The sequence below is a fragment of the Pseudomonas gingeri genome, assembly GCF_013385425.1.
In the GTDB taxonomy this organism is placed as follows: Bacteria; Pseudomonadota; Gammaproteobacteria; order Pseudomonadales; family Pseudomonadaceae; genus Aquipseudomonas; species Aquipseudomonas gingeri_D.
This window is the reverse complement of record NZ_JACAQA010000016.1, coordinates 1-85,930: the sequence shown is the minus strand read 5'-3', so window position 1 is coordinate 85,930 and position 85,930 is coordinate 1. Positions and strand designations below refer to the sequence as shown.

78 protein-coding genes, 2 tRNA genes, 1 other RNA gene and 2 pseudogenes are annotated in these 85,930 nt (G+C 61.4%); 47 read left to right on the top strand and 36 right to left on the bottom strand.

The features are described 5' to 3' along the window. Positions 1-131: 131 nt before the first annotated feature. From HX830_RS19715 to HX830_RS19670, 10 genes and pseudogenes are all read right to left on the bottom strand, one after another. Positions 132-560, bottom strand: a complete 429-nt coding sequence (locus tag HX830_RS19715) for a hypothetical protein (protein ID WP_177102041.1) — start codon at positions 558-560, stop codon at positions 132-134. Then, positions 523-1,425 carry a DUF6731 family protein gene (locus tag HX830_RS19710; RefSeq protein WP_177102039.1) on the bottom strand — a complete coding sequence of 301 codons (903 nt, stop codon included), beginning with the start codon at positions 1,423-1,425 and terminating at the stop codon, positions 523-525. Before HX830_RS19710 ends, HX830_RS19715 begins: the two co-directional genes overlap by 38 nt. Before the next feature lie 334 nt (positions 1,426-1,759). Continuing rightward, on the bottom strand, positions 1,760-2,035 hold the full coding sequence (locus tag HX830_RS19705) for a hypothetical protein (protein WP_177102037.1): 276 nt from the start codon (positions 2,033-2,035) through the stop codon (positions 1,760-1,762). Further along, a pseudogene (locus tag HX830_RS19700) lies at positions 2,032-2,363 on the bottom strand (integrase domain-containing protein); the annotation flags it as partial. The gene HX830_RS19705 and the pseudogene HX830_RS19700, both read right to left, overlap by 4 nt. Before the next feature lie 77 nt (positions 2,364-2,440). After that, the gene (locus HX830_RS19695) at positions 2,441-2,788 is read right to left on the bottom strand and encodes a DUF6124 family protein (protein WP_177102035.1); all 348 of its coding nucleotides are present in this window, start codon (positions 2,786-2,788) and stop codon (positions 2,441-2,443) included. Between the two features lie 531 nt (positions 2,789-3,319). Continuing rightward, positions 3,320-3,711, bottom strand: a transfer-messenger RNA (tmRNA) gene (gene ssrA, locus HX830_RS19690). 79 nt (positions 3,712-3,790) lie between these two features. After that, a complete protein-coding gene (locus HX830_RS19685; RefSeq protein ID WP_152737636.1) occupies positions 3,791-4,069 on the bottom strand; it encodes a hypothetical protein in 279 nt (92 codons plus the stop codon). 126 nt (positions 4,070-4,195) lie between these two features. Next, positions 4,196-7,012 (bottom strand): FAD-binding and (Fe-S)-binding domain-containing protein, encoded by a 2,817-nt coding sequence (locus HX830_RS19680; protein ID WP_177102033.1) that lies wholly within the window; start codon positions 7,010-7,012, stop codon positions 4,196-4,198. An 80-nt stretch (positions 7,013-7,092) separates the two neighbouring features. Continuing rightward, positions 7,093-8,238 carry an FMN-dependent L-lactate dehydrogenase LldD gene (gene lldD, locus HX830_RS19675; protein WP_103494950.1) on the bottom strand — a complete coding sequence of 382 codons (1,146 nt, stop codon included), beginning with the start codon at positions 8,236-8,238 and terminating at the stop codon, positions 7,093-7,095. A gap of 70 nt (positions 8,239-8,308) precedes the next feature. Next, positions 8,309-10,003 (bottom strand): lactate permease LctP family transporter, encoded by a 1,695-nt coding sequence (locus tag HX830_RS19670; protein WP_103494949.1) that lies wholly within the window; start codon positions 10,001-10,003, stop codon positions 8,309-8,311. A gap of 261 nt (positions 10,004-10,264) precedes the next feature. On the opposite strand from HX830_RS19670, the gene HX830_RS19665 reads away from it, so the two are divergent. Continuing rightward, the gene (locus HX830_RS19665) at positions 10,265-11,032 is read left to right on the top strand and encodes a GntR family transcriptional regulator (protein WP_177102031.1); all 768 of its coding nucleotides are present in this window, start codon (positions 10,265-10,267) and stop codon (positions 11,030-11,032) included. 135 nt (positions 11,033-11,167) lie between these two features. On the opposite strand, the gene smpB is transcribed toward HX830_RS19665, so the two are convergent. Beyond that, on the bottom strand, positions 11,168-11,650 hold the full coding sequence (gene smpB / locus HX830_RS19660; protein ID WP_100939616.1) for an SsrA-binding protein SmpB: 483 nt from the start codon (positions 11,648-11,650) through the stop codon (positions 11,168-11,170). 127 nt (positions 11,651-11,777) lie between these two features. On the opposite strand from smpB, the gene HX830_RS19655 reads away from it, so the two are divergent. After that, a complete protein-coding gene (locus HX830_RS19655) occupies positions 11,778-12,212 on the top strand; it encodes a type II toxin-antitoxin system RatA family toxin (RefSeq protein WP_103494947.1) in 435 nt (144 codons plus the stop codon). Next, positions 12,205-12,519, top strand: coding sequence for an RnfH family protein (locus HX830_RS19650; RefSeq protein WP_177102029.1), 315 nt, complete (start codon positions 12,205-12,207; stop codon positions 12,517-12,519). The genes HX830_RS19655 and HX830_RS19650 overlap by 8 nt, the downstream gene beginning before the upstream one ends. Before the next feature lie 45 nt (positions 12,520-12,564). Here the strand turns inward: HX830_RS19650 and HX830_RS19645 are convergent, their stop codons facing one another. Beyond that, the gene (locus HX830_RS19645) at positions 12,565-13,089 is read right to left on the bottom strand and encodes an outer membrane protein assembly factor BamE (protein ID WP_103494945.1); all 525 of its coding nucleotides are present in this window, start codon (positions 13,087-13,089) and stop codon (positions 12,565-12,567) included. Positions 13,090-13,186: 97 nt separating this feature from the next. Between HX830_RS19645 and fur the strand changes: the two genes are divergently transcribed. Then, complete coding sequence (fur, locus tag HX830_RS19640) at positions 13,187-13,594, top strand: ferric iron uptake transcriptional regulator (RefSeq protein WP_103494944.1); 408 nt, start codon at positions 13,187-13,189, stop codon at positions 13,592-13,594. Positions 13,595-13,693: 99 nt separating this feature from the next. On the opposite strand, the gene recN is transcribed toward fur, so the two are convergent. Continuing rightward, positions 13,694-15,367 (bottom strand): DNA repair protein RecN, encoded by a 1,674-nt coding sequence (recN, locus tag HX830_RS19635; RefSeq protein ID WP_177102027.1) that lies wholly within the window; start codon positions 15,365-15,367, stop codon positions 13,694-13,696. A gap of 242 nt (positions 15,368-15,609) precedes the next feature. Here recN and grpE point away from each other — a divergent pair, with 242 nt between their 5' ends. From grpE to HX830_RS19595, 8 genes are all read left to right on the top strand, one after another. Beyond that, the gene (grpE, locus tag HX830_RS19630; protein ID WP_103494942.1) at positions 15,610-16,176 is read left to right on the top strand and encodes a nucleotide exchange factor GrpE; all 567 of its coding nucleotides are present in this window, start codon (positions 15,610-15,612) and stop codon (positions 16,174-16,176) included. A 102-nt stretch (positions 16,177-16,278) separates the two neighbouring features. Continuing rightward, the gene (gene dnaK, locus HX830_RS19625) at positions 16,279-18,198 is read left to right on the top strand and encodes a molecular chaperone DnaK (RefSeq protein WP_103494941.1); all 1,920 of its coding nucleotides are present in this window, start codon (positions 16,279-16,281) and stop codon (positions 18,196-18,198) included. A 193-nt stretch (positions 18,199-18,391) separates the two neighbouring features. After that, positions 18,392-19,516: a molecular chaperone DnaJ gene (dnaJ, locus tag HX830_RS19620; RefSeq protein ID WP_103494940.1), complete on the top strand. Its 1,125-nt coding sequence runs from the start codon at positions 18,392-18,394 to the stop codon at positions 19,514-19,516. 10 nt (positions 19,517-19,526) lie between these two features. Beyond that, entirely contained in the window at positions 19,527-20,333 is an 807-nt protein-coding gene (gene dapB / locus HX830_RS19615; protein ID WP_177102025.1) for a 4-hydroxy-tetrahydrodipicolinate reductase, read from the top strand. A gap of 259 nt (positions 20,334-20,592) precedes the next feature. Then, a complete protein-coding gene (gene carA, locus HX830_RS19610) occupies positions 20,593-21,729 on the top strand; it encodes a glutamine-hydrolyzing carbamoyl-phosphate synthase small subunit (RefSeq protein WP_177102023.1) in 1,137 nt (378 codons plus the stop codon). 105 nt (positions 21,730-21,834) lie between these two features. Beyond that, positions 21,835-25,056, top strand: coding sequence for a carbamoyl-phosphate synthase large subunit (gene carB / locus HX830_RS19605; RefSeq protein WP_103494937.1), 3,222 nt, complete (start codon positions 21,835-21,837; stop codon positions 25,054-25,056). Then, on the top strand, positions 25,053-25,529 hold the full coding sequence (gene greA / locus HX830_RS19600; RefSeq protein ID WP_103494936.1) for a transcription elongation factor GreA: 477 nt from the start codon (positions 25,053-25,055) through the stop codon (positions 25,527-25,529). The genes carB and greA overlap by 4 nt, the downstream gene beginning before the upstream one ends. Positions 25,530-25,557: 28 nt before the next feature. Continuing rightward, positions 25,558-25,962, top strand: a complete 405-nt coding sequence (locus tag HX830_RS19595) for an MFS transporter (protein ID WP_152737628.1) — start codon at positions 25,558-25,560, stop codon at positions 25,960-25,962. Positions 25,963-25,972: 10 nt separating this feature from the next. On the opposite strand, the gene yhbY is transcribed toward HX830_RS19595, so the two are convergent. Beyond that, positions 25,973-26,281 carry a ribosome assembly RNA-binding protein YhbY gene (gene yhbY, locus HX830_RS19590; protein WP_100939603.1) on the bottom strand — a complete coding sequence of 103 codons (309 nt, stop codon included), beginning with the start codon at positions 26,279-26,281 and terminating at the stop codon, positions 25,973-25,975. Positions 26,282-26,387: 106 nt separating this feature from the next. Between yhbY and rlmE the strand changes: the two genes are divergently transcribed. From rlmE to HX830_RS19510, 16 genes are all read left to right on the top strand, one after another. Continuing rightward, complete coding sequence (gene rlmE / locus HX830_RS19585) at positions 26,388-27,017, top strand: 23S rRNA (uridine(2552)-2'-O)-methyltransferase RlmE (protein WP_177102015.1); 630 nt, start codon at positions 26,388-26,390, stop codon at positions 27,015-27,017. A gap of 203 nt (positions 27,018-27,220) precedes the next feature. Beyond that, positions 27,221-29,131 (top strand): ATP-dependent zinc metalloprotease FtsH, encoded by a 1,911-nt coding sequence (gene ftsH, locus HX830_RS19580; protein ID WP_103494953.1) that lies wholly within the window; start codon positions 27,221-27,223, stop codon positions 29,129-29,131. Positions 29,132-29,139: 8 nt separating this feature from the next. After that, entirely contained in the window at positions 29,140-29,991 is an 852-nt protein-coding gene (gene folP, locus HX830_RS19575) for a dihydropteroate synthase (RefSeq protein ID WP_177102013.1), read from the top strand. A 16-nt stretch (positions 29,992-30,007) separates the two neighbouring features. Next, positions 30,008-31,345, top strand: a complete 1,338-nt coding sequence (gene glmM, locus HX830_RS19570) for a phosphoglucosamine mutase (RefSeq protein WP_177102011.1) — start codon at positions 30,008-30,010, stop codon at positions 31,343-31,345. A gap of 66 nt (positions 31,346-31,411) precedes the next feature. After that, the gene (gene tpiA / locus HX830_RS19565) at positions 31,412-32,167 is read left to right on the top strand and encodes a triose-phosphate isomerase (protein WP_177102009.1); all 756 of its coding nucleotides are present in this window, start codon (positions 31,412-31,414) and stop codon (positions 32,165-32,167) included. 4 nt (positions 32,168-32,171) lie between these two features. Further along, complete coding sequence (gene secG, locus HX830_RS19560; protein ID WP_100939598.1) at positions 32,172-32,552, top strand: preprotein translocase subunit SecG; 381 nt, start codon at positions 32,172-32,174, stop codon at positions 32,550-32,552. A 29-nt stretch (positions 32,553-32,581) separates the two neighbouring features. Continuing rightward, a tRNA-Leu gene (locus HX830_RS19555) sits at positions 32,582-32,667 on the top strand. Between the two features lie 96 nt (positions 32,668-32,763). Continuing rightward, positions 32,764-32,840 (top strand) — tRNA-Met (locus HX830_RS19550). Between the two features lie 143 nt (positions 32,841-32,983). Further along, positions 32,984-33,442, top strand: a complete 459-nt coding sequence (gene rimP, locus HX830_RS19545; RefSeq protein WP_177102043.1) for a ribosome maturation factor RimP — start codon at positions 32,984-32,986, stop codon at positions 33,440-33,442. A 47-nt stretch (positions 33,443-33,489) separates the two neighbouring features. Next, entirely contained in the window at positions 33,490-34,971 is a 1,482-nt protein-coding gene (gene nusA / locus HX830_RS19540; protein ID WP_100939596.1) for a transcription termination factor NusA, read from the top strand. 27 nt (positions 34,972-34,998) lie between these two features. Then, entirely contained in the window at positions 34,999-37,524 is a 2,526-nt protein-coding gene (gene infB / locus HX830_RS19535; RefSeq protein WP_103495486.1) for a translation initiation factor IF-2, read from the top strand. A 158-nt stretch (positions 37,525-37,682) separates the two neighbouring features. Further along, entirely contained in the window at positions 37,683-38,099 is a 417-nt protein-coding gene (gene rbfA / locus HX830_RS19530; protein ID WP_100939594.1) for a 30S ribosome-binding factor RbfA, read from the top strand. A gap of 3 nt (positions 38,100-38,102) precedes the next feature. Beyond that, positions 38,103-39,020 (top strand): tRNA pseudouridine(55) synthase TruB, encoded by a 918-nt coding sequence (truB, locus tag HX830_RS19525; RefSeq protein ID WP_103495484.1) that lies wholly within the window; start codon positions 38,103-38,105, stop codon positions 39,018-39,020. A gap of 143 nt (positions 39,021-39,163) precedes the next feature. After that, positions 39,164-39,433 (top strand): 30S ribosomal protein S15, encoded by a 270-nt coding sequence (gene rpsO / locus HX830_RS19520; RefSeq protein WP_002555121.1) that lies wholly within the window; start codon positions 39,164-39,166, stop codon positions 39,431-39,433. 211 nt (positions 39,434-39,644) lie between these two features. Next, positions 39,645-41,750 carry a polyribonucleotide nucleotidyltransferase gene (gene pnp / locus HX830_RS19515; protein ID WP_177102007.1) on the top strand — a complete coding sequence of 702 codons (2,106 nt, stop codon included), beginning with the start codon at positions 39,645-39,647 and terminating at the stop codon, positions 41,748-41,750. Positions 41,751-42,041: 291 nt separating this feature from the next. Continuing rightward, on the top strand, positions 42,042-42,395 hold the full coding sequence (locus HX830_RS19510) for a BON domain-containing protein (RefSeq protein ID WP_152737622.1): 354 nt from the start codon (positions 42,042-42,044) through the stop codon (positions 42,393-42,395). Between the two features lie 151 nt (positions 42,396-42,546). Here HX830_RS19510 and HX830_RS19505 read toward each other — a convergent pair whose 3' ends face one another. From HX830_RS19505 to dksA, 16 genes are all read right to left on the bottom strand, one after another. After that, complete coding sequence (locus HX830_RS19505) at positions 42,547-42,840, bottom strand: DUF2845 domain-containing protein (RefSeq protein ID WP_177102005.1); 294 nt, start codon at positions 42,838-42,840, stop codon at positions 42,547-42,549. A 2-nt stretch (positions 42,841-42,842) separates the two neighbouring features. Then, positions 42,843-45,770, bottom strand: coding sequence for a DUF748 domain-containing protein (locus HX830_RS19500; RefSeq protein WP_177102003.1), 2,928 nt, complete (start codon positions 45,768-45,770; stop codon positions 42,843-42,845). A gap of 108 nt (positions 45,771-45,878) precedes the next feature. Then, positions 45,879-46,895 carry a class I SAM-dependent rRNA methyltransferase gene (locus HX830_RS19495; RefSeq protein ID WP_177102001.1) on the bottom strand — a complete coding sequence of 339 codons (1,017 nt, stop codon included), beginning with the start codon at positions 46,893-46,895 and terminating at the stop codon, positions 45,879-45,881. Positions 46,896-46,940: 45 nt separating this feature from the next. Then, positions 46,941-47,813 carry an oxygenase MpaB family protein gene (locus HX830_RS19490; protein WP_152737618.1) on the bottom strand — a complete coding sequence of 291 codons (873 nt, stop codon included), beginning with the start codon at positions 47,811-47,813 and terminating at the stop codon, positions 46,941-46,943. A gap of 46 nt (positions 47,814-47,859) precedes the next feature. After that, positions 47,860-49,797, bottom strand: coding sequence for an acetate--CoA ligase (gene acs, locus HX830_RS19485; protein WP_177101999.1), 1,938 nt, complete (start codon positions 49,795-49,797; stop codon positions 47,860-47,862). A gap of 261 nt (positions 49,798-50,058) precedes the next feature. Beyond that, the gene (pgi, locus tag HX830_RS19480; RefSeq protein ID WP_177101997.1) at positions 50,059-51,723 is read right to left on the bottom strand and encodes a glucose-6-phosphate isomerase; all 1,665 of its coding nucleotides are present in this window, start codon (positions 51,721-51,723) and stop codon (positions 50,059-50,061) included. A 248-nt stretch (positions 51,724-51,971) separates the two neighbouring features. Continuing rightward, positions 51,972-52,352: an aspartate 1-decarboxylase gene (gene panD, locus HX830_RS19475; protein WP_040064140.1), complete on the bottom strand. Its 381-nt coding sequence runs from the start codon at positions 52,350-52,352 to the stop codon at positions 51,972-51,974. Between the two features lie 105 nt (positions 52,353-52,457). After that, positions 52,458-53,318 carry a pantoate--beta-alanine ligase gene (gene panC / locus HX830_RS19470; RefSeq protein ID WP_103495475.1) on the bottom strand — a complete coding sequence of 287 codons (861 nt, stop codon included), beginning with the start codon at positions 53,316-53,318 and terminating at the stop codon, positions 52,458-52,460. Then, positions 53,315-54,115 carry a 3-methyl-2-oxobutanoate hydroxymethyltransferase gene (gene panB, locus HX830_RS19465; protein ID WP_103495474.1) on the bottom strand — a complete coding sequence of 267 codons (801 nt, stop codon included), beginning with the start codon at positions 54,113-54,115 and terminating at the stop codon, positions 53,315-53,317. The genes panC and panB overlap by 4 nt, the downstream gene beginning before the upstream one ends. 350 nt (positions 54,116-54,465) lie before the next feature. Further along, positions 54,466-54,963, bottom strand: a complete 498-nt coding sequence (folK, locus tag HX830_RS19460) for a 2-amino-4-hydroxy-6-hydroxymethyldihydropteridine diphosphokinase (RefSeq protein WP_177101995.1) — start codon at positions 54,961-54,963, stop codon at positions 54,466-54,468. Between the two features lie 4 nt (positions 54,964-54,967). After that, positions 54,968-56,356 carry a polynucleotide adenylyltransferase PcnB gene (locus HX830_RS19455; RefSeq protein WP_177101993.1) on the bottom strand — a complete coding sequence of 463 codons (1,389 nt, stop codon included), beginning with the start codon at positions 56,354-56,356 and terminating at the stop codon, positions 54,968-54,970. A 774-nt stretch (positions 56,357-57,130) separates the two neighbouring features. Next, positions 57,131-58,567 carry a sigma-54-dependent transcriptional regulator gene (locus HX830_RS19450; protein WP_103495471.1) on the bottom strand — a complete coding sequence of 479 codons (1,437 nt, stop codon included), beginning with the start codon at positions 58,565-58,567 and terminating at the stop codon, positions 57,131-57,133. A gap of 22 nt (positions 58,568-58,589) precedes the next feature. Next, positions 58,590-61,544: a sensor histidine kinase gene (locus HX830_RS19445; protein WP_177101991.1), complete on the bottom strand. Its 2,955-nt coding sequence runs from the start codon at positions 61,542-61,544 to the stop codon at positions 58,590-58,592. Then, on the bottom strand, positions 61,528-61,704 hold the full coding sequence (locus HX830_RS19440; protein WP_003176118.1) for a hypothetical protein: 177 nt from the start codon (positions 61,702-61,704) through the stop codon (positions 61,528-61,530). The genes HX830_RS19445 and HX830_RS19440 overlap by 17 nt, the downstream gene beginning before the upstream one ends. A 77-nt stretch (positions 61,705-61,781) precedes the next feature. After that, positions 61,782-62,672, bottom strand: a complete 891-nt coding sequence (gene gluQRS / locus HX830_RS19435) for a tRNA glutamyl-Q(34) synthetase GluQRS (RefSeq protein WP_177101989.1) — start codon at positions 62,670-62,672, stop codon at positions 61,782-61,784. Between the two features lie 102 nt (positions 62,673-62,774). Then, positions 62,775-63,221 carry an RNA polymerase-binding protein DksA gene (dksA, locus tag HX830_RS19430; RefSeq protein ID WP_100939578.1) on the bottom strand — a complete coding sequence of 149 codons (447 nt, stop codon included), beginning with the start codon at positions 63,219-63,221 and terminating at the stop codon, positions 62,775-62,777. A gap of 348 nt (positions 63,222-63,569) precedes the next feature. On the opposite strand from dksA, the gene HX830_RS19425 reads away from it, so the two are divergent. Then, positions 63,570-64,742, top strand: a complete 1,173-nt coding sequence (locus HX830_RS19425) for a pyridoxal phosphate-dependent aminotransferase (RefSeq protein WP_177101987.1) — start codon at positions 63,570-63,572, stop codon at positions 64,740-64,742. Next, positions 64,742-65,449, top strand: coding sequence for a DNA/RNA nuclease SfsA (gene sfsA, locus HX830_RS19420; RefSeq protein WP_177101985.1), 708 nt, complete (start codon positions 64,742-64,744; stop codon positions 65,447-65,449). The genes HX830_RS19425 and sfsA overlap by 1 nt, the downstream gene beginning before the upstream one ends. Positions 65,450-65,453: 4 nt before the next feature. Here the strand turns inward: sfsA and HX830_RS19415 are convergent, their stop codons facing one another. Further along, positions 65,454-65,771 carry a Rieske (2Fe-2S) protein gene (locus HX830_RS19415; protein ID WP_152737610.1) on the bottom strand — a complete coding sequence of 106 codons (318 nt, stop codon included), beginning with the start codon at positions 65,769-65,771 and terminating at the stop codon, positions 65,454-65,456. 25 nt (positions 65,772-65,796) lie between these two features. Here HX830_RS19415 and HX830_RS32180 point away from each other — a divergent pair. Both HX830_RS32180 and deoC read left to right on the top strand, forming a co-directional pair. Further along, positions 65,797-65,991, top strand: a pseudogene (locus HX830_RS32180) (hemin ABC transporter substrate-binding protein); the annotation flags it as partial. Between the two features lie 189 nt (positions 65,992-66,180). After that, positions 66,181-66,963, top strand: coding sequence for a deoxyribose-phosphate aldolase (gene deoC, locus HX830_RS19410; RefSeq protein ID WP_177101983.1), 783 nt, complete (start codon positions 66,181-66,183; stop codon positions 66,961-66,963). Positions 66,964-67,221: 258 nt separating this feature from the next. On the opposite strand, the gene HX830_RS19405 is transcribed toward deoC, so the two are convergent. The 4 genes from HX830_RS19405 to HX830_RS19390 form a co-directional block, all read right to left on the bottom strand. Next, positions 67,222-68,022 (bottom strand): Crp/Fnr family transcriptional regulator, encoded by an 801-nt coding sequence (locus HX830_RS19405; RefSeq protein ID WP_103495464.1) that lies wholly within the window; start codon positions 68,020-68,022, stop codon positions 67,222-67,224. A gap of 15 nt (positions 68,023-68,037) precedes the next feature. Then, positions 68,038-68,310, bottom strand: a complete 273-nt coding sequence (locus HX830_RS19400; RefSeq protein ID WP_100939569.1) for a TfoX/Sxy family protein — start codon at positions 68,308-68,310, stop codon at positions 68,038-68,040. A 260-nt stretch (positions 68,311-68,570) separates the two neighbouring features. Beyond that, a complete protein-coding gene (locus HX830_RS19395) occupies positions 68,571-68,912 on the bottom strand; it encodes a pentapeptide repeat-containing protein (RefSeq protein WP_103495463.1) in 342 nt (113 codons plus the stop codon). A gap of 89 nt (positions 68,913-69,001) precedes the next feature. Further along, positions 69,002-70,555 (bottom strand): bifunctional aminoglycoside phosphotransferase/ATP-binding protein, encoded by a 1,554-nt coding sequence (locus HX830_RS19390; protein ID WP_177101981.1) that lies wholly within the window; start codon positions 70,553-70,555, stop codon positions 69,002-69,004. Positions 70,556-70,672: 117 nt separating this feature from the next. Here HX830_RS19390 and mrcB point away from each other — a divergent pair, with 117 nt between their 5' ends. From mrcB to HX830_RS19375, 3 genes are read left to right on the top strand one after another with little or no spacing between them, the layout of a single operon-like run. Further along, positions 70,673-73,003, top strand: coding sequence for a penicillin-binding protein 1B (mrcB, locus tag HX830_RS19385; protein WP_177101979.1), 2,331 nt, complete (start codon positions 70,673-70,675; stop codon positions 73,001-73,003). A gap of 16 nt (positions 73,004-73,019) precedes the next feature. Continuing rightward, a complete protein-coding gene (locus tag HX830_RS19380) occupies positions 73,020-73,799 on the top strand; it encodes a tetratricopeptide repeat protein (protein ID WP_177101977.1) in 780 nt (259 codons plus the stop codon). Next, positions 73,799-74,128, top strand: coding sequence for a YqcC family protein (locus HX830_RS19375; protein ID WP_103495459.1), 330 nt, complete (start codon positions 73,799-73,801; stop codon positions 74,126-74,128). The genes HX830_RS19380 and HX830_RS19375 overlap by 1 nt, the downstream gene beginning before the upstream one ends. Before the next feature lie 87 nt (positions 74,129-74,215). Here the strand turns inward: HX830_RS19375 and HX830_RS19370 are convergent, their stop codons facing one another. Then, positions 74,216-74,647, bottom strand: a complete 432-nt coding sequence (locus tag HX830_RS19370) for a DUF4124 domain-containing protein (protein WP_177101975.1) — start codon at positions 74,645-74,647, stop codon at positions 74,216-74,218. 404 nt (positions 74,648-75,051) lie between these two features. On the opposite strand from HX830_RS19370, the gene HX830_RS19365 reads away from it, so the two are divergent. The 12 genes from HX830_RS19365 to msrQ all read left to right on the top strand — a co-directional run bounded on the left by HX830_RS19365 (position 75,052) and on the right by msrQ (position 85,717). Then, positions 75,052-76,776, top strand: coding sequence for an acetolactate synthase 3 large subunit (locus tag HX830_RS19365; RefSeq protein WP_103495488.1), 1,725 nt, complete (start codon positions 75,052-75,054; stop codon positions 76,774-76,776). Between the two features lies 1 nt (position 76,777). After that, positions 76,778-77,269, top strand: coding sequence for an acetolactate synthase small subunit (gene ilvN, locus HX830_RS19360; RefSeq protein WP_003176102.1), 492 nt, complete (start codon positions 76,778-76,780; stop codon positions 77,267-77,269). 47 nt (positions 77,270-77,316) lie between these two features. Then, positions 77,317-78,333: a ketol-acid reductoisomerase gene (gene ilvC / locus HX830_RS19355; RefSeq protein ID WP_003212125.1), complete on the top strand. Its 1,017-nt coding sequence runs from the start codon at positions 77,317-77,319 to the stop codon at positions 78,331-78,333. A 175-nt stretch (positions 78,334-78,508) separates the two neighbouring features. Further along, complete coding sequence (locus HX830_RS19350; RefSeq protein WP_177101973.1) at positions 78,509-79,180, top strand: YjfI family protein; 672 nt, start codon at positions 78,509-78,511, stop codon at positions 79,178-79,180. A 22-nt stretch (positions 79,181-79,202) separates the two neighbouring features. Then, a complete protein-coding gene (locus tag HX830_RS19345) occupies positions 79,203-79,907 on the top strand; it encodes a PspA/IM30 family protein (RefSeq protein ID WP_177101971.1) in 705 nt (234 codons plus the stop codon). A gap of 93 nt (positions 79,908-80,000) precedes the next feature. Then, entirely contained in the window at positions 80,001-80,660 is a 660-nt protein-coding gene (locus HX830_RS19340; RefSeq protein WP_177101969.1) for a DUF2491 family protein, read from the top strand. 13 nt (positions 80,661-80,673) lie between these two features. Then, complete coding sequence (locus HX830_RS19335; protein WP_177101966.1) at positions 80,674-81,099, top strand: DUF350 domain-containing protein; 426 nt, start codon at positions 80,674-80,676, stop codon at positions 81,097-81,099. Positions 81,100-81,126: 27 nt separating this feature from the next. Continuing rightward, positions 81,127-81,858, top strand: coding sequence for a DUF1190 domain-containing protein (locus HX830_RS19330; RefSeq protein ID WP_152737601.1), 732 nt, complete (start codon positions 81,127-81,129; stop codon positions 81,856-81,858). 14 nt (positions 81,859-81,872) lie between these two features. After that, positions 81,873-83,030 carry a glutathionylspermidine synthase family protein gene (locus HX830_RS19325; RefSeq protein ID WP_177101964.1) on the top strand — a complete coding sequence of 386 codons (1,158 nt, stop codon included), beginning with the start codon at positions 81,873-81,875 and terminating at the stop codon, positions 83,028-83,030. Positions 83,031-83,156: 126 nt separating this feature from the next. Then, on the top strand, positions 83,157-84,014 hold the full coding sequence (gene pssA, locus HX830_RS19320; RefSeq protein ID WP_100939556.1) for a CDP-diacylglycerol--serine O-phosphatidyltransferase: 858 nt from the start codon (positions 83,157-83,159) through the stop codon (positions 84,012-84,014). 63 nt (positions 84,015-84,077) lie between these two features. Continuing rightward, the gene (msrP, locus tag HX830_RS19315; RefSeq protein WP_152737599.1) at positions 84,078-85,091 is read left to right on the top strand and encodes a protein-methionine-sulfoxide reductase catalytic subunit MsrP; all 1,014 of its coding nucleotides are present in this window, start codon (positions 84,078-84,080) and stop codon (positions 85,089-85,091) included. Further along, a complete protein-coding gene (gene msrQ, locus HX830_RS19310; protein WP_177101963.1) occupies positions 85,091-85,717 on the top strand; it encodes a protein-methionine-sulfoxide reductase heme-binding subunit MsrQ in 627 nt (208 codons plus the stop codon). Before msrP ends, msrQ begins: the two co-directional genes overlap by 1 nt. Positions 85,718-85,930: the final 213 nt, after the last annotated feature.

Sequence of the window (85,930 nt, the reverse complement as noted above, 5' to 3'; positions counted from 1 at the left end):
GGGTTTCATGGCGCGCTTACGAAAGAGTGAGCGAGAGCAAGCTTGGCATCGGCGAGTTGGGCGGCAGAAGGCAACGCCGGACATGAAAAACCCGCTCGGCGGCGGGCTTAACTATCACACTGAAGCACCGGCTAAATGGTCGACACGACTACCGCAAATTTTCTGCCCGCCCCATAGGCATAAAGCAAGCTCAAGGTCAGAAAAAAAGCAGTAACTGTTGAGACATGCTTTACCGAGTCCTGGGCAACCACAAGTGCTGCCGTGCTGATAGCAAGCGTCACGAGAAGCAAGGCGCAGGTTAGGAACGCCTCGTCCATCAACACCTTGTAATGCCCCGTTTTCTTCATATTCGCAATCAGCGTCTTCTCGACAAGCGCAGTGATTATTGCGACTGACGCTATCAAGAAACCAAGGAGTGTTGCACAAACACCTGCCACGACACCTGTGGCGCTATAGATCTGAGCAGCTTCGACGTTAGACCAGCGTTCAAACGAATACCCGACACCGGCAGATAAAAGCACCCTAGTCAACAGCGCCATCTGGCGGCCCAAAGTAGTCATCTATGGATCCTTGGCATTCTTGCCTCGCAGTGTCTACGGCCTGATACATTGTGCCCGCCGGCGGGTACTTCGCGTTCGTCTCTAGTTCCTGAACTGAGAAAACTCGATCAGCAATCAGGTCAATAGGATGCTCGATACCTTCATCATACACGATAGCCTTGGCCGTCGAAGCGCCTAGGGAGGCCGCCTCTGTCAGCGCGCGTTTCAGTCGCGCCGCTAGGCTTCCGCGTGTATCGCTTCTGCGAGAGTCGATACCCATTTCAATATGAATCGAGTCAGCGTCCGATCCACTCATCATCTCCATCATGCCTCGGGTGAAGTCATTGTCGGAGTACATGTCAGGATTCGAAGGGCGGGGAATTGTCAGTATTATTTTTTTGAGGGAAATCTCATTACGCATGATTCGTCTGGCTGCGTCCGGCGCGAGTATTGGCCCGGCGATGACTTTCGTGGACCATAGCGCGGATAGGAACTTGGCGAATTGATTCGCTGTGTTACCGTGCGAATTTCTGCACCAGCCGAGGAGGCTCCGAGCAGGGTAGTAGACGAAGAAATTTCGCTCGACCAGCCCCTGATTGGCCTCGAGCTCTAGCTCAAGAGCATCCTGCCCGGCAGAACCGATTTCGGGAAGATCGCTGGTGCGAAATTTCCGGAACTGTCCAGCAAACGAGTCAGGCAGTGGTGCGGACCTCTGGAGTGGCTGCCATATTTCTCGCGTGTAGCCGTTAACCTCGAACGACCGGCTCCCAGGTCCTGCCACGATAGCCTCTAGACCAGCAGCGATAGACGCAACGCTTGCTGTCGGCGTGATCGAAAGACTGTAAAAATCAATTATGTATTTTTTTTCCTGCACCGCATCTACCATGAATTTTCCCCATCCAAATCAATCACCTCAGGCCTCTCCGGGCATTAGGTGCAAGTCGAGCAATCGGCAAGGCTACCGGTTACACCAGCTGCCCATTCCACACATACAGCACGCGGGTCTTACGGTGGGCCGTTAAACGATCAAGTTCATCGACACGTAGCGCATCAAGGTGTTGAAAGACGGCCTGATATTGACAGACGACCGCATTACAAACCACTACAAGCGCTATCATAAAGCTGGCATTTCCGAGCCAAAACGATCCATTTAGGCACAAAAAAGGCACTCCGGTATTCGCTAAGTACCTATTCTGTAACGCTTATTTATGGATCTAGCGTTAGGTCAGCATTTCTCGGTTATTTCCTAATCGTTTCCAGATCAATAAAGCGGTTAGTCGATAGTAATACCGGGTGGCGTCGGAATGGTCTTTCAGGTGCTGAATCAGAAACCAGCGCACATGCTTGAGCTGCCAGGTCCAAGGATTGTCTCGCTGCCATCGCTGTTGAATGGCCGCTTGCATGATTCGGGCTTGGCGTAGGTGGCGTTTCTGCGTGACCTTCGAGCCAGTCTGGACGCCGCGGAGGAACAGCGCCATATCAAACGATTTGCTCATGATCGGCCACCAATGTAGGCCGACACCACATCAATCCGGCTGTGTCCGAGTTCATGGCTGATTTGCTGCCGCGCCTGTTGATCAAGGTCGCGGTCAATGCGATAGCAGTGGCCGCCATTGATCGGTGCGGGGTGGCCAGTGAGCTGTTCGTAACGCTCGCAGGAGTAGGCTGCTCGCAGTTCATGAAAGCCCTTCAGCCCGTGTTCATGCAGCGTTTCACGGGCGGGGAGTACGGTCCGTTGCAGGAATGCGGCGTAGCTTTCGTCTTGGGCCAGCAAATGCGGCTACTGGGCGGCGACGCATTTAGGGCGAGCTGTAGCGCTGCTTTTGCGAAATGGGGACGGATCTATTTGTTGTCATCGCAATGACGGGGAGGCTCAGCCTCCCCTGGTACGAAAGTCCTCGTTAGCTTGTTACTCCCGCCGGTGTCTCCTCTATCACCGAGTCCACCAACCCAAGCGCCAGTTCGATCAAATGAACCACACCCATACCCACCTTGCGATTGGCACCGGTGAGGTTATCGGCGTTTTCATAAGCAGTGGCCGCAGCGGATTCCAGAATTGAGCTGGCATTCACCAGCGCTTCCTCACGACTTTGAGCGGCTGGTACTTGGCGTTGTGTTGCCGTGGCACCTGAGCGTTTCGATGGGCTGCCTTCCAGCAAATTGTAGTGAGCCAACGCCCGGTCGGCGGCTTGTGGGTCGATGATGCCTGGGTCGATTGAGACCGGCGGATTGGGTGTGATCTTGAACATCGCGGTAACTCCTAACGTAAGTGAGAGCCGCCAATATCACTGCTAAATGATGGGTGGCGGCCGTACGCAGGTTAGCAGACCGGTACGTTAGGAAACCGGCGCACCCGAAGATGCCCTGCGCACAGCCACCATAAAACTCCGGGCATGAAAAAGCGCCGGCTAGAGAGGTGGCGCTGTGCGCCTAACGGTTTCCGGGCTGCTAAACCCGATCACTGATTTGCAGTGATGGAGCGAAGACTAGTCAGCGGAATTGGCAGGCGCAAGCGAACGGGAGTTTCTAGGAAATTTCAGGCAAGGGAAAGGGAGCTGTCTTGCAGGTTGTGAAAAATTGAGCAGAGAGGGCGGGGTTTTTGGCTGGTTTGGGGCTGGGAGAGATCGTGTGGAAGAGGGGAGGTGAGGTTGTTGCGGCTGGCCTCTTCGCGGGCAAGCCCTGCTCCTACAAGGGGGGCGAGTGGCGGCAGGGGTGGCTCGAAAAGTCAGGGGGCCAGATGCAACAAAGCCCGCACAAGGCGGGCTTCGTTTTGCTTCGTTTGGTGGAGCCGGGGGGATTTGAACCCCCGTCCGCCAGTACTCCGCTGTCGGTACTACATGCGTAGCCGTGTCTATTGAGTTAACCCGCAGCGACCCGACGGGCAGGGTGCTTTGGGCGAGTTGTGTAAGTTTTAGCCGCTTCGTCCACAACGTACTGCACGGCGATTCTGTTCTATATGACAATCATTTTGGGTTTACAGACATCCCCTGATGATTGCTGGCACCGAAGTAGCCAGGAGGAAGGCTAGCGCCGCTTACGCAGCGAGAGCTTGTTCCCCGTAATGGTCGTCATTGGCAACTATAAGTAGTTGCAACAGTGGATTTACGAGTTCTGTTACCAACTCGGCATGCACCTAGAGTTTCGCGACCGGCGTCGAATCCTAAACGGCCCCGTGCCTGCTGTACGTAACCAGCAGGCATGCACAGTGTACGCCAATCTGGCTCGCAAGGCCATCCCGATGCGGGCCAGGTTTACGGGGCGCTTTTCGGGCTGCTCTGGATTTCCTGGAGCGTCCGGTCGGCGATGGCGATGCACTCCCTGGCGCCGTCAAGGGTGTTTTTATCCCCGGCGGCCCTGGCTTGCTGGATATTGGTGTCGAAGTTGGCCTGCTGATTGGGGGCCAACTGGGTCCTGGCAGTGTCGAGCGCCTGCAGTTTGATCGCGCAAAGATCCTTCTCCGCCGAGGCAAACGCAGGCGCGGCCAGGACGCAAGCGCTGACGAACAGACCCAGCAGCACAGAACGATTCATGCATGACTCCTTGAACTGAGTAGCCCGACGTCATCGGCCATCAGCACAGACTGTCGAGTAGGGGAGGAAGTCCCGCTTTCGCGAGACTTGGTCTATAGACTGCCGCCGGCAGCCAAGGTTCTGTTTCTATCCGTGCGCCGACCTGGCCCGGGTCACCCGATCCACCAGGTACACCAGCCCGTGGTAGTCGATCCCGCCATGCTGGCTCAGGCCGATCTCGCAGGTGCGGCTGGTGGAGATGCCTTCTTCGCAATACTGCACGGCGTCCTTCAAGGTCCGCAGCGAGTGGGCATTGAGCTCCGGGGTGGTGAAGCCCTTGTCGCCGGCAAAACCACAGCAGTGAATGCCTTCCGGAATCACCACGTTATGGCTGCAACGCCGCGCCAGGTCGATCAGTGCCTGGCTCTCGCCCAGGTGCTGGGTGCTGCAGGTCACGTGCACCGCAATCGGCGCGTCCTGCGGCGTGAATTCCAGCCGCTCTACTAAATGTGTGCGGATGAAGCGCACCGGGTCGTAGAGGTCGAGGCGGGTGTCGCCCAGGTCTTGCACCAGACGCAAGGTGCAGGGGCTGGTGTCGCAATAGATCGGATCGAGGCCGCCACGACTGGCGTGCAGCAGCGCGCCGATCAACTCCTGGCGCTTGTGCTCGGCCTGTTCGACGTAGCCCTTGGAAGCAAACGGCTGACCGCAGCAGAGCTGGTCGGTGTTGTCCGGGAACACCACCTGGTAACCGGCTTTTTCCAGCAGGCCACGGGTCTTGTCCAGCAGTGACATCTGCTCCTTGTCACCCGCAGCCGGGCCCATCACCCGCGAGACGCAGGCCGCCAGATAGACCACCCGTGGTCGCTCGTCGCTGACCGCCGGACTGAAGCGCACCGCCCGCTCCGGTTGCGGCATGGCGCTGGTCCATTGCGGCACGCGGCCCTTGGACAGGCGCGTCAGGCTCGACGACAGCTTCGCCAGGCGCGGTGCCCCGAGCAGCATGCGGGCACCGTTGGCGACATGCAGGGTAAAGCGCGCCCCTTGCAAGACCGTGGCGAAATGGGTGCCGAGCCAGTCGGCGGCTTTTCCGTGTGTGGCGTGCTTGCCCCGCAGCTTCTTCACCAGTTCACCGGTGTTGATGCCCACCGGGCAACGTTGCGCACAGAGCCCGGTCGCGGCGCAGGTGTCGATGCCCTGGTACTGATAAGCCGCCTCCAGTTCCGTGGTGTCCACCCCGGCGCGTTTTTTCGCCTGGATATCCCGCCAGATCACGATCCGCTGGCGCGGGCTCAAGGTCAGGCCCTTCGACGGACAGACCGGTTCGCAGAAACCGCACTCGATGCACTTGTCGACGATCTCATCGGCGGCAGGCAATGGCTTGAGGTGCTTGAGGTGAATCTGCGGGTCGTCGCTGAGCACCACGTCCGGGTTGAGAATGCCCTGGGGATCGAGCAGGCGCTTGATGGCCCACATCAACTGGTAGGCGTCGCGGCCCCATTCCAGTTCGACAAAGGGCGCCATATTGCGCCCGGTGCCGTGCTCGGCCTTGAGCGAACCGCCGAATTCGACGGCAACGAGGTGCGCGACGTCGTCCATAAATGCCTGGTAGCGGGACACCTCGGCGGCGCTGTTGAAGCCCTGGGTAAAGACGAAGTGCAGGTTGCCTTCCAGGGCATGGCCGAACAGGATCGCTTCGTCGTAGTGGTGCTTGTCGAACAGGGCGATCAGGCGGTTGACGCCGATGGCCAGTTGTTCGACCGGGAAGGTCACGTCTTCGATGATCACCGTGGTGCCGGTCTTGCGCACGGCACCGACGGCGGGGAAGGTGTCCTTGCGTATCGCCCAGAGCCGGGCGTTTTCGGTCGGGTCTTCGGTGAAGTCGACCTGTTTTTCCACCGGGAACGACGCCAGCGATGTCATGATCTGCCGCAGTTGTTCCTGCAACAGCGACGAGGACGCGGCACGGGATTCGATCAGCAGGGCGCAGGCGCCGTCGGACAGTTCGCGCACGAACGCCGGCATGCCCGGTTTGTCCTGTACCGAGCGCATGCTGCGGCGATCGAGCAGCTCCACGGCGGACACCGGCTGGCTTTTCAGCACGGTGACGGCGGTGCAGCAGGTCTCCACATCGGGGAAGACGATCAGTGCCGAGGCCTTGTTCGGATGGTCGATCACCGTGTCGTAGGTCACCGCGCTGATAAACCCGAGGGTGCCTTCGGAGCCCACCAGCAGATGGCTGAGAATCTCCAGCGGCTCGTCGAAGTCCACCAGGGCGTTGAGGGACAGGCCGGTGGTGTTTTTCAGCCGGTATTTGTGCCGGATCTTGGCGGCCAGTTCGGTGTTGGCGCGGGTTTCCCGGGCCAGTACCGAAAGCTGATGGAGCAGCGGGCCATGGCTCTGGCGAAAGGCCGCGACGCTGGCCGCATCCTCTGTGTCCAGGCGACTGCCGTCGGCCAGGATCAGGCGCATCCCGGCCAGGGTGTGATAGGTGTTCTGCGCGGTACCGCAGCACATGCCGCTGGCATTGTTGGCGACGATGCCGCCGATCTTGCAGGCGTTGATCGAGGCCGGGTCCGGGCCGATCTTGCGCCCGAACGGCGCCAGCCAGGCATTGGCCTGGGCACCGATCACGCCGGGTTGCAGGCGGATCCGCGCGCCTTGATCGCGAATCTCCCGACCGTTCCAGTGGTCGCCCAGTACGATCAGCACCGAGTCGCTGATGGCCTGGCCGGAGAGGCTGGTGCCGGCCGCGCGGAAGGTCACCGGAACCTGGTCGCGGCTCGCCAGTTTGAGCAGGGCCACCACTTCATCTTCGGACTCGACGCGGATCACCAGCTTGGGGATCAGTCGATAGAAGCTGGCGTCGGTGCCGAAGGCCAGGGTCGAGAGCGGGTCGTCGAAACGGCGCTCGCGGGGGATCAGGCGTTCGACCGCGTGGAGGAACGGTTGGGGCAGGCTCATGCAAACTCCTCACGGGGTCGCGGCGTCTGGTGCGCGACGTGCCCCGTTCAATCAGGCGGTGATTCGTTTGGGCGCGCTGTTCAGGCGCCCAGTTCACGAACCAGCGAATCACGGTTGATCTCGCTGATGGACTTGGCGCCGGTGAGCACCATGGCCACGCGCATTTCCTTCTCGAACAGGTCCAGCAGATTCTTCACGCCCGCTTCACCGGCGACGGCGAGTGCGTAGAGGAACGCGCGGCCGATCAGTACGGTGTCCGCGCCCAGAGCGATCATACGCACCACGTCCAGGCCGCTGCGGATGCCGGAGTCGGCGAGGATCTTCAGGTCGCCTTTCACCGCATCGGCAATGGCCGGCAGGGCGCGGGCGCTGGACAGTACGCCGTCGAGCTGGCGACCGCCATGGTTGGAGACCACGATGCCGTCGGCACCGAATTTCACCGCGTCCCTGGCATCCTGCGGATCGAGAATACCCTTGATGACCATCGGCCCTTCCCAGAACTCGCGGATCCACTCCAGGTCCTTCCAGGAAATCGACGGGTCGAAGTTGTTGCCCAGCCAGCCGATGTAGTCGCCCAGGCCGGTCGGGTTACCGCGATACTTCGAGATATTGCCGAGGTCGTGGGGCTTGCCCATCAGGCCCACGTCCCAGGCCCACTGCGGGTGAGTCATGGCTTGCCAGACCCGCCGCAGCGGCGCGTTCGGACCGCTCATCCCGGAGTGCGCATCACGGTAGCGGGCGCCCGGCACCGGCATGTCCACGGTAAAGACCAGGGTGGTGACACCCGCTGCCTTGGCGCGCTCCAGGGCATTGCGCATAAAGCCGCGGTCCTTGAGTACGTACAGCTGGAACCACATGGGGCGACTGATGGCCGGGGCCACTTCCTCGATCGGACAGACCGACACGGTCGACATCGTAAAGGGAATGCCCTTGGCCGCCGCCGCGCGGGCCGCCTGAACCTCGCCGCGACGGGCATACATGCCGGTCAGGCCGACGGGCGCCAGGGCCACCGGCATGCTCAAGGTCTCATTGAACAGCCGGGTTTCCAGGCTCAGCTCGGACATGTTCTTCAGCACGCGCTGACGCAGGGCGATGTTCGCCAGGTCCTCGACGTTATGACGCAGGGTGTGTTCGGCGTAGGCGCCGCCGTCGGCATAGTGGAACAGGAACGGCGGCAGTTTGCGTTGGGCCGCTGCGCGGTAATCGGTAGAGGCGGAAATAATCATGGGGGCTCGCAGCCTTGGTTGAAAGGGAACGGTTGCCGGGGGCTTCGACAGGCCCCCGGCCCTTGTCACTTTAGTGCACCAGCATGCCGGTGAAGATATAGGCCTGGGCCAGGGTGATCAGCCCGACAATGGTGGCGAAGAACAGGCTGTGCTTGAGGGTGAAGCGGAACAGATCCGACTCCTTGCCCACCAGGCCGGTGGCGGCGCAGGCCACGGCGATCGATTGCGGGGAGATCATCTTGCCGGTTACGCCGCCGCTGGTATTGGCCGCCACCAGCAGGGTGTCGCTGACGCCGATCTGGTGTCCGGTGGTGGCCTGCAGGGAGCTGAACAGGGCGTTGGACGAGGTATCGGAACCGGTGAGGAACACCCCCAGCCAGCCGAGGAACGGCGAGAAGAACGGGAACGCGGCGCCGGTCGCGGCCAGGACCAGGGCCATGGTCGAGGACATGCCCGAGTAGTTGGTGACGAAGGCGAAGGCCAGCACCATGCCGATGGACAGGATCGGCCAGCGCAGCTCGTACAGGGTTTCTTTAAAAGTGGTCAGACCAGTTTTGATATCGATTTTCAGGATCAGCATCGACACCAGGGCGGAGAAGAAAATCGCCGTGCCGGTGGCCGCGATCGGGTCGAGCTTGAAGATCGCTGCAATCGGGGTGGGCGCCGCGACGATCGGCGCGGTCTTGATCACCAGTTGGTCGAGGTGCGGGATGGCAAAGCTGAACACCGTGCCGTACATCGCGCCGCCAGTGGCGAACAACGCCTTGAACGACTTCAGGGTCCAGATCGTCACCAGCACGGTGAGGATCAGGAACGGCGACCAGGCCTTGAAGATCTGGCCCAGGCTGTAGGGCGAGGCGAGGCTGCTGCGCGGCTGGCCGAAACCGCCGGCGCTGGCGGTGCTCAACACACCCGCGGCGGCACCGGCGATCTGCGCGCCGGCGGTGCGCTTGGGTTGCCAGATTTTCAGGAACAAGGTCAGGGAGACCAGGCTGACCAGCGCCGAGGTGATGTCCGGCAGTTCCGGGCCGATGAAGTTCGAGGTGAAGAACTGGGTCACGGCAAAGCTCAGGCCGGCCACCAGGGCCGCCGGCCAGGTTTCCCGCACGCCGCGCAGGCCGTCCATCATGAACACCAGCCAGAACGGCACGAACAACGACAGCAGCGGCAGTTGGCGACCGGCCATGGCGCCGATCTTGAACGCGTCGATGCCAGTGACCTGGCCTGCAACGATGATCGGGATACCGAGGGCGCCGAAGGCCACCGGTGCGGTGTTGGCGATCAGGCACAGGCCGGCGGCATAGAGCGGGTTGAAGCCCAGGCCGACCAGCAGGGCGGCGGTGATCGCCACCGGGGCGCCGAAGCCGGCGGCACCTTCCAGGAAGGCGCCGAAGCAGAAGCCGATCAGCAGCACTTGCAGGCGCTGGTCATCGGTAATCGACAGCACCGAACTGCGGATGATTTCGAACTGGCCGCTCTTGACCGTCAATTTGTAGAGGAACACCGCCGCCACGATGATCCAGGCAATGGGCCACAGGCCGTAGGCAAATCCGTAGCCGGCGGCGGCGAGCGCCATGTCGACCGGCATCTTGAAGGCGAAGATCGCCACCAGGATCGACAGCGCGAGGGTAATGCTGCCCGCGACATGACCCTTGAGGCGAAACACCGCCAGGGCCAGGAAGAAGAACACGATGGGAATCACGGCCGCGAGAGCGGACAGGCCGAGGCTGCCGAGAGGGCTGTAGAGCTGTTGCCAGGTTTGCATAGTGGGGTGGCCCCTAATTGTTGTTGGTCAGGCACTGATGGGGATTTGGATAATTGGTAATACCAATTTACAATCGCCGGACGCTAGGTTAAAAGCCTTGTTAGGGATGTGTCAATTTGCCGCCCTGAAACTTTCGTCTGATAGGTGGTCGGCGAGAGGGCTGAGCAGGTGATTTATGTCGTGTCTGGCAGGTGCCGGTCGTGCCTCGATAGGCCAGAATAGGCAGTCCCGGCAAGGGTTCGGGATCGTGAGGAGTGAGTGATGGGGTTTGATCAGGTTCGTCAGCGCCGTTTGTCTGACGATATTGTCCAGCGGCTGGAGGAGATGATCCTCGAGGGCACGCTCAAGGCCGGTGAGCGGCTGCCGGCCGAGCGCGCGCTGGCCGAGCAGTTCGGTGTCTCACGGCCGTCGCTGCGCGAGGCGATCCAGAAACTGGTGGCCAAGGGGCTGCTGGTCAGCCGCCAGGGCGGTGGCAATTACGTGGTGGAGTCGCTGGGTTCGACCTTCAGCGATCCGTTGCTGCATCTGCTGGAAAGCAATCCGGAGGCCCAGCGTGACCTGCTGGAGTTTCGTCATACCCTGGAGGCGTCTTGTGCGTATTACGCGGCATTGCGGGCGACCGAGGCGGATCGGGAGCGCCTGCGGGTGGCCTTTGAGCATCTGCAGAGTTGCTATGGGCGTGCGGATGAGGTGAGCCGGGCGGAGGAGGGCGCGGCGGACGCGAGTTTTCACCTGGCGATTGCCGAGGCGAGTCATAACGCGGTGTTGCTGCATACCATCCGCGGCTTGTTCGATCTGCTCAAGCGCAATGTGGTGACCAACATTGGCGGCATGTACAAGCAGCGCAGCGAAACCCGGGACATGCTGATCAACCAGCACCGCGAGCTGTACCTGGCGATTATCGAGGGGCGTGCCGAAGACGCGCGCGAAGTGTCCAGCCGGCATATTCTGTATGTGCAGGAGGTGCTGGAGGAAGTGCGCCAGGAAGTGCAGCGGGTGGCACGGGCGGAGCGGCGCAAGGGAATCTGAAGGCGAGAGATACAAAACCTGTGGGAGCGGAGCTTGTCGGATCGCCGCACCGCCGCGAAGCTTTTGGCGGCCTTGAGGTCCTCTTCGCGAGCAAGCTCTGCTCCCACAGGTGATATGGCGCTCTCGGGATCAGGTTCAGTCTTCCTTGCCCTTGTTGCGCACGGCGCGCTGCAAGTCCCGGTTGGCATCACGCTCGCGCTCGGTATCGCGCTTGTCGTATTCCTTCTTGCCCTTGCCCAGGGCGATCTCGCACTTGACCAGGTGCTTGCTCCAATACAGCGACAGGCAGACACAGGCATGGCCCTTCTGCTGCACGGCCGCATGGATCTTTTCCAGCTCGCGCTGGTTGAGCAGCAGCTTGCGCGTGCGCGTCGGGTCGGCAATGACGTGGGTGCTGGCGGTCGTCAACGGCGTGAAGTGGCTGCCGAACAGCCAGGCCTCACCGTTCTTGAGCAGCACATAACTGTCGACCAGTTGTGCCTTGCCTGCACGCAGACTCTTTACTTCCCAGCCGGCCAGGACCAGACCAGCCTCGAACCGTTGTTCGACGAAGTAATCGTGGCGCGCCTTTTTATTTTGCGCGATGGTCCCTGTGGGGTGCTTCTTCTGTTTAGCCATAGGGGCGGCATTATAGGGAGTTGCGCGTCACTCGGCTACGGTGAAGCTGCGTGCTTGAGCGCGTAGGATGAATCCCGGACAATGCGCGCACTTTTGTTTGCCGCCCAGCTGTGGAATCAACGCTGACATGACGACCCATATTCAACGTTCGGCCTTGCTGCCTTACCCGGCACAGGCGCTTTATGACCTGGTGAACGACGTGGCGCGTTACCCGGAGTTCCTGCCGTGGTGCTCGACGGCCCAGGTGCTGGAAAGCTCGGAGGTGCACATGCGTGCCACGCTGGGGGTAGCCAAGGCGGGCTTGAGCCAGCATTTCGTCACCCGCAATACGCTGCTGCCGGGGCACTCGATTGAAATGAACCTGGAAGAGGGGCCGTTCACTCAGTTGCACGGTGTCTGGGTGTTCAAGCCCCTGGGGGAGAAAGCCTGCAAGATCAGCCTGGACATGACCTTCGATTACGCCGGGCCCCTCGTGCGGGCAACCCTGGGGCCGCTGTTCAATCAGGCGGCCAATACCCTGGTGGATGCCTTCTGTCAGCGGGCCAAGCAACTCCATGGTTGAGCCCATGATCGCGATAGAGGTGGTTTACGCCGATATCGGGCGTCAGTGCCTGCAGGCGGTTTCAGTGCCGGCGGGAACGACGTTGCGGGCGGCGGTGCGCCTGTCGGGGATCGCCGAGCAGTTTCCCGGGCTGGATGTAGCAAGCTGTCCGCTGGGGATTTTCGGCAAGGCGATCGCCGATGCCGATAGCCGCACGGTGAAGGAGGGCGATCGCATCGAAATCTATCGTCCCTTGCTGGCCGATCCCAAGGAAGTCCGGCGCCTGCGTGCGGAAAAAGCGGCCAAGGCCAAGGCGCAAAACCTGTAGCCAAAAAAAAGCCCGGACATGCCGGGCTTTTTTTGTACCGCCGTTTTACTGCGGCGTAGTGTCCAGCGGTTGCGGCGTCGGAACCGGTACGGCTTTTACGCCGTCGACATCCTTCTGGATCTGGTCCAGCAGCGAACCCGGCTTGACCGGCTTCTCAGGTTGCGGCTTCTCGGCATTCTGCGCCGGAGCGTTCACTTGTGTGCCGTCCTTGCCCAGGATCGCTTCGTCACGGCTTACGCCGGGCTTGAAGTCGCCGGACAGGCTGGCGAGTTGATCATTGGCATTGAAGATCAGGCTGACACGCTCCTGTTGGCGTTCACCGCCGCCGGGCTGCAGGCTATACAGGTAATCCCAGCGATTGGGGTGGAATGTGTCGACCAACAGAGGGTTGCCCATGATAAACCTTACTTGCTTGCGGGTCATTCCCGGGCGCAACTGGTCTATCATGTCCTGCGTGACGACATTGCCCTGTTGGATGTCGATTTTGTAAACCCCGGGGAATGAACAACCGGCGAGTGCGAGCAGTCCCACTAAGGTAAAACTGGTTAGCAACAGCTTGGTGTTTTGCATCGGTGGGCGACTTCCACTATCTTGGCTGGGACAACGTAAACCCCGATCATACCCGTATTAAGAGAAGCTGCGAAGCAGCATCGCGAGAAAGCTGACCATGGTTGAAAATAGCGAACTACGTAAAGCCGGCTTAAAAGTGACTCTGCCACGGGTCAAGATTCTGCAAATGCTTGATTCCGCCGAGCAGCGTCACATGAGCGCCGAGGATGTCTACAAGGCGCTGATGGAAGCGGGCGAGGATGTTGGCCTGGCAACGGTCTACCGTGTACTGACCCAGTTCGAAGCGGCCGGGTTGGTGGTTCGCCACAATTTCGATGGCGGCCATGCGGTCTTCGAGCTGGCGGACGGCGGGCACCACGATCATATGGTCAACGTGGATACCAGCGAGGTGATCGAATTCACCAGCCCGGAAATCGAGAAGCTGCAGAAGGCTATCGCCGAAGAGCACGATTTCGAGCTGGTGGACCACAATCTGGTGCTGTACGTACGTAAAAAGAAAAAATAAGTCTGTCGCGGATACCGGTTCGCGAAGCGAACAAAGGCGACCCCAGGGTCGCCTTTGTGTTTTTTGTTGCCGGATTTTTCCGGGTGTCGATATCCGGACTCAGGCTTTGGCCGTGATCACCATCTTTTTCGCGTGGGCCAGGGACTCCTTGGTCAGGTCGATGCCCCCGAGCATGCGCGCGACTTCTTCGATCCGTTCAGCCTTGCTCAGTTTCGAGACTGCCGTACGGGTGGCATCGCTACCACGCATCTTGTGCACAAATAGATGGTGGTGCCCTTGCGCCGCTACTTGCGGCAGGTGCGTGACGGTCAGTACCTGCCCGCGCTCGCCGAGGCGACGCAGCAGTTGACCGACGATCTCGGCGGTCGGGCCGCCGATACCCACGTCCACTTCGTCGAACACCAGGGTCGGGATGCGCGAGGTCTGTGCGGTGATGACCTGGATCGCCAGGCTGATCCGTGACAGCTCGCCCCCCGAGGCCACCTTGGCCAGGGCCTTGAGCGGCTGACCGGGGTTGGCGCTGACCAGCAATTCGACCAGTTCAAGGCCATAAGGCAGTGGTTCGTTGCTGGTGTTGGCGTGCAGTTCGATGCTGAAGCGTCCGCCGGGCATGCCCAGGCGCTGGATTTCCTGTTCCACGGCATTGGCGAGGCCAGTCGCCGCTTGATGACGTAGATCACTAAGTTCCCGTGCCCGTTCCTGATAGTGTCGGGCATAAGCCGCGAGTTCTTCGGTGAGGCGCTCGATGGCTTCGTCATTGGCATTGAGGGTTTCGATTTCATCCAGCAGCTTTTGCTGGAGGGTCGCTACCTCCGTTGGCTGGATGCGGTGCTTGCGCGCCAGGGTGTAGATCGCGTCCAGGCGCTCCTCCAGCTGTTGCAACCGGGCCGGGTCGGCGTCGAAGTGGTCGAGGAAGCGGTTCAGTTCGCCGACGGCTTCCTCGATCTGGATCTGCGCGCTGGCCAGCAGGTTGGTGGCTTCGCCCAGTGAGCCGGAGCCGTTGCTGACGCTGGACAGGCGATTGAGGCTCGCGGTCAGGGCATTGAGCACATTGCCCGAGTCGCTTTCGCTGCACTGTTCCACCACCTGGCGGCAGATGCCGAGCAGGGTTTCGGCGTTGGTCAGGTTCTTGTGTTCCTGCTCCAGGTCCCCCAGCTCGTTTTCCCCCAGGCCGAGGTTCTCGAGTTCTTCGAGCTGGTAGCTGAGCAGTTGGTGGCGGGCGCGCTGTTCGTCGCCGGAATTGGAGAGGCGCTCCAGTTCCTGGCGGGTCTGGCGCCAGCGCTGGGCGGCAAGCTGTACCTGGCGGGCGAGGTCGGTGGCGCCGGCGTATTCGTCGAGCAGTCGGCGATGGGTGTCGGTTTTCAGCAGGGACTGGTGTTCGTGCTGGCTGTGGATGTCGATCAGCAGTTCGCCGAGGGCCTTGAGGTCGCCCTGGGGGCACGGCGAGCCGTTGATATAGCCGCGCGAGCGACCTTCGGCGGTAATGACCCGGCGCAGGATGCACGGACCGTCGTTGTCGAGGTCGCGTTCGGCGAGCCAGGCTCGGGCCTCGGGGATGTCCTCGAGGTCGAAGGTAGCGAGGATGTCGGCCTTGTCCGCGCCGGGGCGGACCACGCCGCTGTCGGCGCGATCGCCCAGGGTCAGCCCGAGGGCGTCGAGCATGATCGACTTGCCGGCGCCGGTTTCGCCAGTGATTACGCTCATCCCGCGATCCAGCTCCAGATCGAGATGTTCGACGATTGCGTAGTTATGTACGGACAGGTGCACCAGCATGAAGGCCGCTCCCAGGCTTTAGGTCTGGTTATTTATACAGTGTTTTGATTTGCGCTGACAATGCTTGCCCTTAGTTCGATTGGCTTGAATGTCGGGGTTTCTTAGCGCGATCTGTAATCGCGCGCGGATGGACCGGGGTGCGATTGCCGCGCTGGCGGCCCTTGAACCTGGAAATTGCGACCCCATATATCGGGGCAGAAGCGCGAGTCGAGCTCGCAGACGATATTGAAAGGAGGTTTTTTATGGCTGACGAACAGACTCTGGATTCGCAAAATCAGGAAGCCGGCTCGGCCGCACAGGCTCAGGGCGACGATCTGGCTACCCGCGTCCAGGTGCTCGAAGAGCAACTGGCAGCGGCGCAGGATCAAGGGTTGCGTGTCGCGGCCGACCTGCAGAACATCCGCCGGCGTGCCGAGCAGGATGTGGAAAAGGCGCACAAATTCGCCCTGGAGAAGTTTGCCGGCGACCTGCTGCCGATCATCGACAGCCTGGAGCGCGGCCTGGACCTGTCCAACCCGGACGATGAAAACATCCGGCCGATGCGCGAAGGCATCGAGCTGACCCTGAAGATGTTCCAGGACACCCTCAAGCGTTATCAGCTGGAAGCCATCGACCCCCACGGCGAGCCCTTCAACGCCTCCCTGCACCAGGCCATGGCCATGCAGGAAAGCGCCGAGGTCGAGCCCAACAGCGTGCTGAAGGTGTTCCAGAAAGGCTATCAGCTGCACGGTCGCCTGCTGCGCCCGGCGATGGTTGTGGTCAGCAAGGCGGTGGCGCCGGTTTCGCCGACGATCGACGAGCAGGCTTGAAATCGGCTGCAAGGCCCCCCATCTACAAGTCAAGCGTTTAAGTGCTACCACAGTTGGCCATAACCGCTGCGGTAAAAAAAATCAAAGTTTCGGGAGAGTGAAATGGGCAAAATTATCGGTATCGACCTGGGGACTACCAACTCCTGCGTCTCCATTCTTGAAAACGGCAAGGCCAAAGTGATCGAAAACGCCGAGGGTGCACGCACCACGCCGTCGATCATTGCCTACGCCAACGATGGCGAAATCCTGGTTGGCCAGTCGGCCAAGCGCCAGGCGGTGACCAATCCGCATAACACCCTGTACGCGGTGAAGCGTCTGATCGGTCGCAAGTTCGACGAAGAAGTCGTTCAGAAAGACATCAAGATGGTCCCTTACAAAATCGCCAAGGCTGACAACGGCGACGCTTGGGTTGAAGTGAACGGCCAGAAAATGGCGCCGCCACAGATCTCGGCTGAAATCCTGAAGAAGATGAAGAAAACCGCCGAAGACTACCTCGGCGAGACTGTGACTGAAGCGGTCATCACCGTTCCGGCCTACTTCAACGACAGCCAGCGCCAGGCCACCAAGGACGCCGGTCGTATCGCCGGTCTGGACGTCAAGCGCATCATCAACGAACCGACCGCGGCCGCTCTGGCCTACGGTATGGACAAGGCCAAGGGCGACCACACCGTCATCGTTTATGACCTGGGTGGCGGTACCTTCGACGTGTCGGTGATCGAAATCGCCGAAGTCGATGGCGAGCACCAGTTCGAAGTGTTGGCCACCAACGGTGACACCTTCCTCGGCGGTGAAGACTTTGACATTCGTCTGATCGACTACCTCGTCGACGAGTTCAAGAAAGAAAGCGGCATGAACCTCAAAGGTGACCCGCTGGCCATGCAGCGCCTGAAAGAAGCTGCTGAAAAAGCCAAGATCGAGCTGTCCTCGGCTCAGTCGACCGACGTCAACCTGCCGTACATCACCGCAGATGCCACCGGTCCCAAGCACTTGAACGTGAAAATCTCCCGCGCCAAGCTGGAAGCGCTGGTGGAAGACCTGGTTCAGCGCACCATCGAACCTTGCCGCATCGCGCTGAAAGACGCCGGTATCGACGTCGCCAAGATCAACGACGTGATCCTGGTCGGTGGTCAGACCCGGATGCCGCTGGTGCAGAAGCTGGTCACCGATTTCTTCGGTAAAGAAGCCCGTAAAGACGTCAACCCGGACGAAGCTGTTGCCATGGGTGCTGCTATTCAGGGCGCTGTTCTGGCCGGTGACGTGAAAGACGTTCTGCTGCTCGACGTCAGCCCGCTGACCCTGGGTATCGAAACCATGGGTGGCGTGATGACCGCGCTGATCGAGAAAAACACCACGATTCCTACCAAGAAATCGCAAGTGTTCTCGACTGCCGACGACAACCAGGGCGCCGTGACCATCCACGTCCTGCAGGGTGAGCGTAAGCAAGCCACGCAGAACAAGTCCCTGGGCAAGTTCGACCTGGCCGAGATTCCACCAGCGCCACGTGGCGTGCCACAGATCGAAGTGACTTTCGACATCGACGCCAACGGCATCCTGCACGTCGGCGCGAAGGACAAGGCCACCGGCAAAGAGCAGAAGATCACCATCAAGGCCAACTCCGGCCTGTCGGATGAAGAAATCCAGCAGATGATTCGTGATGCCGAGCTCAATGCCGAAGAAGACCGCAAGTTCGAAGAGCTGGCCAGTGCCCGCAACCAGGGTGATGCCCTGGTGCATTCGACGCGCAAGATGGTTGCTGACGCCGGTGACAAGGTGACCGCCGAAGAGAAAACCGCGATCGAAGCGGCCGTGGTTGCCCTGGAAGCCGCTGTCAAAGGCGACGACAAGGCCGCTATCGAAGCCAAGGTCGAGGAGCTGTCCAAGGTCTCCGCGCCTGTGGCCCAGAAGATGTACGCCGAACAGGGCGCCAAGCCTGAAGCCGGTGCACAACCTGCCCAGGAAGAAGCGCACCACAAGGATGACGTCGTCGACGCTGAGTTCGAAGAAGTCAAAGAACACAAGTAACCACTTGTAGGTCAACCGGTTGACTGCCCTTGAGCGGTGACTGGTAGGATGTCGCCGCGCGGGAGCTTGCTCCCGCGTTGGCGTGTCTGGAATAGACGAATTTTTACAGCATGCGACAGCGTTCGGGTGCTGGTGGTAGGGGCGGGACTGTTCCAGTCGGTTGTCCCGAACATCCTCAAGAGTGCAAAGAATCATGGCAAAGCGTGACTATTACGAGGTTTTGGGGGTCGAGCGTGGCTCCAGCGAAGCGGACCTGAAAAAAGCGTACCGCCGCCTCGCGATGAAACATCACCCGGACCGTAATCCGGATGACAAGGCGTCGGAAGAGCTGTTCAAGGAGGCCAACGAGGCCTACGAAGTACTGTCCGATTCCAGCAAGCGTGCAGCCTACGACCAGTACGGCCATGCGGGCGTCGACCCGAGCATGGGTGGCGGCGGTGCCGGTTTCGGCGGGCAGAATTTCTCCGATATCTTCGGCGATGTATTCAGCGATTTCTTTGGTGGCGGTCGCGGCGGTTCCCGTGGTGGCGCACAGCGCGGCAGTGATCTGCGCTACACCCTGGAACTGAATCTGGAAGAAGCGGTGCGCGGTACCACCGTCAATATCCGCGTTCCGACGCTGGTCAACTGCAAGCCGTGCGACGGTTCCGGGGCCAAGAAAGGTTCCGCGCCGATCACTTGCCCGACCTGTGGCGGTATCGGCCAGGTGCGCATGCAGCAAGGCTTCTTCTCGGTGCAGCAAACCTGCCCGCGTTGCCATGGCCAGGGCAAGATCATTTCCGATCCGTGCGATTCCTGCCATGGTCAGGGTCGCGTGGAAGAGTACAAGACCCTGTCGGTGAAAGTGCCGTCGGGCGTCGATACCGGTGACCGTATTCGCCTGTCCGGCGAAGGCGAGGCGGGTACCCAGGGTGGTCCGACCGGCGATCTGTATGTCGTGATCAATGTCCGCGAACACGATATTTTCCAGCGCGACGGCAAGCATCTGTTCTGCGAGGTGCCGATCAGCTTCGTCGATGCGGCCCTGGGTGGCGAGCTGGAAGTGCCGACCCTGGACGGTCGCGTCAAGTTGAAGATTCCGGAAGGGACCCAGACCGGCAAGCAGTTCCGTCTGCGCGGCAAGGGCGTTGCGCCCGTGCGTGGCGGCGGTGCGGGTGACCTGATGTGCCGTGTGGCCGTCGAGACCCCGGTGAACCTGAGCCGTCGCCAGCGTGAGTTGCTCGAAGAGTTCCGCTCCTCCCTGGATGGTGACAGCTCTCATTCGCCCAAGGCCAGCGGTTGGTTCGAAGGCATGAAGCGTTTCTTCGGCGACCTGTAAGGAGCGAGGCATGCGACGTATAGCTGTGATGGGCGCCGCCGGGCGCATGGGCAAGATCCTGATCGAAGCGGTGCAGCAACGCGCTCCGCTCACCGCTCTGACGGCGGCGATCGTCCGTCCCGGCAGTTCGCTGGTCGGTGCGGATGCCGGCGAGTTGGCTTCGTTGGGGCGTATCGGCGTGCCGTTGTCCGAGGGGTTGGATGCGCTGGCGGATGGGTTCGATGTGTTGATCGACTTCACGCTGCCGGAAGTGATGCTGAAAAACCTGGCGTTCTGTCGCCAGGCGGGCAAGGCCATGGTGATCGGTACCACCGGCCTGAGCGCCGAGCAGAAGCAGTTGCTGGTGGAGGCGGGCAAGGATATTCCCATCGTCTTCGCCGCCAATTTCAGTGTCGGGGTCAATCTGTCGCTGAAGTTGCTCGCGCTGACCGCTCGGGTGATGGGCGATGAAGCGGATATCGAGATTATCGAGACGCATCATCGGCACAAGGTCGATTCGCCTTCGGGAACGGCCATGCGCATGGGCGAGGTGATTGCCGATACCCTGGGGCGTGATCTGCGGAAGGTCGCGGTCTATGGTCGCGAAGGTCATGTCGGTGCGCGGGCACATGACACCATCGGTTTTGCCACGGTGCGCGGCGGTGATGTGGTCGGTGATCACACCGTGCTGTTCGCTGCCGAGGGCGAGCGCCTGGAGATCACCCACAAGGCTTCGAGTCGCATGACCTTCGCCAAGGGTGCGGTGCGTGCGGCATTGTGGCTGGATGGCAAGACGCCAGGCCTGTACGATATGCAGGATGTGCTCGAACTGCACTGATTGATGTCCCGGAAGCAGGGTTGGCAAGGTCTGCCCGCCCTGTTTCGCACCGCAAAGCGACGCCCTGTCGCATTCCCTGGCCTTTTCGGCTCATTAGCGGTGGATTAAAAAAGCCTTTTTCTGTAAGCTACAGCTTTAGTGTGTCCACTAAAAGCGCGCAGAATAATTCAGTGAACGAGCGGGGTGACGTGTCCATACGTCATTCCGCTTTTTTACAACCTGCGATCGCCCTTTCAGGCTTTATTTACGGGAGGTCTTCTTGACTAAGCCAGCCATACTCGCCCTTGCTGATGGCAGCATTTTTCGCGGCGAAGCCATTGGAGCCGACGGTCAGACCGTTGGTGAGGTGGTGTTCAACACCGCCATGACCGGCTATCAGGAAATCCTTACCGATCCTTCCTATGCCCAGCAAATCGTTACCCTGACCTACCCGCACATCGGCAACACCGGCACCACGCCGGAAGATGCCGAGTCCGATCGTGTCTGGTCCGCCGGCCTGGTCATTCGCGACCTGCCGCTGGTAGCGAGCAACTGGCGTAACACCATGTCGCTGTCCGATTACCTGAAGGCCAACAACGTGGTGGCCATCGCCGGTATCGACACCCGTCGCCTGACCCGCATCCTGCGGGAAAAAGGCTCGCAGAACGGCTGCATCATGGCCGGCGACAATATTTCCGAAGCCGCGGCAATTGCCGCAGCGCAAGGTTTCCCTGGCCTGAAGGGCATGGACCTGGCGAAAGTCGTCAGCACCACCGAGCAGTACGAGTGGCGCTCGACGGTCTGGGACTTGAAGACCGACAGCCACGCGACCATCGAAGCCTCCGAGCTGCCTTACCATGTCGTGGCCTACGACTACGGGATCAAGCACAACATCCTGCGCATGCTGGTCGAGCGCGGCTGCCGCGTGACGGTCGTGCCGGCGCAAACCCCGGCCAGCGATGTTCTGGCCCTGCAGCCGGACGGCGTGTTCCTGTCCAACGGCCCGGGCGATCCCGAGCCATGCGACTACGCTATCCAGGCGATCAAGGACGTGCTGGAAACCGAGATCCCGGTGTTCGGTATCTGCCTGGGTCACCAGCTGCTGGCCCTGGCCTCCGGCGCCAAGACCCTGAAAATGGGTCACGGCCATCACGGTGCCAACCACCCGGTCCAGGACCTGGACACCGGCGTTGTCATGATCACCAGCCAGAACCACGGTTTTGCCGTGGATGAAGCGACCCTGCCGGCCAATGTCCGGGCGATCCACAAGTCGCTGTTCGACGGTTCCCTGCAAGGCATCGAGCGCACCGACAAGAGCGCGTTCAGCTTCCAGGGCCACCCTGAAGCCAGCCCGGGCCCGAACGACGTTGCGCCGCTGTTCGATCGCTTCATCAATGAGATGGCCAAGCGCCGTTGATCGCCTGAATACCCGGGGCGGCCCCGCAACGCGGCGGCCCCCCGGGTCTCTTCTAGGATTGTTCAACGGCTTGCCGACTGACCTGCGGATTTGAGTGACAAACCCATGCCAAAACGTACAGACATAAAAAGCATCCTGATTCTCGGTGCCGGCCCGATCGTGATCGGCCAGGCCTGTGAATTCGACTACTCCGGCGCCCAGGCCTGCAAGGCCCTGCGCGAAGAGGGTTACCGCGTCATCCTGGTGAACTCGAACCCGGCCACCATCATGACCGACCCGGCCATGGCCGACGCCACCTACATCGAACCGATCAAGTGGCAGACCGTGGCCAAGATCATCGAGAAGGAGCGTCCGGACGCCCTGCTGCCGACCATGGGTGGCCAGACCGCCCTGAACTGCGCCCTGGACCTGGAGCGCGAAGGCGTGCTCGAGAAGTTCGGCGTGGAAATGATCGGTGCCAACGCCGACACCATCGACAAGGCCGAAGACCGTTCGCGCTTCGACAAGGCGATGAAATCCATCGGCCTGGACTGCCCGCGTTCCGGTATCGCCCACAGCATGGAAGAGGCCAATGCGGTCCTCGAGAAGCTTGGCTTCCCGTGCATCATCCGTCCGTCCTTCACCATGGGCGGCACCGGTGGCGGTATCGCCTACAACCGTGAAGAGTTCGAAGAAATCTGCGCCCGTGGCCTGGACCTGTCGCCGACCAAGGAACTGCTGATCGACGAGTCGCTGATCGGCTGGAAAGAGTACGAGATGGAGGTGGTCCGCGATAAAAAGGACAACTGCATCATCGTCTGCTCCATCGAGAACTTCGACCCGATGGGCGTGCACACCGGTGACTCGATCACCGTTGCGCCGGCACAGACCCTGACCGACAAGGAATACCAGATCCTGCGTAACGCCTCCCTGGCGGTACTGCGCGAGATCGGCGTGGAAACCGGTGGTTCCAACGTTCAGTTCGGCATCTGCCCGAACACCGGCCGCATGGTCGTGATCGAAATGAACCCGCGGGTATCGCGTTCCTCGGCCCTGGCTTCGAAAGCCACCGGCTTCCCGATCGCCAAGGTCGCGGCCAAGCTGGCCGTGGGTTACACCCTGGACGAACTGTCGAACGACATCACCGGCGGCAAGACTCCGGCGTCCTTCGAACCGTCCATCGACTACGTCGTGACCAAGCTGCCGCGCTTCGCCTTCGAGAAGTTCCCGAAAGCCGACGCCCGCCTGACCACCCAGATGAAGTCGGTCGGTGAAGTCATGGCCATCGGCCGGACCTTCCAGGAATCCCTGCAGAAAGCCCTGCGCGGCCTGGAAGTGGGTGTTTGCGGCCTGGACGAGAAGCTCGACCTGAGCAACCCGGAAAGCATGAACGTGCTCAAGCGCGAGCTGACCGTGCCGGGCGCCGAGCGTATCTGGTACGTGGCCGATGCCTTCCGCGCTGGCATGACCGTCGAAGAAATCTTCGGCATGAACATGATCGATCCGTGGTTCCTGGTGCAGATCGAAGATCTGATCAAGGACGAAGAGAAGGTCAAGACCCTGGGTCTGTCGGCCATCGACCGCGACCTGATGTTCCGCCTCAAGCGCAAGGGCTTCTCCGACATGCGTCTGGCCAAGCTGCTGGGCGTGACCGAGAAAAACCTGCGGACCCACCGTCACAAGCTGGAAGTGTTCCCGGTCTACAAGCGCGTCGACACCTGCGCGGCCGAGTTCGCCACCGACACCGCCTACCTCTACTCGACGTATGAAGAAGAGTGCGAGGCCGCGCCATCGGGTCGCGACAAGATCATGATCCTCGGCGGCGGTCCGAACCGTATCGGCCAGGGCATCGAGTTCGACTACTGCTGTGTACACGCGGCCCTGGCGCTGCGCGAAGACGGGTACGAGACCATCATGGTCAACTGCAACCCGGAAACCGTGTCCACCGACTACGACACCTCCGATCGCCTGTACTTCGAGCCGGTGACCCTGGAAGACGTGCTGGAAATCGTCCGTGTCGAGAAGCCGAAAGGTGTGATCGTCCAGTACGGCGGCCAGACCCCGTTGAAACTGGCGCGTGCCCTGGAAGCGGCCGGCGTGCCGATCATCGGCACGAGCCCTGACGCCATCGACCGTGCCGAAGACCGTGAGCGCTTCCAGCAGATGGTCGAGCGCCTGAACCTGCGTCAGCCGCCAAACGCCACCGTGCGCAGCGAAGACGAAGCGATTCGTGCCGCCAGCAAGATCGGTTACCCGCTGGTGGTGCGTCCGTCCTACGTACTGGGCGGCCGGGCGATGGAAATCGTCTACGAAGAAGAAGAGCTCAAGCGTTACCTGCGTGATGCGGTGAAAGTCTCCAACGACAGCCCGGTGTTGCTGGACCACTTCCTCAACTGCGCCATCGAAATGGACGTGGATGCGGTCTGCGACGGCACCGACGTGGTGATCGGCGCGATCATGCAGCACATCGAACAGGCCGGCGTTCACTCCGGTGACTCCGCGTGCTCGCTGCCGCCGTACTCGCTGCCGGCGCACATCCAGGACGAGATGCGCGACCAGGTCAAGAAAATGGCCCTGGAATTGGGCGTTGTCGGCCTGATGAACGTGCAGTTGGCCTTGCAAGGCGAAGATATCTACGTCATCGAAGTCAACCCGCGCGCCTCGCGGACCGTGCCGTTCGTCTCCAAGTGCATCGGTGTCTCCCTGGCCATGATCGCCGCCCGCGTGATGGCCGGTAAGACCCTGAAGGAGCTGAACTTCACCAAGGAAATCATTCCGAACTTCTACAGCGTGAAAGAGGCGGTGTTCCCCTTCGCCAAATTCCCTGGCGTGGACCCGATCCTGGGCCCTGAGATGAAGTCCACCGGTGAAGTGATGGGCGTTGGCGACACCTTCGGCGAAGCCTTCGCCAAGGCCCAGATGGGTGCCAGCGAAGTGCTGCCGACCGGCGGTACCGCCTTTATCAGCGTGCGTGATGACGACAAGCCACTGGTTGCAGGCGTGGCCCGTGATCTGATCAACTTGGGCTTCGAAGTGGTGGCCACTGCCGGCACGGCCAAGCTGATCGAAGCGGCCGGGCTGAAAGTGCGCCGGGTCAACAAGGTGACGGAAGGTCGTCCGCACGTCGTCGACATGATCAAGAATGACGAAGTCACCCTGATCATCAACACGACCGAAGGCCGTCAGTCGATCGCTGACTCGTACTCCATTCGTCGTAACGCGCTGCAGCACAAGATCTACTGCACCACTACCATTGCTGCTGGCGAAGCCATCTGCGAAGCGCTCAAGTTCGGTCCGGAGAAGACCGTGCGTCGCTTGCAGGATCTACACGCAGGATTGAAGGCATGATCAAATACCCCATGACCGTCCAGGGCGCGAAAGCCCTGGAAGAAGAGCATGCTCACCTGACCAAGGTCGTCCGTCCGAAGCTGAGCCAGGACATCGGTACGGCCCGCGAGCTGGGTGACTTGAAGGAAAACGCCGAATACCACGCTGCTCGCGAGCAGCAGGGTATGGTCGAGGCGCGGATCCGTGACATCGAAGGTCGCATGCAGAACGCGGTGATCATCGACGTCACGACCATCCCGCACACCGGCAAGGTGATTTTTGGCACCACCGTGGAAATCGCCAACGTCGAAACCGACGAAAGCGTGGTTTACCATATCGTGGGTGAAGACGAAGCCGACTTCAAACTCGGCAAGATCTCCGTCGGCTCACCGCTGGCCCGCGCCTTGATTGCCAAGGAAGAGGGTGACGTGGTGGCTGTCAAAACGCCGAGTGGCGTTATCGAGTACGAGATTGTTGAAGTCCGCCACATCTGAACGCCGGCGCCCGCTACGTGCGGGCGCCATGCTCTGGCAGCTGACCCAGATGCTCTGGGTCGGCGGCCTGTGGCTGCTGCACATCGGCTTGTTGCCGGTGTTGACGAAAATCGGCCTGGCACCGCTGCTGATCGACGAGATCAATAGCCTGCTGGGCTCTTTATTGATAGGGTTTGCCACGGTGTGTGTGATCGTGCAGACCTTGGTGTTGCTCCAGGCCGAAGGCCGGGCAAGCCTCTGGCGCGATACGCGCGGGCAATTGCTGCTGATGTCGCTGTATGCGTGCGGGATGTATTTCGCGGTGCGTACCTGGCTGCCGGATGCATTGCGCTGGCAGTTGTTCAGTTACCTGGTGCTCGGCCTTTGCGGCCTGGTGCTGGTGCTGCAACCGGTGCCGGGCGAGAGTGGCAGGGTACGCACGGCGTACCCTTGACCCGTCTACGTCACTTGAAGCGATGGACGTTGGACAACTGCTTGTTGACGCTGAAGTTCTTGCGATACAGCAGCGCCATCTTGCCGATGACTTGCACCAGATCCGCCTTGCCGGCCTTGCACAGTTGCGCAATGGCCTCCAGGCGCGATTCGCGGTCGAGGATATTGAGCTTGATCTTGATCAGCTCATGATCGCCCAATGCGCGTTCAAGCTCGGCTAACACACCTTCGGTCAAACCGTTGTCAGCCACAGTCAATACTGGTTTCAGATGGTGGCCGATGGATTTGTACTGTTTCTTCTGCTCTTGAGTGAGCGGCATAATCTGACCCCTGCGTCTGATCTTGTAAAAAGCGGCGGCCAGTTTACCCGAGCGCGTCCGGGACCGCCCAGTTAATCGCGATTCGACTATTTTTTCGAGGTGGCCCGTGGCCCGTTCCAAGACTAGCCTTAACTGGCTGAAAGAACATTTCAACGATCCATACGTCAAAATGGCGCAAAAAGACGGCTACCGCTCCCGGGCCAGCTACAAATTGCTGGAGATCCAGGAGAAGGACCGGATCATTCGCCCGGGCATGACCGTGATCGACCTCGGCGCGGCGCCGGGTGGCTGGTCCCAGGTGACCAGTCGTCTGATTGGTGGCAAGGGTCGTCTGATCGCGTCCGACATCCTGGACATGGACAGCATCCCCGATGTGACCTTCATCAAGGGCGACTTCACCGAGGACTCCGTCCTGGCTGAAATCCTCGCGGCAGTGGGAAATTCCGAGGTGGACCTTGTGATTTCCGATATGGCCCCCAATATGAGTGGTACACCCGAAGTGGATATGCCGCGTTCGATGTTCCTTTGTGAACTGGCTCTCGATCTCGCCGGACGCGTCCTACGCCCCGGTGGTGATTTTTTGATCAAGGTTTTCCAGGGCGAAGGCTTCGACGAGTACCACAAGAACTTCCGCAAACTGTTTGAAAAGGTCCAGACGCGCAAGCCGTCGTCTTCCCGTGATCGGTCCCGCGAGCAGTATCTGCTGGGTCGTGGCTTCCGCGGACGGATCGAGTAAGACGAGGTTCTTGGCCGGGGCGATAGGTTTTTCGTATTTCGCCCCGTGAGAATAAGCGCATATTGTGTAGTGATTGTTTCACAAAGGGTTACAGACGGCGCCTGCAGGATCTGTAGGTAATGTAGTAAGTTATGCCGGTGAATATCATGCGAAGCGCGCGCCAGTAGCGGATCCCGCTTCATGAGGGTAGTTAATTGAACGATATGGCAAAGAATCTGATCCTGTGGTTGATCATCGCGGCTGTCCTGGTGACGGTGATGAACAACTTCTCCAGTCCTAACGAGCCGCAGACCCTCAACTACTCCGACTTCATCCAGCAGGTCAAGGATGGCAAAGTCGAGCGCGTTGCCGTGGACGGCTACGTGATCACCGGCAAGCGCAACGATGGCGACAGCTTCAAGACCATCCGTCCGGCCATCCAGGACAATGGCCTGATCGGCGACCTGGTGGACAACCACGTCGTGGTCGAAGGCAAGCAGCCTGAGCAGCAGAGCATCTGGACCCAATTGCTGGTCGCCAGCTTCCCGATCCTGGTGATCATCGCGGTGTTCATGTTCTTCATGCGCCAGATGCAGGGCGGTGCGGGCGGCAAGGGCGGGCCGATGAGTTTCGGCAAGAGCAAGGCGCGCCTGCTTTCCGAAGACCAGGTGAAAACCACCCTGGCCGACGTCGCCGGTTGCGACGAAGCCAAGGAAGAAGTCGGCGAGCTGGTGGAGTTCCTCCGCGATCCGGGCAAGTTCCAGCGCCTGGGCGGCCGGATTCCTCGCGGCGTGCTGATGGTCGGTCCTCCGGGTACCGGTAAAACCTTGCTGGCCAAGGCGATTGCCGGCGAAGCCAAGGTGCCGTTCTTCACTATTTCCGGTTCCGATTTCGTCGAGATGTTCGTCGGTGTCGGTGCCAGCCGTGTCCGTGACATGTTCGAGCAGGCGAAGAAACACGCGCCTTGCATCATCTTCATCGATGAAATCGATGCGGTCGGTCGTCACCGTGGTGCCGGCATGGGCGGTGGTCATGACGAGCGCGAACAGACCCTCAACCAGTTGCTGGTGGAGATGGACGGTTTCGAGATGAACGACGGCATCATCGTGATTGCCGCCACCAACCGTCCTGACGTACTCGACCCGGCGCTGCTGCGTCCTGGTCGCTTCGACCGTCAGGTGGTCGTTGGTCTGCCGGATATCCGCGGTCGCGAACAGATTCTCAAAGTGCATATGCGCAAGGTGCCCATGGGCGACGACGTCGCGCCAGGGGTGATTGCACGCGGTACGCCGGGCTTCTCCGGTGCCGACCTGGCCAACCTGGTGAACGAGGCTTCCCTGTTCGCCGCGCGTGCCGGCAAGCGCATCGTCGAGATGAAAGAGTTCGAACTGGCGAAAGACAAGATCATGATGGGCGCCGAGCGCAAATCCATGGTCATGTCCGAGAAGGAAAAACAGAACACCGCGTATCACGAGGCCGGTCATGCCATTGTCGGTCGTGTGGTGCCCGAGCATGATCCGGTCTACAAGGTCTCTATCATCCCGCGCGGTCGTGCGCTGGGTGTGACCATGTTCCTGCCGGAAGAAGATCGCTACAGCCTGTCCAAGCGTGCGCTGATCAGCCAGATCTGCTCGCTGTATGGCGGCCGTATCGCTGAAGAGATGACCCTGGGCTTCGACGGTGTCACCACCGGCGCCTCCAACGACATCATGCGTGCCAGCCAGATTGCCCGGAACATGGTCACCAAGTGGGGCCTGTCCGAGAAACTGGGTCCGCTGATGTACGCCGAGGAAGACCAGGAAGTATTCCTGGGTCGTGGCGGTGGCGGTCAGAATGCCAGCTTCTCCGGCGAAACGGCCAAGCTGATCGATTCGGAAGTGCGCAGCATCATTGACCAGTGCTACGGCACGGCCAAGCAGATCCTGACGGATAACCGCGACAAGCTCGACGCCATGGCGGACGCGCTGATGAAGTACGAAACCATCGATGCCGAGCAGATCGACGACATCATGGCTGGTCGCCCGCCGCGTGAACCACGCGATTGGGAAGGCGGTTCGGGCACCTCGGGTACTCCGCCGGTGGTCCAGAACGAACGACCAGAAACGCCGATCGGCGGCCCCGCGGCTGATCATTAAGGTTTGAAATGACTTCTGTTCAGTCCTCGACCCGGTTGCCTTGCGGCAACCGGGTTCTTGATTTGGCCCGGACGCATGTCATGGGCATCCTCAACGTCACCCCTGATTCCTTTTCCGATGGCGGTCGTTTCAACCACCTCGATGCCGCCTTGCGCCACGCGCAGGCCATGGTCGAGGCGGGGGCGACGCTGATCGATATCGGTGGCGAGTCGACCCGTCCCGGTGCGCCCGTGGTTTCTCCTCTGGAGGAGCTGGAGCGTGTCGCGCCGGTGGTCGAGCGTATCCATCGGGAACTGGATGTGATCATCTCGGTCGATACGTCCACGCCGCAGGTCATGCTGGAGAGCGCTCGCTTGGGCGCGGGCCTGATCAATGACGTGCGCTCGTTGCGGCGTGACGGTGCCCTGCAGGCTGCTGCGTCTACCGGCTTGCCGGTCTGTCTGATGCATATGCTCGGCGAGCCGGGCAATATGCAGGACAATCCCCACTACGACGACGTCACGCGCGAGGTGGTGGATTTTCTCGCCGAGCACATGGCGGTATGCGCGGCAGCCGGTATCGCCGCCGAGCGCATTGTGCTCGACCCGGGGTTTGGCTTTGCCAAGACCCTGGCGCACAACCTGAGCCTGTTCAAGCATATGGAAGCCTTGCATGCCCTGGGGCGGCCGCTATTGGTCGGCGTCTCGCGCAAGAGCATGATAGGACAGGCCCTCGGTCGCCCGGTCGGTGAACGCCTGTACGGCGGCCTGGCCCTGGCGGCATTGGCGATAAGCAAGGGCGCACGGATTCTTCGTGTGCACGATGTCGCCGAAACGGTCGACGTGGTGCGCATGATTGCTGCCGTCGACGCTGCACAATAAGAACGATGGAGTTCTGATGAAGAAAAAATACTTCGGCACCGACGGTATTCGTGGGCGCGTAGGGCAGTACCCGATCACCCCGGACTTCATGCTCAAGCTCGGTTGGGCCGCCGGCATGGCGTTCCGCAAGCTGGGTGCCTGCAAGGTGCTGGTTGGCAAGGACACGCGGATCTCCGGCTATATGTTCGAGTCCGCCCTGGAAGCCGGTCTTTCCGCTGCCGGCGCCGATGTGATGCTGCTGGGGCCGATGCCGACGCCGGCCATCGCCTACCTGACCCGGACCTTTCATGCCGAGGCGGGGATCGTGATCAGCGCGTCGCACAACCCCCATGACGACAACGGCATCAAGTTTTTCTCTGGCGCGGGCACCAAGCTGCCGGATGATGTCGAACTGATGATCGAGGAATTGCTCGATGCGCCGATGACCGTGGTCGAGTCGGAAAAGCTCGGCAAGGTCTCGCGGATCAATGACGCGGCTGGTCGCTATATCGAATTCTGCAAGAGCAGTGTGCCGTCGGGGACCAATCTCGCGGGCCTGAAGATTGTTATCGACTGTGCCCACGGCGCCACCTACAAGGTCGCGCCGAGTGTGTTTCGCGAACTGGGCGCGCAGGTCGTCGCCCTGTCGGCGGCGCCCAACGGTCTGAACATCAACGACAACTGCGGTTCGACCCATATGAAGTCGCTGCAGGCGGCGGTGCTGGCCGAGCAGGCGGACCTGGGCATCGCCTTCGACGGCGACGGCGATCGGGTGTTGATGGTCGATCACACCGGTGCCGTGGTGGATGGTGACGAACTGGTGTTCATCATTGCCCGGGATATGGCCGAGCGCGGCAAGCTGAACGGCGGTGTGGTCGGTACCTTGATGAGCAACCTGGGGCTCGAGCTGGCCTTCAAGGAGCTGGATATCCCGTTCGTGCGCGCCAATGTCGGCGACCGTTATGTGATTGCCGAGTTGCTGGAGCGCAACTGGCTGGTGGGGGGTGAAAACTCCGGGCATATTCTCTGCCTGAATCACACCACTACCGGTGATGCGATCATCGCCGCGTTGCAAACCCTGATGGCCCTGCGCCGCCGTGGCGAAGGTCTGGCCCAGGCGCGCCAGGCGCTGCGCAAGTGCCCGCAGGTGCTGGTCAATGTGCGTTTTGCCGGCGGCGTCGACCCGGTCAAACACCCGAAGGTGATGCAGGCTTGCGAGCGTGTCACCGAGGCCATGAACGGTCGCGGCCGGGTGCTGTTGCGCAAGTCCGGTACCGAGCCGCTGGTGCGGGTAATGGTCGAAGGCGAGGACGAAGCGATGGTCCGTGGTCACGCCGATGCACTGGCAAAACTGGTGACTGAAGTTTGCGCCTGATTTCGGCTTGCCAGTGAGGATGTGGTTGGGTAACATCTGCGCCCACTTTGACCTGCGAGGTACAGCATGCGTCGCCCAATGGTAGCTGGTAACTGGAAGATGCACGGTACCCGCGCCAGCGTCGTCGAGCTGATCAACGGCCTGCGTGACCTGGCCTTGCCGAGCGGTGTCGATGTGGCGGTATTCCCGTCTTGCCTGCATATCAGCCAAGTGGTTGAAGGCTTGGAAGGCAAATCGATTCTGGTGGGTGCGCAGAACTCGGCGGTGGAGCCCCAGCAGGGCGCCTTGACCGGTGAAGTTGCACCGAGTCAGTTGCTCGATGCAGGGTGTTCCCTGGTGCTGGTAGGGCATTCCGAACGTCGCCTGATCATGGGTGAGTTGGATGCGGTCCTCATCCGCAAGTTTGCGGCAGCGCAGGCCTGTGGTTTGATTCCGGTGCTCTGTGTAGGGGAAACCCTGGAGCAGCGTGAGGCCGGCAAGACGCTGGAAGTGGTTTCGCGTCAGCTGGACAGTATTATCGAGGAGCTGGGTGTCGGCGCTTTTGCCAAGGCTGTCATCGCTTACGAACCGGTCTGGGCCATTGGCACCGGGCTGACAGCTTCGCCGCAACAGGCGCAGGATGTGCACGCCGCCATTCGCGCGCAGTTGGCGGCAAAGAATTCTGAGGTCGCACAAGGTGTGCGGCTTCTATACGGCGGCAGCGTGAAGGCGGCCAATGCGGTCGAACTGTTCGGCATGCCGGATATCGATGGGGGGCTCATTGGTGGGGCTTCCCTGAATGCAGATGAGTTCGGTGCGATCTGTCGCGCCGCGGGAAACTGAAAAAATGCTGGAAACAGTCGTAGTCGTTCTTCATCTGTTGGGTGCCCTGGGCGTTGTCGCTCTGGTATTGCTGCAACAGGGTAAAGGTGCGGACGCTGGTGCGTCTTTCGGGGCAGGTGCTTCAAATACTGTGTTCGGAAGCCAAGGTTCCTCTACCTTTCTTAGTAAGTTTACTGCTATACTTGCCGCAGGTTTCTTCATAACCAGCTTGGGGTTAGGTTACTTTGCTAAAGAGAAAGCTCATGAGCTGACTCAAGTAGGTTTGCCAAACCCAGCGGTGTTGGAAGTGCCAAAGCAGAAACCGGCATCTGATGATGTACCGGTGCTCCAGGAACCAAAGTCGGCCTCACCGACTGATGTACCCAAGGCTCCAGAGCAGAAGTAAAATGGGTTTCATGCTGTAAACGTTGTATTGCCGAGGTGGTGGAATTGGTAGACACGCAACCTTGAGGTGGTTGTGCCCATAGGGTGTAGGGGTTCGAGTCCCCTTCTCGGTACCAATTATCAGGAGAGCCCGCTGTTGCGGGCTTTCTTGTAGGTGGAAGGTTACATTGACCCTGCAAGGGATCGGTCGTATACTTCCGCCCCAGCTTTGTCGCGGGGTGGAGCAGTCTGGTAGCTCGTCGGGCTCATAACCCGAAGGTCGTCGGTTCAAATCCGGCCCCCGCAACCAGTTTTAGCGGAGCCCCTTTTCAGGGGCTTTTTGTTGGCTGGGTACTTCATGACGCCGCTGTTCGACGGCGTTTCAGGGATGGGCGATTCGCCCATTTTTTGTTTATTTCTATTGCATGCACAGAGATGCACGAGGGGGTTCAGGTGTCGAGCAAGCTAGAACAGTTGCAGGCCTTGTTGGCCCCGGTGGTCGTGGCCCTTGGCTATGAATGCTGGGGTATTGAGTATTCGGCTCAAGGTCGCCATTCCGTGTTGCGCGTTTATATCGATAAAGAAGGCGGTGTGCTGGTGGACGACTGTGCCATCGTCAGCCGCCAGATCAGTGGTGTCCTGGACGTCGAAGACCCCATCACCAATGAATACACCCTTGAGGTTTCCTCTCCTGGCATGGAACGCCCGCTGTTCACCCTTGAACAGTTTGCCTCGCATGCCGGCGAACAAGTGAAGATAAAGTTGCGCTCGCCGTTCGAAGGTCGACGTAATTTTCAGGGCCTTCTGCGCGGAGTGGAAGAGCAGGACATCGTGGTGCAGGTGGAAGACCATGAGTTCCTGTTGCCGATCGATTTGATCGACAAGGCCAACATTATTCCCAGTTTTGACTGAGACGCGGATCCCGCGGATCCAATGGCTTGCGAAAGGCGAGGCGTACGATGAGCAAAGAAGTATTGCTGGTTGTTGAGTCGGTATCCAACGAAAAGGGTGTACCGGCAAGCGTGATTTTTGAGGCGCTGGAGATTGCTCTGGCGACCGCTACCAAGAAGCGCTTTGAAGACGAAGTTGACCTGCGTGTGGAAATCAACCGCCACACCGGTGCCTATGAGACTTTCCGTCGCTGGACAGTCGTCGAGGAAGCCGATCTTGATGATCCGGCGATCGAGACCTGGCCGAGCAAAGTCGCAGAAACCCACCCAGGCGCCAAGGTTGGCGACGTCGTCGAAGACAAGATCGAGTCCATCGAATTCGGTCGCATCGCCGCTCAGACCGCCAAGCAAGTCATTGTGCAGAAGGTTCGCGAAGCCGAGCGTGCACAGGTCGTCGACGCCTATCGCGAGCGCCTGGGGGAAATCATCTCCGGCACCGTGAAGAAAGTCACCCGTGACAACGTCATCGTTGACCTGGGTAACAACGCCGAAGCGCTGCTGGCCCGCGAAGACATCATTTCCCGCGAGACTTTCCGCGTCGGCGTGCGCGTGCGCGCCCTGCTCAAGGAAATCCGCACCGAGAACCGCGGCCCTCAGTTGATCCTGTCGCGTACCGCGCCGGAAATGCTGATCGAGCTGTTCCGTATCGAAGTGCCGGAAATCGCCGAAGGCCTGATCGAAGTGATGGCCGCGTCCCGTGACCCGGGTTCGCGCGCCAAGATCGCGGTCCGCTCCAAGGACAAACGCATCGACCCGCAAGGCGCGTGCATTGGTATGCGCGGTTCGCGCGTCCAGGCCGTCTCCGGCGAGTTGGGCGGCGAGCGCGTGGACATCGTCCTGTGGGATGACAACCCGGCGCAGTTCGTGATCAACGCCATGTCGCCGGCGGAAGTCGCGGCAATTATCGTTGACGAGGATGCCCACGCGATGGACATCGCCGTCGGCGCAGACAATCTCGCTCAGGCCATCGGTCGCGGTGGTCAGAACGTGCGTCTGGCCAGCCAGTTGACCGGCTGGACCCTGAATGTGATGACCGAATCGGACATCCAGGCTAAGCAGCAAGCAGAGACCGGTGACATTCTGCGCAACTTCATCGACGAGCTGGAAGTCGACGAAGATCTGGCGCAGGTACTGGTTGATGAAGGCTTTACCAGCCTGGAAGAGATTGCCTACGTACCGTTGGAAGAAATGCTCAACATCGATGGCTTTGACGAAGACACCGTCAACGAGCTTCGCGCTCGGGCCAAGGATCGTTTGTTGACTAAAGCCATCGCTACTGAGGAAAAGCTGGCAGACGCCCATCCGGCCGAAGACCTGCTCTCGCTTGAGGGTATGGACAAGGATTTGGCGATGGAACTGGCGGTGCGCGGCGTAATTACCCGCGAAGACCTGGCCGAGCAGTCTATTGACGACCTGCTCGACATCGACGGCATTGACGATGATCGTGCCGGCAAGTTGATCATGGCCGCCCGAGCCCATTGGTTCGAGTAATTAGGCGCGGCCTGAGGAGAGAAGTGCATGACGCAAGTCACGGTGAAACAACTGGCCGATGAGGTCAAAACACCGGTAGAGCGCCTGTTGCAGCAGATGCGTGAGGCAGGTCTGCCACACACCGCCGCCGAGGAACATGTGACCGACAGTGAGAAGCAATCGCTGCTGACTCACCTGAAAAGCAGCCACAAGGCTAAAGTGGAAGAGCCGCGCAAGATTACCTTGCAGCGCAAGACCACCAGCACCCTGCGTGTTGCCGGTAGCAAAAGCATCAGCGTTGAAGTACGCAAGAAGAAAGTCTTCGTACAACGCAGCCCGGAAGAAATCGAAGCCGAGCGCAAGCGCGAGCTGGAAGAACGTCGTGCCGTAGAGAATGCGGCTCGTCAAAAGGCTGAAGAAGAAGCCAAGCGTCGCGCCGAAGAAGAAGCGCGCCGCCAGCCTGCTGCTGCTCCGGGTAACGCTGCGGTGGTCGAAGCCGTTGCCCAGGCACCTGTTGTCGCTGCCGAGCCTGTCCGTGAAGTCGCGGCGGCCGCTCCTGCACCAGCCGTCGAGCGCAAGCGCGAAGAACCGCGTCGCCCGGACAAGCCACGTGCCGACGATAGCAATCGTCGTAGCGGCAGTGGCGATGGCGAACGCAAGAACGCCCCGCACCGTGCTTCGGTCAAGGAAAAGGCGCCGGCGCCACGCGTGGCTCCGCGCACTACCGACGAAGAAAGCGACGGTTTCCGTCGTGGCGGTCGCGGCAAGGCCAAGCTGAAGAAACGCAACGCCCACGGTTTCCAGAGCCCAACCGGCCCTATCGTGCGTGAAGTGAAGATCGGCGAGACCATCACTGTTGGCGATCTCGCCCAGCAGATGTCGGTCAAGGCTGCTGAAATCATCAAGTTCATGTTCAAGCTGGGTACCCCGGCCACCATCAACCAGGTACTGGACCAGGAAACTGCCCAGCTGGTTGCTGAAGAACTGGGCCACAAAGTGACCCTGGTCAGCGACACCGCCCTGGAAGATTCCCTGGCCGAGTCCCTGAAGTTCGAAGGTGAAGCGTTCTCCCGTGCACCGGTCGTGACCGTCATGGGCCACGTTGACCACGGTAAGACCTCGCTGCTCGACTACATCCGTCGTGCCAAGGTAGCGGCCGGCGAAGCCGGTGGTATCACCCAGCACATCGGTGCGTACCACGTTGAAACCGATCGCGGCATGGTCACCTTCCTCGACACCCCGGGCCACGCCGCGTTTACCGCGATGCGTGCCCGTGGTGCCAAGGCCACTGACATCGTGATCCTGGTGGTTGCAGCGGACGACGGCGTAATGCCGCAGACCATTGAAGCCGTCCAGCACGCCAAGGCTGCCGGTGTTCCACTGGTGGTTGCCGTGAACAAGATCGACAAGCCGGGCGCCGATCTCGATCGCATCCGTAGCGAACTGTCGGTTCATGGCGTGACCTCGGAAGAGTGGGGCGGCGACACCCCGTTCGTATCGGTTTCGGCGAAAGTCGGTACCGGCGTGGACGAGTTGCTCGAAGCGGTCCTGCTGCAAGCCGAAGTTCTGGAACTGAAAGCGACTCCGTCGGCTCCTGGCCGCGGCGTCGTGGTGGAATCGCGTCTCGACAAAGGTCGTGGCCCGGTGGCTACCGTTCTGGTTCAAGACGGTACCCTGCGCCAAGGCGACATGGTCCTGGTCGGTTCGAACTATGGCCGTGTACGGGCCATGCTCGACGAGAACGGCAAGCCGATCAAGGAAGCCGGTCCTTCCATCCCGGTCGAGATCCTCGGCCTGGACGGTACCCCGGACGCTGGCGACGAGATGAGCGTGGTTGCCGACGAGAAGAAAGCCCGTGAAGTGGCTCTGTTCCGTCAAGGCAAGTTCCGCGAAGTCAAACTGGCCCGTGCACACGCCGGCAAGCTTGAGAACATCTTCGAGAACATGGGCCAGGAAGAGAAGAAGACGCTTAACATCGTCCTCAAATCCGACGTCCGTGGTTCGCTGGAAGCGTTGAACGGCGCCTTGAACGGCCTGGGTAACGACGAAGTGCAAGTGCGTGTTGTCGGTGGCGGTGTCGGCGGTATCACCGAGTCCGACGCCAACCTGGCACTGGCCTCCAACGCTGTACTGTTCGGCTTCAACGTGCGTGCCGATGCTGGCGCACGGAAGATCGTCGAGCAGGAAGGTCTGGATATGCGTTACTACAACGTGATCTACGACATCATCGAAGACGTCAAGAAAGCCCTCACCGGTATGCTGGGCAGCGATGTTCGCGAGAACATCCTGGGTACCGCTGAAGTGCGTGACGTGTTCCGCTCGCCGAAGTTTGGCGCGATCGCCGGTTGCATGGTGATCGAGGGTGTTGTTCACCGTAACCGTCCAATCCGTGTACTGCGTGAAGACATCGTTATCTTCGAAGGCGAGCTGGAATCCCTGCGCCGCTTCAAGGATGACGCTTCCGAAGTGCGTGCCGGCATGGAATGCGGTATCGGCGTGAAGAGCTACAACGACGTCAAGGTCGGTGACAAGATCGAAGTCTACGAGAAGGTCCAGGTTGCTCGCAGCCTCTGACTCGCGCACTTCAAGGGCCACGCCGAGCCGTCGCATTGAAATGCGCGGCACGGTGTCAGGACTCTAAACGCAACGCCCGGTCCGGCTTCTGCCAGGCCGGGCGTTTGCCGCTTTCAGACCCGCGGGTTTCACCGCAGGGCAGCTACAGGTAACAAGACATGGCAAAAGAATACAGCCGTACCCAACGTATCGGCGACCAGATGCAGCGTGAGCTCGCGCAACTGATCCGTCGTGAAGTCAAAGACCCGCGCGTCGGCCTGGTCACCATTACCGCCGTCGACGTCAGCCGTGACGTCGGCCACGCGAAGATCTTCATCACCGTGATGGGCCAGGACAACCCGGAAGACATCGCCCAGAGCATCAAGGTGCTCAACGCGGCGGCGGGCTTCCTGCGCATGCAACTGGCTCGCGAGATGAAGCTGCGCAGCGTGCCGCAGTTGCACTTCCACTACGACGAAAGCGTCGTGCGTGGTGCCCACCTGTCGGCGCTGATCGAGCGCGCCGTGGCCGAAGACAATCAACATGTCGACGGCGCGGCTCCAGAAGACACCCTTCCAGAAGACGGTCGGGAGTAATCGGTGGCTCAGGTCAAGCGTATCCGTCGTAATGTCAGCGGCATCATTCTGCTGGACAAGCCGTTGGGGTTCACTTCCAACGCTGCCTTGCAGAAGGTCCGCTGGTTGCTCAACGCCGAGAAGGCCGGCCATACCGGCAGCCTCGATCCGTTGGCCACCGGCGTGCTGCCGTTGTGCTTCGGCGAAGCCACCAAGTTCTCGCAGTACCTGCTCGATTCCGACAAGGGTTACGAAACCCTCGCGCAACTGGGCAAGACCACCACCACCGCGGACGCCGAAGGCGAGGTTTTGCAGACGCGCCCGGTGACCGTTGGTCGTGCCGATATCGAAGCGGTGTTGCCGGAATTTCGCGGTCAAATCAGTCAGATACCGCCGATGTACTCGGCGCTGAAACGTGACGGACAGCCGTTGTACAAGCTCGCCCGTGCCGGTGAAGTAGTGGAGCGCGAACCGCGTTCTGTTACTATTGCGCGCTTGGAATTGCTCGCCTGCGAAGGCGATACTGCGCGGCTGGCGGTGGACTGCAGCAAGGGCACCTATATTCGTACCCTGGTGGAGGATATCGGTGAGAAGCTCGGTTGTGGCGCGTACGTGGCAGAATTGCGACGGACCCAGGCCGGCCCTTTCACCCTGGCCCAGACCGTCACGCTGGAAGAGCTCGAGGCGGTGCATGCCGAAGGCGGCAACGAGGCGGTTGATCGCTTCCTCATGCCTTCGGACAGCGGTCTGCTAGACTGGCCGCTGCTGCACTTTTCCGAGCACAGTGCGTTCTATTGGCTCAACGGCCAACCGGTACGTGCCCCGGACGCGCCGAAGTTCGGCATGGTGCGGGTACAGGATCATAACGGTCGCTTTATCGGTATCGGTGAAGTGAGCGAAGACGGGCGCATCGCGCCGCGTCGGCTGATTCGGTCAGAATGACCGGAAACCAGCCTGTGTCAAAGCAGGCTGGAGAGGGTGGCTGTCAACAGGCACGGTCACTACTCATTTATAGATACAGGGATTTGTCCCTGGCCTGTTGAAACTGTTTTTTTGAAACAGTTTCTTGATAAAAGGATTGCCTCATGGCTCTCAGCGTTGAAGAAAAAGCTCAAATCGTTACCGACTACCAGCAAGCCGTTGGTGATACTGGTTCGCCAGAAGTGCAAGTTGCACTGCTGACCGCCAACATCAACAAACTGCAAGGTCACTTCAAGGCCAACGGTAAAGACCACCACTCCCGTCGTGGTCTGATCCGCATGGTTAACCAGCGTCGTAAGCTGCTGGACTACCTGAAAGGCAAGGACGTGAGCCGTTACAGCGCTCTGATCGGTCGCCTGGGTCTGCGTCGCTAATCAGCGATTGCGCTATGAGGTTGGTTGTTTGCTGTGCGTCAGCGGGTTTCCCGCCGGCGCATGGCAAGCTTCCAGCCTCAAGTTTTATCTGAGCACCTGCTTTACCCGAAGACAGCACCCGGACAATGACAGTCGGGCCGATTCCCGGCGTTGCCCAAGAATTTCGCAAGAAGACAAGTTCCCCAAGAGCCACAAAAGAAGGTAGGACACCGTGAACCCGGTCATCAAAAAATTCCAGTTCGGTCAGTCGACCGTCACCCTCGAGACAGGCCGTATCGCCCGTCAGGCTTCCGGCGCAGTATTGGTCACCGTTGACGACGACGTCAGCGTATTGGTGACCGTTGTCGGTGCCAAGCAAGCGGATCCAAGCAAAGGCTTCTTCCCGCTGTCCGTGCACTACCAGGAAAAAACCTACGCCGCCGGCAAGATCCCTGGTGGCTTCTTCAAGCGTGAAGGCCGTCCTTCCGAAAAAGAAACCCTGACTTCGCGCCTGATCGACCGTCCGATCCGCCCGCTGTTCCCTGAAGGTTTCATGAACGAAGTGCAGGTTGTCTGCACCGTCGTTTCCACCAGCAAGAAGACCGATCCGGACATCGCTGCGATGATCGGTACCTCGGCAGCCCTGGCCATCTCCGGTATTCCTTTCGATGGCCCGATCGGCGCCGCGCGCGTGGCTTTCCATGAAAGCACCGGCTACCTGCTGAACCCGACTTACGAGCAGCAGAAAGCTTCGAGCCTGGACATGGTCGTTGCCGGTACCTCGGAAGCGGTACTGATGGTTGAATCGGAAGCCAAAGAGCTGACCGAAGACCAGATGCTGGGCGCCGTGCTGTTCGCCCATGACGAATTCCAAGTGGTTATCCAGGCTGTCAAGGAACTGGCCGCCGAAGCTGCCAAACCAACCTGGACCTGGGCTGCCGCTCCAGAAGCCACTGCCCTGCTGGGCGCGATCCGTGCCGAGTTCGGCGACGCGATCTCCCAGGCCTACACCATCACCGTCAAGGCCGACCGTTACGCGCGTCTGGGCGAGCTGAAAGACCAGGTGGTTGCCAAACTGTCCGGTGAAGAAGGCCAGCCTTCCTCCAGCGAAGTGAAAGCCGCTTTCGGCGAAATCGAATACCGCACCGTTCGCGAAAACATCGTCAACGGCAAGCCACGTATCGACGGCCGCGACACCAAGACCGTACGTCCGCTGAACATCGAAGTCGGTGTTCTGCCCAAGACCCACGGTTCGGCCCTGTTCACCCGTGGTGAAACCCAGGCGCTGGTTGTTGCAACATTGGGTACTGCCCGTGATGCACAGCTGCTGGACACCCTGGAAGGCGAGAAAAAAGACCCCTTCATGCTGCACTACAACTTCCCGCCGTTCTCGGTCGGTGAGTGTGGTCGCATGGGCGGTGCGGGTCGTCGTGAAATCGGTCACGGTCGTCTGGCCCGTCGTTCGGTCCAGGCCATGCTGCCGGATGCTTCTGAGTTCCCGTACACCATCCGCGTGGTTTCGGAAATCACCGAGTCCAACGGTTCGAGCTCCATGGCTTCGGTCTGTGGCGCTTCCCTGGCCCTGATGGATGCCGGTGTGCCGATGAAGGCGCCGGTTGCCGGTATCGCCATGGGCCTGGTCAAAGAAGGCGAGAAGTTCGCCATCCTGACCGACATCCTGGGTGACGAAGACCACCTCGGCGACATGGACTTCAAGGTAGCCGGTACCGCCAAAGGCGTCACCGCGCTGCAGATGGACATCAAGATCAAGGGCATCACCGAAGAGATCATGGAGATCGCCCTGGGCCAAGCCCTGGAAGCGCGCCTGAACATCCTCGGCCAGATGAACCAGATCATTGGTCAGTCCCGCACCGAGCTGTCGGAAAATGCTCCGACCATGATCGCGATGAAAATCGACACCGACAAAATCCGTGATGTCATCGGTAAAGGCGGCGCGACCATTCGTGCGATCTGTGAAGAGACCAAGGCTTCGATCGACATCGAAGACGACGGTTCGATCAAGATCTTCGGCGAAACCAAGGAAGCGGCTGAAGCGGCTCGTCAGCGCGTCCTGGGCATCACCGCGGAAGCTGAAATCGGCAAGATCTACGTCGGCAAGGTTGAGCGCATCGTCGACTTCGGCGCATTCGTCAACATCCTGCCAGGCAAGGACGGTCTGGTTCACATCTCGATGCTGAGCGACGCTCGCGTAGAGAAAGTGACCGATATCCTGAAAGAAGGCCAGGAAGTGGAAGTGCTGGTACTGGACGTGGACAACCGCGGCCGTATCAAGCTGTCCATCAAGGACGTTGCAGCAGCCAAGGCGTCGGGCGTTTAATCGCGCTTTGACTTCTCGCTGAAAAAGGCACCCTTCGGGGTGCTTTTTTATGGGCGCTGGAAAAGCCCGATATTTCAGTGGGGGGCTCGCCGAGCAAACCCGCAACTTGCATGCAGTTTGGCGGCCGGTCATGCAATCTGCACGATTCCGATTTTTATAGTTTATTTTAACTTATTGATTTTTATGGTTTTATTTTGTTTTCGTGGGTTGGCACAGCGCCTGCAACCTAACAGATAACCCTGCCGCCAGGATCCAGGCGCAGACTTTTCCAGAAGAACAGGAGTTATTTGTATGAAGAAGTTCGCTATCGCTGCCGCCACTGCCACCGCTCTGACCCTGACCTTGGCCAATGCCGCATTTGCCGCTCAACCGACTTCTCAGGCTCCAATGGTTGTCGCGGCTGGTGAAGTTACCAAGGCCAAGGAAGAGACTTCCGACACCTGGATCACCACCAAGGTCAAAGCTGACCTGGTCACCGAAAAAGGCATCCCGGGTACCGACATCAAGGTTGAAACCAACAAAGGTGTGGTTTCCCTGTCGTCCATGACCCCAGTGACCTCCGCACAGAAAGACACCGCGGTGAGCATCACCAAGAAAATCAAAGGGGTCAAAGACGTTTCGGCCGCTGGCTTGAAAACCGAGTAACGCACAAGGATCTCGCTTGAACCCGCTTTAGGGTGAAGCAAGTGGTGTTGCAGTACGCTTGCCGAGTCTTGATGTTCAGGCGATGGGTCACAGGGAGTGACCAGCTACAGGCCCCGACGCAGTGTGTCGGGGCCTGTTTTATTATGGGTTGTCAGTTACCGCGCTTGCTGTCGATACGCTCCAGGCGTCCGCCGACAAAGCGCAGGTACTGGACCATGCCACCGCTCTGCGGATAGACCCACTCTTCGATCTGCACCTCGGTGCGCCGGTCGAAGCTGCGCTGATAGCCCACCAGGTCCTGGGAGCGCGGCTCGCCGCATTTGTCGAGCACCTCTGACTTCCTGTCCCCCACGCTGATCAACTGGCTGCCGCAACGCAGGGTGTCGGCCTGGGCCTGGCCGGCGAGCAACGCCAGCGCCAGGCTGAACATCACGGGCTTGAGCATGCTTACTCGCTATCCAGATGCAACGGGGTCACGACACTGCCATCTTTCTGCGCATCGCCGAGGTTGGCGTCGATAAGGTACACGCGGTCATCGGCCAGTTGGCCCTTGTCCACCAGGAAGTCCTTGATGCTGCTGGCGCGGTCCTGGCCGAGCTTGCGCAGCAGCGGCTCATTGCCGCTCCAGGCTGTGATCACCCCGGCCTTCAGTTTGGCGCTGCGCTCGTCGTTACCCAGCTTGGCCCACTCGGCAGGTGGTTGCTGCTTGAGCAGGGTGCGGTAGATGCCTTCGAGCATCGGCGCTTTCTCTCCTTCCGGCACCTGGAGCATCGAGGCCTGGGCCGGCACCTTGTCACCGCGACGCTGGAGCATCTTGTAGTAGGTGGCCTGGTATTCGCGATCCAGGCGCTGCTGGGCGATCAACGCGCCGTCACTGCTCTGGGCCGCGGTGCCTTCGATTTCCAGGCGCAGGTTGGGACGCTCCTTCAGGGCCGCCGCCAGCTTGGTCAGGGACGACTGGGCATCGCTGCTCAGCTCGCTGGAGCCGGGAGCAAAGGACACGTTGCTGAGGTCCTGGGCGTCGCCCCCGGAGATCAGCCCGCCAATGAACTTGAAGGGCGCGGTGGCGGCCCGCACGATCAGGTTGCGCAGGGTCTGCCAGATGATCGGCATCACGCTGAACTGCGGGTTGTTGAGGTCGCCGCTCACCGGCAGTTCGATGGAGATGTTGCCGTCGGAGTCCTTGAGCAGGGCAATCGCCAGCTTGATCGGCAGGTCCACGGCATCCGGGCTGTCGACCTTCTCACCCAGTTGCAGTTGTTCGACCACCAGTTTGTTTTCGGCTTTCAGCTGGCCCTTGGTGATCAGGTAGTGCACGTCAAGATTGAGCCGGCCCTTGCGGATGCGGTAGCCGGCGAACTTGCCGGAGTAGGGGGTCAGCGTGGTCAGCTCGACGCGCTTGAAGCTGGTGGCGATATCCAGGCTGGCCATCGGGTCGAACGGGTTCAGCGCGCCCTTGATGGTGACCGGCGCATAACGATCGACCTTGCCGTTGATATCGACGCCGGCCGGTTTCGGCTGGCGGCTGTCGATGGTGCCGATCTGGCCGTTGAGCTGCTGGATCGCCGTGGCGAAGTGCGGGGTCAGGCTGAAGTCGGCAAAGTTGGCCGAGCCGTCATTGATGGCAATACCGCCAATGTGGATACCCAGCGGCTTGCTGCTGGATGCCGTGGGTTGCGCCTTGGCTTTTTCCGCCGACTTGCTCGCCGGCGGTTGCGGGATCAGCAGGTCATCGATGTTGGTGGTGCGATCGTCGTTGATCATGAAGCGGGCATAGGGTTGCAGCAGGTTGACCTTGTCGATCGACAAGCTGTCACCGTGCTGATAGCTCAGGCCATCGATCGTCAGCTTCTGCCACTTCACGAAGTCGCGGCTCTTGAGGGTGTCGAGGGTGTGCAACTGGTCGACCTGGGCCTTGCCGGTCACGCTGAAGGCCAGCGGGTCGACGCTTTTCAGATTGACCGCGAGATCGCTGCCGAGCATGCCGCTGCGCACTTCCAGGCGCATGAACGGCTCGACATAGGCCTGGGCCACCCGCAGGTCGATGTCCTGGGTATTGACCTTGAGCTTGGCGCTGATCGGGCTCAGGTTGACTTCGCCGCTGGCGAGAATCTTGCCCTGCTTGCCCAGCCCGGTGTCGAGCTTGAGGGTGAAGGGTGACTGGTTGAGGCTGTCGAAGTTTTCCAGGTCCAGGTTCAGCGGACCGAGCTCCAGGGCCACCTGGGTTTTCGGCGCGCGGTCGGCCAGGTGCACGCGGTAGTCGCGCAGTTGCACATCCTTGAGCAGGACCTGCCAGGGCTTGCTCGGCGCCGGCGGTTCGGTCTTGGCCGTGTCGGAGGCCGCCGGTGCTTCCTTGGGCGCCGGTTTGGCCGGCTGTGAGGCGAAGAGTTTCTGCCAGTCGAGTTGCCCGTCCTTCTCGCGGGCGGCCCAGGTTTCGAGCTTGTTGCTGCGGATCTTGCCGACCACGACCTGCTGCTTGGACAGGTCGACGCTGGTTTCGCTGACGTCCAGGCGCTCCAGGCGTACCAGCGGGCGCCCATCCGGCGCCTTCATGGCGAAGGGCGCGACGCTGACGGCGGTGTTGCTCAGCAGCAGCTCGGTGTCTTTGGCGAGGCTGAACTTGTAGTCGGTGCTGAGGTTGATGACACCGTCCTCGAGTACCAGTGGCAGGGCATCGCGCACATAGGGCCACCAGCCTTTCATATGGCTGTCGCTGATCTTCAGCGAGCCCTCGGAAGCCACTGGCACCAGGCTGAAGTTGCCTTTCCAGTCGATCCGTCCGCTATCGCCACCGATGGCCACCAGGGTCATGGCGGCGTTGTCTTCAGGCAGGGTGCTGAGGTTCTTCAGCGCCAGGTCCATCGGGGTGTAGGTGAACTCGATCGGCTCGCTGGGGCGCAGGTCCTGGAAATGCAGGCGCCCGCCGGCCAGTTCGATCTGGTCGATGCGCACCGGGAAGGGCTTGCTGTTGGGGTCGGCCGGGGTCGGTTCGCTCGGTGGCAGCTTGAACAACTGGGCGAGGTTCAGGGTGCCGTCCTTGCTGAACGTCACCTCGGTGTTGGGCTTGTCCAGCTGGATGTCGACCAGGTGCAGGGCGTGGGTCCAGAGACTGTCGATCTGCAGGTTGACGTAGAGACGCTCGAACGCGACCTGTTCCTTGCCCGGTTCACCGATATTCAGTCCCCACAGGGTCAGCTCGAGACTGAAAGGATTGAACTCCAGGCGCTGCAGGCTGGCGGGCACCGTGGCGTAGTGCGCCAGTTGCTGGTTGGCGATACGCAGGCCAACACCGGGGATGATCAGGAACCCGAGCACGGTGTACAGCGCGAGGCCGGTCAACAAGGCGCCGAGGGCGCGTTTCAATCCTTTGGGCATGTGAGGCGTCGTCTCTCTTGGTGGAGGTGCCTTGGAGTATGGCATGCGTTTGCGGTTCCGAAGCAAGCCCCTTGTTGCGGCGTAAAAGCGGGTATTTGCGAGTGGTTCCTACAGGTGCAAAACCAGGGTCTTCAATGGCGGTTGCAGGTCGCGGGAAGGGAAGTCGGCGGCAGGGGCCAGCACTTGCCATTCACGCACCGGACGCCCGGCTTTTTCCGCGCAACGCAGGACCTGTTCGCGCCAGTCTTCCAGGCTGACTTTCGCCAGGTTGTTGCAGCAGATCAGCACGCCGTTGTCGGCGGTCGCCAGCAGGGCCGGCTTGAGCAGGCTCTGGTAGTCGCGCAGCAGGTCGACGGTGCCGAAGGCGCTCTTGGCCCAGGCGGGCGGGTCGAGCAGCACCAGGTCGTACTGGCGCTGTTCCAGGCGCTGGTAGCTGGGCAGTTTCTGCCCGCGCCGCTGGCTGATGGGCAGGCCGGCGAGCTGGCGGATGGCGGGGAAGTAGTCGGACTGGATGAAGTCCATCGACGGCAGGTGCGGGTTGAGCAGGCCGTTCTCCCGGCCGACCGCCAGGTTGCCCTCGGCGAAGTCCAGGTTGCAGACCTCCCGGGCACCGCCGGCGGCGGCGCTGAGGCCGACGCCGCAGGTGTAGGCGAAGAGGTTCAGCACGCTCTTGCCGGCGCTGTGCTGGCGGACCCAGGCGCGGGCGTTGCGCAGGTCGAGGAACAGCAGCGGGTCCTGGCCGGGGTGACGGCCACGGACGCGGTAGTTCAGGCCGCCCTCATGACCGACCAGGTCGGCGAGGGCGGCTTCGTCGGCGCGATAGACCGGGTCTTCACGATCGATCCGCGAGTTGCCCCGGGAGCGGTCGTTGTAGACCAGCAGGGTGTCCAGTTCCAGATGCTGGTTGATGGCCACGTGCAGGGCGAGCAGGTCTTCGCGTTCCAGGGTCTGGTGGAAGGTCTGCACCATCAACTGCGGGCCGTAGCGGTCGATGGTCAGGCCGCCGGCACCTTCCTGGCTGCCGTGGAACAGGCGATAGCAATCGGTGCCTTGGCCGTGCAGCTCGGCGAGCAGTGCCTGGCGATGATCGAGGGCGGCGCGCAGCGCCTGGTTCAAGGAAGACATGCTCGGCGCCTTGGGGTCGGATTTGGCGCGGGAGTTTACCAGCCTTCAGGGGATCAGGCCCATGCGGCGTTTGGCGCGCTGGGCGGAACCGTTGCGCATGGCCCAGCGCAACAACGGCGCGCTGCGCTTGACGCCGGCCCGGATGACCTGGCGTTGCAGCGGGTTTTGCGACTGGCCGAGCATCTCGCCGGCCCAGTCCGGCAGCAGGTCGATACCGGCCTGCATCATCAGGCTGCCGAACGGTTGGGCCAGGCGACTCGGGGCGGGGGCGGCCAGCAGCAGGCGCAACACTTCGCGGCTGCGGGCATCGCAGAGCAGTTGCGGGCGCATGCGTTGCAGGTAGTCGGCGATGGCCTGGCGTGAGCGGGGTACATCCTGTGCGCCCAGGCGTTCGGCGATCACGGCGATTTCATCGTAGTAGCGGTCCTGGTCCGCCGGCGACAGCTGCGGGTTGCGGTAGCGCAGATGGGCCTTGAGAAAGCTGCTGACCTCGGCCACATGCACCCAGGTCAACAGCTCCGGGTCGCTGGCGGCGTAAGGCCGGCCATCCGGCGCGGTGCCGACCACCTGCAGGTGGATGGTGCGGACCTTGTCGATCAACCACTCGGCGTCCTTGCGCGAGCCGAAGGTGGTCCCGGCAATGAACTGGCTGGTGCGCCGCAAGCGCCCGAGCATGTCCTGGCGAAAGTTCGAATGGTCCCAGACCCCGGCCAGGGCCAGCGGGTGCAGGGCTTGCAGCATCAGCGCGCTGATGCCGCCGATCAGCATGCTGCTGAAGTCGCCATGCACCTGCCAGCTCACCGAGTCCGGGCCGAAGAGGCCGGGGTCGCCCTTGGGGTTTTCCAGGTCGAGCATGCCCAGGGACAGGCCGGTCAGGCTCATAAGCTGGGTTTCGATGCGGCGGCGAAGGAATTCCATGCTGGCTCGGTCAATAGGGCGGCGAACAACGTCCACCGCCCGGGGTTCAGGGATTGAGGCGCTGCTCGATCAGGCCGTCGACCACGCTCGGGTCGGCCAGGGTCGAGGTGTCGCCGAGGCTGTCCAGCTCGTTGCTGGCGATCTTGCGCAGGATACGCCGCATGATCTTGCCCGAGCGGGTTTTCGGCAAGGCCGGGGCCCACTGGATCAGGTCCGGCTTGGCAAAGCTGCCGATTTCCTTGCCGACCAGGGCCAACAGCGCTTTTTTCAGCGTGTCGTCGGCCTCGACGCCTTTCATCGGGGTGACGAAGGCATACAGGCCCTGGCCCTTGAGGTCGTGGGGATAACCGACCACGGCGGCTTCGGCGACGCTGTCATGCAGCACCAGGGCGCTTTCCACTTCGGCGGTGCCGATACGGTGGCCGGAGACGTTGATCACATCATCGATACGACCGGTGATCCAGTAGTCGCCGTCCTCGTCGCGGCGGGCGCCGTCGCCCGTGAAGTAGTAACCGGGATAGGGCTTGAAATAGGTTTCGAGCATACGCTGCGGGTCGCCATAGACGCTGCGGATCTGCCCTGGCCAACTGCTTTTCAGGGCGAATACGCCGCTGCCGGCGCCACTGATTTCCTGACCTTGCTCATCCAGCAGGACCGGCAGCACGCCGAACATCGGCTGGGTCGCGCAGCCGGGCTTGATCCGGCTGTTGGCGATCAGCGGGGTGAGCATGATGCCGCCGGTCTCGGTCTGCCACCAGGTGTCGACGATGGGGCAGCGTTGCTCGCCGACGGCATTGAAATACCACTCCCAGGCTTCCGGGTTGATCGGCTCGCCGACACTGCCGAGCAGGCGCAGGCTGGCCCGCGAGGTGTTTTCCAGCGGTGCCGGGCCTTCGCGCATCAGGGCGCGCAGGGCGGTGGGCGCGGTGTAGAAGATATTCACCTGGTGCTTGTCGATGACCTGCCAGAAACGCGAGGAGTCCGGATAGTTCGGCACGCCTTCGTAGATCAGGCTGGTCGCGCCGTTGGCCAGCGGGCCGTAGACGATATAACTGTGGCCGGTGACCCAGCCGACATCGGCGGTGCACCAGAATACTTCGCCGGGGCGATAGTCGAACACGTACTGGAAGGTCATGGCGACCTGCAGCAGGTAGCCGCCGGTGCTGTGCAATACCCCTTTGGGTTTGCCGGTGCTGCCGGAGGTGTAGAGGATGAACAGCGGGTCTTCGGCGTCCATCGGCTCGCAGGGGCAGTCGGCGCTGATACCGTGCAGGGCTTCGTGGTACCAGAGGTCGCGCTCCGCGACCCAGTTCACCTCGGCCTGGGTGCGTTCCACCACCAGCACGGTGCTGACATTCGGGCAACTGAGCAGCGCCTGGTCGACATTCTGCTTGAGGGGTATGTATTTGCCGCCACGCACGCCTTCATCGGCGGTGATCACCGTGCGGCAGTCGGCATCGAGGATGCGGTCGCGCAGGGCGTCGGGGGAGAAACCGCCGAAGACCACCGAGTGAATGGCGCCGAGGCGCGCGCAGGCGAGCATGGCGTAGGCGGCTTCGGGAATCATCGGCATGTAGATGCACACCCGGTCGCCTTTGTTCACGCCACGGGCCTTGAGCACATTGGCCAGGCGGCAGACGTTGTGGTGCAGTTTGCGGTAGGTGATCTGCGCCGATTCGCTGGGGTTGTCGCCTTCCCAGACCAGGGCGATCTGGTCGCCACGGCTGTCGAGATGGCGGTCGATGCAGTTGTAGCTGACATTCAATTGCGCGCCGGCGAACCAGCTGGCCTGGCCGGTATGCAGGTCCCAGTGCTGGACGCTGTCCCAGGGGCTGGACCAGTCGAGAAAACGTTTGGCCTGTTCGGCCCAGAAGGTATCGGGTTGCTCGATGGACTGGCGGTAGAGGCGCCGGTAGTCGTCCTGGCTCAATTGCGCGGCCTGACGCACGGCGTCGGCCTTGGGGAAGGTGCGAAGATCGAACATGGCGTTTCCTTGTTCTTGTCTACGACAAGTCTCAAGGGTGCGCTCTGTTGTGGCGGGGTTCAAGCGGATAAAAGGTCGAACCTGCACCGACTGGCCTCCCGGGCCAAGACGCCCGGGAGGCCACTGTCTTAACACGGTCCTTGTAGGAGCAGGGCTTGCCCGCGAAGGGGCCTTCGAAGCCGCCAAAAGCTTCGCGGGCAAGCCCTGCTCCTACAGGTTCGGTGGTGTCCCGGGTAGATGGGCCTGCCCGGGAGGCTGCTATCAACCGCGATGACGACCGCGGAAGTAGTTGATCAGGCCCTGGGTCGAAGCATCTTCGGCCGAAGACTCTTCGCTGCCGGTCAGACGGTTGTAGACGCCCTTGCCCAGCTCCTTGCCCAGCTCAACGCCCCATTGGTCGAAGGCGTTGATGCCCCAGATCACGCTCTGCACGAAGACCTTGTGTTCGTACATCGCCACCAGGGCGCCGAGACGACGCGGGCTGATACGCTCGACCACCAGGGTGTTGCTCGGACGGTTGCCCGGGATCACCTTGTGCGGTGCCAGTTTCTGCACCTCGGCTTCGCTCAGGCCCTTGTCACGCAGCTCGCGTTCCGCTTCGTCGCGGGTCTTGCCGAGCATCAGCGCCTGGCTCTGGGACAGGCAGTTGGCGTACAGCCACTGATGGTGGTCGGCAACCGGGTTGAAGCTGACGATCGGCACGATAAAGTCGGCCGGGATCAACTGGGTGCCCTGGTGCAGCAACTGGTGGTATGCATGCTGGCCGTTGCAGCCGACGCCGCCCCAGATCACCGGGCCGGTATCGGTGGACACCGGCGTGCCGTCCTGGCGCACGCTCTTGCCGTTGGATTCCATGTCCAGCTGCTGCAGGTGCTTGGTGATGTTGCGCAGGTAGTGGTCGTACGGCAGGATCGCATGGCTCTGCGCACCCCAGAAGTTGCCGTACCAGACACCCAGCAGGGCCAGCAGCACCGGCATGTTCTGTTCGAACGGCGCGGTCTGGAAATGCTGGTCCATGGTGTAGGCACCGGACAGCAGCTCCTTGAAGTTCGACATGCCGATGGCCAGGGCGATCGGCAAGCCGATGGCCGACCACAGCGAGTAACGCCCGCCGACCCAGTCCCACATCGGGAAGATGTTCTCTTCACGGATGCCGAAGGCCACGGCCGCGGCGTTGTTGCTCGAGACCGCGATGAAGTGCTTGTACAGCTCCGCTTCGGAGCCGCCCTGGGCCAGGTACCAGTCACGGGCGGCACGGGCGTTCTTCAGGGTTTCAAGGGTGGTGAAGGTTTTCGACGAGACGATGAACAGGGTGGTCTCGGCGCGGATCTTCGCCGACAGCTCATGGAACTCACTGCCATCGATATTCGCCAGGTAATGGCAGCGCACACCTTTATGGGCGTAGGACAGCAACGCCTCGGACACCAGCTCCGGCCCCAGGAACGAACCACCGATACCGATGTTCACCACGTCGGTGATCGGTTTTTCGCTGTAGCCGCGCCACAGGCCGTCGTGGATTTTTCCGACCAGCTCGGTCATCTGGTTCAGCACTTTGTGCACGTCGGGCATCACGTTGACGCCGTTGACCGAGAGCTTGTCGCCCACCGGGCGGCGCAGGGCGGTGTGCAGGGCCGGGCGACCTTCGGAGGCGTTGACCAGTTCGCCGGCAAACAGCGACTTGATCGCGCCTTGCAGGTCGACTTCATTGGCCAGGCCCACCAGCAGGTTGCGGGTTTCCTGGGTGATCAGGTTCTTCGAATAGTCGAGAAACAACCCGCAGCTGCTGAGGGTGAACTGATTGAAGCGCTGCGGATCGGCATTGAAAGCTTCGCGCATGCTGAAATCGTGCATGTTGTCGCGGTGTTGGTTCAGCGCCTGCCAGGCGGGCAGGCTGGTCACGTCGTGAGGAGTGCGGTAGTACGCCATCGCTGCGGGTTTCCTTTTACGAGAGCTGCCTTTTGGACATTTGGCTTTTTGGACACCAGAAACGCCGGAACGTCCTGCTTTTGTCTCTGGCAGTGTCCGGCAACCTGCATCAGCACGGTTGAATGAGGCAGGGGCGATTACAGTACCGCTCGCGCCTGCATCTGTCTTGGCTTTGTCTGACCTTTACTCGGTACTTTTTCGCACTCTCGGGGACGAAAGGCGTTTTCGCGTGTACGTTTGGATGGCGATCAGGCGACCTGCACCGGAATCGAGTGGCTGGTGTGGCTCAGTTCGTTGCCCGGGGCCATGTACAGCATGCGCGGTTTGAAATCCACCAGTTCGGCTTCGCTGTAATGGGCGTAGGCGCAGATGATCACCCGGTCGCCGACGCCGGCCTTGTGGGCGGCGGCACCGTTGACCGAGATGATCCGCGAGCCTTCCTCGCCGCGAATGGCGTAGGTGGTGAAACGCTCGCCGTTGTCGACGTTGTAGATCTGGATCTGTTCGTATTCACGGATCCCGGCCAGGTCCAGCCACTCGCCGTCGATGGCGCAGGAACCTTCGTAATCGAGCACCGCGTGGGTGACTTCGGCGCGATGCAGTTTGGCTTTGAGCATGATGGCGTGCATGGGGTGTTTCCTCGGTCGGATCCTCGTGCGGCGCCACGCATGTGTGCTGCGTGGCGCCGGGCGGCGGCAGTTTGCCCGAAGCCATGGGGCCGGGCAATCGGGCGGTCAGGCCGGGCTGTCGAGGTTCAGGTGCAGGTTGTCGATCAGGCGTGTGGTGCCGAGGAAGGCGGCGACCAGGATCACCAGGTCACGGTCCTCGGGCGTCGCCGGGCGCAGGTTCAGGGCGTGGCGGATTTCCAGGTAGTCGGGCCGGAAGCCGGCGCTTTCGATCTGCCGGGTCTGTTCGGCCAGTAGCTTGGGGTAGTCGCGTTCGCCCTGTTCGATGGCTTCGGCGATCTGCTTCAGGCTGCGATACAGCGCGGGTGCCTTGGCCCGCTGTTCTTCGTCGAGAAAGCCGTTACGCGAGGACAGCGCCAGGCCGTCGGCGGCGCGCACGGTCGGTTCGCCGATGATCTGGATCGGCATGTTCAGGTCATGCACCAACTGCCGAATCACCGCCAGTTGCTGGAAGTCCTTCTGGCCGAACACCGCCAGGTCCGGCTGGACCATGTTGAACAGCTTGCTGACCACGGTCGCCACGCCTTCGAAATGCCCGGGACGGCTGGCGCCGCACAGGCCTTCGGAGAGTTGCGGGACGCTGACGCGAGTCTGGCCGCCCATGCCGCCGGGGTACATTTCCTCGACGCTGGGGGCGAACAGCAGATGGCAACCGGCCTGGAGCAGTTTTTCCTGGTCGGCGGCGAGGGTCCGTGGGTACTTGTCCAGGTCTTCGTTGGCGCCGAATTGCAGCGGGTTGACGAAAATGCTCGCCACCACGAAGTCCGCCCGTTGCGCCGCCTTGGTCACCAGGGCCGCGTGGCCGCTGTGCAGGTTGCCCATGGTCGGTACGAAACCGATGCGCTTGCCTTCGCCGCGGGCGCGCGCCACGGCGGCGCGCAGTTCGAGAACGGTCTTGACTGTGTTCATGCACTGAATCCGTGTTCGATCCCAGGGAAAGTGACGGCCTTGACCTCACTGACGTAGGCACTCAGGGCGCCATGCAGGCTGTCCTGGCCGGCCATGAAGTTCTTCACGAACTTGGGCACGCGACCGCTGATGGACAGGCCGAGCATGTCGTGTAGGACCAGGACCTGGCCGTCGGTGGCGCTGCCGGCACCGATGCCGATCACCGGGACCTTCACCGCCTGGGTGATTTCCGCGGCCAGTTCGCTCGGCACGCATTCAAGCAGGATCATGGCCGCGCCGGCCTGTTCCAGGGCGATGGCGTCGGCGCGCATCTGCCGGGCCTGGGCTTCGCCGCGGCCCTGGACCTTGTAGCCGCCGAAGATGTTCACCGACTGTGGGGTCAGGCCCATGTGCACGCACACCGGGACGCCGCGTTCGGCCAACTGGCGGATGGATTCGGCGAGCCAGGCGGCGCCTTCGACCTTGACCATATGCGCACCGGCCTGCATCAACAGGCCGCTGTTGTGAAAGGTCTGCTCGAGGGTGGCGTAGGCCATGAACGGCAGGTCGGCAATGATGAAGGCCCCCTGGTTGCCGCGTTTGACACTGGCCGTGTGATAGCAGATATCGGCGACGGTAACGGGCAGCGTGCTGTCATGCCCTTGGGTAACCATGCCCAGCGAATCGCCGATCAGCAGCACTTCGACACCGGCCGCGCAGCTGGCGTGGGCGAAGGTGGCGTCGTAGCAGGTCAGCATGGTGATTTTTTCACCCTTTTGCTTGAGGCCTTGCAGGGTGGTCAGGGTAATGTCTGGCATGAAAAAGTCCTCATTAGGCGCCGTGCAAATGACTGCGAGTAACGCGCGTGATTCGTCGTGTATACAGGCGCACGTTCTGATGTCGTGCTTGCAAAGCCTGGATTGCGCCCTTCAAACGCCGCAGGGGCGGCAACGGGACGCCTATAGTCGTGAGGAGAACTGGGGAAGTCAATCGTGTGTGTTACCGCAATGTTACGCCGGGAGTGTTACCGGCGTAACTGATGCGATTCAGCAAGGAAACCAGGAGAGCGCTGGTTCTGCGGTTCTGTAGGGGCAGGGCTTGTCGGGGCGCCGCATCGCCGCGAAGCTTTTAGCGATCTTGCGGGCCCCTTCGCGGGCAAGCCCTGCTCCTACAGGTCGGGCGTGCCTGTGGATAAGCGTTCCAGGCCGACGAACGGGCAATCCGCCAGCAGCGCCTTGAGGCTGCGGCCATCGGCCAGCTGCAAATCTGCCGGAGCCAGTTCCGCCAGGGGGTAGAGCACGAACGCCCGGGCCTGCATATGGTAATGCGGGACTTTCAGGCGCGGCTCGTCGATCAGCCGCTCACCGAACAGCAGGATATCCAGGTCAAGGGTACGCGGCCCCCAGCGCTCATGCCGTTCACGGCCCTGGTCGATTTCGATGGCTTGCAGCGCATCCAGCAGCGCCAGGGGCGTCAGGTCGCTGTCGAGGGCGACGACGGCATTGGTGTAGCGCGGCTGACCGGGCAGCAGCGAATCGCTCTGGTAGAACGCGGAAACGCCCGCCAGCACGGTGTCGGGCAGTTGCCCCAGGGCCTGGACGGCGTTGCGCAATTGCTCCGCCGGGTCCGCCAGGTTGCTGCCCAGCCCGATATACACGTGTTCCATCGACTTACTCGTCCGTACCGGCGGCACGCTTGCGCTTGCCGGCGGTGCTGCGTCGACGTTTGCGCGGACCGCTGCCGGTACCGTCGTCCTTGCTGCCCAGGTCACGGATCATGTCGCGTCGACCGGCGTCATTGGCATCCTGGTAGTCCGTCCACCATTCGCCCAGGCCATCGGTCTCTTCGCCAGCGGTTTCGCGCAGCAGCAGGAAGTCGTAGCCGGCGCGGAAGCGCGGGTTGTCCAGCAACAGGTCGGCACGTTTGCCGCTGCGCCGTGGCAGGCGTTCCTGCATATCCCAGATCTCGCGGATCGGCAGGGTGAAGCGCTTCGGAATCGCAATGCGCTGGCACTGTTCGCTGATCAGCTCGTGGGCGGCTTCCTGCATCGCCGGAATCGGCGGCATGCCCTTCGCCTGCAGACGCAGCACACGGCCCGGCAAGGCCGGCCAGAGCAGCGCGGCAAACAGGAACGCCGGGGTCACCGGCTTGTTCTGCTGGATGCGCAGGTCGGTGTTGATCAAGGCTTCGCTGATCAGCGTGTGGGTGTAGGTCGGGTTGTGTTCCAGGGCCTCGAAACTGGCCGGGAACAGCGGTTCGAACAACTTGAGGTCGACCAGCATTTCGAAGGTGTCGGCGGCATATCCCGAGAGGAACAGCTTGAGCACTTCTTCGAACAGGCGCGCCGACGGGATCTCGCGGAGCATCGGTGCCAGCTTGCGAATCGGCGCGACGGTGTGCTTCTCGATACCGAAGTCCAGCTTGGCGGCGAAACGCACGGCCCGCAGCATCCGTACCGGGTCTTCCTGGTAGCGCTGGGTCGGGTCGCCGATCAGGCGGATCAGGCGATTGCGGATATCGTGCACGCCGTTGGCGTAGTCGAGGATGCGTTCGCTGACCGGATCGTAATACAGGGCGTTGATGGTGAAGTCGCGGCGCTGGGCGTCGTCTTCGAGGGTGCCGTAGACATTGTCGCGCAGAATCCGCCCGCTTTCGTTACGCGAGGACTGATTGCTGTCCTCGTCTTCGTCTTGCGGGTGGTTGGCGCGAAAGGTCGCGACTTCGATGATTTCCCGACCGAAGTGGATATGCACCAGCTTGAAGCGACGCCCGATGATCCGGGCGTTGCGGAATTCGGCGCGGATCTGTTCCGGCGTGGCGCTGGTGGCGACGTCGAAATCCTTGGGCGTGATGTTGAGCAGCATGTCGCGCACGCAACCGCCGACCAGATAGGCCTGGTAACCGGCGTTCTGCAGGCGTTCGACGATGTTGACCGCATACCGGCTGAACTGGGCCTTTTGCAACGAGTGCTGGCCACTGTTGAGCACTTCAGGGGTGCTGCGTTTATGTTGCGTTCGACGCGAGGGAGAACGTAATGACTGGAACAGCTTCTTCAGCATGGGAGGCACTGTTTGAAGGAATATTCGGCCACCTCAAAGAATGACCGCACGATGGGCGAGGATTCTAGCATTTAGTCGAGGGATGGTGTAGGAAGCCGCCGCAGTATCGGCCAGGGACCGTGATAGAGGGCCTGCCGTGGGCGTTGTGAAGGCTGCCAATCAATCGGGGGCGGTGGGGCTGAGCAGGGCGGGCGGGTCTGTATCGCGGAAACTACAAGGGGAGCCGAAGCTCCCCCAGAAGTAGTTGCGTGCTCTATTTTTATTATGGTTTCGGGCTTCTTGTTTTTGTTGATCGCCCTGTGCCACTAGGCTTCAAGCCAGTGGGCTCTCCCAATCGGGAGCCAAGAGCAAACGGATTGCTTTGATCGCTGCAGTGTAATGATCCAGAGGATCCAACCAGTTCAGGCGCTGCTTTGAGGGCAGTTTTTGTTGTTCTCGGCCTGGTCGCGGGGCAAGCCCCAATTACAGTACTTCTCCAAAAGAATCAGTTAGCTACGCCTCTCGCCGTGTTGTTTTTATTGTGCGTGAGTCGATACGTCTTGTTTTTATTGTCTGGTGCAGTGCTTGTTATTGTTCTTGTACCAAAGCTATAGCAGGTGCCGTGCCAACTTTTTCGAAACCCCGTAAACATTGGGTTTTCCCGAGAAAATGGTTTTTTTCAGGCGAAAAAAAACCGGATCTTCGTTACCGATAGACCCGGCTTTTGTTACGTGAAAATCCCGGGGTAACAGTTTTTTCACAAGGTGCGGTGTTACCCGTGGAGGCGCCCCCGGCTCAGCTCTCGCTGGCCACCCCGGTCTTGCGCCGTGGAATGCCCAGGCGCTGGCGCCGTTCCCACAGGCACTTGCGGCTGACCCCGAGTTTGCGTGCCAGCTCGGTCTCGGTCATATGGTCCTGGTGCTCGAGGACGAAGTGCTGGAAGTAGTCTTCCAGTGACAGGTCCTCGGTCGGCTCATGGCTGGCGTTACTGGCGCTGGCCTGTTGCGGTACCAGGCCGATGAATTCTTCCTCTTCCAGATCCCCGAGCTCGATGTCGATGCCCAGCAGGTCGGCGGAAATTTCCGGGCTTTCGCACAGGATCACCGCGCGCTCGACCGCATTCTCCAGTTCACGGACGTTACCCGGCCAGGAGTAATGGCGAATGGCTTGCTCGGCGTCGGGAGCGAAGCGCAGGTCGGTACGACCCACCCGTGCGCTCTGGCGGGCGAGGAAAGCATTGGCGATCTCGTTGACGTCGGCGCCGCGCTCGCGCAAGGCCGGCAGCTTCAGGGCGATCACGTGCAGGCGATAGTAAAGGTCTTCGCGGAACTGGCCGATCTTGGCCAGGCTCTTGAGGTCGCGGTGGGTCGCGGCGATCAGGCGCACATCGACCTTCTGCGACTGCACCGAGCCGACCCGGCGGATCTCGCCTTCCTGCAATACCCGCAGCAGGCGTGCCTGGGCTTCGAGGGGCAGCTCGCCGATTTCGTCGAGGAACAGCGTGCCGCCGTCCGCCGCTTCCACCAGGCCGGCGCGACCGGCGCTGGCCCCGGTGAAGGCGCCTTTTTCGTGGCCGAACAGTTCGGATTCGATCAGGCTTTCGGGAATCGCCGCGCAGTTGACCGAGATCATCGGCGCCTTGGCGCGCTTGGACAGGTTGTGCAGGGCGCGGGCCACCAGCTCCTTGCCGGTACCCGACTCGCCCTGGACCAGGACGTTGGAGTCGGTGGGCGCGACTTTGCGGATCTTGCTGTAGAGGTCCTGCATCGGCGGACAGGAGCCGATGATGCCGATTTCGCCATTGGTGTTGTTGGCACCGGCTTTTTCCGCCGCGCCATTGCCCTTGCCGGCGACTTTCTCGGCCGGCGCGCCTTGGTTGCCCTGGCGATCACGGAGGATGCGGGCCACGGCCTGGAGCATCTCGTCGTGGTCGAACGGCTTGGCGATGTAGTCCACCGCGCCCATCTTCATCGAGTCCACGGCCGAGCGCAGGCTGGCGTAGCTGGTCATGATCAGCACGGGGGTGCCCTGGCCGAGCTTGATCAGCTCGGTGCCGGGAGCGCCGGGCAGGCGCAGGTCGCTGACGATCAGGTCGAACGAGGGGATACTGAAACGTTCCTGGGCTTCCTGCACCGAACCGGCTTCGCTGACCTGGTACTGATTACGTTCCAGCAGGCGACGCAGGGCGGAGCGGATAATGGTTTCGTCTTCGACGATCAGAATGTGCGGCATTGATTCGGTTCTCTCGACGGTCTCAGTTCACAGCGGACGTCGCTTCGACATGACGCGGCAGGGTGACCCGGATACGGGTGCCACGTTGGCTTTGGATGTCAGCCGGGCTGTCGATGGTGATTTGTCCATAATGCTCTTCAACGATGGAATAGACCAGAGCAAGGCCCAGACCGGTGCCCTCGCCTGGATCCTTGGTGGTGAAGAAGGGTTCGAACAATCGGTCCATGATGTTCTTCGGGATACCCGTGCCTTCGTCCTCGACGATCAGGTCGACGGTGTGTTCGAAAGCTTCGCTCTTGACCCGCACCGCCCCACCCGCGGGTGAGGCGTCTCGGGCATTGGAGAGCAGGTTGATGAGCACCTGGGCCAGGCGTTGGGAATCGCCGTCGACCCAGTGCTCGGGATCGCACAGGTTGAAGAACTGTACTTCGAAGTTGCGCCGGTTCAAGGCCAGCAGACCAATGGCATCCTGGGCGACCTCGGCCAGACAGACGGCTTCGTCGTTGTGCTGGTGACTGCCGGCGTGGGCGAAGCTCATCAGCGACTGGACGATGCGCGAGACGCGTTTGGTCTGTTCGAGGATCTGCCCGCTGATTTCGGTCAGTTCGCTGTCGTCCTCGCGCTCTTCGCGCAGGTTCTGCGCCAGGCAGGCGATGCCGGTGATCGGGTTGCCGATCTCGTGGGCCACGCCGGCCGCCAGCCGACCGATGCTCGCCAGCCGCTCGGAGTGCACCAGCTTGTCTTCGAGCATCTGGGTTTCGGTGAGGTCCTCGACCAGCAGCACCAGGCCGCTGTTGCCCGGCGCCAGTGGCTCGTCGATGGCGGCCTTGTGCAGGTTCAGCCAGCGGGTCTGGCCGTCGAGGGCCAGGTGCTGCTTGTGCAGGTGTTCGTCGGGCAGGTTGATAAAACCCTGCAGCAAATCCTTCCACGGCTCGCCGAGGGTGCTCAGGCGTGAGCCAACCACGCGTTGCGCGGCGACCCCGGTGAGCTCTTCCATGGCCTTGTTCCACATCAGGATCTCCTGGTCCTTGGCCAGCGAACAGACGCCCATCGGCAGTTCCTGCAGGGTCTGGCGGTGGTAGCGGCGCAGGGCGTCGAGTTCGGCGGCAAGGCCGGTGAGACGCGAGTGGTAGTCTTCCAGGCGGCTTTCGATGAAGTGGATGTCTTCGGTGACATAGCTTTCGCCACCGGCCTTGTAGGGCAGGAAGGTCTCCACCATGTCCTGGGCCACGCTCGGGCCCATCAGCCCGGAGAGGTTGGCTTCAATGCGGTCACGCAGGCGGCGCAGGGCGTAGGGGCGGCGCTCGTCGAAGGGCAGGTAGAGATCGCGCAGGGCCTGTTCGACCTCTTTCTGCGCGGCCTTGGCCCCCAGCGGCTTGGCCAGCTGGGTGGCGAATTCCTGCGGAGAGGCGGCGTGCAGCTCGCGGCGTTGCGGGCGCCGCACGTTGTCCACCGCGCAGGCTTCGGCGGCGCTGGCCTCTTCGGGGCTGGCGCTGGTGAACAGCGAGATCAGGGTGAACATCAGCACGTTGGCCGCCAGGGAGGCGATGGCCGCCATATGCCAGCTGGTGTCATCGAGCACATAGATCATGTTCAGCAGCGGCACATAGAAGCCCTGCAGATTGCCGACCAACGGCAGCAGCATGGTCACCAGCCAGACCAGGATCCCCGCCAGCAGGCCGGCAATGAAACCACGCCGGTTGGCGGTCGGCCAGTACAGCACCGAGAGCACGCCGGGGAGGAATTGCAGGGTCGCGACGAAGGCGACGATGCCGAGGTTGGCGAGGTCCTGCTCGGCGCCCAGCAGCAGGTAGAAACCATAGCCGGCCATGATGATGGCAACGATCAGGGCACGGCGCGTCCACTTCAGCCAGCGATAGATATTGCCTTCGGCCGGCGGCTGGTAGAGCGGCAGCACCAGGTGGTTCAGGGCCATGCCCGAGAGTGCCAGGGTGGTGACGATAATCAGCCCGCTGGCGGCCGAGAGTCCGCCGACGTAGGCCAGCAGGGCCAGGGCCTCGTTGTTGGCGGCAATGCCGATGCCGAGGGTGAAGTATTCCGGGTTGGTGGTGGCGCCGAGCTTGAGTCCGGCCCAGAGAATCAGCGGCACCGCCAGGCTCATCAGCAGCAGGAACAGTGGCAGGCCCCAGCTGGCGCTGACCAGGGAGCGCGGGTTGAGGTTCTCGGTGAAGGTCATGTGATACATGTGCGGCATCACAATGGCCGAGGCGAAGAACACCAGCAGCAGGGTGCGCCACGGACCTTCCTGCAACGGCGTGTGCAACGCGGCCAGGGCGGTCTGGTTCTGCAGCAGCCAGAGTTCGAGCTGCTGCGGGCCGTCGAACACTCCGTACAAGGCGTAGAGGCCAACCCCGCCGATGGCGATCAGCTTGATCACCGACTCGAAGGCAATGGCGAACACCAGGCCTTCGTGTTTTTCCCGGGTGGCGATATGCCGCGAGCCGAAGAAGATGGTGAACAGGCTGATCAGCGCGCAGAAGCTCAGGGCTACCCGGTGCTGCACCGGTTCGCGGGTGAGGATGCCGATGGAGTCGGCCACCGCCTGGATCTGCAACGCCAGCAGCGGCAGTACGCCGATCAGCATGAATACCGTGGTCAGGGCGCCGGCCCAGGTACTGCGGAAGCGGAAGGCGAACAGGTCGGCCAGGGACGAGAGCTGGTAGGTGCGGGTGATCTTCAGGATCGGGTAGAGCAGCACCGGCGCCAGCAGGAAGGCGCCGGAAACCCCGAGGTAACTGGAGAGAAAGCCGTAGCCGTACTGGTAGGCCAGGCCCACCGTGCCATAAAACGCCCAGGCACTGGCGTAGACGCCCAGGGACAGGGTGTAGGTCAGCGGGTGGCGGATGATCGAGCGTGGGATCACCCCGCGTTCACTGATCCAGGCCACGCCGAACAACGCCAGCAGGTACGCGGCGCTGATCAGCAGCATCTGGGTCAGGCTAAAGCTCATCGGCATCTTTTTGGCTCTGCAGGATGAAGGTCACGACGATCAGGATCAGCCAGAGCAGATAAGGGCGATACCAGGCGCCGGTGGCGTCGATCCACCAGTCCATGATGGCCGGCGAGAACAGGTAGATCCCGACCACCAGCAGCAGGACCAAGCGATAGATGTACATCCCGGCCTCTCTTTATTGTGTGCGTGCCCGAAAACGTGCGGCGATGGTAACGGATGGGCGCCAACCTGCAAGGGGCGTCAGTGCAATTGCGCTTCGGCGAGGGTGGCTGTCCTGGGAATCAGTGTGGCATCCCAATGGCCGATACCCCAGTCCAGCACCTCCCGCGGCGTGCCCTGTTCCAGTGCGGCGGGCGGGTGTTGCCCCAGTGTACGCAGGGCGCGCATCAGCAAGGGGGTCGCCTGGTCGGCTGCCAGCGGCGGCGAGCGGTAGGACTTGCCGAGTTTGTGGCCGTCCGGCTGGATGATCAGCGGCACGTGCAGGTAACGCGGCTGCGGCAGCCCGAGCAGCTCCTGCAGGTAGAGCTGGCGTGGCGTGGAGTCCAGCAGGTCGGCGCCGCGGACGATATCGGTCACCCCTTGCCAGGCGTCGTCCAGCACCACCGCCAGTTGGTAGGCGTAGAGCCCGTCGCGGCGGCGGATTACAAAATCGCCGGCCTCACGGCCCAGATGCTGCTGGAACGAACCTTGTACCCGGTCTTCAAAGCGATAGCTCAGCTCCGGCACACGCAGGCGAATGGCGGCATTCTCGATGCCGTGGCCGAGGTTGCGGCACAAGCCGGGGTAGATCCCGTGGTAGGGCTCCAGCTCCTTGCGCGAACAGGTGCAGGCGTAGGCCAGGCCCTGGCTGAACAGGCGCTCGAGGACCTGGGCATAGGCGTCGTGACGTTCGCTCTGGCGGACCAGCTCGCCGTCCCATTCGAAGCCGTAGCGTTGCAGGGTATCGAGGATCGAGGCCTGGGCGCCGGGTTCTTCGCGCGGCGGGTCGAGGTCTTCCATGCGCAGCAGCCAGCGTCCGCCGACCGAGCGGGCGTCGAGGTACGAGGCCAGGGCGGCGACCAGTGAACCGAAATGCAGGTGGCCGCTGGGCGTGGGGGCGAAGCGTCCGATATAGGCGGGGGTGGCAGTCATGGTTCGGATATTACTGGAGAATCCGTAGGCGATAAGCCGCGTCGGCGACACAAATGAAAACGGAGCGTTCGCACGCTCCGTTTGCTCAGGTTTCGGCAGGGACTACTTGCCGACCTGTTTTTCCTTGATTTCCGCCAGGGTCTTGCAGTCGACGCACATGTCGGCGGTCGGTCGGGCTTCCAGCCGGCGGATGCCGATCTCGACGCCACAGGACTCGCACCAGCCATACTCTTCGTCTTCGATGAGCTGCAGGGTCTTGTCGATTTTCTTGATCAGCTTGCGCTCGCGGTCGCGGGCACGCAGTTCGAGGCTGAACTCTTCTTCCTGGCTGGCACGGTCCGCCGGGTCAGGGAAGTTCGCCGCTTCGTCCTTCATGTGATCAACGGTACGGTCGACTTCATGCATCAATTCCTGCTTCCATTTCTGCAGGATCTTGGTGAAGTGCTTGCGCATGGGCTCGCCCATGTACTCCTCGCCCTTGCTTTCAACATAGGGTTCGAAGCCGCCGATCTTTGGCTCAGTGCTTTGCTGCTTTGCTTGGGTGGGCATGAATGGACCGCCTCTACTCTTCTAATCCATTGCGCAGGATTTCAACATCACCGACACCTGCCGGCCCTGCGGCTGCAAGCGGGCGAACTTACCAGATCGAATCGGGGTGCGCTACTCCCGGTTGTCGAGGCTGGACTTGTCGAGTCGAACGTCGTGACTGAACGTCCCCCTCCTACAAGAAGCGGGCCAATATATGCCGGATGAAAGGCGTCAGCTTCATGAAGCAATGGTTAATTGTTTATTTTAGTCAATCTTCCGGGGAACGTAGGATGCTTTAAACATTCCAGGGTGATCGAGGTTGGGTAGAATCGGTCTATCGCCCATTCCCCGTCAAATCAAGGAAGGCCCATGACTCAGCACTACAGCGCGCGCAGCCGCGCAATCGAACCCTTTCATGTGATGGCGCTGCTGGCGCGCGCCAATGAGTTGCAGGCCGCCGGGCATGATGTGATCCACCTCGAGATCGGTGAGCCGGACTTCACCACCGCCGCGCCGATCATTCGCGCCGGCCAGGCCGCGCTGGAGACGGGTAAGACCCGTTATACGGCGGCACGTGGGCTGCCGCAATTGCGTGAGGCGATAGCAGGCTTTTATCAGCAGCGTTACGGGCTGGATATCGATCCGCAGCGTATTTTGATCACTCCGGGTGGTTCCGGTGCGCTGCTGTTGGCCACCAGTTTGCTGGTGGACCCCGGTAAACACTGGCTGCTTGCCGATCCGGGCTACCCGTGCAACCGGCATTTCCTGCGCCTGGTCGAGGGCGCGGCGCAACTGGTGCCGGTCGGGCCTGAGGTGCGTTATCAGCTCACCGCCGACCTGGTGGCGCGGCATTGGGACCAGGACAGTGTCGGCGCCTTGGTGGCATCGCCGGCCAACCCCACCGGGACCCTGCTGACGCGGGACGAACTGGGGGCGCTGTCGGCGGCGGTCAAGGAGCGTCATGGCCATCTGGTGGTGGACGAGATCTATCACGGCCTGACCTACGGCTGCGATGCGGCCAGCGTGCTGGAAGTCGATGACAGCGCCTTTGTGCTCAACAGCTTTTCCAAATATTTCGGCATGACCGGCTGGCGGCTGGGCTGGCTGGTGGCGCCGCCGGAAGCGGTGGCGGACCTGGAAAAACTCGCGCAGAACCTCTACATCAGTGCGCCGAGCATGGCCCAGCATGCGGCGCTGGCCTGTTTCGAACCGGCGACCCTGAGCATTCTCGAAGAGCGCCGGGCCGAGTTCGGGCGCCGTCGCGACTTCCTCTTGCCGGCGTTGCGCGAGCTGGGTTTCGGGATCGCCGTGGAGCCCCAGGGCGCTTTCTACTTGTACGCCGATATCAGCGCGTTCGGCGGTGATGCCTTCGCGTTCTGCCGACATTTCCTCGAAACCGAACATGTGGCCTTTACCCCGGGGCTGGACTTCGGTCGTCACCTGGCCAGCCATCATGTGCGGTTTGCCTACACCCAGAGCCTGCCGCGCCTTGAGCAGGCGGTGGAGCGGATTGCCCGGGGTCTGCGGAGCTGGCAAGGCTGATGCGTTTTTCTCCTGCCCTCGAAGAAGGTCGTCTGATCCAGCGCTACAAACGTTTCCTGGCGGACATCGAAACCGCCTCCGGCGAGTTGCTGACCATTCACTGTCCCAATACCGGCTCGATGCTCAATTGCATGGTGCCGGGCGGGCAGGTCTGGTTCAGTCGCTCCAATGACCCCAAGCGCAAGTTGCCCGGCACCTGGGAGATCGGTGAAACCCCCCAGGGGCGATTGGCCTGCGTGAATACCGCGCGGGCCAATCCTTTGGTCGAGGAAGCGCTGCGCGCCGGGGTCATCAGCGAACTGAACGGTTTTACCGTTTTGAAGCGTGAAGTGGCCTACGGTCAGGAGAACAGCCGGATCGACTTTCGTCTCGACTATCCGACGGGGCCTGCGTTTGTCGAAGTCAAAAGCGTCACCCTCGGCTTCGACGGTACGGCGGTGGCGGCCTTTCCGGATGCGGTGACCCAGCGCGGCGCCAAGCATCTGCGCGAGCTGGCCACCCTGGCACGCGAAGGTGTGCGGGCGGTGCAGCTGTATTGCGTGAACCTGACCGGCATCGAGGCGGTGCGGCCGGCCGAGGAAATTGATCCGGGTTATGCCGCGGCCCTGCGTGAAGCGGTGGCGGCCGGGGTCGAGGTGCTGGCCTATGGGGTGAGCCTGACGCCGGAGGAGATCCGCGTCGATCGCCGGTTGCCGGTGCGGCTCTAGCGGCTCACGGCGTCAGCCAGATGCCCTGCGCGTCTTCCGTGCAAGGGATCGCCAGCAGTGACTGCCCGGCGCAAGGTCCGGCCACGCACTCACCGCTTTCAATCAGGAACAGCGCGCCGTGGGTTGCGCACTGGATCAGGCTGGCGCTGGGGTCGAGAAACTGGTCGGGTCGCCACTCCAGGGGGATGCCGCGGTGCGGGCAGCGATTCTGGTAGACATAGACCCGGCCCTCGCGGCGCACGGCCAACAGCGGCCGCCCGTCCACATCAAAACCACGACTGCTGTTGTCGGCCAGGGTGTTCGAGTCGCAGAGAAATTTCATGTTGATCCTTTAGGGAGCCTCGCACCTGTTTGTCCTCGTCGCCGGGCTGGCGCTCAGCCATGCCGTCCTGGCGACCGAACTGCCGCTACGCTGGGTCAGCGCCGGCGGGGCGTTGTCGGAATGGGTCAGTGTCCTGGGGGCGGAGTCTAAATTGGTCGGGGTCGATACCACCAGCCAGCCCCCTGAATCCCTGAAAGCCTTGCCGAGTATCGGCTACCAGTAGTGGGTAGGACGCATCTTGTTCTGATGTGGGTCGAGTCCCGGTCTTTGGTTGACACATGCCTTGGCGCGGACGAGTCCTTTATCCTGCTGCCCATAGCGTATTTCGCCTCATCCGGCAGCCAGGACCGCCGAGGAGGCGCCTCGGACGCTTGTCAGGTTTATGCAACGATCCGGATTGGGAGTGAAGATGAAGCAGATGAATGAGGCCGATCAACAACTGGCACGCCAGGCCATTGGCCTGCTCGACTTGACCTCGCTGAGTGGCGATGACGATGACGAGCGCATCCTTTCGCTTTGCCAGCGGGCGCAGACGCCATTCGGTCCGGTGGCGGCGGTGTGCGTGTTTCCACGTTTTGTCGCCCTGGCGCGACGGGCTCTCGATGCGCAGGGCGGGCAGGCGATCCGGGTCGCCACGGTGGTCAACTTCCCCCATGGCGGACCGAATGTCGCCTCGGTGGTCGCTGAAACCCTGGAGGCGATCGCCGCCGGCGCCAATGAGGTGGACCTGGTCTATCCCTATCGCTCGTTGTTGATGGGCGATGCGCAGACCGGCCTGAGCATGGTCGCCGCCTGTCGTGATGCCTGCCAGGGGCGGGCCAAACTCAAGGTGATCCTGGAGACCGGTGAGTTGCGCGACCCGCAGATGATCCGCCAGGCCAGCCAGGACGCGATTGCCGCCGGCGCCGACTTTCTCAAGACCAGTACCGGCAAAGTCCTGGTCAATGCGACCGAACAGGCCGTGCGCATCATGCTTGAAGCCATTGCCGAGCGGGGCGGGCTGGTGGGGCTGAAGGCTTCCGGCGGTATCCGCACCTTCGATGATGCGCGGACCTATATCGAACTGGCGCGCGCGCGTTTCGGCGCTGCCTGGGTCAACGCCGATCACGTACGGCTCGGGGCTTCCGGCTTGCTGGATGAGTTGCTGGCGCGACTGGAATCTCCGGTCGCGCCGGAGGTCGGGGAGGCCTGACGCACCTGGGGGGCCGGGATCTCTGCCGGCTGGCTTTCGGACAGGCAAAAAAAGACCCGGCAAAAAGCCGGGTCAATAACCGTGATTAGCCTGATGAGGAGATAATCTGAGAGTCCGAACCAGGGCCTTCCAGAAAATCCAACCGATCTCGCGATCAGTTGTGATAATCATAACGATTCTCATTTCTAAGTCAATGTCTTTTTCTCGACCGTTCGTCCAGGGTGCGACGCCGGATGAGTGATCGAGTGTCGCGGTGGTTCAGCGCGCCGTGCCGATGGCGCTCAGGCGCGTGACTTCCTTGTTCAGCAAATCGATGCGTCGGGCCATGCTTTCGATCAAGCTGTGGGCGATGCGCGGGTTGCTCTGGGTCAGGCTGAGGAATTGCTCCTTGGGGATCAGCATGACCGTGCACGGCTGGCTGGCGATCACGCTGGCGCTGCGTTTCTCGCCGGTGAACACCGCCATGGCGCCGAAAATCTCGTCCTTGGGCACATCGCCGACCTTGTGCCCGTCGACAAAGGCCTCGGCGTGTCCGTCGGTAATGATGAAGACATGGTCGGCATCGTCACCTTGGCGGATCATCACTTCACCACTGGCCACCTGCTGGAAGCCGTTGCTGCTGCGAAATTCCGGCTGTTTCAGGCGGGTGACGGCGTCGGAGAGCAGGGCGGTCTGGCCGATCAGGTAACGCAGCAGCGCTTCGGCGCGGCTTTCGTCGGCGTAGATATGGGTGAAGAGGTCGGTGCGCCGGTAGGGAATCAGACGCAGCGGGTTGTCGCTGCTCAGCACGCAGCGCGGCCAGTCGATGCCCTGGCGCAATCCGACCAGGTCGCCTTCATGCAAATAGAATAATGCACGCTCGTCGACCCGGGCATGCAGCAGGCCGCTGTCGATCAGGAACACCTGATCGGCGGGCAGCAAGGCACCGAGGTCAGCGATTTGCTCAAGCTCCAGGGGGGCCGCGCAGGGGGGCAAACCTTTGAGCAGCTGTGCCGGAATCGTCTGCAGACGATTGATCAGTTCTTCGGCGTAGGCCGGTTGCTCCCCGAGTAGATACATGCCAAACCTGCGAAATCAGTTTTTATGACGCGACGATATCGCGTCCAACTGTTTATTCAAGGCTTCTTTGCGTTCTTGAGGGATATCGTTCCAATGAATGTCCATCAAGGCGCCTTCGATCGCATACAACAGCACTTTCGATGCCCGGAATCCGCGGGTTCGTACCGCGCGGTAGGCATCCACCGCTCCCAGTCGACGCAAATCCGATGCGCTATGGATACCCACCGCGTGCAGCCATTGCGCCGACGTCTTGCCAAGGTTCTTCAGGTGTTGCAGTTCATCGTTCATCAAGCCTCCTTGCGACGGCCGAACGCTGCGTGGACGAGAGTAGGCAAGCCTGAAAAGGAGTGTAGGCGGTCAGTAGGAAAAACGTGGTTCTTTGCTCGGCGTTGGTGCAAATGCTTCTAAGCCGCGGCTTTCTCCAGCGCTGGCCGGCAGCACAGGGATGGCGCGCAAAGGGAAAAATCGTACAGCAGGAGCCTTGTCGAGGCCGTGAGCAGGCACCAGACGGCAGGCGCTGCCGCCATCCTCGAGCCCCTCCGCGAGGGCTAGGCGCTGTAGCGCAGACGCGTACCGAACTGCATCGACATGAGAATCTCGGCCGGGGTCAGTTCCACGGGGAAGTAAGCGCCGGAAATCTGCGCATGGGCCACGCTGGCACCGACCAGGATGGATTTCTGCAGATCTACGCCACGCAGATCGGCGGAGCGGAAGTAGGCATCGGTGAAGTCGATCCCCTCGGCATTCAGTTCGCGCAGGTCCAGGCCACGGAAGTCACCGCCGCGCATGTCGATCGGACCGTCCTTGGGGCGGGCCTTGTTGAAGCCGGCAATGTCATCCTTGTGCAGCAGGGCAAACAAAGGTGAGTCGAGCAGCTTGGGATGGCTCATGAGACGTCTCCTGTTGGAATTATGACGCCAGTATAATGCCACTATGTTTCAGCCGTGAAGCACTTGCGGCCCCACGGCTGAAATAGTTTTTACAGACCCGGCAGACGCTGGCGAATCTGCTCGACCAGGGCGTCCAGGCTCCCGCTTTCATGGGTTTCGACACGCTTGGTGCGCAGTACTTCATCGGCGCTCAGGGCCTCGCGGCTGGCTTGCTGGGCGGCGATCACTTCCAGTGTAGCGTCGGATGGGTCGACGGCATCGGCCTGGCGCCGGGCCAGCCAGCTTTCGATCACGGCCTGTGGGGCGTTGCAATCGAGGATCAGGCACGGTACGCCGGTGGCTTCGGCAACCTGGGCGGCGGCGTTGCGTTGCTCGCGCTTGAGATAGGTGGCGTCGATCACCACCGGGAAGCCGGCGCGCAGGACGGTGTCGGCGATTTCATGCAGGCGCTGGTAGGTGCTCACGCTGGCGTCGCGGCTATAGATGCCGTCGCCGACGTTGTTTTCGACTTGCTGGTCGCCGAACAGGCGTTTGCGTTCGACATCCGAGCGCAGGCGTACGGCGCCCAGGGCTTCCACCAGGCGCAGGGCGACGTGGCTCTTGCCGACGGCGGAGACACCACTGGTGATGGCCAGGAAGCTCGACGGAATGGTGCTGTAGCTTTCCGCCAGATTGGCGTAGTTGCGGTACTGGCGCATGCTGCTGGCGCGTTGCACCGGATCTTCGGCCGGCATGCTGAACAGCGCGACCTTGGCGCGCACCAGGGCACGATAGGCCTTGTAGAAGTTCAGCAGGGCCAGGCCCTGGTAGTCACCGGTCAGTTCCAGGTACTGGCTGATAAAGCGTCGGGCCAGGCTCTTGAGGCCACGGTCTTCGAGGTCCATCGCGAGGAAGCCGGTGTCGGCGTAGACGTCGGTGAAGCGGAAGGGTTCGTTGAACTCGATGCAGTCGAAGATCACCACCTTGCCGTCGATGACGGTGGCGTTGCCCAGGTGGATGTCGCCGTGGCATTCACGAATGAAACCTTCGGCCTTGCGCTGGGCCAGCAGCGGCTTGAGGCGCTCGAAACTGGTTTCGGCCCAGGCTTGCAGGGCGTCGAGTTGCAGCAGGTCGGCCTTTTCGCTGAGGAAGGGGCGGATCTGTTCGAAGTTCTGCCGGACCGGGTCCATGACCGCTTCTGGAGTGCCCTGGTAGTGATCTTTCGGCACTTCGGGGGCGCTCTGGTGGAACGCGGCGATCTGTTGGGCCATTTCGTCGATGTGCACGGTGGTCAGTTCACCGTTGGCCTGCAGTGTGCTCAGCAACTGGCTCTGCGGGAACTGGCGCATTTTCAGCACATATTCGATGGCCGGACCGCTGCCGCCCAGGACGGGGGCCTCGACGCTGCCGGTGATCGGCAGGACTTCCAGGTACAGGTCGTGGGTCAGGCGCTGGTTCAGGCGCAGCTCTTCCGCGCAGAAATGTGCGCGAGCGCTCAGTGCGGTGAAGTCGAGGAAGCCGAAGTTGACCGGTTTCTTGATCTTGTAGGCATAGGGCCCGGTGAGCAGGACCCAGGAAATGTGGGTTTCGATAACCTGGAAGCCTTCCACCGGATGCGGGTAGAGGGCCGGGTTTTGCAGGGCGGTAATCAGGGACTGGCTCACTGGCGATCCTTCAAGGGGACGGTAAATTCAAAGCGGTCATTATGGCTGCTGCGGGCTCAGGTGCAAACCGCCGGACGTACATGTTGATCATCAATAAAGTGCGTATAATCCGCCGCCATGACTCGTACCCGATCCCCCCGTTCCCGCGCCAAATCCAAACCTCCCGCCGGCCGCCTGCGCCCCTGGCTTGGCTGGGCGATCAAGCTCAGCCTGGTGGGCCTCGTCGTGCTGGCCGGTTTTGCCGTCTACCTCGATGCCATCGTGCAGGAGAAGTTCTCCGGCAAGCGCTGGACCATCCCGGCCAAGGTCTATGCCCGGCCGCTGGAGCTGTTCGCCGGCCAGAAACTGAGCAAGGAAGACTTCCTTACCGAACTCGATGCCCTCGGTTATCGTCGTGAACCCGTGGCCAATGGCCCGGGGGCGGCGGCGGTCAACGGCAATACCGTGGACCTGAACACCCGTGGCTTCCAGTTCTATGAAGGCATGGAGTCGGCCCAGCCGGTGCGGGTGCGCTTCTCCGGCGACTATGTGGCCGAGCTGTCCTCGCTCAACGGCGCGAAGCTCTCGGTGGTGCGCCTTGAGCCGCTGCTGATCGGCGGCCTGTACCCGAAGAACCTCGAAGACCGCATCCTGATCAAGATCGACCAGGTGCCGCCGTACCTGCTCGACACCCTGGTGGCGGTCGAGGATCGGGATTTCTATCATCACTTCGGCGTCTCGCCCAAGTCGATTGCCCGGGCCATCTGGGTCAATACCTCGGCCGGACAGATGCGCCAGGGCGGCAGTACCCTGACCCAGCAGTTGGTCAAGAACTTCTTCCTGACCAACGAACGCAGCCTGAGCCGCAAGCTCACCGAGGCCATGATGGCCATGCTGCTGGAGCTGCATTACGACAAGAAAGAGATTCTCGAGGCCTACCTCAACGAGGTCTTTATCGGCCAGGACGGCCAGCGCGCGGTGCACGGCTTCGGCCTGGCCAGCCAGTTCTTCTTCAGCCAGCCCCTGGCGGAGCTGAAGTTGCATCAGGTGGCGTTGCTGGTGGGCATGGTCAAGGGGCCGTCTTATTACAACCCGCGACGTTACCCGGATCGCGCGCTGGAACGGCGTAACCTGGTGCTCGACCTGCTGGAGCAGCAGGGCGTGGCCAGCGCCGAGCAAGTCGCGGCGGCGAAGAAAATGCCGCTGGGGGTGACTGCCCGTGGCAGCCTGGCGGACAGTTCGTTCCCCGGCTTCCTCGACCTGGTCAAGCGGCAACTGCGCGAAGACTACCGCGACGAAGACTTGACCGAGGAAGGCCTGCGCATCTTCACCAGCTTCGACCCGATCCTGCAGATGAAGGCCGAGGCTTCGGTCAACGACACCTTCAAACGCCTGGCCGGGCGCAAGGGCAGTGACGATATCGAGGCGGCCATGGTGGTGACCAACCCGGAAACCGGTGAGGTCCAGGCCATGATCGGCAGTCGCCAGGCCAGTTTTGCCGGGTTCAACCGGGCGCTGGATGCGGTGCGGCCGGTGGGTTCTCTGATCAAGCCGGCGGTGTATCTGACGGCGCTGGAGAAACCCAGCCAGTACACGCTGACCAGTTGGCTGTCGGACGAAGCCTTCTCGGTGAAAGGCGCCGACGGTCAGATCTGGAAGCCGCAGAACTTTGACCGCCGTTCCCACGGCACGATTTTCCTCTATCAGGGCCTGGCGCATTCCTACAACCTGTCGACCGCTCGACTGGGCCTGGAGGTTGGCGTGCCGAATGTCCTCAAGACCCTCGGACGCCTTGGTGTTACCCGTGAGTTCCCGGCCTTTCCGTCGATGTTGCTGGGTGCCGCGAGCATGACGCCGATGGATATCGCGACCATGTACCAGACCCTGGCCAACGGCGGCTTCAATACGCCGATGCGGGGGATTCGCAGTGTCCTGACGGCCGAGGGCCAGCCGCTCAAGCGTTATCCGTTCCAGATCCAGCAGCGTTTCGATGCGGGCTCGATCTATCTGATCCAGGCGGCGATGCAGCGGGTGATGCGCGAGGGTACCGGGAGCGGGGTCTACAACGTCCTGCCCAAGACCCTGACCCTGGCCGGCAAGACCGGTACCAGTAACGACTCGCGGGACAGCTGGTTCGCCGGTTTCGGCCAGGACCTGCTGGCGGTGGTCTGGCTCGGTCGCGATGACAACGGCAAGACACCGTTCACAGGTGCCAGTGGCGCCTTGCAGGTCTGGACCAGTTTCATGCGCAAGGCCGATCCGCTGCCATTGGATATGCCGCAGCCGGATAACGTGGTCCAGGCCTGGGTCGATCCGCATACCGGGCAAGGCTCCGATGCCAATTGCCCGGGCGCGGTGCAGATGCCGTATATTCGCGGCAGTGAACCGGTACCCGGTGCGTCGTGTGGTGGCGTGGCCCCTGCGCCGGCCACCGAAGTGATGGATTGGGTCAAGGGCTGGTTGAATTGAGCGAAGAGGGTTTGACGTGAACAAGTGGTGGATTCCAGCTTTTGCCGCACTGACCGTGCTGGGTGGTTGTTCCAGCGTGCCACGGGGTTCGATCCCGGTGGTCGATTCGGGGACCGCGGTCTCCAACAACGAGCGGATCTCGTCCACTGGCGGTTTCCGCAAGACCATCACCAAGGGGCCGGTGCCAAGCCAGACCCAGGCGGTGCCGCAGGATTCCGGCGTGGTGGTGATGATTCCGGGTGGTGGGGCGACAACCTCGGCACCGATCAGTACCGAGCCGTTCACCCCGGGGCCGATTACCCCAGGACCTTCGAACAACGCGCCGATCCAGGCCGTGCCGGGTGACTCGGGTGCCTATAACCAGGGCGCGTACAGCCCGCCGGTCAATCAGGGTGCTTACAACATGCCGAGCCCGGTGGCGCCGAGCGGTATTCCGTCGAACAACAGCGGTGGTTTGTCCGCTGACGAGCAACTGGACGGTCCGGTGCTGGCGTTGTTGACCACCGCCCAGCAGCAGCAATCCAGTGGCGACCTCAATGGTGCCTCGTCCAGCCTTGAGCGCGCCCAGCGCGTGGCGCCGCGTGAACCGCAAGTACTTTATCGCCTGGCCCAGGTGCGCATGGCCCAGGGTGATGCGCCGCAAGCCGAGCAACTGGCCCGTCGCGGCCTGAGCTTCGCCAACGGCCGTCCGGATCTGCAAGCCAACCTCTGGGGTATCATTGCCCAGGCGCGGAGCAAGCAGGGTGATGCCGCGGGTGCCGCCCAGGCACAGCAGAAGGCCAGGGCTGGTTACTGATGGATGCACGTTTTCCGTTGATTGCCGAGCAACTCCTGCTGATCGAGCGGGAGTTGCGGGCCCAGGGCTGCTGGGATGAGGAGCCGCCCAGCGTCGAGGCCCTGGCCAGTGTCGAACCCTTCAGTGTCGATACCCTGGAGTTCGAGCAGTGGCTGCAATGGATTTTCCTGCCGAGGATGAAGCTGATCCTCGAGGCGGATCTGCCGCTGCCCAATGCGTCCGGGATTCTGGCCATGGCCGAAATGGTCTATGCCCAGCGGCCGGGGCAGGGGCGCGGTTTGCAGCGGTTGCTGGCGCAGTTTGACCAGCTGATTGCCGAGACCCGCTGACCTGTAGGAGCTGGCTTGCCGGCGATGAGGCCCTTGAGGCCTGCATCGATCTTCCGGCAGTCATCGCTGGCAAGCCAGCTCCCACAGTTACGAGCAGTTTTCCTCGATGCTCTTGCGCGTCTCTATCAAGCGTGTCTGGCGTTCTTCATCGGTCAGGCGGCGCACTTCGCCATTGACCTCTTCACGCACTCGCGCATTGTTTTCCAGCTGGGCCAGGTTGGTCCGCGCTTTCTCGCAATAGGCTTTGCGCACCAATTCCTGATCGGCAATCTGCTTCTTGACCTTGGCGTCGATGGCTTTCTGGTCGCCCAGCGGCGTGCTCGCCGGTACGGCGGGGCTGGGTGGCGGCGCGGGGACATTGCCGATTGCCGGGGTCACCACGGTGGCCGTTTGCCCGGCCGGCGGCTGTGCATCGAAATGCGTCTGGCCCTGGGCATCGACCCATTTGTAGATCGGCCCGGCCTGGCACAGCGGGCTCAAGGCGAGTAGCAGGCCCGCCATCAGAATGCTTCTACGCATCAGGTTTCCTTGTCAGACAATGCGATAAGCAACGTAGCACATTCCCTCGTGAAAGGTTTTCTTCTGCGTTGTCATGTGCTTAGTTCGAAGAAAGCTCACAAGATAACTTGACTTGGACGGGACGAATCAGAACAATCCAAAGTCCGCTGTAGAGGGACTGCCAGAAGCAGGCCCACTCGGCAGATCATGAGGCGCACATCCGCGCCGACCTGTTACACCCGCAACGCGTTACCTCGCGCTGGGTGGGAAACCCCCGCAACATTTGGGGCACTCCCAATACTTGCTCAGTCAGTGCTGACGTAGTCGGCGACCACCGTCGCTCATGCTCTGCTGAGAAGTAAACCTATTAAGACCCGTCCTCCAGTGTGCGTGGACGGTATTCTGGCGTTTTAGAGGTGAACAACGTGGAGCTTTTATCTGGCGGTGAGATGCTCGTCCGCTTTTTGCGTGACGAAGGCGTCAAGTACATCTACGGGTACCCGGGTGGTGCTCTCCTTCATGTCTACGATGCCCTGTTCAAGGAGCCGGATGTCACCCACATCCTGGTTCGTCATGAGCAGGCCGCGACCCATATGGCCGACGGCTACGCCCGTGCCACCGGTAAAGCCGGCGTGGTCCTGGTGACATCCGGTCCTGGCGCAACCAATGCCATCACCGGTATCGCCACGGCGTACATGGACTCCATTCCGATGGTGATCATCTCCGGTCAGGTGCCAAGCACCCTGGTCGGCACCGATGCGTTCCAGGAAACCGACATGATCGGTATCTCCCGGCCGATCGTGAAGCACAGCTTCATGATCAAGCACGCTTCGGAAATCCCGGAAGTCATGAAGAAGGCGTTCTACCTGGCGCAATCCGGTCGTCCTGGTCCTGTCGTTGTCGATATCCCGAAAGACATGACCAACCCGGCCGAGAAATTCGAATACGTCTTCCCGAAAAAAGCCAAGCTGCGTTCCTACAGCCCGGCGGTACGTGGCCACTCCGGCCAGATCCGCAAGGCGGCGGAAATGCTCCTGGCGGCCAAGCGTCCGGTGCTCTATGCGGGCGGCGGCGTGATCCTCGGGGGTGGCTCCGCGCCGCTGACCGAGCTGGCGAAAATGCTCAACCTGCCCGTCACCAATACCCTGATGGGCCTGGGTGCCTACCCTGGCACCGACCGGCAGTTCGTCGGCATGCTCGGCATGCACGGCAGCTACACCGCCAACCTGACCATGCACCACGCCGATGTGATCCTGGCCGTGGGCGCGCGTTTCGACGACCGGGTGATCAACGGCCCGTCGAAGTTCTGCCCGAACGCCAAGATCATCCATATCGACATCGACCCGGCATCGATCTCCAAGACCATCAAGGCAGACGTGCCTATCGTTGGGCCGGTGGAGAGCGTGCTGACCGAAATGGTCGCGACCCTCAAGGAAATCGGCGAGACTCCGAACAAGGAGTCGGTGGCCAGCTGGTGGAAGCAGATCGACGAATGGCGCGGCGACCGCGGCCTGTTCCCTTATGACAAGGGCGACGGCAGCATCATCAAGCCACAGACCGTGATCGAGACCCTGTGCGAAGTGACCAAGGGCGATGCCTTTGTGACCTCCGACGTGGGCCAGCACCAGATGTTCGCGGCGCAGTACTACAAGTTCAACAAGCCCAACCGCTGGATCAACTCTGGCGGCCTGGGCACCATGGGCTTCGGTTTCCCCGCGGCCATGGGTGTGAAGCTGAGTTTCCCTGACTCCGACGTCGCGTGCGTCACGGGTGAGGGCAGCATCCAGATGAACATCCAGGAGCTGTCGACCTGCCTGCAATACGGCCTGCCGGTGAAGATCGTCAGCCTGAACAACGGTGTGCTCGGCATGGTCCGCCAGTGGCAGGACATGAGCTACGGCAGCCGTCACTCGCACTCGTACATGGAATCGCTGCCTGACTTCGTCAAGCTGGTCGAAGCCTACGGTCACGTCGGTATCCGTATCACGGATCTGAAAGACTTGAAGCCGAAGATGGAAGAAGCGTTCGCCATGAAGGATCGCCTGGTATTCCTCGATATCCAGGTCGACACCAGCGAGCACGTCTACCCGATGCAGATCAAAGACGGCTCCATGCGCGATATGTGGCTGAGCAAGACGGAGCGTACCTAATATGCGGCACATCATTTCCCTGCTTCTGGAAAACGAACCTGGCGCTCTGTCCCGTGTGGTTGGCCTGTTTTCGCAACGCAACTACAACATCGAAAGCCTGACCGTGGCCCCGACCGAAGACCCGACCCTGTCGCGTCTGACGTTGACTACTGTCGGGCATGACGAAGTCATCGAACAGATCACCAAGAACCTGAACAAGCTGATCGAAGTGGTCAAGCTGGTGGACCTCTCGGAAAGTGCTCATATCGAGCGCGAACTGATGCTGGTCAAGGTCAAGGCCACTGGCGCCCAGCGCGCCGAGATCAAGCGCACCACCGATATTTACCGGGGTCAGATCGTTGATGTCAGCGCCAGCGTCTATACCGTTCAACTGACCGGTACCAGCGACAAGCTCGACAGCTTCATTCAGTCCATCGGCACCGCCTCGATTCTGGAGACCGTCCGTAGTGGCGTCACCGGTATTGCGCGCGGCGACAAAGTACTCAGCATCTAAACCAACTTGCAAACGGCCTGAACGGCCTGGATATAAAGGGGAATTTCATGAAGGTTTACTACGATAAAGATTGCGACCTGTCGATCATCCAGGGCAAGAAAGTCGCCATCATCGGCTACGGCTCCCAGGGTCACGCACAAGCTTGCAACCTGAAAGACTCCGGCGTTGACGTAACTGTCGGCCTGCGCAAAGGCTCGGCCACTGTTGCCAAGGCTGAAGCCCATGGCCTGAAAGTGACCGACGTTGCCAGCGCTGTTGCCGCTGCCGACCTGGTCATGATCCTGACCCCGGACGAGTTCCAGTCCGCGCTGTACAAGAACGAAATCGAGCCGAACATCAAGAAAGGCGCCACCCTGGCCTTCTCCCACGGCTTCGCGATCCACTACAACCAGGTCGTGCCACGCGCCGACCTCGACGTGATCATGATCGCGCCGAAGGCTCCAGGCCACACCGTGCGTTCCGAGTTCGTCAAAGGCGGCGGTATCCCTGACCTGATCGCGATCTACCAGGACGCCTCGGGCAACGCCAAGAACGTTGCGCTGTCCTACGCCGCCGGCGTTGGCGGTGGTCGTACCGGTATCATCGAAACCACCTTCAAGGACGAGACCGAAACCGACCTGTTCGGCGAACAAGCCGTTCTGTGCGGCGGTACCGTCGAGCTGGTCAAAGCCGGTTTCGAAACCCTGGTTGAAGCGGGCTACGCGCCGGAAATGGCCTACTTCGAATGCCTGCACGAACTGAAGCTGATCGTTGACCTCATGTACGAAGGCGGTATCGCCAACATGAACTACTCGATCTCCAACAACGCCGAATACGGCGAGTACGTGACCGGCCCTGAAGTCATCAACGCCGAATCCCGCCAGGCCATGCGTAACGCTCTGAAGCGCATCCAGGACGGTGAATACGCGAAGATGTTCATCAGCGAAGGTGCCACCGGCTACCCATCGATGACCGCCAAGCGTCGTAACAACGCTGCTCACGGCATCGAGATCATCGGCGAGCAACTGCGCTCGATGATGCCGTGGATCGGCGCGAACAAGATCGTCGACAAAGCCAAGAACTGAGTCGACGCTCAACCGGCTGCCTGGCCCCTCGGGGCTGAGCGCCGGTACAGGCTGTACACAAACGCCCCGACTTGTCGGGGCGTTTTGTTTTGTCACATAAAGCTTTCATGTCAGATGTTGAACATTCCAGGCAAAGGACGTAATTTACTTACATGTAAGATTTTTCGGAGGACAGATGCCCCGTAAAAAAACAGCGGATGACAAGCCCCTCACGGGCGAGAAAGCGTCATCACCGGCCAAGACCAAGACTACCGCCGACTACGTTCGCGATATGCGCACGCGGCTGCGCGATGCCGGGCTGGTGAAGCGGGAATTCTGGATTCTTCCCGAGAATGCGACGGCCCTGCGGGGTATCGAAAAGGCGTTACGCCAGCCCTTCCTGGGTGAACGGATCAAACTGGAGGCTTTCATGACTGAGAACATCAACTGGACGATCAACTCGCTGCACAAGGCGCTGTCGGAGCTGGAGGTCGTCTCCAGTGGCGAGATTGTGCTGACCCTCGCCGAAAACGCCGAGCAGAGCATCAAGCTGAGCATGACCGAATTTGGCGACCTGCCGCTCTACCTGGCGGTGTCCGGTGACCAGATCCTGGTGGACGCGACCCTGGTCGAAGTGAGCCGGGTCAAGGATCCAGCGGTCTTCAACGGCCTGGTGCTGCGCAGTCGCGACCTGTTCCCGTTGTCCTCCGTGGGCATCGAGCGGGTCGGCGACGGTACCGAGGTCTACTGCATGTTCGGCGCGTTGAGCGCGGCTTCCACCATCACCGTGATCGTCCAGGAAATCTTCACCCTGGCCGAGAACGTGATCCGTGCGGTGGAAGCGTTCGAAGACCACATCCACGTTTAATGAAGTCCCCAAGGAGTTTTCGATGAGTATCTGGAAGAAAGTCATAACGGCCATTCGTGGTGGTGTTTCCGAGGTGGGTGAGACCATTGTCGACGCCAACGCCATTCGTATCCTCGAGCAGGAACAGCGCGACGCCGAAAATGCCGTGGCCAAGGCCAAGAACGGCCTGGTGGATATCAAGGCCCGCTACAAACTGTCGCAACAGCGCCTCGACGGCCTGAACAACGACATCGCCAACTGGGAAGGCAAGGCCATGGCCGCGCTGGACAAGGGCGTGGAAAGCCTGGCCGGCGAGTGCGCCAACAAGGTGGCCGAGATCGAGGCCCTGCGCGACCAGGAGAAAATCCTGGCCGATCAGTTCGGCGCCCAGGTCGAGATGCTGCATGCCCAGGTGATCAAGGCGGAAAACCAGATCAAGGGGTTGAAGCAGCAGGTCGAAATGGCCAAGGCCCGCGAGACGGTCCAGCAGGCCCGTGTTGCTACCGCCGCGGCCACCGGCGGGGCGAATGGCAAGCTGGAAACGGCGGTCGGGTCGCTGGCGCGTATCAAGCAACGCCAGGATGAGCGCGACGCCAAGCTGGATGCGGCGCAGGAATTGGCCGACGAGTCCAGCGGCGGTGATCTGGAGCGTCGTCTGCAGGACGCCGGTATCGGCGCCAAGTCGGGCAGCGGCAGTGATGTGCTGGCGCGTCTGAAGGCCCGGCAGAATCCAGGCTCGGGTCAGTAAGCTCGGGTCTTGGGGCAAGCGCGTCAGCGTTTTGCCCTTTTTGCCGTCTGGAAAACAGCCCGGTGCGTTGTTGCGACAGAAAGGAGAGACACGATGAGTTGGATCAAGCGCGTCATGGGCTTAGAGGCGCCGAAGTCTGCCGCGGGGGCTACCTCGGTAGCGCCGGGCAACCCCCTGGGGCTGGCCTCGGGGCGGATGCTCTGCCTGGATCGCTCCTTGAAGCTGATGCTTGAAGGGCAGTCCCATGTGGTGGTGCCCGATGACGAGAAAGTCTGGGCGGTGGGCGATATCGACCTCGGGCAGTCGATGCGCTTGCAGCGGTTTTACCTCGATAACGAGGATTATTTCCTGCAAGTGGTCATGGACGGCCCCGCGGCCGAGGACATTCAGGACCTTATCCTGTTCGGCTACCACGACGTCACCACGATCAACAGCAAGGAACAGTTGCTGCAACTGACCGGCCCGAATGCGAAGATCGGCATGCCGCTCTACGAACTCGAAGGCGAGGAGTATGGGCGGCAATGGGGCGGTGAGGACGGGCAGACCGAACTCACACCCATGCAGGAGTTCGTCAAGAGCCCGGACGGTGCCTACTCGATCAAGCACCTGAGCATGCTCTATTCCCGCGAGATCGGCCTGCTCAACCGTCGGGAGTTCCTGCTCTTTTCGGTCGAGGAAGACGAGGAGGGGGTGATCACCCTGTCCACTGCTGTTGGCGTGACGCTGCAAATCACCGATATCGAAGTTCTCTGACAAGGAAATCATCATGCTCGAAGCGCTGCGCCTGTCGCTCAACGCCACCGCGGTATTCGGCTTCATCATCTATATGGCGGTGGCGGCTGTTCTGTTCGTGTTGTTCCAGTTCATCTACACCCGGATCACTCCCCACAAGGAGTTCGCCCTGATCCGTGAGGGCAATACCGCCGCGGCGGTGGCCCTGGGTGGTTCGTTGGTGGGTTTTGCCCTGCCGGCCAGCAATATCATCGCCAACAGCATCAGTGTCGTCGACGTCGTTGTCTGGGTGTTGATCGCGGCCGTGGTGCAGTTGCTGGCGTTTGTCGTGACCAGCCTGGTGCTCAAGGGGCTGTCCGGGCGTATTGTGCGCGGCGAGATGGCGGCGGCGATCTATTCGGCCTCGGTAGCCATCAGTGTTGGCTTGCTTAACTCGGCCTGCATGACGCCGTCGACCTGAGCCCAGGGCAAGGATAAGGATGATTCGATGAGAACCCGTAGCTCCGTAAAACTGGTGCTGGCCGGCACCTTTCCGCTGGCGCTTTCCGCCTGCGGTGCATCCCAGGACACCGTTGCCTTCAACGCCAAGAGCAACTTCAAGTCGGTCGAGGAGTGCGTGGCGGCGAAAGTCCCGGTGGAGGTCTGCTCCGACGCCTTCATGCAGGCGCTGGCCGATCACCGGCGTATCGCGCCGACCTATGACGACCAGGCCTCCTGCGACAGCGACTTCGTTCCCGGCTATTGCCAGATCACCCCGGACGGCAAGTACATGCCGAAGATGGGCGGCTTTGAACTGGCGATGTCCGGTGATGTGCCGCGCAAGGACCTTGAACAGGCCCAGCAACAAGCGGCCGTGCAGTCGGGCGGTGGTGGCAATGGCGGCCTGCTGACCGGCTTGTTGCTTGGCAATCTGCTCAGCAACAGCGGTGGCGGCGGGCGCTACTATTCCCAGCCGATCTACGACAGTCGCGACAATCGCGGTAGCTATGGCAGTTCGACGCTGTCGCAGCAGATCGAGCAGGGCAAGTCGTTCAGTCGTTCGACCCAGGCCCGCAGCAGTTCCACCAACACCTACACGCCGGCCACCCTCGGCAAAAGCCTGGGCAGCGGTTCCGGCTCGGTGTCCTCGACGGTCTCGCGTGGCGGCTTCGGCAGCCAGGCGACCGCACGCAGTGGTTGGGGCGGCAAGAGCAGCAGCATTTTCAGTTCCGGCGGTTGAGGGGAGCGGCCAGGGTGAAAAAGATTGGTATCGCAGAGCGTCCGCACTGGCGCGAAAGTGTCGAGCGCGAAGGGTTCGGTTTCCACACCATCGGTGGCGAGCGCTATTGGGATGAGCGCGGTTATTACCTGTTCACCGAAGAGCAGATCACCCGCGACCTGGAAGCGCCGACCAAGGCACTGCATGACCTGTGCCTGGATGTGGTCGAGCGCGTCGTCGGCAGTGAAGAACTGCTGACGGGCCTGGCCATTCCGCCGGCGTTTTTCGATCTGGTCCGCGATTCCTGGAAGCAGGGGCATCCGCATCTGTACGGCCGCTTCGACCTGGCGTATGACGGCAGCGGTCCGGCCAAGTGCCTGGAAGCCAATTACGACACCCCCACCAGTCTGCTCGAAGCCGGTTCCGTGCAGTTGCTCTGGCTTGAGGAACAGATCGCCCGGGGCGTGCTGCCGGCGCAGGCGAATCAGTTCAACACCATCGCCGAAGATCTGGTCAGGGCCTTCGCGGCCTTTCCGGCCGGTGGGGCTTTCTACTTCTCGGCGATGTCGGGCTCGGAGGAGGATCGCGGGACCACGGATTTTCTGCGCAAGATGGCCGCGCATGCGGGGATCGAGGCACGGCATATCGATATCGAGGACATCGGCCTCACCGCCCAGGGTCGCTTTGTCGATCTGGACGGCCGTTGGATCGAGCGGCTGTTCAAGCTGCATGCCTGGGAACATATCTTCCACGAGGTGTTCGGCCAGGCGGTGCCCGGTTGCGACACGCAATTTATCGAACCCGCCTGGAAAGCCATTGTCAGTAACAAAGGCATTTTGCCGCTGCTGTGGAAGTTTCATGAAGGGCATCCCAACCTGTTGCCCGCTTATGTCGACCAGAACCCGCAGCGGCCCGTGCCCAAGGGCTGGGTGCGCAAACCGTTCTTTTCCCGTGAGGGCGCGAACATCGAGATCCGTACCGGCGACGATCAGGTGGTGGCCGAGGATGGGCCCTACACGGATGCGCCCTATATCCTGCAGGCGTTTTCCCCTTTGCCGAAGTTCGGCGACAGCTACACCGTGATCGGTTCATGGGTGGTGGGGGATGTGGCCGCCGGGATCGGCATTCGTGAGGACGACAGCCTGATTACCAAGGACAGCAGTCGATTCCTGCCTCACGTTGTCCTGGGCTGATCGACCTGTCTGGCCCGGGTTTTCCCGCAGGCCAGGGCGCTTCTGGTATAAAGCGGGATCTTTTTGCGCTCCCATCGTAGTCGCCGAGTGCTGTTGAAACCCTTCATTTAGCTGCAAGGTAATATCATGACTGAACGTCCCGAAGAGCCTGGTCAGGGCTCCGAAGCCGAAAGCCTGCTACCCATCGACGAACATGTCGAAGAGGGGCATGACGCCGACGGCCAGAAAGTCCGCCATCGCGGTATCTATCTGTTGCCGAACCTGTTCACCACCGCGAACCTGTTCGCCGGTTTCTACGCCATCATCAGCGCGATGAGTGCGCAGAGCGCCGCGAGTGCCGGGGACCCGGCGGGGGCGAGCAAGTATTTCGCGTTTTCCGCCATCGCGATCTTTGTCGCCATGGTCCTCGACGGCCTGGACGGTCGCGTGGCGCGCATGACCAATACCCAGAGCGCCTTCGGCGCCGAGTATGACTCGTTGTCCGATATGGTCGCCTTCGGCGTTGCCCCGGCACTCCTGGCATTCGGCTGGGCGCTGGGGGATATGGGCAAGGTCGGCTGGATGGTTGCCTTTATCTATGTAGCTGGCGCGGCATTGCGTCTGGCGCGCTTCAATACCCAGGTCGGCACCGCCGACAAGCGCTACTTTATCGGCCTGGCCAGTCCGGCGGCGGCCGGCGTGGTGGCGGGGACGGTGTGGGCGTTCAGCGACTACGGGATCCAGGGTTCGAAGATGTCGTTCCTGGTGGCCTTGCTGGTGGCGGCGGCCGGGATGCTGATGGTCAGCAACATCAAGTACAACAGTTTCAAGGAGCTGGACCTCAAGGGGCGCGTGCCGTTTGTCGCGATTCTCGCCGTGGTGCTGGTGTTCGCCGTGGTGTTCAGCGATCCGCCACGCATCCTGCTGCTGATCTTCCTCGCCTATGCGGCCTCGGGTCCTATCCAGTACCTGTTGCATCTTCGTCGGCACAAAGCCGGCGAGTGATGTAATTTCCCGCAGACTCCGTAGTCTATTGGTGCATCAGTCCTCCAATGCTACGGAGTTGCCATGTTTATCAAGCTTCCCAAGCGATCCGATTGCAAAGAATCGGACGTCACGCCTGAATCCCTCTATCTTTCCCGTCGTACCTTGCTGGGCGCTTCCGTCGCCGCACTGGCGATCGGCAGTCTGCCGCGTTGGGCCAGTGCCGCCGAGGCGGCGCGTTATGCCGATGTGGACGCGGGGAATGCGCCGTCCTGGTTTGCCGGGAAACTGCCTGAGACTAAATGGGGCGCGGTGACGGTCAAGGGGGAGGCGATTACCCCCTACAAGGATGCGACCCACTACAACAACTTCTATGAGTTCGGCACCGACAAGGGCGATCCGGCGCAGAACGCCGGCTCCCTGAAGACCGAACCCTGGTCGGTGGTGGTGGACGGTGAAGTCGGCAAGCCGGGGCGTTATGCCCTGGAGGACTTTATGAAGCCTTACCAGTTGGAGGAGCGCATCTATCGCCTGCGTTGTGTCGAGGCCTGGTCCATGGTGATTCCCTGGATCGGCTTTCCGATTTCGGCGCTGCTCAAGCAGGTCGAGCCGACCTCCAAGGCCAAATACATTCGCTTCGAAACCCTGCAGGATCCCAAGAGCATGCCGGGCCAGCGTTCCGGTTTCGCCCTGATCGACTGGCCTTATGTGGAGGGCTTGCGGCTGGACGAGGCGATGAACCCTTTGGCTATTCTGGCAGTGGGTATGTATGGGCGGGAACTGCCGAATCAGAATGGTGCGCCGTTGCGTCTGGTGGTGCCGTGGAAGTACGGGTTCAAGAGCGTGAAATCCATTGTGCGCATCAGCCTGGTGGAAGAGCAGCCCAAGACCACCTGGCAAAGCATTGCCTCGGATGAGTATGGCTTTTATGCCAATGTGAACCCTACCGTCGACCACCCGCGTTGGACCCAGGCCCGGGAGCGGCGTTTGCCCAGCGGGCTGTTCAGTCCCAATGTGCGTGAGACGCAGATGTTCAATGGCTACTCGGATGAAGTCGCCTCTCTCTATACCGGCCTGGATCTGCGGAAGAACTACTGATGCGATATCCGTTCTGGCGTGTGGGTGTCTTTATTGCGGCGGCGATCTGGCCGTTGCTCTGGTTGTATCAGGCCTGGAGCCTGGCCTTGGGTCCGGATCCGGGAAAGGTCATGGTGGATCGGTTGGGCTTGGGCACCTTGATTCTGTTGTTGGTGACCTTGAGCATGACGCCGTTGCAGAAACTCAGTGGCTGGCCGGGCTGGATCGCGGTGCGCCGGCAATTGGGTTTGTGGTGCTTTGCCTATGTGGTGCTGCATCTGGTGGCTTATCTGGTGTTTGTGCTCGGGTTGGACTGGTCGCAACTGGCGGTCGAGTTGCGCAAGCGGCCCTACATCATTGTCGGTGCGCTGGGTTTCCTCTGTTTGCTGGCGCTTGCCGTGACGTCGAACCGTTACAGCCAGCGTCGCCTGGGGAAGGGCTGGAAGAAGTTGCACCGCTTGGTCTATGTGATTCTCGGGTTGGGGTTGCTGCATATGTTGTGGATCGTGCGGGCTGACCTGAAGGAGTGGACGGTATATGCCTCTATAGGGGCGCTGCTATTGGTATTGCGCATCCCGGTAGTGATGCGTCGAATTCCCCGTCTTGTGGCAAGAAAGCCGCTCTCCACAACAACTCGGTCCTTGTAGGGACCGGCTTGCTGGCGATGAGGTCTTGTGTCGCCTATGCGGGCCTCTTCGCGGGCAAGCTCCGCTCCCACGGGATCGAGTCACACCGCGAACTATCGGTCAGGCCTGGAGACTGTGGGAGCGGAGCTTGCCCGCGAAGGCGTCAGTACAGACACCGCAAAACCCGGGACGCGCACTGTTTTTGACCTTTGTGACAGAAAAGTGAAAATAAGC

Bases quoted from the DNA above. Each gene is read 5' to 3' on its own strand.
- HX830_RS19650 (WP_177102029.1), top strand. From the start codon at position 12,205: ATGGTTGAGCCCATGATCGCGATAGAGGTGGTTTACGCCGATATCGGG.
- folK (WP_177101995.1), bottom strand. From the start codon at position 54,963: ATGGAACACGTGTATATCGGGCTGGGCAGCAACCTGGCGGACCCGGCG.
- pssA (WP_100939556.1), top strand. From the start codon at position 83,157: ATGACTGAACGTCCCGAAGAGCCTGGTCAGGGCTCCGAAGCCGAAAGC.
- HX830_RS19440 (WP_003176118.1), bottom strand. From the start codon at position 61,704: ATGTACATCTATCGCTTGGTCCTGCTGCTGGTGGTCGGGATCTACCTG.
- gluQRS (WP_177101989.1), bottom strand. From the start codon at position 62,672: ATGACTGCCACCCCCGCCTATATCGGACGCTTCGCCCCCACGCCCAGC.
- HX830_RS19490 (WP_152737618.1), bottom strand. From the start codon at position 47,813: ATGGAATTCCTTCGCCGCCGCATCGAAACCCAGCTTATGAGCCTGACC.
- HX830_RS19685 (WP_152737636.1), bottom strand. From the start codon at position 4,069: ATGAATCGTTCTGTGCTGCTGGGTCTGTTCGTCAGCGCTTGCGTCCTG.
- pgi (WP_177101997.1), bottom strand. From the start codon at position 51,723: ATGGCGTACTACCGCACTCCTCACGACGTGACCAGCCTGCCCGCCTGG.
- HX830_RS19350 (WP_177101973.1), top strand. From the start codon at position 78,509: ATGCCCCGTAAAAAAACAGCGGATGACAAGCCCCTCACGGGCGAGAAA.
- panB (WP_103495474.1), bottom strand. From the start codon at position 54,115: ATGCCAGACATTACCCTGACCACCCTGCAAGGCCTCAAGCAAAAGGGT.
- recN (WP_177102027.1), bottom strand. From the start codon at position 15,367: ATGCTGGTGCACCTGTCCGTACATAACTACGCAATCGTCGAACATCTC.
- HX830_RS19375 (WP_103495459.1), top strand. From the start codon at position 73,799: ATGGATGCACGTTTTCCGTTGATTGCCGAGCAACTCCTGCTGATCGAG.
- sfsA (WP_177101985.1), top strand. From the start codon at position 64,742: ATGCGTTTTTCTCCTGCCCTCGAAGAAGGTCGTCTGATCCAGCGCTAC.
- secG (WP_100939598.1), top strand. From the start codon at position 32,172: ATGCTGGAAACAGTCGTAGTCGTTCTTCATCTGTTGGGTGCCCTGGGC.
- HX830_RS19665 (WP_177102031.1), top strand. From the start codon at position 10,265: ATGGGGTTTGATCAGGTTCGTCAGCGCCGTTTGTCTGACGATATTGTC.
- HX830_RS19370 (WP_177101975.1), bottom strand. From the start codon at position 74,647: ATGCGTAGAAGCATTCTGATGGCGGGCCTGCTACTCGCCTTGAGCCCG.
- nusA (WP_100939596.1), top strand. From the start codon at position 33,490: ATGAGCAAAGAAGTATTGCTGGTTGTTGAGTCGGTATCCAACGAAAAG.
- HX830_RS19695 (WP_177102035.1), bottom strand. From the start codon at position 2,788: ATGTTCAAGATCACACCCAATCCGCCGGTCTCAATCGACCCAGGCATC.
- rpsO (WP_002555121.1), top strand. From the start codon at position 39,164: ATGGCTCTCAGCGTTGAAGAAAAAGCTCAAATCGTTACCGACTACCAG.
- dnaK (WP_103494941.1), top strand. From the start codon at position 16,279: ATGGGCAAAATTATCGGTATCGACCTGGGGACTACCAACTCCTGCGTC.
- HX830_RS19710 (WP_177102039.1), bottom strand. From the start codon at position 1,425: ATGGTAGATGCGGTGCAGGAAAAAAAATACATAATTGATTTTTACAGT.
- yhbY (WP_100939603.1), bottom strand. From the start codon at position 26,281: ATGCCGCTCACTCAAGAGCAGAAGAAACAGTACAAATCCATCGGCCAC.
- ftsH (WP_103494953.1), top strand. From the start codon at position 27,221: ATGGCAAAGAATCTGATCCTGTGGTTGATCATCGCGGCTGTCCTGGTG.
- HX830_RS19645 (WP_103494945.1), bottom strand. From the start codon at position 13,089: ATGCAAAACACCAAGCTGTTGCTAACCAGTTTTACCTTAGTGGGACTG.
- HX830_RS19455 (WP_177101993.1), bottom strand. From the start codon at position 56,356: ATGCTGAAGAAGCTGTTCCAGTCATTACGTTCTCCCTCGCGTCGAACG.
- msrQ (WP_177101963.1), top strand. From the start codon at position 85,091: ATGCGATATCCGTTCTGGCGTGTGGGTGTCTTTATTGCGGCGGCGATC.
- HX830_RS19655 (WP_103494947.1), top strand. From the start codon at position 11,778: ATGACGACCCATATTCAACGTTCGGCCTTGCTGCCTTACCCGGCACAG.
- HX830_RS19340 (WP_177101969.1), top strand. From the start codon at position 80,001: ATGAGTTGGATCAAGCGCGTCATGGGCTTAGAGGCGCCGAAGTCTGCC.
- grpE (WP_103494942.1), top strand. From the start codon at position 15,610: ATGGCTGACGAACAGACTCTGGATTCGCAAAATCAGGAAGCCGGCTCG.
- carB (WP_103494937.1), top strand. From the start codon at position 21,835: ATGCCAAAACGTACAGACATAAAAAGCATCCTGATTCTCGGTGCCGGC.
- HX830_RS19345 (WP_177101971.1), top strand. From the start codon at position 79,203: ATGAGTATCTGGAAGAAAGTCATAACGGCCATTCGTGGTGGTGTTTCC.
- HX830_RS19400 (WP_100939569.1), bottom strand. From the start codon at position 68,310: ATGAACGATGAACTGCAACACCTGAAGAACCTTGGCAAGACGTCGGCG.
- HX830_RS19445 (WP_177101991.1), bottom strand. From the start codon at position 61,544: ATGCCGATGAGCTTTAGCCTGACCCAGATGCTGCTGATCAGCGCCGCG.
- rbfA (WP_100939594.1), top strand. From the start codon at position 37,683: ATGGCAAAAGAATACAGCCGTACCCAACGTATCGGCGACCAGATGCAG.
- HX830_RS19415 (WP_152737610.1), bottom strand. From the start codon at position 65,771: ATGAAATTTCTCTGCGACTCGAACACCCTGGCCGACAACAGCAGTCGT.
- HX830_RS19505 (WP_177102005.1), bottom strand. From the start codon at position 42,840: ATGCTCAAGCCCGTGATGTTCAGCCTGGCGCTGGCGTTGCTCGCCGGC.
- fur (WP_103494944.1), top strand. From the start codon at position 13,187: ATGGTTGAAAATAGCGAACTACGTAAAGCCGGCTTAAAAGTGACTCTG.
- HX830_RS19705 (WP_177102037.1), bottom strand. From the start codon at position 2,035: ATGAGCAAATCGTTTGATATGGCGCTGTTCCTCCGCGGCGTCCAGACT.
- HX830_RS19405 (WP_103495464.1), bottom strand. From the start codon at position 68,022: ATGTATCTACTCGGGGAGCAACCGGCCTACGCCGAAGAACTGATCAAT.
- dapB (WP_177102025.1), top strand. From the start codon at position 19,527: ATGCGACGTATAGCTGTGATGGGCGCCGCCGGGCGCATGGGCAAGATC.
- folP (WP_177102013.1), top strand. From the start codon at position 29,140: ATGACTTCTGTTCAGTCCTCGACCCGGTTGCCTTGCGGCAACCGGGTT.
- HX830_RS19395 (WP_103495463.1), bottom strand. From the start codon at position 68,912: ATGAGCCATCCCAAGCTGCTCGACTCACCTTTGTTTGCCCTGCTGCAC.
- HX830_RS19335 (WP_177101966.1), top strand. From the start codon at position 80,674: ATGCTCGAAGCGCTGCGCCTGTCGCTCAACGCCACCGCGGTATTCGGC.
- infB (WP_103495486.1), top strand. From the start codon at position 34,999: ATGACGCAAGTCACGGTGAAACAACTGGCCGATGAGGTCAAAACACCG.
- ilvC (WP_003212125.1), top strand. From the start codon at position 77,317: ATGAAGGTTTACTACGATAAAGATTGCGACCTGTCGATCATCCAGGGC.
- acs (WP_177101999.1), bottom strand. From the start codon at position 49,797: ATGTTCGATCTTCGCACCTTCCCCAAGGCCGACGCCGTGCGTCAGGCC.
- msrP (WP_152737599.1), top strand. From the start codon at position 84,078: ATGTTTATCAAGCTTCCCAAGCGATCCGATTGCAAAGAATCGGACGTC.
- HX830_RS19715 (WP_177102041.1), bottom strand. From the start codon at position 560: ATGACTACTTTGGGCCGCCAGATGGCGCTGTTGACTAGGGTGCTTTTA.
- mrcB (WP_177101979.1), top strand. From the start codon at position 70,673: ATGACTCGTACCCGATCCCCCCGTTCCCGCGCCAAATCCAAACCTCCC.
- greA (WP_103494936.1), top strand. From the start codon at position 25,053: ATGATCAAATACCCCATGACCGTCCAGGGCGCGAAAGCCCTGGAAGAA.
- HX830_RS19680 (WP_177102033.1), bottom strand. From the start codon at position 7,012: ATGAGCCTGCCCCAACCGTTCCTCCACGCGGTCGAACGCCTGATCCCC.
- HX830_RS19670 (WP_103494949.1), bottom strand. From the start codon at position 10,003: ATGCAAACCTGGCAACAGCTCTACAGCCCTCTCGGCAGCCTCGGCCTG.
- smpB (WP_100939616.1), bottom strand. From the start codon at position 11,650: ATGGCTAAACAGAAGAAGCACCCCACAGGGACCATCGCGCAAAATAAA.
- HX830_RS19425 (WP_177101987.1), top strand. From the start codon at position 63,570: ATGACTCAGCACTACAGCGCGCGCAGCCGCGCAATCGAACCCTTTCAT.
- dksA (WP_100939578.1), bottom strand. From the start codon at position 63,221: ATGCCCACCCAAGCAAAGCAGCAAAGCACTGAGCCAAAGATCGGCGGC.
- dnaJ (WP_103494940.1), top strand. From the start codon at position 18,392: ATGGCAAAGCGTGACTATTACGAGGTTTTGGGGGTCGAGCGTGGCTCC.
- ilvN (WP_003176102.1), top strand. From the start codon at position 76,778: ATGCGGCACATCATTTCCCTGCTTCTGGAAAACGAACCTGGCGCTCTG.
- lldD (WP_103494950.1), bottom strand. From the start codon at position 8,238: ATGATTATTTCCGCCTCTACCGATTACCGCGCAGCGGCCCAACGCAAA.
- HX830_RS19510 (WP_152737622.1), top strand. From the start codon at position 42,042: ATGAAGAAGTTCGCTATCGCTGCCGCCACTGCCACCGCTCTGACCCTG.
- HX830_RS19495 (WP_177102001.1), bottom strand. From the start codon at position 46,895: ATGTCTTCCTTGAACCAGGCGCTGCGCGCCGCCCTCGATCATCGCCAG.
- panC (WP_103495475.1), bottom strand. From the start codon at position 53,318: ATGAACACAGTCAAGACCGTTCTCGAACTGCGCGCCGCCGTGGCGCGC.
- HX830_RS19450 (WP_103495471.1), bottom strand. From the start codon at position 58,567: ATGCCGCACATTCTGATCGTCGAAGACGAAACCATTATCCGCTCCGCC.
- panD (WP_040064140.1), bottom strand. From the start codon at position 52,352: ATGCACGCCATCATGCTCAAAGCCAAACTGCATCGCGCCGAAGTCACC.
- HX830_RS19330 (WP_152737601.1), top strand. From the start codon at position 81,127: ATGAGAACCCGTAGCTCCGTAAAACTGGTGCTGGCCGGCACCTTTCCG.
- HX830_RS19595 (WP_152737628.1), top strand. From the start codon at position 25,558: ATGCTCTGGCAGCTGACCCAGATGCTCTGGGTCGGCGGCCTGTGGCTG.
- glmM (WP_177102011.1), top strand. From the start codon at position 30,008: ATGAAGAAAAAATACTTCGGCACCGACGGTATTCGTGGGCGCGTAGGG.
- HX830_RS19500 (WP_177102003.1), bottom strand. From the start codon at position 45,770: ATGCCCAAAGGATTGAAACGCGCCCTCGGCGCCTTGTTGACCGGCCTC.
- deoC (WP_177101983.1), top strand. From the start codon at position 66,181: ATGAAGCAGATGAATGAGGCCGATCAACAACTGGCACGCCAGGCCATT.
- tpiA (WP_177102009.1), top strand. From the start codon at position 31,412: ATGCGTCGCCCAATGGTAGCTGGTAACTGGAAGATGCACGGTACCCGC.